81 protein-coding genes are annotated in these 95,619 nt (G+C 70.5%); 36 read left to right on the forward strand and 45 right to left on the reverse strand.

What is annotated here, in order from left to right; translation table 11 throughout:
- Window positions 1-557: 557 nt before the first annotated feature.
- The 3 genes from GCN81_RS25330 to thyX all read right to left on the reverse strand — a co-directional run bounded on the left by GCN81_RS25330 (window position 558) and on the right by thyX (window position 4,269).
- On the reverse strand, window positions 558-2,243 hold the full coding sequence (locus GCN81_RS25330) for a ribonuclease J (RefSeq protein WP_156726810.1): 1,686 nt from the start codon (window positions 2,241-2,243) through the stop codon (window positions 558-560).
- 179 nt (window positions 2,244-2,422) lie between these two features.
- On the reverse strand, window positions 2,423-3,322 hold the full coding sequence (gene dapA, locus GCN81_RS25335; protein WP_156726811.1) for a 4-hydroxy-tetrahydrodipicolinate synthase: 900 nt from the start codon (window positions 3,320-3,322) through the stop codon (window positions 2,423-2,425).
- Window positions 3,323-3,528: 206 nt separating this feature from the next.
- Window positions 3,529-4,269, reverse strand: coding sequence for an FAD-dependent thymidylate synthase (gene thyX / locus GCN81_RS25340; RefSeq protein ID WP_156726812.1), 741 nt, complete (start codon window positions 4,267-4,269; stop codon window positions 3,529-3,531).
- Between the two features lie 204 nt (window positions 4,270-4,473).
- Between thyX and GCN81_RS25345 the strand changes: the two genes are divergently transcribed.
- Window positions 4,474-4,713: a hypothetical protein gene (locus GCN81_RS25345; RefSeq protein WP_156726813.1), complete on the forward strand. Its 240-nt coding sequence runs from the start codon at window positions 4,474-4,476 to the stop codon at window positions 4,711-4,713.
- Between the two features lie 145 nt (window positions 4,714-4,858).
- Window positions 4,859-5,416, forward strand: a complete 558-nt coding sequence (locus tag GCN81_RS25350; RefSeq protein ID WP_156726814.1) for a hypothetical protein — start codon at window positions 4,859-4,861, stop codon at window positions 5,414-5,416.
- On the opposite strand, the gene GCN81_RS25355 is transcribed toward GCN81_RS25350, so the two are convergent.
- The 6 genes from GCN81_RS25355 to eccD all read right to left on the reverse strand — a co-directional run bounded on the left by GCN81_RS25355 (window position 5,413) and on the right by eccD (window position 12,653).
- Window positions 5,413-5,868: a hypothetical protein gene (locus GCN81_RS25355; protein WP_156726815.1), complete on the reverse strand. Its 456-nt coding sequence runs from the start codon at window positions 5,866-5,868 to the stop codon at window positions 5,413-5,415. The genes GCN81_RS25350 and GCN81_RS25355 overlap by 4 nt on opposite strands.
- Window positions 5,869-5,881: 13 nt before the next feature.
- Entirely contained in the window at window positions 5,882-6,637 is a 756-nt protein-coding gene (gene dapB, locus GCN81_RS25360) for a 4-hydroxy-tetrahydrodipicolinate reductase (protein ID WP_156726816.1), read from the reverse strand.
- Window positions 6,638-6,698: 61 nt separating this feature from the next.
- Entirely contained in the window at window positions 6,699-8,081 is a 1,383-nt protein-coding gene (locus GCN81_RS25365) for a M16 family metallopeptidase (RefSeq protein ID WP_156726817.1), read from the reverse strand.
- Entirely contained in the window at window positions 8,078-10,294 is a 2,217-nt protein-coding gene (locus tag GCN81_RS25370) for a polyribonucleotide nucleotidyltransferase (protein ID WP_156726818.1), read from the reverse strand. Before GCN81_RS25370 ends, GCN81_RS25365 begins: the two co-directional genes overlap by 4 nt.
- A gap of 341 nt (window positions 10,295-10,635) precedes the next feature.
- Window positions 10,636-10,923, reverse strand: a complete 288-nt coding sequence (gene rpsO, locus GCN81_RS25375) for a 30S ribosomal protein S15 (RefSeq protein WP_156726819.1) — start codon at window positions 10,921-10,923, stop codon at window positions 10,636-10,638.
- A gap of 221 nt (window positions 10,924-11,144) precedes the next feature.
- Window positions 11,145-12,653, reverse strand: coding sequence for a type VII secretion integral membrane protein EccD (eccD, locus tag GCN81_RS25380; RefSeq protein WP_156726820.1), 1,509 nt, complete (start codon window positions 12,651-12,653; stop codon window positions 11,145-11,147).
- A 30-nt stretch (window positions 12,654-12,683) separates the two neighbouring features.
- On the opposite strand from eccD, the gene GCN81_RS25385 reads away from it, so the two are divergent.
- The 6 genes from GCN81_RS25385 (at window position 12,684) to GCN81_RS25410 (ending at window position 20,930) form a co-directional block, all read left to right on the forward strand.
- Window positions 12,684-12,842, forward strand: a complete 159-nt coding sequence (locus GCN81_RS25385) for a hypothetical protein (RefSeq protein ID WP_156726821.1) — start codon at window positions 12,684-12,686, stop codon at window positions 12,840-12,842.
- Between the two features lie 98 nt (window positions 12,843-12,940).
- Window positions 12,941-16,909: a type VII secretion protein EccCa gene (gene eccCa / locus GCN81_RS25390; RefSeq protein ID WP_156726822.1), complete on the forward strand. Its 3,969-nt coding sequence runs from the start codon at window positions 12,941-12,943 to the stop codon at window positions 16,907-16,909.
- A gap of 165 nt (window positions 16,910-17,074) precedes the next feature.
- A complete protein-coding gene (locus GCN81_RS25395; protein ID WP_156726823.1) occupies window positions 17,075-17,518 on the forward strand; it encodes an amino acid ABC transporter permease in 444 nt (147 codons plus the stop codon).
- Entirely contained in the window at window positions 17,515-19,389 is a 1,875-nt protein-coding gene (locus tag GCN81_RS25400) for an alpha/beta hydrolase (RefSeq protein WP_156726824.1), read from the forward strand. Before GCN81_RS25395 ends, GCN81_RS25400 begins: the two co-directional genes overlap by 4 nt.
- Window positions 19,386-20,000, forward strand: a complete 615-nt coding sequence (locus GCN81_RS25405; RefSeq protein ID WP_231626964.1) for a hypothetical protein — start codon at window positions 19,386-19,388, stop codon at window positions 19,998-20,000. The genes GCN81_RS25400 and GCN81_RS25405 overlap by 4 nt, the downstream gene beginning before the upstream one ends.
- A 222-nt stretch (window positions 20,001-20,222) precedes the next feature.
- Window positions 20,223-20,930: a hypothetical protein gene (locus GCN81_RS25410; RefSeq protein ID WP_156726825.1), complete on the forward strand. Its 708-nt coding sequence runs from the start codon at window positions 20,223-20,225 to the stop codon at window positions 20,928-20,930.
- A gap of 342 nt (window positions 20,931-21,272) precedes the next feature.
- Here the strand turns inward: GCN81_RS25410 and GCN81_RS25415 are convergent, their stop codons facing one another.
- Together GCN81_RS25415 and GCN81_RS25420 are read right to left on the reverse strand one after the other, a co-directional pair.
- Window positions 21,273-21,470, reverse strand: coding sequence for a DUF397 domain-containing protein (locus tag GCN81_RS25415; RefSeq protein WP_156726826.1), 198 nt, complete (start codon window positions 21,468-21,470; stop codon window positions 21,273-21,275).
- A gap of 17 nt (window positions 21,471-21,487) precedes the next feature.
- Window positions 21,488-22,342 (reverse strand): helix-turn-helix domain-containing protein, encoded by an 855-nt coding sequence (locus GCN81_RS25420; protein WP_156726827.1) that lies wholly within the window; start codon window positions 22,340-22,342, stop codon window positions 21,488-21,490.
- A 273-nt stretch (window positions 22,343-22,615) separates the two neighbouring features.
- Between GCN81_RS25420 and GCN81_RS25425 the strand changes: the two genes are divergently transcribed.
- Entirely contained in the window at window positions 22,616-23,107 is a 492-nt protein-coding gene (locus GCN81_RS25425) for an ATP-binding protein (protein ID WP_156726828.1), read from the forward strand.
- On the forward strand, window positions 23,094-23,297 hold the full coding sequence (locus GCN81_RS25430) for a hypothetical protein (RefSeq protein WP_156726829.1): 204 nt from the start codon (window positions 23,094-23,096) through the stop codon (window positions 23,295-23,297). The genes GCN81_RS25425 and GCN81_RS25430 overlap by 14 nt, the downstream gene beginning before the upstream one ends.
- Before the next feature lie 77 nt (window positions 23,298-23,374).
- On the opposite strand, the gene GCN81_RS25435 is transcribed toward GCN81_RS25430, so the two are convergent.
- From GCN81_RS25435 to eccB, 4 genes are all read right to left on the reverse strand, one after another.
- On the reverse strand, window positions 23,375-23,677 hold the full coding sequence (locus tag GCN81_RS25435; RefSeq protein ID WP_156726830.1) for a WXG100 family type VII secretion target: 303 nt from the start codon (window positions 23,675-23,677) through the stop codon (window positions 23,375-23,377).
- Between the two features lie 31 nt (window positions 23,678-23,708).
- The gene (locus GCN81_RS25440) at window positions 23,709-24,062 is read right to left on the reverse strand and encodes a WXG100 family type VII secretion target (protein ID WP_156726831.1); all 354 of its coding nucleotides are present in this window, start codon (window positions 24,060-24,062) and stop codon (window positions 23,709-23,711) included.
- 106 nt (window positions 24,063-24,168) lie between these two features.
- On the reverse strand, window positions 24,169-25,410 hold the full coding sequence (gene mycP / locus GCN81_RS25445) for a type VII secretion-associated serine protease mycosin (protein WP_156726832.1): 1,242 nt from the start codon (window positions 25,408-25,410) through the stop codon (window positions 24,169-24,171).
- A gap of 13 nt (window positions 25,411-25,423) precedes the next feature.
- Window positions 25,424-26,935: a type VII secretion protein EccB gene (gene eccB / locus GCN81_RS25450; RefSeq protein WP_156726833.1), complete on the reverse strand. Its 1,512-nt coding sequence runs from the start codon at window positions 26,933-26,935 to the stop codon at window positions 25,424-25,426.
- Between the two features lie 191 nt (window positions 26,936-27,126).
- On the opposite strand from eccB, the gene eccE reads away from it, so the two are divergent.
- The 9 genes from eccE (at window position 27,127) to GCN81_RS25495 (ending at window position 39,027) form a co-directional block, all read left to right on the forward strand.
- The gene (gene eccE / locus GCN81_RS25455; protein ID WP_197287776.1) at window positions 27,127-28,488 is read left to right on the forward strand and encodes a type VII secretion protein EccE; all 1,362 of its coding nucleotides are present in this window, start codon (window positions 27,127-27,129) and stop codon (window positions 28,486-28,488) included.
- Window positions 28,485-29,204 (forward strand): hypothetical protein, encoded by a 720-nt coding sequence (locus GCN81_RS25460; RefSeq protein WP_156726834.1) that lies wholly within the window; start codon window positions 28,485-28,487, stop codon window positions 29,202-29,204. The genes eccE and GCN81_RS25460 overlap by 4 nt, the downstream gene beginning before the upstream one ends.
- 151 nt (window positions 29,205-29,355) lie before the next feature.
- The gene (locus GCN81_RS25465; protein WP_156726835.1) at window positions 29,356-29,589 is read left to right on the forward strand and encodes a DUF397 domain-containing protein; all 234 of its coding nucleotides are present in this window, start codon (window positions 29,356-29,358) and stop codon (window positions 29,587-29,589) included.
- Window positions 29,590-29,969: 380 nt separating this feature from the next.
- Complete coding sequence (locus GCN81_RS25470; protein WP_156726836.1) at window positions 29,970-32,744, forward strand: SCO5717 family growth-regulating ATPase; 2,775 nt, start codon at window positions 29,970-29,972, stop codon at window positions 32,742-32,744.
- Window positions 32,745-33,099: 355 nt separating this feature from the next.
- Entirely contained in the window at window positions 33,100-34,902 is a 1,803-nt protein-coding gene (locus tag GCN81_RS25475; RefSeq protein ID WP_231626989.1) for an ABC transporter substrate-binding protein, read from the forward strand.
- 3 nt (window positions 34,903-34,905) lie between these two features.
- Window positions 34,906-36,012, forward strand: a complete 1,107-nt coding sequence (locus tag GCN81_RS25480) for an ABC transporter permease (protein ID WP_156726838.1) — start codon at window positions 34,906-34,908, stop codon at window positions 36,010-36,012.
- Entirely contained in the window at window positions 36,009-36,941 is a 933-nt protein-coding gene (locus GCN81_RS25485; protein WP_156726839.1) for an ABC transporter permease, read from the forward strand. Before GCN81_RS25480 ends, GCN81_RS25485 begins: the two co-directional genes overlap by 4 nt.
- Window positions 36,830-37,954: an ABC transporter ATP-binding protein gene (locus tag GCN81_RS25490; RefSeq protein ID WP_197287777.1), complete on the forward strand. Its 1,125-nt coding sequence runs from the start codon at window positions 36,830-36,832 to the stop codon at window positions 37,952-37,954. The genes GCN81_RS25485 and GCN81_RS25490 overlap by 112 nt, the downstream gene beginning before the upstream one ends.
- Entirely contained in the window at window positions 37,951-39,027 is a 1,077-nt protein-coding gene (locus GCN81_RS25495) for an ABC transporter ATP-binding protein (protein ID WP_156726840.1), read from the forward strand. Before GCN81_RS25490 ends, GCN81_RS25495 begins: the two co-directional genes overlap by 4 nt.
- Here the strand turns inward: GCN81_RS25495 and GCN81_RS25500 are convergent.
- The 9 genes from GCN81_RS25500 to rimP form a co-directional block, all read right to left on the reverse strand.
- Entirely contained in the window at window positions 39,008-39,976 is a 969-nt protein-coding gene (locus GCN81_RS25500) for a bifunctional riboflavin kinase/FAD synthetase (RefSeq protein ID WP_156726841.1), read from the reverse strand. The two genes, GCN81_RS25495 and GCN81_RS25500, sit on opposite strands and share 20 nt — an antisense overlap.
- 49 nt (window positions 39,977-40,025) lie before the next feature.
- Window positions 40,026-43,673 carry a serine protease gene (locus GCN81_RS25505; protein WP_156726842.1) on the reverse strand — a complete coding sequence of 1,216 codons (3,648 nt, stop codon included), beginning with the start codon at window positions 43,671-43,673 and terminating at the stop codon, window positions 40,026-40,028.
- Between the two features lie 153 nt (window positions 43,674-43,826).
- Window positions 43,827-44,732: a tRNA pseudouridine(55) synthase TruB gene (gene truB / locus GCN81_RS25510; protein WP_156726843.1), complete on the reverse strand. Its 906-nt coding sequence runs from the start codon at window positions 44,730-44,732 to the stop codon at window positions 43,827-43,829.
- Window positions 44,732-45,181 (reverse strand): 30S ribosome-binding factor RbfA, encoded by a 450-nt coding sequence (gene rbfA / locus GCN81_RS25515; RefSeq protein ID WP_156726844.1) that lies wholly within the window; start codon window positions 45,179-45,181, stop codon window positions 44,732-44,734. Before rbfA ends, truB begins: the two co-directional genes overlap by 1 nt.
- Before the next feature lie 116 nt (window positions 45,182-45,297).
- Complete coding sequence (locus tag GCN81_RS25520) at window positions 45,298-45,594, reverse strand: DUF503 domain-containing protein (RefSeq protein WP_156726845.1); 297 nt, start codon at window positions 45,592-45,594, stop codon at window positions 45,298-45,300.
- 164 nt (window positions 45,595-45,758) lie between these two features.
- Complete coding sequence (gene infB, locus GCN81_RS25525; RefSeq protein ID WP_156726846.1) at window positions 45,759-48,836, reverse strand: translation initiation factor IF-2; 3,078 nt, start codon at window positions 48,834-48,836, stop codon at window positions 45,759-45,761.
- Between the two features lie 145 nt (window positions 48,837-48,981).
- Entirely contained in the window at window positions 48,982-49,260 is a 279-nt protein-coding gene (locus tag GCN81_RS25530) for a YlxR family protein (protein ID WP_156726847.1), read from the reverse strand.
- Between the two features lie 104 nt (window positions 49,261-49,364).
- A complete protein-coding gene (gene nusA, locus GCN81_RS25535; protein WP_156726848.1) occupies window positions 49,365-50,393 on the reverse strand; it encodes a transcription termination factor NusA in 1,029 nt (342 codons plus the stop codon).
- Between the two features lie 2 nt (window positions 50,394-50,395).
- The gene (rimP, locus tag GCN81_RS25540; RefSeq protein ID WP_156726849.1) at window positions 50,396-50,911 is read right to left on the reverse strand and encodes a ribosome maturation factor RimP; all 516 of its coding nucleotides are present in this window, start codon (window positions 50,909-50,911) and stop codon (window positions 50,396-50,398) included.
- Window positions 50,912-51,163: 252 nt separating this feature from the next.
- Between rimP and GCN81_RS25545 the strand changes: the two genes are divergently transcribed.
- The 3 genes from GCN81_RS25545 (at window position 51,164) to GCN81_RS25555 (ending at window position 53,204) form a co-directional block, all read left to right on the forward strand.
- Window positions 51,164-51,712, forward strand: a complete 549-nt coding sequence (locus tag GCN81_RS25545; RefSeq protein ID WP_156726850.1) for a hypothetical protein — start codon at window positions 51,164-51,166, stop codon at window positions 51,710-51,712.
- Between the two features lie 32 nt (window positions 51,713-51,744).
- Window positions 51,745-52,197 (forward strand): ferritin-like domain-containing protein, encoded by a 453-nt coding sequence (locus tag GCN81_RS25550; protein WP_156727145.1) that lies wholly within the window; start codon window positions 51,745-51,747, stop codon window positions 52,195-52,197.
- A gap of 104 nt (window positions 52,198-52,301) precedes the next feature.
- Entirely contained in the window at window positions 52,302-53,204 is a 903-nt protein-coding gene (locus GCN81_RS25555) for an aminoglycoside phosphotransferase family protein (RefSeq protein ID WP_156726851.1), read from the forward strand.
- Window positions 53,205-53,957: 753 nt separating this feature from the next.
- Here GCN81_RS25555 and GCN81_RS25560 read toward each other — a convergent pair.
- The 12 genes from GCN81_RS25560 to GCN81_RS25615 all read right to left on the reverse strand — a co-directional run bounded on the left by GCN81_RS25560 (window position 53,958) and on the right by GCN81_RS25615 (window position 70,452).
- Window positions 53,958-55,652: a proline--tRNA ligase gene (locus GCN81_RS25560; protein ID WP_156726852.1), complete on the reverse strand. Its 1,695-nt coding sequence runs from the start codon at window positions 55,650-55,652 to the stop codon at window positions 53,958-53,960.
- A gap of 67 nt (window positions 55,653-55,719) precedes the next feature.
- Window positions 55,720-56,337 (reverse strand): GNAT family N-acetyltransferase, encoded by a 618-nt coding sequence (locus GCN81_RS25565; protein ID WP_156726853.1) that lies wholly within the window; start codon window positions 56,335-56,337, stop codon window positions 55,720-55,722.
- 233 nt (window positions 56,338-56,570) lie between these two features.
- Complete coding sequence (locus tag GCN81_RS25570) at window positions 56,571-57,422, reverse strand: GNAT family N-acetyltransferase (protein WP_156726854.1); 852 nt, start codon at window positions 57,420-57,422, stop codon at window positions 56,571-56,573.
- A gap of 141 nt (window positions 57,423-57,563) precedes the next feature.
- Complete coding sequence (gene ispG, locus GCN81_RS25575) at window positions 57,564-58,718, reverse strand: flavodoxin-dependent (E)-4-hydroxy-3-methylbut-2-enyl-diphosphate synthase (protein ID WP_156726855.1); 1,155 nt, start codon at window positions 58,716-58,718, stop codon at window positions 57,564-57,566.
- A 176-nt stretch (window positions 58,719-58,894) separates the two neighbouring features.
- Window positions 58,895-60,196 (reverse strand): M50 family metallopeptidase, encoded by a 1,302-nt coding sequence (locus GCN81_RS25580; RefSeq protein ID WP_156726856.1) that lies wholly within the window; start codon window positions 60,194-60,196, stop codon window positions 58,895-58,897.
- Entirely contained in the window at window positions 60,193-61,485 is a 1,293-nt protein-coding gene (gene dxr / locus GCN81_RS25585; RefSeq protein WP_156726857.1) for a 1-deoxy-D-xylulose-5-phosphate reductoisomerase, read from the reverse strand. Before dxr ends, GCN81_RS25580 begins: the two co-directional genes overlap by 4 nt.
- A gap of 116 nt (window positions 61,486-61,601) precedes the next feature.
- On the reverse strand, window positions 61,602-63,581 hold the full coding sequence (locus GCN81_RS25590; protein ID WP_197287778.1) for an acyl-CoA dehydrogenase family protein: 1,980 nt from the start codon (window positions 63,579-63,581) through the stop codon (window positions 61,602-61,604).
- Between the two features lie 142 nt (window positions 63,582-63,723).
- Window positions 63,724-64,557 (reverse strand): class I SAM-dependent methyltransferase, encoded by an 834-nt coding sequence (locus GCN81_RS25595; protein WP_156726858.1) that lies wholly within the window; start codon window positions 64,555-64,557, stop codon window positions 63,724-63,726.
- Window positions 64,558-64,594: 37 nt separating this feature from the next.
- Window positions 64,595-64,765 (reverse strand): 50S ribosomal protein L32, encoded by a 171-nt coding sequence (gene rpmF, locus GCN81_RS25600; RefSeq protein ID WP_156726859.1) that lies wholly within the window; start codon window positions 64,763-64,765, stop codon window positions 64,595-64,597.
- 126 nt (window positions 64,766-64,891) lie between these two features.
- Entirely contained in the window at window positions 64,892-66,337 is a 1,446-nt protein-coding gene (locus GCN81_RS25605) for an aldehyde dehydrogenase family protein (protein WP_156726860.1), read from the reverse strand.
- 208 nt (window positions 66,338-66,545) lie between these two features.
- Window positions 66,546-68,189 carry a PucR family transcriptional regulator gene (locus tag GCN81_RS25610; RefSeq protein ID WP_156726861.1) on the reverse strand — a complete coding sequence of 548 codons (1,644 nt, stop codon included), beginning with the start codon at window positions 68,187-68,189 and terminating at the stop codon, window positions 66,546-66,548.
- Window positions 68,190-68,322: 133 nt separating this feature from the next.
- Window positions 68,323-70,452: a type IV secretory system conjugative DNA transfer family protein gene (locus tag GCN81_RS25615; RefSeq protein WP_156726862.1), complete on the reverse strand. Its 2,130-nt coding sequence runs from the start codon at window positions 70,450-70,452 to the stop codon at window positions 68,323-68,325.
- 236 nt (window positions 70,453-70,688) lie between these two features.
- Here GCN81_RS25615 and gabT point away from each other — a divergent pair, with 236 nt between their 5' ends.
- Window positions 70,689-72,020 carry a 4-aminobutyrate--2-oxoglutarate transaminase gene (gabT, locus tag GCN81_RS25620; protein ID WP_156726863.1) on the forward strand — a complete coding sequence of 444 codons (1,332 nt, stop codon included), beginning with the start codon at window positions 70,689-70,691 and terminating at the stop codon, window positions 72,018-72,020.
- A 292-nt stretch (window positions 72,021-72,312) separates the two neighbouring features.
- Window positions 72,313-72,921 carry a phosphatase PAP2 family protein gene (locus GCN81_RS25625; protein ID WP_231626966.1) on the forward strand — a complete coding sequence of 203 codons (609 nt, stop codon included), beginning with the start codon at window positions 72,313-72,315 and terminating at the stop codon, window positions 72,919-72,921.
- Here GCN81_RS25625 and GCN81_RS25630 read toward each other — a convergent pair.
- The 7 genes from GCN81_RS25630 to GCN81_RS25660 all read right to left on the reverse strand — a co-directional run bounded on the left by GCN81_RS25630 (window position 72,910) and on the right by GCN81_RS25660 (window position 80,832).
- Window positions 72,910-73,368, reverse strand: a complete 459-nt coding sequence (locus GCN81_RS25630) for a hypothetical protein (RefSeq protein WP_156726865.1) — start codon at window positions 73,366-73,368, stop codon at window positions 72,910-72,912. The two genes, GCN81_RS25625 and GCN81_RS25630, sit on opposite strands and share 12 nt — an antisense overlap.
- Before the next feature lie 187 nt (window positions 73,369-73,555).
- The gene (locus GCN81_RS25635; protein WP_156726866.1) at window positions 73,556-74,983 is read right to left on the reverse strand and encodes an NAD(P)/FAD-dependent oxidoreductase; all 1,428 of its coding nucleotides are present in this window, start codon (window positions 74,981-74,983) and stop codon (window positions 73,556-73,558) included.
- A gap of 45 nt (window positions 74,984-75,028) precedes the next feature.
- Window positions 75,029-75,865: an ABC transporter permease gene (locus tag GCN81_RS25640; protein WP_156726867.1), complete on the reverse strand. Its 837-nt coding sequence runs from the start codon at window positions 75,863-75,865 to the stop codon at window positions 75,029-75,031.
- On the reverse strand, window positions 75,865-76,806 hold the full coding sequence (locus GCN81_RS25645) for an ABC transporter permease (protein ID WP_156726868.1): 942 nt from the start codon (window positions 76,804-76,806) through the stop codon (window positions 75,865-75,867). Before GCN81_RS25645 ends, GCN81_RS25640 begins: the two co-directional genes overlap by 1 nt.
- Window positions 76,803-77,927, reverse strand: a complete 1,125-nt coding sequence (locus GCN81_RS25650) for an ABC transporter ATP-binding protein (RefSeq protein ID WP_156726869.1) — start codon at window positions 77,925-77,927, stop codon at window positions 76,803-76,805. The genes GCN81_RS25645 and GCN81_RS25650 overlap by 4 nt, the downstream gene beginning before the upstream one ends.
- A gap of 53 nt (window positions 77,928-77,980) precedes the next feature.
- On the reverse strand, window positions 77,981-79,204 hold the full coding sequence (locus GCN81_RS25655; protein WP_156727149.1) for a polyamine ABC transporter substrate-binding protein: 1,224 nt from the start codon (window positions 79,202-79,204) through the stop codon (window positions 77,981-77,983).
- Window positions 79,205-79,326: 122 nt separating this feature from the next.
- Window positions 79,327-80,832 carry a gamma-aminobutyraldehyde dehydrogenase gene (locus GCN81_RS25660; protein ID WP_156726870.1) on the reverse strand — a complete coding sequence of 502 codons (1,506 nt, stop codon included), beginning with the start codon at window positions 80,830-80,832 and terminating at the stop codon, window positions 79,327-79,329.
- 175 nt (window positions 80,833-81,007) lie between these two features.
- On the opposite strand from GCN81_RS25660, the gene GCN81_RS25665 reads away from it, so the two are divergent.
- The gene (locus GCN81_RS25665; RefSeq protein WP_156726871.1) at window positions 81,008-81,556 is read left to right on the forward strand and encodes an NADAR family protein; all 549 of its coding nucleotides are present in this window, start codon (window positions 81,008-81,010) and stop codon (window positions 81,554-81,556) included.
- Here the strand turns inward: GCN81_RS25665 and GCN81_RS25670 are convergent.
- Window positions 81,553-82,293, reverse strand: a complete 741-nt coding sequence (locus GCN81_RS25670) for a DUF4190 domain-containing protein (protein ID WP_156726872.1) — start codon at window positions 82,291-82,293, stop codon at window positions 81,553-81,555. The two genes, GCN81_RS25665 and GCN81_RS25670, sit on opposite strands and share 4 nt — an antisense overlap.
- 130 nt (window positions 82,294-82,423) lie before the next feature.
- Between GCN81_RS25670 and GCN81_RS25675 the strand changes: the two genes are divergently transcribed.
- Together GCN81_RS25675 and GCN81_RS25680 are read left to right on the forward strand one after the other, a co-directional pair.
- A complete protein-coding gene (locus GCN81_RS25675; RefSeq protein WP_231626967.1) occupies window positions 82,424-83,479 on the forward strand; it encodes an adenosine deaminase in 1,056 nt (351 codons plus the stop codon).
- A gap of 23 nt (window positions 83,480-83,502) precedes the next feature.
- Window positions 83,503-84,180 carry a glycerophosphodiester phosphodiesterase gene (locus GCN81_RS25680; RefSeq protein ID WP_156726874.1) on the forward strand — a complete coding sequence of 226 codons (678 nt, stop codon included), beginning with the start codon at window positions 83,503-83,505 and terminating at the stop codon, window positions 84,178-84,180.
- A gap of 121 nt (window positions 84,181-84,301) precedes the next feature.
- On the opposite strand, the gene GCN81_RS25685 is transcribed toward GCN81_RS25680, so the two are convergent.
- Complete coding sequence (locus tag GCN81_RS25685) at window positions 84,302-85,741, reverse strand: gamma-aminobutyraldehyde dehydrogenase (RefSeq protein WP_156726875.1); 1,440 nt, start codon at window positions 85,739-85,741, stop codon at window positions 84,302-84,304.
- Between the two features lie 176 nt (window positions 85,742-85,917).
- Here GCN81_RS25685 and GCN81_RS25690 point away from each other — a divergent pair, with 176 nt between their 5' ends.
- The 9 genes from GCN81_RS25690 to GCN81_RS25730 form a co-directional block, all read left to right on the forward strand.
- On the forward strand, window positions 85,918-86,409 hold the full coding sequence (locus GCN81_RS25690) for an Lrp/AsnC family transcriptional regulator (RefSeq protein WP_197287779.1): 492 nt from the start codon (window positions 85,918-85,920) through the stop codon (window positions 86,407-86,409).
- Window positions 86,394-87,773: an aspartate aminotransferase family protein gene (locus GCN81_RS25695; protein WP_156726877.1), complete on the forward strand. Its 1,380-nt coding sequence runs from the start codon at window positions 86,394-86,396 to the stop codon at window positions 87,771-87,773. Before GCN81_RS25690 ends, GCN81_RS25695 begins: the two co-directional genes overlap by 16 nt.
- Before the next feature lie 283 nt (window positions 87,774-88,056).
- Window positions 88,057-88,815: an ABC transporter ATP-binding protein gene (locus tag GCN81_RS25700; RefSeq protein ID WP_156726878.1), complete on the forward strand. Its 759-nt coding sequence runs from the start codon at window positions 88,057-88,059 to the stop codon at window positions 88,813-88,815.
- Window positions 88,797-89,981, forward strand: coding sequence for a hypothetical protein (locus GCN81_RS25705; protein ID WP_156726879.1), 1,185 nt, complete (start codon window positions 88,797-88,799; stop codon window positions 89,979-89,981). Before GCN81_RS25700 ends, GCN81_RS25705 begins: the two co-directional genes overlap by 19 nt.
- Before the next feature lie 132 nt (window positions 89,982-90,113).
- A complete protein-coding gene (locus GCN81_RS25710; protein WP_156726880.1) occupies window positions 90,114-90,533 on the forward strand; it encodes a VOC family protein in 420 nt (139 codons plus the stop codon).
- Window positions 90,534-90,789: 256 nt separating this feature from the next.
- A complete protein-coding gene (locus GCN81_RS25715; protein ID WP_156726881.1) occupies window positions 90,790-91,680 on the forward strand; it encodes an FAD binding domain-containing protein in 891 nt (296 codons plus the stop codon).
- Window positions 91,671-92,219 (forward strand): (2Fe-2S)-binding protein, encoded by a 549-nt coding sequence (locus GCN81_RS25720; protein WP_156726882.1) that lies wholly within the window; start codon window positions 91,671-91,673, stop codon window positions 92,217-92,219. The genes GCN81_RS25715 and GCN81_RS25720 overlap by 10 nt, the downstream gene beginning before the upstream one ends.
- A gap of 1 nt (window position 92,220) precedes the next feature.
- On the forward strand, window positions 92,221-94,602 hold the full coding sequence (gene pucD / locus GCN81_RS25725) for a xanthine dehydrogenase subunit D (protein WP_156726883.1): 2,382 nt from the start codon (window positions 92,221-92,223) through the stop codon (window positions 94,600-94,602).
- 43 nt (window positions 94,603-94,645) lie between these two features.
- Window positions 94,646-95,619: XdhC family protein (locus GCN81_RS25730; RefSeq protein ID WP_156727150.1), on the forward strand; the 974-nt coding region annotated here is incomplete at its 3' end.

Consider the following 95,619-nt stretch of genomic DNA (forward strand, 5'->3'; position numbering starts at 1 on the left):
CGTTCACAGCGTCCTCGCTGTGTTGCCTACCCGCCACTGGCCGGTAGGACTTTTTCAAAGGAACCTCGTCCCAGCCGTGACGGCTGGTAACGGGGTATCAACATATCTGGCGTTGACTTTTGGCACGCTGTTGAGTTCTCAAGGAACGGACGCTTCCTTTGTACTCACCCCGGTTTCCCTGGGCTTTCCTCCGGGCGCTTCCCTTCGGTGTTTCGTTCTTGCGTTTCCGACTCTATCAGACTCTTTCGTGTCCGATTTCCTCGGTACCTTTCCGGTTCCCGCTTTCGCGTTTCCCTTTCCGGCGGCTCCGACTCTATCAGATCCTTTTCCCGTTCCGTTTCCGGTCTGGAATTCGAATCTGCGGCGGTTGGAAAGCCGTTGCCTTTCAGCGCGGACCGACTTTATCAGAGGATCTGAGTCGGTCTTCCCCCCTCCTCTCGGGACCCGCTCCAGGCACACAAGTGCACCCGGACACGTTGGGGTGGAGAGGTAAAAGTACTGGAGCGGGGCGCCCGGATGCAAATCGGGGCGCCCCGCTCCTGGTTGCTGCCCCGAGGTCAGACCTCGACGACGACGGGAAGGATCATCGGTCGTCGGCGGTACGTGTCCGAGACCCACTTGCCCAGTGTGCGGCGCACGAGTTGCTGGAGCTGGTGGGGTTCGACTACCCCGTCCTGGGCTGACTTCTCCAGGACTTCCTGGATCTTCGGGAGCACCGCGCCGAAGGAGGAGTCCTCGATACCCGAGCCGCGGGCCTGGATATGCGGGCCGCCGGTGATCTTTCCGGTGCTGGAGTCGACCACGATGAACACCGAGATGATGCCCTCGTCCCCGAGGATGCGGCGGTCCTTGAGCGAGGCGTCCGTGACATCGCCGACCGAGAGGCCGTCGACGTATACGTATCCGGCCTGGACCTTGCCGACGATCTTGGCCTTGCCCGCGACCAGGTCGACGACCACGCCGTCCTCGGCGATGACGATCTGGCCCTGTGGGACGCCCGTCAGTGCGCCGAGTTCGGCGTTCGCGCGCAGGTGGCGCCATTCGCCGTGGACGGGCATCAGGTTCCTGGGCTGGCAGATGTTGTAGAAGTACAGCAGCTCGCCGGCCGAGGCGTGTCCGGAGACATGCACCTTGGCGTTGCCCTTGTGCACCACGTTGGCGCCCCAGCGGGTCAGGCCGTTGATCACGCGGTAGACCGCGTTCTCGTTGCCCGGGATCAGGGACGAGGCCAGGATCACCGTGTCGCCCTGGACGATGCGGATCTGGTGGTCGCGGTTGGCCATCCGGGAGAGGGCCGCCATCGGCTCGCCCTGGGAACCCGTGCAGACCAGGACGACCTCGTGGTCCGGGAGGTCGTCGAGGGTCTTGACGTCGACGACCAGACCGGCCGGGACCTTCAGATAGCCGAGGTCTCTGGCGATGCCCATGTTGCGGACCATCGAGCGTCCGACGAAGGCGACCCGACGGCCGTACTCATTGGCGGCGTCGAGGATCTGCTGGATGCGGTGCACATGGCTGGCGAAGCTGGCCACGATGACGCGCTTCTGGGCTCCCGCGAAGACCTGACGCAGGACGCCGGAGATATCGCGCTCGGGCGGGACGAAGCCCGGGACCTCGGCGTTCGTCGAGTCGGCCAGCAGCAGGTCGATGCCCTCCTCGCCGAGCCGGGAGAACGCCCTCAGGTCGGTGAGGCGGCCGTCGAGGGGCAGCTGGTCCATCTTGAAGTCGCCGGTGTGGACCACCAGGCCCGCGGGGGTGCGGATGGCGACCGCCAGGGCGTCCGGGATGGAGTGGTTGACCGAGACGAACTCGCAGTCGAAGGGGCCGATGCGCTCGCGGTGGCCCTCGGTGACCTCGAGGGTGTACGGGCGGATGCGGTGCTCCTGGAGCTTCGCCTCGATCAGGGCGAGGGTCAGCTTGGAGCCGATCAGAGGGATGTCCGGCTTCTCGCGAAGCAGGTACGGGACGCCGCCGATGTGGTCTTCGTGGCCGTGGGTGAGCACGATGCCGTCGATGTCGTCGAGACGGTCCCGGATGCTGCTGAAGTCCGGCAGGATCAGGTCGATACCGGGCTGCTCCTCCTCGGGGAAGAGCACTCCGCAGTCGACGATCAGGAGGCGACCGCCGTACTCGAAGACGGTCATGTTGCGGCCGATCTCGCCAAGGCCGCCGAGCGGGGTGACGCGCAGGCCGCCCTCGGGCAGCTTCGGCGGGGTGCCGAGCTCAGGATGCGGATGACTCAAAAGACTCTCCTACCCACGCGCGCCACGTACCCCAGAGGGACGTGGCGCGCATGACACTCATGCAGTTGCTGTCGCTGTTGCTCTTGCTGTTGCGGTTGTCGTCTGTGCTGCCTGTGCTGACTGTGTTGCCTTGGTCTGGCTATTCAGTTGGTCCGGCTATTCGGTTGTGAAGTCTGTGGCTACAGCTGTACGCCGCCCGCGGCGAGGTCGATCTTGAGCTGGTGGATCTCCTCGGGCGCGAGCTCGACCATCGGCAGGCGCAGCGGCCCGGCTGGCAGGCCCTGCAGGGTGAGCGCGGCCTTGGTGGTGATCACGCCCTGCGTGCGGAACATGCCCGTGAAGACGGGGAGCAGCTTCTGGTGGATCTCCGTTGCCTTGTGGACGTCGCCGTTGATGTGGGCGTCGAGCATGGCGCGTAGTTCCGGGGTCACCACATGGCCGACGACGGAGACGAAGCCGATCGCGCCGACGGAGAGCAGCGGGAGGTTGAGCATGTCGTCGCCGGAGTACCAGGCGAGGCTGGAGCGCGCGATGGCCCAGCTGGCGCGGCCGAGGTCGCCCTTGGCGTCCTTGTTGGCGACGATCCGCGGGTGCTCTGAGAGGCGGACCAGGGTCTCGGTGTTGATCGGTACGCCGCTGCGGCCGGGGATGTCGTAGAGCATGACCGGCAGCTCGGTCGAGTCCGCGATGGCGGTGAAGTGCCTCAGCAGGCCTTCCTGCGGGGGCTTGTTGTAGTACGGCGTCACCGCGAGCAGGCCGTGGGCGCCGACGCCCTCCGCGGCGCGCGCGAGTTCGAGGCTGTGGCGGGTGTCGTTGGTGCCGACTCCGGCGACGACGTGGGCGCGGTCGCCGACGGCTTCCAGAACGGCTCGTACGAGCTCGGTTTTCTCCGCGTCGCTGGTGGTGGGGGACTCGCCGGTGGTGCCGTTGATGATCAGGCCGTCGTTGCCTGCGTCCACCAGGTGGACGGCGAGTCGCTGCGCGCCGTCGAGGTCGAGTGCGCCGTCCGCCCTGAAGGGCGTGACCATGGCGGTGAGGACCCTCCCGAAGGGGGTCTGCGGAGTCGAGGTCGGAGCCATGGGTCACACGCTACTCGCTGCTCACCGCGTGGTCCCCCCTCGGGGCAGGTGAGCGTACGTGACAAGCGGAACCCAGCACTGCCTGCTCGGGGGTTCAAGCAGTGCCGGGTCCGTTTGATCAGGCTAGATGAACTTCACGAAAAGCCGCAATCCGGACACTTCACCTGGCCGACCGCACATCTGTACCCGCGCGGTGCGCGCACGCCTTACGGGGCCACGCGCCCGTTGGCGTTGAACGCGGCATACGTGAGCGGCATCAGCTGCGCCCATTGCTGCTCCATCTGCTCGCCGACCATCTCGATCTCCCGCTGCGGGAAGGACGGCACCTTGGCCAGCTCATGCTGGGTGCGCAGGCCGAGGAAGTGCATCAGGGAGCGGGCGTTACAGGTCGCGTACATCGACGAGTACAGGCCGACGGGAAGGACGGCACGGGCGACCTCACGGGCCACGCCCGCGGCCAGCATCTCCTGGTACGCCTCGTACGCCTGGCGGTAGGAGTCCTCCATGACGCGGCCGGTGAGTTCCTGCTGCGCCTGGGTGCCCTCCACGAAGACGTACTTGCCGGGGCGGCCTTCCTGGACCAGCTTGCGGGCCTCTCCGGGGATGTAGAAGACCGGGTGCAGCTCCCTGTAGCGACCCGATTCCTCGTTGTACGACCAGCCGGCGCGGTGCCGCATGAACTCGCGGAACACGAAGATCGGGGCGCTGATGAAGAACGTCATGGAGTTGTGCTCGAAGGGGCTGCCGTGGCGGTCCCGCATGAGGTAGTTGATCAGCCCCTTGGAGCGCTCGGGGTCCTTGCTGAGCTCCTCCAGGGACTGCTCGCCCGCCGTGGAGACACGGGCGGCCCAGAGGACGTCGGTGTCGGCGGCGCTGTGCTTCACCAGCTCGACGCTCACCTCGCTGCGGAAGCTGGGCTTGAGGTCTTCGGCGGGGGTCTCGCTCACCGGCGGGGGTCCTTCCATTCGCATCGCTCGGGCGGCGCCCACTCTACGGCTCGGCACTGACAGTCCGACCGTTCGGCGGCACTCTGCGTGGTTCTTCGGTGAATTTCCCGAATCAGGGCACCCCTGTCACGTTTTGAACGTCTGTCTAGGTAACAGCCGTTCGAAGCGACCGTTCGACATTCGAAAGAGGGAGAAGCGACCTCCATGTTCCGTCGGCGAGAGCCCGTCCCGTTCGCCTTCATCGCCGAGGCAGACACGTTCCGCAGTAATGTCACACCCCCGCCGCGCGAGCGCGCCACGCGCGGCCAGATACTCGGCCATACGCTGATCGGGCTCACCGTGGTCAGCGGCCTGGTGGGCGCCCTGCTGTTCGGGCTGCCCGCGCTCTCCCCCGAGCAGTCACCGGCAAAGACGCAGCAGTCCGAGGCCTCTGACGAGCGCTGACGGGCCCTGGCGGGCTCTGACGAGCGCTGACGGGCTGTGATGGGCGCTGACACGTCCGGACCCCCGGTGGTGGTCGCTCGCCGCGCGCCTCGATAGCCTCACCCGAGCACAGCCCTGTCGAGCGTGCATGGAGTGAGGATCAGTCGTGCCCCTGCCCTTTCTGACGGCCGACCGCGCGTTCGGTGACACCGAAGAGGACACCGATGTCGCGCTGCCGTACGCGGACCGCGACCAGTGGCGGCGGCCCTACCGCCCCGGCCCATGGCGGGTCGGCGCCGCGGCGGTACTGCTCCTGCTCGCCTCGTACCTGCTGTTCGCCGCGATGATCATCATGCTCGCTGGCGGGCTCCGAGGCGGCCTGACCTGCGTCGGCGGCGCACTCGCCGTGATCGCGGTCTCGGTGCGCATGCTGCGGGTCGGCACCTGGGTCAGCGCGCGGGGGCTGCGCCAAGTGGGGTTCTTCGTGACACGGACGCTCCCCTGGGAGCGCGTCCGGGAGGTGCGCACCGCTCAGCAGCCGGTGCGCTGGCTGGGACTGCCGCGCACCGTTCAGGGCCAGGCGCTCATCCTCGTACGGCAGGACGGCACGCAGCTCGCGCCGCCGCTGCTCACGGACCACAACGCCGACTTCATGGCCAGGACCGAGGCCTTCGACAGGGCCGCGGACACCGTCGAGGCCTGGGCGTACGAGTACTGCGCCTAAACCGGACGACCGCTCGCCCCTGCGTGCAGGGCGATCGCGCGCTGCATCGCCTTGCGGGCGCGTGGGGTGTCCCGGGCGTCGTGGTAGGCCACGGCGAGGCGGAACCAGCAGCGCCAGTCGTCCGGGGTGTCCTCGGTCTCCGCGCGGCGCTGGGCGAAGACGGCATCGGCGGAGTCACGGTCGATGCGGCCGCTCGGGGTGCGCTTGAGCTCGTCGACGGGGAGGCCGCCCTCGGCTTCGAGTTCGGCGGCCAGCTGGTCCGCCCTGCGGGCGAACTGGGTGGTCTTCCACAGGAACCAGACGCCGATCAACGGCAGCACCAGCACCGCGGCACCGAAGGTGACGGTGAGTACGGTGCCCTCGCGAATGAGCAGCACACCCCGGCTGCCGACCAGGACGAAGTAGACGACCAGGACGGCGGCCAGGGCGAAGTACGTGATCTTTGCGCGCATGTCAGACGGCCATTCAGTTGCCGAGGTCGAGGAAGTGTTCCAGGCCGAACGTGAGGCCGGGCGTGGACACCACACGGCGTACACCGAGCAGGATGCCCGGCATGAAGCTGCTGTGGTGCAGTGAGTCGTGGCGGATGGTGAGGGTCTCGCCCTCACCGCCCAGCAGGACTTCCTGGTGGGCGAGCATGCCGCGCAGGCGTACGGCGTGCACCGGCACCCCGTCCACCTGTGCGCCACGGGCGCCGTCCAGGGCCGTGGCGGTGGCGTCCGGCTGCGGGGCGCAGCCGGCTTCCTCGCGGGCGGCGGCGATGAGCTGCGCGGTGCGGGTCGCGGTACCGGACGGCGCGTCGACCTTGTTCGGGTGGTGCAGCTCGATGACCTCGGCGGACTCGAAGAAGCGGGCCGCCTGGCGGGCGAACTGCATGCTGAGCACCGCGCCGATGGAGAAGTTCGGCGCGATCAGGACACCGGTGGCCGGGGAGTCGGCCAGCCAGGTGTTCAGCTGTGCGAGGCGGTCATCGGTCCAGCCGGTGGTGCCGACGACGGCGTGGATGCCGTGGCGTACGCAGAAGTCGAGGTTGCCCATCACCGAGGCGGGGGTGGTCAGCTCGACGGCCACCTGGGCTTCGGAGTCCACCAGGGTCTCCAGCTTGTCGCCCCGGCTCAGGGTGGCGACCAGTTCCAGGTCCTCGGCGGCCTCGACGGCTCGTACGGCCTCGGCGCCGATCCGGCCCTGGGCTCCGATGACGGCCACGCGCAGCTTGCTCATTGCTTCGTCCTTCTACGGGGGCGGGTGCGGGTGCGGGTTCTGTGGGGCTCCGGCAGGCTGGCTAGGAGACCAGTTCGGCCAGGCGGGCTGCCTGCTTGTCCTTGATCGGGCCTATGGCCGACAGTGACGGACGCTGTCCCAGGATGTCGCGGGCCACCGCGCGTACCTCGTCGGGCGTGACCGCCGCTATCCGGGCGAGCATGTCGTCGACCGACATGTGCTCACCCCAGCACAGCTCGCTCTTGCCGATGCGGTTCATCAGGGCGCCGGTGTCCTCCAGGCCGAGGACGGTGGAGCCCGCGAGCTGGCCTATGGCGCGACTGACCTCGTCGTCGGACAGTCCGTGCTCGGCGACCTGGTCGAGCTCGTCGCGGCAGATCTTCAGGACGTCGCCGACCTGGCTGGAGCGACAGCCCGCGTAGACGCCGAAGAGGCCGCAGTCCGCGAAGGCCGAGGTGTACGAGTACACGCTGTAGGCGAGGCCGCGCTTCTCCCTGATCTCCTGGAACAGGCGTGAGGACATACCGCCGCCGAGCGCGGTGTTCAGGACGTTCAGGGCCCAGCGGCGCTCGTCGGTGCGGGCCAGGCCCGGCATGCCGAGGATGACATGGGCCTGCTCCGTCCTGCGGTCGACGACCTCGACCTTGCCCGCCGTACGCAGCTTGCGGCGGCCGTCGCGCGGAGCGATGGGGGTGGTGGCCTGGGACCCGGAGAGGGCGCCCGCCTTCTCGAACGCCGCGCGTACCTGGCGTACCACGCGCGCGTGGTCGACGTTTCCGGCGGCCGCGACGACCAGGTGGGTCGGGTCGTAGTGCCGCTTGTAGAAGCGGCGGATGCGGCCCGCGTCGAGTGCGTTGACCGTGTCGACGGTGCCGAGGACGGGGCGGCCGAGCGGGGTGTCGCCGAGCATGGTGTGCGCGAACAGGTCGTGGACGCAGTCGCCCGGGTCGTCCTCGGTCATCGCGATCTCTTCGAGGATGACCCCGCGCTCGGCGTCGACGTCCTCCTGCTCGATGAGCGATCCGGTGAGCATGTCGCACACCACGTCGATCGCCAGCGGCAGGTCGGTGTCCAGCACGCGCGCGTAGTAGCAGGTGTACTCCTTCGCCGTGAAGGCGTTCATCTCGCCGCCGACCGCGTCGATGGCGGAGGAGATGTCCAGGGCACTGCGTCGCTTGGTGCCCTTGAAGAGGAGGTGTTCGAGGTAGTGCGTGGCGCCGTTCAGGGACGGGGTCTCGTCCCGGGAGCCGACGTGGGCCCAGATGCCGAAGGTGGCGGAACGTACGGAGGGCAGGGTCTCGGTGACGACGCGCAGGCCGCCCGGCAGGGTCGTACGACGGACCGTGCCGATGCCGTGCTCGCCCTTGAGGAGGGTTTGGGTACGGGCGACGGCCCGTACCTCCGAGGAGGTACGGGCCGTCGCCTGTGAACTACGGGACGTCACTTGTCGGCGTCGTCCTTCTTCTCGTCGCCCTCTTCACCCTCGATGACGGGGATCAGCGAGAGCTTGCCGCGGGAGTCGATCTCGGCGATCTCGACCTGCACCTTGGCACCGACGGCGAGCACGTCCTCGACGTTCTCCACGCGCTTGCCACCGGCCAGCTTGCGGATCTGCGAGATGTGCAGCAGGCCGTCCTTGCCCGGCATGAGGGACACGAACGCACCGAAGGTGGTCGTCTTGACGACCGTGCCCAGGTAGCGCTCGCCGACCTCCGGCATGGTCGGGTTGGCGATGCCGTTGATCGTGGCGCGGGCGGCCTCGGCCTGCGAGCCCTGGGCGGCACCGATGTAGATGGTGCCGTCGTCCTCGATCGTGATGTCGGCGCCGGTGTCCTCCTGGATCTGGTTGATCATCTTGCCCTTGGGGCCGATGACCTCACCGATCTTGTCCACCGGGATCTTGACGGTGATGATCCGCGGGGCGTTCGGGGACATCTCGTCCGGGACGTCGATGGCCTCGTTCATCACGTCGAGGATGTGCAGACGCGCGTCACGGGCCTGCTTCAGCGCGGCGGCCAGGACCGAGGCGGGGATGCCGTCGAGCTTGGTGTCGAGCTGGAGCGCGGTCACGAACTGCTTCGTACCGGCGACCTTGAAGTCCATGTCACCGAAGGCGTCCTCCGCACCGAGGATGTCGGTGAGGGCGACGTAGTGCGTCTCGCCGTCGATCTCCTGGGAGATCAGGCCCATGGCGATACCGGCGACGGCGGCCTTCAGCGGCACACCGGCGTTCAGCAGCGACATCGTGGAGGCGCAGACCGAGCCCATGGACGTCGAGCCGTTGGAGCCCAGCGCCTCGGAGACCTGGCGGATGGCGTACGGGAACTCCTCGCGCGTCGGCAGCACCGGCACGATGGCGCGCTCGGCGAGCGCGCCGTGGCCGATCTCGCGGCGCTTGGGCGAGCCCACGCGGCCGGTCTCACCGACGGAGTACGGCGGGAAGTTGTAGTTGTGCATGTAGCGCTTGCGGGTCACCGGGGAGAGGGTGTCCAGCATCTGCTCCATGCGGAGCATGTTCAGGGTGGTGACGCCCAGGATCTGGGTCTCGCCACGCTCGAACAGCGCGGAGCCGTGCACCCGCGGGATGGCCTCGACCTCGGCGGCGAGCGTACGGATGTCCGTGACGCCACGGCCGTCGATGCGGACCTTGTCCTTGATGATGCGCTCGCGGACCAGCTTCTTGGTCAGCGCGCGGTAGGCACCGGAGATCTCCTTCTCGCGGCCCTCGAACTGCGGGAGCAGCTTGTCGGAGGCGATCTCCTTGACGCGGTCCAGCTCGGCCTCGCGCTCCTGCTTGCCGGCGATGGTGAGCGCCTGCGCGAGCTCGGAGGACACGGCCGTGGTGAGCGCCTCCAGGACGTCGTCCTGGTAGTCCAGGAAGACCGGGAACTCGCCGACCGGCTTGGCGGCCTTGGCGGCCAGTTCGGACTGGGCCTTGCAGAGCGCCTTGATGAAGGGCTTCGCGGCCTCGAGGCCGGCGGCCACGACCTCCTCGGTGGGGGCGGTGGCGCCGTCCGCGACGAGCTGGATGGTCTTCTCGGTGGCCTCGGCCTCGACCATCATGATCGCGACGTCGCCGTCCTCCAGGACGCGGCCCGCGACGACCATGTCGAAGACGGCGTCCTCGAGCTCGGTGTGCGTCGGGAAGGCGACCCACTGGCCCTTGATCAGGGCGACACGGGTGCCGCCGATCGGCCCGGAGAAGGGCAGGCCGGCCAGCTGCGTGGAGCAGGAGGCGGCGTTGATCGCGACCACGTCGTACAGGTGGTCGGGGTTGAGCGCCATGATCGTCTCGACGATCTGGATCTCGTTACGCAGGCCCTTCTTGAAGGAAGGGCGCAGCGGGCGGTCGATCAGGCGGCAGGTGAGGACCGCGTCCTCGGAGGGGCGGCCTTCCCGGCGGAAAAAGGAGCCGGGGATCTTGCCGGCCGCGTACATCCGCTCCTCGACGTCCACCGTGAGGGGGAAGAAGTCGAGCTGGTCCTTGGGCCTCTTGGAGGCGCTGGTGGCCGACAGCACCATGGTGTCGTCGTCCAGGTACGCCACGGCGGAGCCGGCGGCCTGCTTGGCCAGGCGGCCCGTCTCGAAGCGGATGGTGCGGGTGCCGAAAGTGCCGTTGTCAATGACGGCCTCGGCGTAGTGGGTCTCGTTCTCCACTAGCGAATTCTCCGTGTCTTCTCGTCTTTCGTCCCCGGGCCCGTATGGCGGGGGGACGGGCGGAGAGGCGCGCCTTGTGGTCGGGCCGGTCTTCGATCGAAGCACCCGGGGTGTTGTGTCCCGGGGGCCACTACCGAGGACCGGCGGCGGCGAGGGGCGCTTCTCCTCGTACGGTGTTGCGTTGTTTCGGTGTTGCGTTGTGCGGTGTTGCCGTGTCGAGTCGTACGTGGCGTACGTCTCACGCGGCGTGGTGCGACCAGCCTACAAAGCACTGCCGCGACCGCGCACGTACAGCAAAGGGAGCGGCCCCCTTACGTGGGAACCGCTCCCTCCACCATGTCCTACTTGGCGCCCGCCGCACCGCGGCGGATGCCAAGGCGCTCGACCAGCGCGCGGAAGCGCTGGATGTCCTTCTTGGCCAGGTACTGCAGAAGGCGGCGACGCTGGCCGACCAGAATCAGCAGACCACGGCGGGAGTGGTGGTCGTGCTTGTGGGTCTTGAGGTGCTCGGTCAGGTCGGAGATACGACGCGAGAGCATCGCGACCTGGACCTCGGGGGAGCCGGTGTCACCCTCCTTGGTGGCGAACTCGGCCATGATCTGCTTCTTCGTGGCGGTGTCGAGCGACACGCGTACTCCTCATATGTCTCGTGATGCCGCCGAGTGCTCCTGGTCTACTTCTCAGAGAGCTTCCGTGACTCGGAGGCGAAGGACCGTCGGGCGCTGCTCCAGATGGGTGACGACCAGGGTCGTCGCTCACGATTGGGGCGCGTACACAGACGGGTGTTACACAGAGTACCAGCCTGCCTCAGGACGACTGACCTCAGGACCACTGCGTCAGGACGACTACCTCAGGACGTCAGCGCGCGGATCGAGTGGTAGACGTCGAACACCGCCAGGCACAGGGGGAGCAGCGTCAGCAGGACGCAGGTCTCGCCTACCTCGAGGAGACGGCCCCAGAACGGGGTGACGCCCTTGCGCGGCACGATGAGGCCGATCGCGGTGAGGGCCGCGGCCAGGGCGGCGATCGCGGCGGTCAGCCAGATCATGCGGATGTCCAGGCCCGCGCCATCCCCCCTGGCGGCCTCGGCCCACAGCTCCACGGGCGGGTTCAGGGCCAGGCCGAGGCCGAGGAGCAGCAGGGCACCGAGGCCCGCCGCGAGGGCGACGCCGACCTGCGCGGTGTAGCGGAAGAGGTGGGCGCGCGTCAGCATGGCGACACCGGTGGCGAGGGCGAGGAGCTGTCCCCATACGTTGTCGGAGAACCCCAGGACGGCGGCCGCGGCGACGGTCACCAGGGCGCAGCCGCCGACGAGGCCGACGAGCAGCTCATGGCCGCGGCGTGCCTGGGCGGCGATGCGCTCGGCGTCGACCGGGCGGGCCGGGGTCGCGTCGTCGTCCGCGTCGCCGTAGGCGCCGACCGCCGTACGGGGCGGTTCGAATCCGATGGGCAGCCGGGCGAAGCGTGCCGAGAGGCCGGGCAGGAAGGCCAGGACGCCCACGGCGAGCGGCACGCACGCGGCGGCGCTCTGGACGGGACCGATTCCGGTGAGGATCGCGACGAACGTGACGAGCAGGCCGATGGTCGACGCGAGGACGAAGGCGACGAAGGGACCGTCGCCACTGGGCGTCACGATCACAAGGACTACGGAGGCCACCAGGACGGCGGCACAGGCGAGCAGGAACTGTAGTCGCCCGTTTCCCTGCCCGGCGGCGGGCGCGAGCAGCCCGGAACCGGCCACCGCGACGTTCGCGAGGGCGCCGAGGCCGAAGGCGACGGCCGATCCCCGGTCGTCGTACACGCGTGAACGCACCCCGGCGAGTGCCAGCAGGAGTACGCCGGTGACCGCGGCCAGGATGCCGGGCAGGCCGTGCGTGTCGTGTCCGGGGGCGGCGGTCCACAGGACGAAGGCGAGCAGGATCAGGAGCGCCGAGCCGCCGGACAGGCCCGCGCCGCGCATCAGATCGTCACTCCACCGCGTGCGGTCGCGGGCGACGGCGGAGGCCACCGCGTCGGAGACGTCGTCGAAGACCGCGGGAGGCAGCGACTCGGCGAAGGGCCGCAGCGAGAGCAGTTCACCGTCGAGGATGCGCTGGGCGGCGAGCGACCGGCCGCCGTCGAGCACGGTGCCGTCACGCCGTACGAGGTGGTATCCGACAGGGGCACCCGGCGTCGGCGTCTGACCCGACAGGCGGAGGATCTCCGGATACAGGTCGGCGACGGCGATGTCCTCGGGCAGGGCGACGTCGACGCGGCCGTCCGGTGCCACGACCGTGACCCGGCAGAAGCCGGTACTGCCGTTGGACACAGTCGCGGGAGCCGGTTGACCGGGTCCGGTGGCCGTGGCTGGGGCCGACATACTCACCTGCTGCTTCCCCTCGCGGTGATCGTGATCGTGATCGTGGTGGCGATCGTGATCGTGGTGGCGATCGTGATCGTGGTGGTGATCCTGGCTGGCCAGTCCGGCGCCGCGCTCCGAAGGACACGTCCTATTGCGCTAGTTCACGGCTGCGCGAACACGTTGCGTCACCCTACCGCCCGCTCTTGACACCTCACGCACGTAGGATCACCTCCCGCGGATGGAGCCCGTCGCCACGGGGGCGCGCGGAGCGGAACATTGCCGTCCGGCGAGGGAATTGGTGAGCTGTGAGTCAGATCGTCGTCAAGCGCCCACCACGGGCTCTGCCCTCCGCGGTGCCCGACGAGCAGGTGCAGTTGCAACCGCCGCCGGAACTGCCCCGCGGGCAGCAGGAGGGCGCGCTGATGCAGCTCCTGCCGATGCTCGGCATGGGCGGTTCGGTCGTCTTCTTCTTCATGACGCCGAACCCGATCATGCGGATCATGGGCATGGTGATGATCGCGTCGACGATCGCCATGGGCGTCGCCATGCTCGTCCGCTACCGGCGCGGCACCCAGGGCCAGCTCGCCGACCTGAGGCGGGACTACCTCAAGTATCTGGCGCAGACGCGGCGTACGGTGCTGAAGACAGCGCATCGCCAGCGTGACGCACAGCTCTATCTGCACCCGTCCCCCGAGCAGTTGTGGGCGCTCGTAGCCGAGGGGAGCCGGGTCTGGGAACGCCGCGTCGGGGACGCCGACTTCGGTCAGGTACGCATCGGTCTGGGCAGCCAGCAGCTGGCGACGCCGCTCGTCGCTCCCGACACCGCCCCGGTCGACGACCTCGAACCGCTCACCGCGGGCGCGATGCAGCAGTTCCTCCACGCGCACAGCACCCTCGACGGCCTGCCAATGGCCGTGTCCCTGCGCGCCTTCTACCACATGACGGTCAGCGGGGACCCGGACTCCGTGCACTCGACCGCACGAGCCCTGGTGGGTTCGCTCGCGGCGCTCCACTCCCCCGAGGACCTGGTCATCGTGGTGGCGGCCGACTCCGCCGCCGCGGTGCGATGGGAATGGGCGAAGTGGCTGCCGCACACACAGGCCACGGGCCTGAGTGACGGCGCGGGCACCCGGCGTCTGATCACCACGGACGCACACGACCTGCAGGACATGCTCGCCACCCGTCTGGAGGGGCGGCCGCGCTTCCAGGGCGGCAACCATCCCCTCCTGGACCAGCCGCACATCGTCGTCGTACTCGACGGCCAGTCCGTGCCCGAGCCGTCGGCGCTGGCCACGCCCGAGGGCCTTCAGGGCGTGACGGTCATCGAGGTCGTGCCCGGAGAGCTGACGGGGGCCCGCGGCGGCCTGTCCGTCACCGTACGGCCGGACTCCCTGCAGGTGGAGTCCAGCCACGGCCTGGTGTACGAGGGGACCCCCGACCGGCTGAGCCCCGAGGCGGCGGAGGCACTGGCCCGCCAACTCGCCCCGCTGCGGGTGGGGTCGGGCGGGGACGATGACGAACCCCTGCTCGCCAACCTGGAGTTCACCGATCTGCTGAACCTCGGCGACGCCGCGTCGGTCGACGTCAGCCGCACCTGGCGGCCGCGTTCGCAGTCCGAGCGGCTGCGTGTGCCGATCGGTGTCGGCGAAGACGGCAGCCCCGTGATGCTGGACCTGAAGGAAGCGGCGCAGGAGGGCATGGGCCCGCACGGTCTGTGTGTCGGCGCCACGGGTTCCGGCAAGTCCGAGCTGCTGCGCACGCTGGTACTCGGTCTGGCCGTCACCCACTCCTCCGAGACGCTGAACTTCGTCCTCGCGGACTTCAAGGGTGGTGCCACCTTCGCGGGCATGTCCCAGATGCCGCACGTCGCAGCCGTGATCACCAACCTCGCCGACGACCTCACCCTCGTCGACCGCATGGGCGACTCCATCCGGGGCGAGCTCAACCGCCGCCAGGAGATGCTGCGCGACGCCGGCAACTACGCGAACATCCACGACTATGAGAGGGCCCGTGCGGCGGGCGCGCCGCTGCAGCCGATCCCGTCACTCGTGCTCGTGATCGACGAGTTCAGTGAACTCCTCACCGCCATGCCGGATTTCATCGAGATGTTCGTGCAGATCGGCCGCATCGGACGTTCTCTGGGGGTGCATCTCCTGCTGGCCTCGCAGCGCCTGGAGGAGGGCCGGCTGCGCGGTCTGGAGACGTATCTGTCCTATCGGGTCGGTCTGCGGACGTTCTCCGCGGCCGAGTCCCGTGCGGCCCTCGGTGTTCCCGACGCCTACCAGCTTCCGAACGTGCCCGGCTCGGGCTATCTCAAGTACGGCACGGACGAAATGGTGCGCTTCAAGGCCGCCTACGTCTCCGGGGTCTACCGCTCCAGCCAGCATGCCGCGGGCGTGGGCGGGCCGCTGCCGGTGGACCGCAGGCCGGTCCCGTTCACCGCGGCACCCGTCCCGGTCCGGTACGTACGCCCGGACGCGCGGGCCGCCGTCCCGGAGCCCCGCACGACAGAGGACGACGCCCTGGCGGACACGGTCCTCGATGTGATCGTACGACGGCTGGAGGGGCGCGGCGCCGAGGCGCACCAGGTGTGGCTGCCGCCGCTCGACAACCCGCCGTCGCTGGACGAACTGCTGCCCGGTCTCGCCGGAGTCGAGGGTCGCGGTCTGACCCAGCCCGGTTTCGAGGGCGCCGGCCGGCTGGTCGTCCCGGTCGGCGTCGTGGACAAGCCGTACGAGCAGCGTCGCGACACGCTCTACCGGGACTTCTCCGGGGCCGCGGGGCATATGCAGATCGTCGGCGGCCCGCAGTCCGGCAAGTCGACCCTGCTCAGGACGATCGTCTCAGCGTTCGCGCTGACCCACACACCACAGGAAGTGCAGTTCTACGGGCTCGACTTCGGTGGCGGCGGTCTGTCATCTGTCTCCGGCCTGCCGCATGTCGGTGGTGTCGCGTCCCGCCTCGACCCCGAGCGGGTGCGACGGACCGTGGCCGAGGTCTACGGCATCCTGTCCCGCCGTGAGGAGTACTTCCGCACCGCCGGTATCGACTCCATCGCCACCTACCGCAGGATGCGGCAGCGCGGCGACATCTCGGTCACGGACCAGCCGTGGGGCGACGTCTTCCTGGTGATCGACGGCTGGGGAAGCTTCCAGGGCGACTACGAGGCTCTCGGGCCCGCCGTGCTGGACATGGCGGCACGCGGACTCGGCTACGGAATCCATCTGATCCTCACGGCGTCGCGCTCCATGGAGGTCCGGTCCAACATCAAGGACCACCTGATGAACAGGCTGGAACTGAGGCTGGGCGACACGATGGACTCGGAGGTGGACCGCAAGGTCGCCGTCAACGTCCCGAGCGGTGTGCCCGGTCGCGGCCTGGTGCCGGAGAAGCTGCACTTCATGGGTGCCGTGCCCCGTATCGACGGCGTCAACTCCGACGACGACCTGTCGGAGGCCACGGCCGCGATGGCGAAGGAGATCTCCCGCCACTGGACCGCGCCCCCCGCTCCGGCCGTACGGCTCCTCCCGCGCGAGCTGCCGGTCCACAGCCTGCCCGCCGGCCACGCGGCCCCTCAGCGCGGCGTGGCGATCGCCATCGACGAGAACGCCCTGGAACCGGTCTTCGTCAACTTCGACCGCGATCCGTTCTTCCTGGTCTTCGGTGAGAGCGAGTCGGGCAAGTCGAACCTGCTACGGCTGCTGATCAAGCAGCTGACGGAGCGGTACGACGGGAACGCCGCCAAGTTCTTCGTGATCGACAACCGGCGTGCACTCCTTGACGTGACACCGGCGAGCCACCTGACCGAGTACGTCCCGATGTCCAACAACATGGACCACCATGTGGACGCACTCGCGGACCTGATGCAGCGCCGCACACCGAACGCGGAGGTGACGGCCCAGCAGCTACGTGACCGGAGCTGGTGGCAGGGCCCGCAGGTGTACGTGGTGATCGACGACTACGACCTGGTGTCGACGTCGGGCGGCAACCCGCTGGCCCCGCTGACCGAACACCTGCCGTTCGCCCGTGACGTTGGCGTCCGCTTCATCATCGCCCGCCACGGCGCGGGAGCGAGCCGCGCCGCGTACGAGCCCTTCATGCAGCGAATGATGGAGCTCGGCGCGCAGGGCGTCCTGCTCTCCGGCGACCCTCAGGAGGGCGACGTACTCGGCGGCGTCCGGATGCGCCCGATGCCGGCGGGCCGGGGCGTCTTCGTGTCGCGGCAGCGGGGCAATCCGCTGGTGCAGACGGGCTGGCTGGGGGACGCGGAGTGAGCCGGGGAGGCGGTGCGCTTCGCCTCGCGCATGTATGAGTACGCGTACTCATCCGACGTGAGAAGTCGAGGCGGCATGCTTGGCTGCGAAACGATCACTGGCCTGGGTCAGTTGTGTTCGTGGCGCGTGGACGTGGCCGGGGGCCTGACGAGGAGGAAACCGCGCATGGCGTGGGACGAGTGGGAGCAGCTCAAGGCGCAAGCAGCTGAGCGTCAAGCGACCCAGATGCAACTGAACCAGAGACCAGCCGACCCTGGAGGCGGGGGTACGCCAGCCACTACCGACGGCGAGGGGCTGAAGCACTCGGCCAAGCCATGGAATCGCGCCGCCACGACGGCTCACGGCCTGACGATCAGCACCAACACCTCCAGGCGCGGCCTGACGAACGGACACGCGGGCGTGTCGGGCGGTCTTGAGGGGCTCGCCAGCCTCGGTGAGCTCAAGAGCGTTCTGACCTCGTGGGAGAACCGGCTGAAGGAAGTAGGCGACGAGTGCGACGCGCTGGAGCCGAAACTGCGGCAGGTTCCGAAGGATTTGAAGGGTGTGGACACCGCGACCGGTGCGAAGGCAGACGCCGTGCAGACCCCGAAGGCCGGTGAGGGCAAGTGATCTCCGGGCTGACGTGGCAGCAGCTTCGCGATCTCAGGCTGACAGAACTCGACGCCGCCGTCGACAGCTGGGGCGCCGCGTCCCGGCACGCCGACGCGGCACAGACCCAGGTCGACGGCGACATGGATGGCGCGCTGTCGAAGACGCAGGAGAGCAGGTCCGCCAAGACCGCCGTGGGCAGGTTCAAGCGGCTCAGCCGCAACTACGACTACATCAAGACCGAATGCGGTCTCGTCCGTACGGCCGTCAGCGGGCTCTCCGCAGAACTCGCCTCGCCGCAGCGACGACTGAAGGCGGCACTCGCCGACGCCGCTGCCAACTCGTACACGGTCAACGCCGACGGCAGTATCGACTTCCCGGCCGGCGGCAAGAACCAGGTGACTGGTGAGCCGCACCCGGCCGGCAAGGTCGTAGGCAACAACGGGCTGCTCGTACCACGCGGGCTCCACGACCTCGGCAGCAACAATGGGTTGTACGGTCCGGACGGCAGCGGATTCGTTAACCTCAACCCACACCGCTCCAAGGCGCAGGACATTGCTGACCGCATCGCGGTGGCGCTACGCGACGCCCGCGAGACAGACGAGCGCTATCGACGGGCGCTGAGCAAGCTCAAGGCAGCAGACGGTCTTACCGTCGACGCCAAGACCTGGGCGGACGCGGCGGCGGACATGGATGCCGTGCGCGACGCTTCGTACGACCACATGAAGCGGGAGATCCCGCTCGACAAGTCGCCCGCAGAACGTAACGAATGGTGGAACAACCTGAGCGACAAGCAGCGCGAGGAGTACCTGGCGAGCTACCCCGACGTACTCGGCAACCTGGACGGCATCCCAGCGTTGGTGCGGGACGAAACGAACAGGGAGAACCTCGACCTGCTGATCGCCAAGTTCGAAGGCGAGAAGGGGGAGGCGGCCGAGGCCCGGCTCGGTGGGCTGAAGGGTATCCGAGACCAGTTGGAGCTGAACGCGACGGCGCGTCTCAAGAATTCGGAGGAGCCGCCGATGTACCTGCTCGCCATCGGAGACGAAGGCAGCGGCCGGGCCGCCGTGGCCTTTGGAAACCCCGATACTTCCAAGAACGTCGCAGCGTACGTGCCCGGTCTCGGTACAGCGCTCGACAAGGATTTCGCCCGCAATGACGTCAAGCGAGCGCGCGACACCGCCGTCGGCGCCCGTGAGTACGACTCCTCGAGCGCCGCCATTGTGTGGCTCGGTTACGATCCACCCCAGCTGGGCGGCCCGGAGATCACCGGCCTGTCCGCCAGAGCTGACGTCAAGTCCGCCGAGCGGGCCGAGGAGGGCGCTCCCGCCTACAACTCGTTCATGAGCGGCCTGACTGCCACCAACGACCATGAGGACCCTCACCTCACAGCCATCGGTCACTCTTACGGCTCGCGGCTGGTGGGCGCCGCTACCCAGGAAGACGGCGGCATTCCCGGTGCGGACGACATTGTGCTGCTCGGCAGCCCCGGTGTCGGCGTCGACAAGGCTGAGGACCTGGGTGTCGGCAAGGGCCACGTCTTCGTTGGCGCAGCCGACAACGACCCGGTCACCATGGTGCCCTCCCTGAAGGAGACCGTCGCCGGAGGGGCTGCTTTCCTGGTGAGCAGTCCGCTGGTGTCATACCTGGTCGGTGACATCGCCGACCAGGGCGACGACGACATCTGGTTCGGCAAAGATCCGGCCAGCGAGGCCTTCGGCGCAAGACGTTTCCTGGTGGACGATGGCGCGAGGCCCTTCATCGACGGCGAGGGCGCCACACCCGCGCACTCCAACTACTTCAACCCGCAGAAGGACGCCGTGTCGGCTGAGAACATCGCCGCGGTTGTCGCGGGCCAACCCGAACTCGTCGTCCCGGAGAAGCATCGATGAATCACCGCACTCTTGCTGTGACACTCGCCGCACTCGCCCTGTCTGGCTGCGGCCTGATCGACGGCGACGCAGGGACCGGGCGCAAGGGAAAGGCGCGGAACGTGAACATGCAGCAGGCCGGTGACCAGGCGGAGAAGATCCTGGGTGACACCCTGGCCGCGATTAAGCCCGGAGTCGAGACGCAGCCGGGGCCGTCTAGTGACCCCATCTGCACCGACTTCAAGAACGACGCCACCGGGACCGGCCAGGTCACCCGACGGCGTTACGTCATGACGGTGATCTCTGCGGAGCGGCGCGGCAACTTCATGGGCGTCGTCGAGCGCTACTGGAAGAAGGAGGGCTACGAGATCACCGCCGTGCGTCCGAACAAGGAGAGGCCGGCGGTCTTCGCCCGCACACCGGAAGGTTTTCAGGCCACAGCAAAGATCGGCCGCGAGGGGCAGGCGTTCTTCAGCGTCATGTCGCCCTGCGTGACAGAGTCCGAGGTCACCGAGCCCGAGAGGGAGCCGCTTGCCCCGGATTCACCAGCCGCCAAGGGGTTGCCGTATATCAGGTCCCCATTCTGGTCCGCGAACACCCCTGGGCCGTCGCCCACCAACAAGGGCGGCTGACCGCCGGATACCGAGATCGACCAGGGGCCAGGCTGGTCTCATTTACGCTTCCGTAAACCGCACGGAAGCGCTCCGGGTAAGCAGTCCAGCGGCATCACGGCCTGCGTGTGCCGAGCTCTCGTATTGGGGTGTCGTGAGTGTCATCAGCCTCCTGACTTCGTTTCCCTCTCACTCACTTGGAAAGCCATGCTCATATCGCGCTCAACCCCCGTCATCCGTTCCGTGGCCATCGCTGTGCTACTCGCCACCGCGGCGGTGGGGTGCGGGAGTGACTCGGACAGTGATACGCGGACGGGCGCCAGCGCGTCGCCTTCTGGCAGCGGTAGCGGGGGGCAGGGCTCAGCCTCGTCGCGCATCGAGGCGGTCAACAAGACCATGCGGGAGACCGCGTTCACTGGTGCGGGCACGACGACCGCGTTCGAGGGGGCGCGGCAGGAGGTCTGGTGGGACCCGGAGCAAGGGCTTCGTATGAAGATCTCTGGTCCGTCCGAGGCTGAGGGTGGTGACTTGTACTGCAAGGGCGGCACCAGCTACACGGGCGCGCGGCTGTTCGCTTCGATGCTGGCTCAGCGCGGACAGGAGATCACCGTTCCGGAGCGGCTCTCCGATGTGTATGTGAGTAGTGAGACCGGACAGGACTGTGATGCCTACTTCACGATCTCGACGTCGGGTCAGTTCGCGCCGGACAAGGACACAACGATTGATGGCAAGGCGGCCCTGGCCATAGAGGTCTCGGCCGGGGCGGCGGCGGATACGTACTTCGTGAGCGCCGAAGGGCCGGGTTGCCTGCTGCGGCAGGAGTCGGAGCGGGATGGTCGGACCAGTCGGTCCACGTATGGCGGGTTCGGCGAGGCGGAGACCATTTCGATGCCGACGCCGGAGCAGACCATGACGATGGCCCAGTTCCGGAGTGAGGTTGGTGCCGGGTGAGCGAATCGTGGGAGGACGCCACTCGTGCGGAGGTCGTTCGGCTCCGGACGGAGGCGAAGTCGTCCTCCAAGTTTCGTGGCCACCACTGGTGGGCTGCTCTCGCCGGGTTGTTTGCGTTGAGCGCCGTGCTCTTTCTTCTGGTGCCGTCGAGCGTAGGGAAGGACGGTACGGGTTCTCATCGGAGTTGCGGGAGTGTCGTCTTCCCCGACTCGGTCTCTGGCGCATGCCCGGGAGCCCGTACGCAGCGCCTGGGTGTCGCGGGGCTCGGGCTGGCCGGGGGCGTGGTGTGCGCCGCTGTTGGCGGTGTCTGCCGCCCGCGCTCTGGTTCGGCGCTCTGACGAATCAGGGTATGTGGGGGAGGTCGCCGCGCCTTGCGGCGGCTACCAGGTGACGTAGCCCGTCCCGGGTTGTTGTGATGACCTCCTCGGGGTTAGCCGTCTCGCGGAGGTGCGGTGTTCCGTCGGCGGTGAAGCCCAGTTGGAGGCAGGCGTTGCCGCCGTCGCCGCCGCAGAACGGTTCCTGCCAGTCGATCTCGGGCATGGTCCGGGCCTCTCGGGTCAGAGTTGCTTGGTGATGGCGTGGATGAGGTCGCGCGTCGCCTCGGCTGAGAGTGCTGAGTCCAGCGTGCGGCCCAGGAGGCTGCGGTAGTTCCGCAGGTGAAGCTCGGAGTCGAGGAACACCGAGCCATGGAAGCTGTCGAGTTGCACCGTGTCCAGCTGGGGTACGGCGCCATGCGCGTAGCAGATGGGCTGGCCTGGGCCTGCGAAGCCTTCGGCTCCGAAGGGGATGGCCCTTACCGTGACATGCGCCAGCTCACTGGCCCTGATGATGTGGTTGAGCTGAGCCCGGGCGACTTCCGGGCCGCCGAACTGCATGCGCAGGGCGGCCTCGTGGATGATCGCGGTGTACTGGGGCGCGTTCTGCTTTTCCAGGAGTGCCTCTTGGCGCTGCATGCGGTGTGATGCGCGGAGTTCGACCTCTTTGGCGGGGAGGGTGACCAGGGAGCGTGCGAAGACTGCTCGGGAGTAGTCGGCGGTCTGGAGCAGGCCAGGGATGTGCACCATGAGGAATACGGTCATCCGCCCTGCGTGGTACTCGAGTTCCGCGACATCGAGGAAGGCTGTCGGCAGTCGGCCGCGATAGGTCTCCCACCATCCGCCGGTCCGCTCCTGGGCCATCCTGGCCAGGGCGTCGATCAGCTCTGTATCGGGGCAGTTGTAGTTGCAGGCGAGGGTTCGTACGCGTTCTGGGCTGATGCCGAAGCGGCCGGATTCGATGTTGGGGATGCGAGTGCGGTTGACGCCCAGAAGCGCGGCTGCCTCCTGGGTTGTCACACCGGCGGCCTCGCGCAGCTTGCGCAGCTCGGTGCCGAGGCGTTGCTGACGTACCGTCGGGGCGATTCTGGGTGGCATGCCTTCCCCTCCTGGGCGTGGAGCACAGTCTGCCGGTGAGCGGCGCTGCAATCCAGTGGAGCACCGTTCTACCGAATAGGTAGAACCGTGCTCCACTGTCACGCTACATTCTGTAACGCACCGCTCACACGCGACAGCGCCGGAAGTGCACCGCGTGAGCATGCCTGCCCATCCCTGGGGACAGGTGTGCCCGCGCCCAGGGAGGCAAGGCCACCGGTGGCCGCCAGCGTGCGAGTGACTCCAACCCCTCAGATCAGAAGTGGAGTTACACGCATGAGCATCACATCACTGTGTACGGCTGCGGGTACGGGAGCGACGACGACGCCCGTACCGCCGTCCGTCGACAACCTCTCCTACTCGCTGGGGCTTCCGGGCGGGGCCTACTGTGCCGGACTGGTGCGGGGCACCGTCAGGAGTGTGCTCCGCGAGCACGGGCTCCGCGACGCCGTGGCGCTCGCCGAGCTGGTCGTGTCCGAACTGCTGGCCTGCGCCTATCGGTTCACGCCTGAACGCGATGTGAGTCTGTCGCTGCGATGTCGGTACGAGACTCTCAGGGTGACCGTCTTCGACCAGCACCCCGTTCACCCGCACGGCCGCGCCGATGAGTGCCGGGAGCGGCGCCTGCGGTCGCTCGAGGTGCTCGCGGCCCTCGCCAAGTCCTGTCGCGGGGAGCATGGCATCGCGGACATCGAGCCACCGCTCCCCGGTTCCAAGCTGTGGGCGGCTTTCCCTCTGAAGGAGGTGTACCGGTATGCACTCCTCTGACGCCGAGCGCGCTCGGGATGCGCTGCGGCACGAGTTGGCGCGGCACGAGATCTCGCTGCCGTCACTGCGGGTCGAGCAGGCCTGCACCGGGGACAACCTCGTGCACCTCGGAGGCGTACGACCTGATGTCGTGGCGCGGCTGACTGCCGTGCTCCGCGGCTGTCCGCCCAGTTCTGCGCGGCGGTCCTGAGATCCAGGGCGCAGGAAGGGTGGGCGCCCCTCGCGCGTGCCCACCCCCTGTGCCTGGCTGCGTAGGGCCGTCAGCGATCAGATGAAATAGCTGGCGGCCTTCTTGTCGCCGCCCATGTAGTCGCCGCCTGCCCTTCCGACGACCTGGCCGATCTGCTGGAGGGCCTGGTGGATGTCGTTAGCTTCCTTGTCCCACTTCTGCTGTTCCGTGACGTAGGTGGAGTGGGCCTCGCCCTCCCAGCCTGCGGCGACGGCGGCCATGGCCGTCCTGATGTCGCGCAGGTCCTGTTCGAGCTTCTTGGCCTGGTTGCCGAGCGTGGTCGCCGCGGCGTCGAGGCTGCCGTACTTGACGACGAGCTCGTCTCCGGAGTTCATGCTCATGTCTTCCTCATCTCACCTGTGATTGTCAGTCCTAGAGGCCGCTGATGCCGGACTTCGGGGCGGCGTTGGTGCCGACACCGAGGTCGACGTTGATGCTCTGCACGGCCGCTCGGACGTCGTCCTCCGTGCCGTCCTTGATCTTCCGCGAGGCGTTCATGCCCTCGAAGAACTTCGCGAGGATGTTGCCGATACGCACCATCGAGGTGTTGATCTCGGACTGCTTGGCGTTGAACGCCCCGGCACCAATGCCCTTCCACTGACCCTCAAGGCTGTCGATCGTGCCGTGAATCTGCTTGAGCTGGCCCATGATTGACTCGAACTTAAGGGAGATTTCCTTCTCTAGCTTGATTACCTGCGCATCTGTAAGCCGCTGTCCTTGTGCCATTGTTGCGCTTCCCTTCTGAACTACTGTTATGGCGGGCTAGGTTGTGCTTCGCCGCACAGAACATCACTCTAGTCACTCGGTGTGACAGTCCTAAGTGGCTTGTCGATCAAGAGACTTCACGTCGTCTTCTGCGACGGGAGTCCCGGAGCGCCACCGCCGAGCCGGACACCGCCGCGACCACCGCTCCGCCGCCGACCGTCACATACGTCGCCAGGCGGGCGTCGCGTTCCTCTGGTGTCTCGCCGAGGGGGAGTTCGGCCGGGGTGGGGGCTTTCGCGCGGGTCACGCCCTCGTGGGCGACCGGCTGCTCGATGGGGTGGTCGTCCTCGGTGAGGGCCCGGACCGGGTCGACCACTCCCCAGCCGACGAGGCGGTCACGGCCGGAGGTGGAGCGTTCGGCGGTCTGTTGGATCTGGGCGACGATCTGCTGCTGTGTCCAGCCGTCGTGTTTGGCCTTGATGAGGGCGGCCAGGCCCGCGACGTACGGGGCCGAGAAGCTGGTGCCGTTGTCGGCGCAGTGGCCGCCGCCGGGGACCGTGGAGATCATGTCCACGCCGGGGGCCGCGATGCCGACGAAGTCGCCGGACTGGGAGAACGCGGCGCGTTCGTTGTTGCGGTCCGAGGATGCTACGGCGAGTACGCCCTTGAAGGACGCGGGGTAGGTTTCCTTGACGTTGCCGCCTAGGCCGTCGTTGCCCGCTGAGGCGACGACGACGATGTCCTGGGCAAGCGCGTCGTTCACGGCCTGCTCCAGTTCGGGGGCTGGTTTTACCGCGTTCGCCGTGTCCTGCGAGATGTTGACGACGTCGGCCCCGTTGGCGATGGCGTGTCTGATGGCCTTCGCGAGTGTTTCGGCCGTGCCGTGGCCGTCGGCGTCGTTCTGCTGGATGGGGATGATCGTGGCGTCGGGCGCGAGGCCGACGAAGCCGGTGCCCTTAGCGGGGCGGGCCGCGATGATTCCCGCGACCTTGGTGCCGTGGCCCACCGTGTCCGTGGTGCCGTTCTCCTTGCCGCGCTCGATCTTGTCGCCGTTGTCGTCCTTGATGTCCTTCGGGATGAGGTTGATGCCGCTCTTGGTGTCCACGGCCTTCTTCAGCTGCGGGTTCTTCACGTCGACGCCGGTGTCGATGACGGCGACGCGTACGCCCTCGCCGGTGGACTGCTGCCACAACTCGTCGAGCAGGACACGCTGGAGGGACCAGGGGCGGCCCTCGTACTTCTTGTTGGGGTAGGTGCACTGGGTGATGTCGTCTGCTGATGCGGGGGACATCGGGAGAACGATCAGGGTGAGTGTCGCGGCGGCCGAGACGGTCAGCAGGCGGCGGCTGGTTGCAGTCGTGGGCGTCATCGTTGTGCTGGCCTCACGAGCCCTGGGGCTGGCTCGCGGCGCCTGTGGAGAGACGGGGGCCCGTCGGGAGGAAAGTTGACCACTGGGCCGGGATGGGTAGCGGGTCGACGTTCTTGTAGCCGAGCCGGTTCTGGGCCTGCTGCGCCTCCGCCTGACGCGCCTGCTTCTCCTGCGCGGAGCCGGAGGAGCCGATGCCGGAGTCGTCGGTGGCGCTGTCGCCGTTCGACTGCATCGCGTAGCGCAGGCCGGTGTCGGTGACGAGGAACAGGAAGCCCGTGTCGGTCGTGGAGCCCTTGAACTGCCGGAAGAGCTGGCCTGATCCGGGGGTGACATAGGCGCTGCTGGAGCCGGTCGGCAGCGGGAGGGGGAAGCCGGTTCCCGCCCAGGTGCTCAGCGTGGTGCTGCCGTCCCGGTCGTCGACGTCGCGCAGGACGTTGCAGACGGTGTTGCGGGCGCCCTGCTTGGCGGTCGCGGAGTTGACCGCGTCCGGCAGGTCGCGGGGCCAGATGCGGTCCTGGCCGTACGGCTTGCCGGGCTGGATGGTGGCGGGGCTGACCCGCCGCGCCTTGCCGTCCTGGCCAAGGGGGACCAGATCGCGGCGGCTGAGGAGGAGCTTCGCCGTGAAGTCCGACACGGGGGCCACGCGGCCGGGCAGGACCAGGTACTTCTGGTTCCTGGTGCCGTCGGTGGCCTCAAGGACCATGCCGACCTTGTAGTCGCCGGGAACGCCCGCGTCGTCGCCTGGGGTGCCGTCGCTCTTCGGGAAGGTGATGCGATCGCCCTGGTGGAGGGTGTCCAGCCAGTCGTTGGTCACTCGTTGGGGTTCGCGGTCCCGGCCGACCACCTGGCGCAGCAGGAGTTCGTCGTTCGCGATCTCGTACGCGCGGCCCTTGGCGTCGACCACGTACCGGGTCTTGTCCGGGGCCTGTACGTAGAGGAGTTCGCCGCCGCGCAGGCGGCCCGCGCCCTCGGTCTCCTGCTGGTCGCGTTCGGCGAGGACGAACGCCGCCTTCTGGATCGACCGGCCGCCCCCGCCCGGCCGTTCGCACACCGCCCAGCGCTTGGCCTGGGCGGCTTCCTTCGGGTCGGGCAGGCGGTCGGGAGCGTACGGGATGCCGAGGGTGGCGCCGTGCGGGATCTTGCCGTTGTCGAGGACCGACTCGTCTACGTTGATGACCTTGCCCTTGTCGGGGTTGAGCAGGAGCTTGGCCGACGACATGTTCAGCACCGGATGCAGCTGCGTCTTCTTTCCGGTGGTGAGCACCACGTAGCGCGTCGTGGACTTGCTGGCGATGATCACGTTCTCGCCCGGCTTGTTCCAGTCCTTGGGGGCGACCGGCTTGAACATGCCCCATGCGCCGAAGGCCGCGAGGATCACCACTCCGACGATGACCCCGGGAAGCACCGCGCGCAGCGGGCGCGGCGCGCCCTCCTCCGAACCGGTCGCATTGGGCTGTACGAACTGCGCTATCAGCCTCCGCTTCGCGAAGGTGTAGGCGTTCAGCTCGTCCCGTCGTGATGCCATCTGTCCGCTGTCCCTCTCCCCCGCCGGGCGACCAGGTTCCCATACAGATCGGGACGGCCTGCCGTCGGGCCGCCCCTACTATGCCTGTTGGCGCTCGTGTCTTACTGCTCAGGTAAGGTGACCGACCGGTCAACCCCCATGGGAATCTGGTTGATTGCGGACACGGCGGATACGAGGGGGGCAACACGGCGGTGGGTACGGCGACGCGTACGCGAAACGGGCGGACCACCGGTCGAGCGCCAGAGACTTCCCGGCGGCAACGCAGCAACGCCCCGGAGGCGCGCACACGCACCGACCAGAGGGCACGCACCGGCCAGGGCGTCCCCGCGACGACGACGTTGCGCCCCCTCGCACGTACCAGCCGCATCGGGCCGGTGCAGCTGCGGCAGTTGGTGCTGGTGGAGTGCGCGCTGGCGCTGGTCGTCGTCGGACTGGCTCTCGGCGGCCTCTGGCTCGTCCCGGCCTGTGTCGTGGCGGGCGTGCTGTTGCTCCTCGCGGTGATCCGCCGCCGTGGTCACGCTCTCCAGGACTGGCTCTCGACCGCCCAGAGGCTGCGTACGCGCAGGCGCGTCACCGCTCCCGCGGCGCCGGACACCGACCCGGCCCTCGCGCCGGTCGCCGAGTGTGTGCCGGGTCTGAAGCCGTACACCTTTGTCGACCGTAAGCGGCGTCGCAGCGTCGGCATGCTCGGCGACGGCACCTTCCTCACGGCGGTGGTGCGGGTCGAGGCGGGCGGTGAGGCGCTGCGCCCCGCGTTCGGCGCGCGTGCGCTGCCGCTGAGTCTCCTGGCGGACGCTCTCGACGTGGACGATATCGCCCTTGAGTCCGCGCAGTTGGTGCAGCAGGTGCGGTCCGCGCCCGCCCCGCACCTGCCTCAGCAGTCCGTGGCCCGGCTTTCCTACACCCCCCTCCAGGAACGGACCGGAACGCCCGCCCTGCGCATGACCTGGGTGGCCCTGAAGCTGGACCCGGAGCTGTGCTCGGAGGCGGTCCAGGCACGCGGCGGCGGTGTCGAGGGGGCTCAGCGCTGCCTGGTGCGCGCGGCCGACCACATAGCGAGCCGCATCACCGGTGCCGGGTTCCGGGCCGTCGTACTCGACCAGGAGGATCTCAACTCCGCGGTGGCGACGTCGGCCTGCGCCAGCCCGATGCGCGCCGCGCGCGCGGCCAGGCCCGACGCCCCGCCGCAGCGCCGGACCCAGGAGACCGCGCGCGTGTGGCGCTGCGACGACCGGTGGCATACCACCTATGTGGTGGGCCGCTGGCCCGAGTTGGGGCGGGCGGCGACGCCCCTGCCACAGCTGGTGTCCCTGCTGACCTCGATCCCCGCGTACGCCACCACCGTCAGCCTCACCCTGCGGCGCGGCTCGCACCACGCGTCGGTGCAAGTCGGCGGCCATGTTCGCGTCACCGGCGGCTCCGACAACGACCTCGTCGAGGTGCGACGGGCTCTGGAGAGCGCCGCACGCTCCGCGAAGGTGGGTCTCGTACGACTTGACCGTGAGCAACAGCCGGGAGCGCTGGCGACGCTGCCGCTGGGAGGTACGCGATGAGCGCCGCACGCGCACCCATCGGCCGCCTGCGGGGGCTGCTCGGCCCTCGGCACGCCGGGCACGCGGTGCCCACGGACGCTCTCGGCGCGCTGTCGCTGCCCGTCGGGGACGACGGCGTGGTGATCGGTGACGACGCCGAGGGCCGCCCGCAGATCGTGGGCTTCCACCGGCCGGTGCCGTACGAGGTTCTGCTGATCGGTGGTCTGTGGACGGCCCAGGTGCTGGCCCTGCGCACGGCGGGCACGGGGGCGCGGGTCGCCGTCGAGACCGGCCGCGGGCAGGCGTGGACGACGCTGGCACAGGCCGCGGGCGCGGGGCTGGAGTGCATCACGCTGCACGACGTGGGCCGCGTGCCGCCGACGGGAGCGACGGTCGGCGATCCGGTGCTGGTGGTGCGGGACTGCGGGATGCGGCCGCCGCGCGGGCGGGTGGTGGCGTCGCCGTGGCAGTCGGTGCTGACGCTGTTGCCCTATATGAGCCCGGTGGCGCCCCGGCTGATGCGTGCCGCTTCGCTGGTGGGCGTTCAGCGGGTGTCGCCGGGTGAGGCGGAGCAGGTCGGCAGAATCCTGGGACTGTCGCGGGCGGAGAGCGAGGCGTTGCCCACGTTGGCGGACGGGGTCACGCTGTGGTGTTCCGGGCGCGAGCGGCAGTGGGTGATGACGGTGGGGACAGACGCGGAGTCGGGGTTGTTGGGCGTCGCTCGGCGGATGGACTGAGAGCGGATGGACTGAGACGGGCTCTCAGGGGCGTATCGGCGTCATATCGGCTTCGTGGTGGACTCGTACAGGGCAACATGGCTTCCGGCGGCGATGGTTGGTTGCCACAAGCGCGAACGCACGGTGAAACGCACGGTGAAAGGACAGCGGCATGGGGACCCAGCAGGAGAAGGACGAGCTGTACGCCCTGGACATCTCGGATGTGGAGTGGCTGAGCCCGCCCGGTACCGAGGAGGCCGAGGAGCGGGTCGAGATCGCGTATCTGCCCGGTGGCGCGGTGGCGATGCGGTCGTCGATGGACCCCGAGACCGTCCTGCGGTATACCGAGGCGGAGTGGCGGGCGTTCGTACTGGGGGCGCGGGACGGCGAGTTCGATCTGCGGTAGCGGGTGACAGACGGCGGCCCGGGGTGTGGTGGGTGAAGGTCCTGGTGACTCGTCCACCACACGGGGCGTCTTCGGAGTTCGTACGAGTGCGCGCTGACGGCGGGACTTTGGCGCGGATTGCCCTCGTTTGGGCAGGGTGCTGTTCGCTGCGGATGTCGCATTCGGGAAGAACGTGATGTACGGGGCAATCGGCTTCGGGTGGACGGGCCTGCCGTAGTGGTGGTGCTGGTGATTAGGCTGGGTCCGGGAACGGCGCCAGACCCCGCGTGCGGGCTGCGCGCGCCCCGGGGGGAGAGCCGGGATCGGACCGATGGGCGGGCAGAAGCAAGTGGCCGCCCTCACTGCGGCACTGAGGGTGCTGGACCACACCAGGAGGCATTGTGAACAGCGATCGGGACGAGATTCGCGGGGGCTGGAATACGCCCGTCGACGATCAGTCCGACGCGGAACCCGAGATGACGGGTGAGTTCACCATCGACTACACCCCGCCTGCCTGGTACACGCAGAACGCGGCGGGGGCGGAGGGAGCGGCGGGCGCTTCGGCTTCGGCTTCGGCTTCAGCGGCTGGTGCGACGCCTCCTCTTCCTCCGCCGCCTGTCGGGGCTCCGATAGAGGTCCCCGGGCTACCTGCGGGGAGTGGGTTCGAGCCGAACGTGCCGCAGGCCGCACCGCCTGCACCGGCCGCACCAGCCGCACCCGCTTCGTCCGCTTCGTCCGCGGGGCATGAGAGCCCTGAGAACGGTGACGTGGAGAGCGGTGCGACCATACGGTTCTCCGCGGGTGCGCTGAAGCGTGAGATCGCGGAGCGGGCCGAGTCCGCGGGTTCGGCGGCGGACGCCGGTGAGGCGGTCGGCGGTGAGGCGGTCGGCGGCGGGCCGTCGGACTCTGTCCCCTCGGCTCCTCTTACGGGGGACGGCTCCGCGGATTCAGAGGTACGGACCGGTGAGGGGGCGGCGGACGCCGGGGACGCGGAGTCGACAGACTCCGGGTCCGGGGCGGATTCCGGGGCTGACGCGGCTTCGGAAGGCGGCGCAGCGGCGGCGGCGGCCGGGGACGGTGGCGGCAGCGACTTCACGCCCCAGGATTCGGTGCCGGAGGATTCCGTGCCGGAGGACTCGGTGCCGGAGCCCGCCGTGTCAGCCGACGTTGCGCACGAGGTACGGGACGAGGTTCCGGTCAACGCCGTGCAGGATGCCGTGCCGGGTGAGCAGCCGTGGGCGCCGGGCGCCGGTGGTGTGCCGCAGGGTGCGCTTCCACCGCTGCCGCCCGCCTTCCAGCCCGCGGCCGCGGCCCCGGCCCAGCCGCAGGCACCGGCCTCGGCTCCGCAGTGGCCCACTCCCGCGCAGCAGGCGGCGGAGCCTGTCCAGAGCCAGGTCATGCCCCCGGCACAGCCTCAGAACCCGCAGCCCACGCCCACGCCCCCGGCCTGGCCGACGGACCCCGCCCAGGCGGCCGCCGCCGCCCAGCCTCAGATCCCGGCACAGCCCCAGGGCGGTTACGGCCCCCCGCAGGCGCCTACCGCCGCTCCCGGAACGCCCAACGGCCCGGCGCCGCAGGGCGGCTACGGCTTCCCCCAGGCGGGCGGCGCTCCCTCCGCTCCAGCACCGGACGCGCCCCATCCGCCTGCCCAGCAGGCTGGCTACGGCTTCCCGCAGCCGGGTGTGGCCCCCGGCGCTCCGGCGCCACAGAGCGGGTACGGGTTCCCTCAGGCCGCTCCCGCGCCTGGTGCGCCCAACACCCAGTCGCCCCAGGCCGGATACGGCTTCCCGGCTCCCCAGGGCGCCCCCCAGCCCCAGCCACAGCCCCAACCACAGGCGCAACAACCGCAGCCACTACCCACGCAGCAGCCGCAACCCGCCCAGCAGCCCCAGCCCCCCGCCGCCCCCACCGACCCCCGCGCCAACGCCGCCACCTGGCCGCAGCCCGTCGCGCATGACCAGCGGGAGCGGCAGGTGCCGGGCGCGCCCCTCGGGTACACGGCCGCCGTCGAGCTGTCGTCCGACCGGCTGCTGAACAAGAAGCAGAAGGCCAAGAGCAGCCGCACCTCCGGCAGCGGCGGGTCCCGCTTCAAGCTCGGCGGCAAGAAGGAAGAGGCCGAGCGACAGCGCAAGCTGGACCTCATCCGTACGCCAGTGTTGTCCTGCTACCGGATCGCGGTGATCTCCCTCAAGGGCGGCGTCGGCAAGACGACGACCACCACCGCGCTCGGCGCGACCCTGGCCACCGAGCGGCAGGACAAGATCCTGGCGATCGACGCCAACCCGGACGCCGGTACGCTCGGCCGCCGCGTGCGCCGGGAGACCGGGGCCACCATCCGGGACCTGGTCCAGGCGATCCCGTACATCAACTCGTACATGGACATCCGGCGGTTCACCTCACAGGCGCCGTCCGGTCTTGAGATCATCGCCAACGACGTGGACCCCGCGGTCTCCACGACCTTCAACGACGAGGACTACCGGCGCGCGATCGACGTGCTCGGCAAGCAGTACCCGATCATCCTCACCGACTCCGGTACGGGCCTGCTCTACAGCGCGATGCGCGGAGTGCTCGACCTGGCCGACCAGTTGATCATTATTTCGACGCCGTCGGTCGACGGAGCGAGCAGCGCCAGTACGACGCTGGACTGGCTCTCCGCGCATGGGTACGCGGAACTGGTCTCGCGGTCGCTCACCGTGATCTCCGGGGTGCGCGAGACCGGCAAGATGATCAAGGTCGACGACATCGTGCAGCACTTCGAGACCCGCTGCCGGGGCGTGGTCGTCATCCCCTTCGACGAACACCTCTCGGCTGGGGCCGAGGTCGACCTCGACATGATGCGACCGAAGACCCGCGACGCGTACTTCACCCTTTCGGCGCTGGTCGCCGAGGACTTCGCGCGCGCCCAGCAGGAGCAGGGTCTGTGGATGCCGCAGGGCGGCAACCAGCCGCCCCAGTTGGCCCCGCCGCTGCCCGGCCAGCCACACCCGGGGCAGCAGCAGCCCGCGCCCAGCCAGCCAGTCCAGCCCGGACCGCCCCACGGCCAGGGCCAGCCCCAGCCCCAAGGCCAGCCCCCGCACGCGTATCCCCCGCAACAGCCCCACCCCGGCCACCCCGGCCAGCCCTACCCGCCCCAACAGCCGTACCCAGGCGGTCCCCCGCCCAACGCTCCCCAGTAGCCCGCCCAAGGGGCTGGAAACCAATGAGGGCTCGCACCGTCCACACGGTGCGAGCCCTCAGGCATGACCGAAGGGAGCTACCGAAGGGAATTACCGGAGGAGGGAATTACCGAAAGCTACACTCCGGTCACATACCGTTGACATGTTTAGACCACCGCTGGTAAACACTCACACCAACCCGCTCCGTCGCCGCGATGACGCGAGGTCACGAGCCATGGCCACACGAGACCAGCACCCGCCAGCACCACCCACCGCGCTCACCACGCCCGCCACGCCCGCCAAGCCCGCCACTCCCGCCACGCCCACCCCAAGACTCACCCGGCTCCGCCTCCTCCTGGCCTCCGGCGCCGCCGCCCTGGGCCTGACCGCCGCGCTCACCACCCCGCTCAACCCCGCGCCCCCACCGGCCCAAGCCGACGACAGCGCCACCACCCTCACCGTCGCCGTGGCCCAAAGCGTGGACTCGCTGAGCCCGTTCCTCGCCGTACGCCTGGTCAGTACGAGCATCCACCGGCTGATGTACGACTACCTGACCAACTACGACGCGAAGGACAACACGGCGATCCCGGGCTTCGCCACCGCCTGGGAACCCTCGCCCGACAAGCTGACCTGGACGTACACCATCCGGGACGACTCCCAGTGGTCCGACGGCAAGCAGGCCACCGCCGCCGACGCCGCCTGGACCTTCCAGACGATGATGGACGACGAGGGCGCCGCGACCGCCAACGGCAGCTTCGTCTCCAACTTCAAGAAGGTGAGCGCCCCCAGCCCCGACAAGCTGGTGGTCGAACTCAAGAAGCCACAGGCCACCATGGCCGCCCTCGACGTGCCGATCCTGCCCCAGCACATCTGGGAAGGCATCGACGACTTCACCAAGTTCAACAACGACAAGAAGTTCCCGATCGTCGGCAACGGCCCCTTCATCCTCACCGACTACAAGGTCGACAGCTTCGTCAAACTCAAGGCCAACAAGGACTTCTGGCGCGGCGCCCCCGCGTTCGACGAGCTGGTCTTCCGCTACTACAAGGACCAGGACGCCGCGGTCGCCGCCCTCCGCAAGGGCGAGGTCTCCTTCGTCTCGGGACAGCCCGCGCTCACCCCCGCCCAGGCCAAGTCCCTGAAGCAGGCCGACAACATCGCGGTCAACGAGGGCCCGGGGCGCCGCTTCTTCGCCCTGGCGGTCAACCCGGGCGCCCGTACGAAGGACGGCGAGGAGTTCGGCGACGGCCACCCGGCACTGCTCGACCAGAACGTCCGCCACGCCCTGTTCCACGCCGTCGACCGCGAGACGATCGTCGACAAGGTCTTCCAGGGCCATGCGGTGGAGGGCGCGGGCTACATCCCGCCCCGCTTCTCCGACTACTTCTGGGAGCCGTCCCCCCAGCAGAAGATCGCCTACGACCCGAAGCGGGCCGCGACCCTGCTCGACAAGGCCGGATACCGCGTGGACGGCCAGGGCAAACGCGTTGGCGAGGACGGCAAACCACTCGACCTGCGCATCCTGTGCCACGCCACCGACCCCAACGACAAGGCGATCGGCAAGTACCTCCAGGAGTGGTGGGGCGAGCTGGGCATCGGCCTGAAGGTGGACTGCCGGGACGACGTCTCCAAGCCCTGGTACGACGGCGAGTACGACCTCGCCTTCGACGGCTGGTCCGTGAACCCGGACCCGGACTTCGTCCTGTCCATCCACACCTGTGACGCGCTGCCCACCAAGGCCAAATCCAGCGCCGCGACCGACAACTTCATCTGCGACACGCGCTACGACGAGCTGTACCGCCAGCAGCTCGCCGAGTACGACCCCGCCAAACGGGCGGACCTGGTCAAGCGCATGGAGTCGCGGCTGTACGACCTGGGGTACATGAACGTCATGGCGTACCCCAACGCGGTCGAGGCCTATCGCACCGATCACATCAAGTCGATCACCACGATGCCCGAGGACGCGGGCAACATCTACGGCCAGGACGGCTACTGGAGCTGGTGGTCGGCGGTCCCGGCCACCACCGACGGCGGCGGGCAGGACGGCAAGAGCGGTTCGAGCGGCGACTCCGGCAACACGGGCCTCGTCGTCGGCCTCACCGCCGTCGCCGCGCTCGTCGCCGTCGGCGGAGCGCTGTTCGCCCTGCGGCGCCGTACCACCAGGGAAGACCGCGAGTAGCCGATGACGGTGGAGCTCACCAAGAGCGGCGGGGGCCCGGGTTCGCTCGGGCCGCCCCCGCCCCCGCCTCCGTCCTCGTCCGGCGGCTCGGGGCACCAGGCCTCCCAGGCACCCCGTATCCCCCACGGCTACCACGGCTACCTCCGCTACGTCGCGGGCAAGCTGGCTGGCGCGGCGATCTCGCTGCTCGCCGTGCTGGTCACCAGCTTCTTCCTGTTCCGGATGATCCCCGGCGATCCGGTGAAGCAGATGACCGGCGGCCGCCAGATGTCCACCGAGCAGATCGAGTCCCTACGGCGGCAGTTCGGCCTCGACCAGCCGCTGTGGCAGCAGTTCACGGACTACTGCGCAAGCGCCCTGACCGGGGACTTCGGCACTTCGTTCCAGTTCCGCGCCCCCGTCATCGACAAGATCACCGAAGCGCTGCCCGCCACGCTGCTGCTCACCGGCACGGCCTTCGTGCTCTACACGCTCATCGGCATCTGGATCGGCTCACGCGCCGCCTGGCGCCGTGGCCGGTTCGGCGACCGCTTCCACACCGCGTTCGCGCTGACCCTGTACTCGGTGCCGTCCTTCTGGCTCGGACTGCTGCTGATCGTCACCCTCTCGGTGGGGGTCGGGCCGCTCCCGGGCCTCTTCCCGACCGGCGGTATGGAGTCGGGCGGTGGTGAGAGCGGATTCGCGTACGTCCTCGATGTCGCCCATCATCTGACGCTCCCGGTGATCACCCTGGTCGCGGTCGAGTACGCGCGGACGCTGCTGGTCATGCGGTCCTCGCTGCTGGACGAGATGGGCGGCGACTATCTCACGACGGCCCGCGCCAAGGGGCTGCGCGACGATCTCGTACGCCGCCGCCACGCGGTGCCGAACGCACTGCTGCCGACCGTGACCCTGCTGTTCGTGAACCTAGGCAACACCGTGGCCGGGGCCATCCTGGTCGAGACCGTCTTCTCCTGGCCGGGCCTGGGCGGGCTCTTCTACCAGGCGCTGAGCGTGCCTGATCTGCCGCTGGTGCAGGCCCTGTTCGTCCTGTTCGCCGCCTCGGTGATCCTGATGAACACCCTCGCCGACCTGGTCTATCCGCTGCTCGACCCCAGGGTGAGCCGATGACGACCCCCGACGCGATGACGCCCCCCGACGCCACGCCCACCAGTCCCCGGGCGTTCGTCTGGGCCCGCAGGCGGCGGGCCGTGGCCCGGTTCTGGCGGCAGTACCGCACCCATCGGGCGGGCCTGGCGGGTCTCGCCGTACTGGTCGTCATCGCGCTGCTCGCGCTGGCGGCGCCATGGATCACCGGGCCCGACGCGCGGAGCGTGACCCGGGCTCCGGGCGCGCCGATGGAGGACCCTAGCGCGGAGTTCCCGCTGGGCACCGACCAGTTCGGGCGCAGTCTGCTGTACCTGCTGCTGTGGGGGGCCAGGGTCTCGCTCGCCGTCGGGCTGCTCGCGGCCTTTCTGTCAGTGGCGATCGGTACGCTCGTCGGAGTGACCGCGGGTCACTTCCGTGGCTGGTACGCGACCGTGGTCATGCGGATCACCGACTGGTTCCTGGTGATGCCGACGCTGGTGCTCGCGATCGCGCTGGCCACCGTACTGGAGCGGTCGATCGGGACGACGATCCTGGCGATCGGGGTCACCACCTGGCCGACGACCGCCCGTCTGGTGCGCGCCCAGACCCTGGCCGTGGAGTCGCGTCCGTACATCGAGCGGGCGACGGCGCTGGGCGGCGGGCACGGCCACATCATGACCCGGCATGTGCTGCCGAACGTGATGCCGCTGGTGCTGGCGCAGACCACGCTCGTCATCTCCGGCGCCATCCTCACCGAGGCGACGTTGGCCTTCCTCGGGCTCGGCGACCCCACGGTCGTCTCCTGGGGCGGGCTGCTACAGGACGCCCGTGAGGCGGGCGCGGTCAGCTCCGGGAACTGGTGGTATCTGGCGCCGCCCGGGCTCGCCATCGCCGTCGTCGCGCTCGCCTTCACGCTGTGCGGGCGCGCCGTGGAATCCGTACTCAACCCCAGGCTGGGGGCGTCCCGTTGAGTCTGCTTCAGGAGAGTCGGCCGCAGCGGAGTCTGCTTCGGATCAGGGACCTGACGGTGACGTACGCGTCGGGGGCCGCCGCCGTCCGCGGTGTCGGCCTCTCCCTCCAGGCGGGCCAGAAGCTGGGCATCGCGGGTGAGTCCGGCTGCGGCAAGTCCACGCTGGCGCTCGCCCTGCTGCGGCTGCTGCCACCCGGCACGTCGCTGTCCGGCGAGATCCTGCTCGACGGCGAGGACATCCGCACCATGAAGTGGGGGCGGCTGCGGGCGGTGCGCTGGGCGGGCGCCTCGATCGTCTTCCAGGGCGCGATGCACTCGCTGAACGCGGTGCACCGGATCGGGGACCAGATCGCCGAACCGATGCTGATCCACCGGACAGCCACCGGGGACGCCGCGCGACGCCGGGTCGCCGAGCTGCTCGAGCAGGTCGGGCTGCCCGCCGCCCGGGCCCGCGCCTATCCGCACGAACTCTCCGGCGGGCAGCGGCAGCGTGTGATGATCGCGATGGCGCTCGCCTGCGATCCCCGGCTGATCGTCGCGGACGAGCCGACGACCGCGCTGGATGTGATGATCCAGGCGCAGATCCTGCGGCTGATCGAGCGGCTCGTAGCGGAGCAGGGCGTCGGCCTGATCATGATCAGCCATGATCTGGCGGTACTGGCCGACACCTGCGACCGGCTCGCGGTGATGTACGCGGGCCGGATCGTCGAGGAGGGCCCGGCCCGCCAGGTGTACGACGATGCCCGCCACCCGTACGGCCAGGCGCTGTCGGCCGCCTTCCCGCGGATCGGCGACCCCGCGTCCCGGCACGCCCCGCACGGTCTGGCGGGAGATCCGCCCGACCCCTCGGCGCTGCCCGGCGGCTGTACGTTCCACCCGCGCTGCCCGGTCGCCCTGGAGTCCTGCGCCAGCGACGACCAGGCGCTGCGCGACGCGGGCCCGGAACGGAGCGCGGCCTGCGTCCACGTCGGGGCGCCTGTCCACGCAGAGGCGACGGTAAGGAGCCCGCGGTGACCACCACTCCCCCGCTACTGCGCGCCTCTGGGCTGCACATCACCTTCCCCGGACTCCGGGGCGCGCCCCCGGCCCGTGCCGTGGACGGGGTCGACCTCGAGATCGGGCGCGGCGAGATCGTCGCCCTGGTCGGGGAGTCCGGCTGCGGTAAGACGACGCTGGCGCGTTCGCTGCTCGGCCTGGTCCGGCCGAGTGCCGGACAGGTCAGCTTCGAGGGCCAGCCGCTGGTGTACAAGGGCCGCGCTCTCAAGGCGTACCGCCGACGGGCGCAGCTCGTGCTGCAAGACCCCAGCGGCTCGCTGAACCCCCGCCACACGGTGTACGACGCCGTCGCCGAGGGGCTGCGCATCCACGGCCGCGCGGGTGGCGACGAGCCCGCCAGGGTCGCCGAGGCGCTGGCGCGGGCCGGGCTGCGCCCGCCGGAGCGCTTCTTCCTCAGCTATCCGCACGAGCTGTCCGGTGGGCAGCGGCAGCGGGTCGTGATCGCGGGCGCGCTGGTACTCGACCCCGAACTGATCGTCGCTGATGAGCCGGTGGCCTCGCTCGACGCGTCCGTACGCGGCGAGATCCTGGCGCTGCTGCTCGGGCTGCGGGCGGAGTTGGGGCTTTCGGCGCTGGTGGTCACGCATGATCTGGGGCTCGCGTGGAACATCGCCGATCGGGTGGCGGTGATGTATCTGGGGCGGATCGTGGAGACGGGGGCGGTGGAGGACGTACTGACGTCACCTCAGCATCCGTACACACAAGCCCTGTTGTCCGTACTGCCGGAGGCGCCGGGCACGCCGGTAGTGCTCGGCGGTGAACCGCCCGACCCGGCCCGGATTCCGGGCGGGTGCCGGTTCCACGAGCGGTGTCAGGTGGTGGCGTCCGGGGAGGCCGAGCGGGCCGGGGTGGCGGCGGCGTGCCGCGCGGTGGAGCTTCCGGTGCTGGGGGGCGGGGGCGCGTCACAAGTGGCGTGCCACTGGGCGGTGGCGCGTGACAGCGACGGGGCGGGGTCCGAGTCCGGGGCCGGGTCCGGGGACAGCGGCCGGGGCGGTTCCCCCGCCGACGTCCTCAGTCGCCGGACGAGCTGACGGGCGTCGCCGCCGCGACGAGCTCGCGGCAGCGCTTCACGTCGTCGCCGATGGCCTCCAGGAGGCCCTCGATCGACTCGAACTTCAACTGGCCCCGAACATACGCCAGGAAGTCGACCGCGACATGCAGCCCGTACAGGTCCAGCCCGACGCGGTCGATCGCGTACGCCTCGACCGTGCGCTCGGTGCCGTCGAACTGCGGGTTCGTGCCGACGGAGATCGCGGCGGGCATCGCTTCGCCCGCGACGTGCAGCCACCCGGCGTACACCCCGTCGGCGGGGATCGCGGTGTGCGGCAGGGTCTCGACGTTGGCGGTCGGGAAGCCCAGCTCACGGCCGCGCTGGGCGCCACGTACGACGACGCCCTCGACGCGGTGCGGGCGCCCCAGGATCTCGGCGGCGCCTTCGACGTCGCCCTCGGCGACCAGGCGGCGGGTCAGCGTGGAGGAGAACGGCTCGCCACCGCCCGCGGTGCCGCTCACGAAGAGGTCGATGACCTCGACCTCGTAGTCGTACGTCGATCCCAGCTCGGTCAGGAACGCGACATTGCCCGCGGCCTTGTGGCCGAAGCGGAAGTTGGGGCCCTCCACGACCAGTCGGGCGTGCAGCTTGTCCACCAGCACCTTGACGACGAAATCGGCGGGCGACAGCTTCGAGAACTCCGCGGTGAACGGCAGGATGAGCACCGCGTCCACGCCCAGCTCGGCCATCAGCTCGGCCCTGCGGTGGTGCGCGGCCAGCAGCGGCGGGTGGCTGCCGGGGCGGACGACCTCGCTGGGGTGCGGGTCGAAGGTGACGACGACGGACGGGATGCCGAGTTCGCGGGCGCGGGCCACGGCGCGGCCGATGATGAGCTGGTGGCCGCGGTGCACGCCGTCGTACGAGCCGATGGTGACGACGCTGCGCCCCCAGTCCTGGGGGATGTCCTCCAAGCCACGCCAGCGCTGCACGGTGTTTGCTCCTCGCCGAACCTGTGTACGTCCTGATAGTTACGCAGGTCTAAGAGTGCCATGCCAGACGCTCACGGTTCGCATCGGCCGGGGCCGCGTGCGGCCCCACGGCCAGGTTCTCGATCATGCGGCGGGCGCTCGGGCCGACCACCGCCGCCCAGTCCTGGGGCGTGTCGGCCAGCCAGCGGTCGAGCAGTGTGGCGAAGCCGGGGTCGGCGCGGGCCAGCTCGACCAGGTGCCGGTCGAAGCGGGCCGCTCCGTCGGGGGTGCGGACCAGGAGTCGGCCGGTGCGGTGTACCAGGGCGCGGGTGGCCGCCGGGCCGCGTCGCGCGGCGCCGGTGGCGGCGGTGGTCAGGACCTCGTCCAGGACGGCGGGGTCGTCCTCGCCCGCCAGCAGGACGTCGAGCAGTTCGCGGCGCAGCGCGCGGGACGCGCGCGTGCCCGGCGCCGCGAGTACGGGGGCGAGTTCGCGGCGCACCTGGGCGGGGCAGCTCCGCAGTACCCCCGCGACGAGAGGAAAGAGGACGGCGCGGGCGGCCGGGCCGTGTTCGAGTCGCCGGTCGACGTATCCGGCCGCGTACGCCGCGGCCTCCGGGCGCAGCTCCAGGAAGTCCCGTACGAGGACGGCGACCTGGCGGGCCAGCGCGGGCGTGGTCACGTCCGCGAGGGTCCGCAGTATGTCGCCGGAGGCCGGGCCGGGCTCGCGTAGGCGGGTGCGGAAGGCGGCGATGACGGGTTCCGGGTGCGTGGTCAGGGCGGCGGCCAGCGCGCTGGCCGCGAGCCGTGGGTCGCCCGCCGCGAAACGCTTCAGGGCGAGCGGCAGGTGGTGGTTTCGGGTGTGCGGGTCGCGTACGAGGAGGGCCAGGGCGGCGCCGTGCAGGGTGCAGTCGGCGGGGCGGGCGAGCAGGGCGAGTGCCGCGTAGCGCAGCAGGCGGCGGTCGGCGTCGGTGCTGACCCGCGGCGCCGCCCGTAGCGCGTAGGCGGCCGCGGCGACCCGGCGCGCGGGGCGTTCGTCGTGGGCCCAGCGGTCCACGGCGCGGCAGATCGCGGAGGGCTCCTCGTCGGCGAGCACGGCCAGCAGTTCGTCGCCGCGCGGGTGCGCGCAGGCGACGAGGGCCTCGGTCAGGGCGTCGATCGCGCGGTGGCGGTGGGTGTGCAGCAGGGCCTGGGCGGCGGTCGCCACCGTGGCGTCCGGTGCGGCGGGCAGTGGCCGCTCGTCGGTGAACCACCGGGTGAGCAGCGGCTGTACGCCTTCGGGGTCGTCCCGCAGCCAGGCGCCGACCGCGTCCAGGAACCGTTCGCCGCCCGCCGCTGGGTCGGCGACTGGATCGGCGACGACCAGGTGGCGCAGCAGGTCGAGGCGATCCGGCTCCGGCAGCGGGAGCCCTCGCCAGAACCACCCCCCGAAGGCGCCGGTGAGGTTCCCGGCCACGGTTCGCTCCACCAGCAGGCGGAGCACCGCGCGGTACGGCCGGGCGTCGGGCACCCGCGCCAGTACCTCGGAGAGGAGCCGTCGCGCCCACCACTCGGCGTCGGCGGGACGCGCGGGGTCATCAGCGGGACGCGCGGGGTCGTCCGTACGGCCCGCGAAGTGGTCCGCGGCGTGCGTCAGCTCCTCCAGCCGCCGGGCCAGTGCCGCGCGGTCGCCCCGCCGGTCGAGCAGCAACAGGGCCTGGACCACGGGGCCGATGCGATGGCGGGGCACGGGGAGGGACGGGAGCCGTACCGGGGTCTGGGGCGGGGCGGTGTCCGCGCGCTGGCGGTGGACGAGCGCGTACAGGGCGGCGTCCAGGTCCAGGTGCGTGCCCTGGAACCAGTCCGCGAGCTCCTCGTGCGCGAAGCGGTAGCCGGTGCCCGCGGGGACCAGGACGCCCTCGGTGAGGACCGCGGAGGCCCAGCCCGTGGGCCATGGGAAGAGCGCCTCGAACGACTCCCGGTCCAGCTCGCCCTGCCCGGGCCCGAGGCAGCACCGCGCCGCCTCGTGCAGCTGCCCTGACACCTTCGCGGCCAGCCTGCGCACCGCCGTCCCGCGCAGCCGCAGCGGGGCCGCCAGGCGCACCGCGACCCGCAGGCACACCAGATCCAGGTACGCGGTGAAGATCTCCTCCCGTCCCGGGCACCCGTCGGGCCGCTCGGGCAGGGCGGCCCGGACGTCCGACAGCAGCCGCAGCGCGAGGGGGTGTCCGGCGACCTCGGGGGCTACCGCGTCGTCCGGGATGCCGTAGCGCTGGCGGGCCCGCGCCGCCTGCGGCTCGGGCAGGTCCGTGAGGCGTACGCAGGCGGGGAGCCGCTCGGGGCCGCCCTCGCCCGAGTACAGCGCGTCGGCCGGGAAGAGCGCTCCCGCCTGCTCCCAGTAGGCGGGCCGGCAGGCCACGACGAGCCGCGCGCCCGTGTCCCGCAGCCAGGTGGCCGTCCCCTCGGTCCACTCGGTCAGCCGGTGTGCCAGTACGGGGGGCATCTCCTCGGGGCAGTCAAGCAGCAGAAGCAGCGGCCGTCCGGCGTCCCGGACCAGCCTGGCCACCCGGTCGGGCCCGATGTCGCCGAGCCCGTCGCCGTACTCATCCGAAGCCGCGTACTCCTCAGCCGCGCACTTCTCGGCCGCGTACTTCTCGGCCGCGTACTCCTCCGAGGCCGCGACGATCCGCCCCGCGTCCTGAAGCGTCCTGGCCACGGCGTCGGCGATCGAGGCGTCGTCCGAGCGAAGTCCCGCACCGCGCAGCCATACGGTCGGGGCGGGCTCGGGGCCGCGGGCGCGGCGGGCGGCCAGGGCGGCGAGTTCGGTGCTGCGGCCGGTGCCGGGGTCGCCGACCAGAGCGAGCACGGAGGCGGGCGCGGCGGATGAGGCAGATGGGGCGGGCGAGGCTGGCGAGGTGAGGAACCGGGTGAACTCCTCGGCGACTTCGGGGCGTTCCACCGCCGTCTGCCCCTGGCCCCAGGACGCCGCGCCGGGCTCGTCCCCCGCGTCCCGTGGCCCGTCCGACCCCACCGACGTGGCGGTCAGCGTCAGCGCGGCGGCCAGGTTCAGGTCCTGCCCGTACGCGGGGACCGTCGCGGCGTTGCGGCGGAGCAGTTGGTCCAGCGGGCCGCCGGGGTCCGCCGCCGCGGCCTCCCGCAGCGGCACCGCGAAGCCCGCGGCGGCCCGGTGCCCGGCCTGGAGCGCGGTGCCCAGCACCGCGAGCACCGCGCCGGTCGCGGCGTCCAGGACGGGTCCCCCGGCCGCCCCGCCGCCGAGGCCCAGCGCGTCGCTGCCGTCGGTACCGATCGCCAGTTCCACGGCTGCCGGGACGACGTGGAAGCGGTCGGTCGCGGTGTACGTCACGGACGTGTCGGTGCCCAGGACCCGCGCCTGGCGCCAGCCGAGCGCGGCGATCCGTACGTAGCTGCCCGTCTCCAGGCCCGCCCGCGCGGCGACGGGCAGCGGCCGCGCGCCGAGCCCTTCGGCCCGTACGAGAGCGAGATCGACCTCGGGCAGCGGGATGACCGCGTCGGCGCCCACCACACCGGTGCGGCCGTCTGGTCCGTGCAGCACCAGGCGGGCGAGTCCGTCGACGGCCTCATGGCTGGTGATCAGGGTGCCGTGGTCGTCGGCGGCGAAGGCGGCCCCGCGTGGCCGTCCGGCCAGATCGCAGATCCGCACCAGCGTCTCCCGGTCACCGCCACGGCCACGGCCACCACTCCGGGAGTCCCCTGCCGCCATCGTCGAACCTCCCCGCCACACCCCGCTTCTACCGACGGTAGGTCGATCATGATCAGCGGGACAGGGGGCCAGCCGGATGCGCCCCCCGCACACGCCGGGAACGCCCCGAGCGCCCGCCCAGAGGAGTGAACCGGCGGGCCGTGAGACAGGCTCTCAGGCGAACACGGCGAGGCTCTTCGCCTTGCCCCGCTGCCCTTCGACCAGTGCGAGGAACCGCCCGTCGGGCCCGAACACGGCGACCGCGCGCCCAGAGCCGTACTCCTCGGGCAGCTCGATCCGTACGCCGTTCAGCAGCAGGCGGCCGCGCTTCTCGTCGACGTCCCAGCGCGGGAACGCCGCCTCGGCCGCCTCGGCGACCGGCATCACGGTCAGCTCTTCCTGGTGCTGGTCCAGCGTGCGGGCCGCGTCCAGCTTGTACGGGCCGACCCGGGTGCGCCGCAGGGCCGTCAGATGGCCGCCGACGCCCAGGTCGGCGCCCAGGTCGCGGGCGAGCGCCCGGATGTACGTACCGGACGAGCAGACCACCGAGACGACCAGGTCGAGTACCGGGGTGCCGTCCTCGGCGACGGCGTCACGGACGTCGTACACCGTGAAGGACGAGACGGTGACCGGGCGGGCCGGGATTTCGAAGTCCTCGCCCTCCCGCGCGCGCTTGTAGGAGCGCTTGCCGTCGATCTTGATGGCGCTGACCTTGGACGGCACCTGCATGATGTCGCCGGTCAGCTTGGAGATCACGGCGTCGACGGATTCCCGGGTCACCGCTGAGGCGTCGGCCGATGAGGTGATGTCGCCCTCGGCGTCGTCGGTCAGGGTGTTCTGGCCGAGTCTGATGGTGCCGAGATACTCCTTCTCGGTCAGCGCCAGGTGGCCGAGGAGCTTGGTGGCCCGCTGGACGCCGAGTACCAGGACTCCGGTCGCCATCGGGTCGAGCGTCCCCGCGTGCCCGACGCGCCGGGTCCTGGCGATCCCGCGCATCTTGGCGACGACGTCGTGCGAAGTGAAGCCGGACGGCTTGTCGACGATGACAAGGCCGTCCGGGGTGGTGTGCTGCTGGGTCATTACGCGGTGTCGCCAGCCTCTTCATCGTCCTCCGGCTTGCGGTACGGGTCCGCCTCACCGGCGTACGCGGCGCCCGAAGACGCCTCGCGCACCTTGGCGTCCGAGGCCCGTGCCCGGTCCAGGAGGTTCTCGATCGTCTTCGCGTTCTCCGGGAGGGCGTCGGCCACGAAGGTCAGCGTCGGGGTGAACTTCACTCCGGCCGCCGCGCCCACCGCGGAGCGCAGGACGCCCTTGGCGCTCTCCAGGCCCGCGGCGGCGCTCGCCCGGTCCTCGTCGTCGCCGTAGACCGTGTAGAAGACGGTCGCCTCCCGCAGGTCACCGGTGACTCGGGTGTCGGTGATGGTGACATGCGTGCCCAGGCGCGGGTCCTTGATACCGCGCTGCAGCTTCTGTGCGACCACCTCCCGGATGAGGTCCGCCAGCTTCTTCGCCCGCGCGTTGTCGGCCACTGGTCCGTCTCCCTCTTTCTTGCTGCTGAGCTGTTCAGTTCTGCGTAGCGCAGTTATCTACAGTCGTGCTGTCGTGCCAGGCCGGTCTGCCGTGCCGTGCTGTGCCGTGCCGTGCGTCAGTCGTCTTCTTCGCCGTGAAACCGCCGTCGTACGGACAGAAGCTCCACCTCGGGACGGGCGGCGACCAGCCGCTCGCACCGGTCCAGTACGTCGCTGAGGTGCCCGGCGTCTCCCGAGACCATCGCCACACCGACCTGGGCCCTTCGATGGAGGTCCTGGTCACCCACCTCCGCCACGCTCACCGCGTACTTGCGCTGGAGTTCGGCGACGATCGGGCGGACGACAGAGCGCTTCTCCTTGAGCGACCGTACGTCGCCGAGGAGCAGATCGAAGGACAGTGTCCCCACATACATGCTGATCCGGATGACCCGCCGGTACGGGATCGGCGCCCCGCCAACCGCTTGGCAGGGACATCCAAACCGTACACGCAACGGCCGGGGCCGATCGACGGGAATTTCTTCCCGCCGACCGGCCCCGATCCGTCCGGCGTGGCTACGCCGGTTGAGTTGCCGAGCGGTCAGCCGCGCGGCTTCTCGCGCATCTCGTACGTCGCGATGACGTCGTCGATCTTGATGTCGTTGAAGTTTCCGAGGTTGATACCGCCCTCGAAGCCTTCGCGGAGCTCAGTGACGTCGTCCTTGAAGCGACGCAGACCGGAGATGTTGAGGTTCTCCGCGATGACCTTGCCATCGCGCAGCAGGCGCGCCTTGGTGTTGCGCTTGACCTCGCCGGAGCGGACCAGCACACCGGCGATGTTGCCCAGCTTGGACGAGCGGAAGACCTCGCGGATCTCCGCCGTACCGAGCTCGACCTCTTCGAACTCCGGCTTGAGCATGCCCTTGAGGGCCGCTTCGATCTCCTCGATCGCCTGGTAGATGACCGAGTAGTAGCGAACGTCCACACCCTCGCGGTCGGCCATCTGCGTGGCACGCCCAGCGGCGCGCACGTTGAAGCCGATCACGATGGCGTCGGAGCCCATCGCCAGGTCGATGTCCGACTCGGTGACCGCACCGACACCGCGGTGCAGGACCCGGATGTCGACCTCTTCGCCGACGTCGAGCTGGAGCAGCGAGGACTCGAGAGCCTCGACCGAACCGGACGCGTCGCCCTTGATGATGAGGTTGAGCTGCTCGACCTCGCCCGCCTTGAGCACCTTGTCGAGGTCCTCGAGGGACACCCGGCGGGTGCGCTTGGCGAATGCGGCGTTGCGCTCACGGGCGGCACGCTTCTCGGCGATCTGACGGGCCGTACGGTCCTCGTCGACCACCAGGAAGTTGTCGCCAGCGCCCGGGACGTTGGTGAGACCGAGCACGAGGACCGGGGTCGAGGGACCCGCCTCGGCGACGTTCTCGCCCTTGTCGTCGAGCATCGCGCGAACACGGCCGTACGCGTCACCGGCGACCATCGTGTCACCGACGCGCAGCGTGCCTCGCTGGACCAGGACGGTCGCGACGGCGCCGCGGCCCTTGTCCAGGTGGGCCTCGATCGCGATGCCCTGCGCGTCCTGCTCCGGGTTGGCCCGCAGGTCGAGCGAGGCGTCCGCGGTGAGGACCACGGCCTCCAGGAGGGAGTCGATGTGCAGACCCTCCTTGGCGGAGATGTCGACGAACATGGTGTCGCCGCCGTACTCCTCGGCCACCAGGCCGAACTCGGTCAGCTGACCGCGCACCTTGGTCGGGTCCGCGCCCTCGACGTCGATCTTGTTGACCGCGACCACGATCGGCACCTCGGCCGCCTTGGCGTGGTTCAGCGCCTCGATCGTCTGGGGCATCACACCGTCATTGGCCGCCACCACGAGGATCGCGATGTCGGTCGACTTGGCACCACGGGCACGCATGGCGGTGAACGCCTCGTGACCCGGGGTGTCGATGAAGGTGATGCGACGCTCTTCCTCGTTGACCTCGGTGGCGACCTGGTACGCACCGATGTGCTGCGTGATGCCGCCGGCCTCGCCCGCGATGACGTTCGTCTTGCGGATGGCGTCGAGCAGTCGGGTCTTACCGTGGTCGACGTGACCCATGACGGTCACCACCGGCGGACGCGCGGCCAGGTACTCCTCGCCGCCCTCGTCCTCGCCGAACTCGATGTCGAAGGACTCGAGGAGCTCGCGGTCCTCCTCCTCGGGGCTGACGATCTGAACCGTGTAGTTCATCTCGTCGCCGAGCAGGTGCAGCGTCTCGTCGGAGACGGACTGCGTGGCCGTGACCATCTCGCCGAGGTTCATCATCACGGCGACGAGCGACGCCGGGTTGGCGTTGATCTTCTCCGCGAAGTCGGTGAGCGAGGCACCACGCGACAGGCGAACGGCTTCGCCGTTGCCGCGAGGCAGCATCACGCCGCCGACCGACGGGGCCTGCATGGCCTCGTACTCCTGGCGCCTCTGCCGCTTCGACTTACGGCCACGACGCGCGGGACCACCGGGACGGCCGAAGGCGCCCTGTGTGCCACCACGGGCACCGGGACCGCCGGGACGGCCACCGAAGCCGGGACGACCGCCGAAGCCGCCGCCACCACCGGGACGGCCACCGCCGCCACCGAAGCCGCCGCCGCCACCGGGACGACCGCCGCCACCGGGACCGGCCGGACGACCGGCGAAGCCGGGACGCGCGCCACCGGCACCGCCGGGACGACCGCCGCCACCCGGGCCACGGCCACCGCCGCCACCAGGGCCACCACCGGGACGCGGGCCAGCAGCGGGACGCTGCGGCATCATGCCCGGGTTCGGACGGTTACCGCCGGGGCCACCACCGGGACGCGGGGCGCCGCCCTGCGGACGGGGCATGCCACCGGGGGTGGGACGGCCGGCCTGGCCGCCCTGACCCTGCGGACGCGGGGCACCCTGGCCGCCACCCTGCGGGCGCGGGCCGGGAGCGCCACCGGGGCCGCCAGGGCCACCGGGACGAGGCGCGCCGCCGGGACGGGGCGCCTGCGGGCGCGCCATGCCGGTGGAGCCACCAGAGGTGAAGGGATTGTTGCCCGGACGCGGGCCGGTCGGACGACCGCCACCGGGACGCGGGGCGCGCTCGCCACCGGGGCGCGGAGCACGCTCCCCGCCGGGACGGGACTGACCCTGACCGCCCTGACCACCCTGGCCGGGGGCCGGACGGCCACCGGGCTTGGGCGCGCCGGGGCGCGCACCAGCGGGCTTCGGCGCCGAGGGAGTCGACGGGGCCGCGGGGGGCGCCGTGAACTCGGGCTGGGCCGGAGCAGCGGGGGCGGGCTTGGGCGCGGGCTTCGGGCCCGGCCGCGGGGCGGGTGCCGCGGGGGCGGCGGGTGCCGCCGGTGCGGGCTTCTCAGCCGCGGCGGGCTTGGGCGCCGGCGCGGGCTTGGGCGCGGCAGGCTTGGCTACCTGCGCGGGGGACGGTGCCGACGGCGACGCCGGCTTGGGCGCCGACTTGCGCGGCGCGGGCTTCGCGGGGGACTTGCCGGCGGAGCCGGGCCCCTGCAACGCGTCGGTCAGCTTGCGTACAACGGGCGCCTCGATGGTCGAGGACGCCGAACGGACGAATTCACCGAGTTCTTGGAGCTTGGCCATGACGACCTTGCTCTCCACCCCGAACTCCTTGGCGAGCTCGTATACCCGGACCTTAGCCACTTCGCTCCTTTTAGGTCCGGGTTACGCCGGACCGTCGCTACTTCATGGGCGTACTCATCGCGTGCTCATCGAGTGCTCATCGCAATCTCGACCTACTTCCAACTCGCGGGGTACCAGGGCCGCACGGGGTTCCGCACGGCACGTTTTACGGTTTCGCCTGCTCGACGTAACGGCTGAGATCCGCGGTGTCGAGCGGGCCCCGGACGCGGAACGACCGGAGAAACGCCCGACGGCGGACCGCCAGATCGAGACAGACCTGGGCGGGGTGTACGTAAGCACCCCGGCCGGGCAGCGTACCGCGATGATCGGGGACACATACACCCTCGATCACCACGACCCGCAGCAGATCGCTCTTAGCCGCTCGCTCCCGACATCCCACGCACGTTCGCTCAGGGCATGCACGGGCATGCGTCCGGCCAGACACGCTTAAGTCTACCTCCCCGTACCGACCTCACCCCATTGGGTGAAGAATCGAACGGATGTCGTCTTGATCTCAGTGGTCGATCTCAGAGATCGACCAGTGGTCGATCAGTGGTCCCGACGCTCCCGGCGGTACTCGCCCTCGCCCTCGCCGACCTCAGTGTCCGGGCGGATGTCGATACGCCAGCCGGTCAGCCGGGCGGCGAGCCGGGCGTTCTGCCCTTCCTTGCCGATCGCCAGTGACAGCTGGTAGTCGGGGACGGTCACCCGGGCCGACCGGGCGGCCAGGTCCACGACCTCGACCTTGCTGACCCTGGCCGGGGACAGCGCGTGGGCCACCATGTCCGCCGGGTCGTCCGACCAGTCGACGATGTCGATCTTCTCGCCGTTGAGCTCGGCCATCACATTGCGCACCCGGCCGCCCATCGGGCCGATGCAGGCGCCCTTGGCGTTCAGTCCCGAGCGGGTGGAGCGGACCGCGATCTTGGTGCGGTGACCGGCCTCGCGCGCGATCGCCGCGATCTCCACCGAACCGTCGGCGATCTCCGGGACCTCCAGCTCGAAGAGCTTCTTCACCAGGTTCGGATGAGTACGCGAAAGAGTGACCGACGGGCCGCGTACGCCCTTGGCCACGCGCACGACATACGAGCGCAGCCGCATCCCGTGCTGGTACTCCTCACCCGGGACCTGCTCCTGCACCGGCAGGATCGCTTCCAGCTTGCCGATGTCGACCAGGATGTTCTTCGGGTCGCGGCCCTGCTGGACCACGCCCGTCACGATGTCGCCCTCACGGCCCGCGTACTCGCCGAGCGTCGCGTCGTCCTCCGCGTCCCGCAGTCGCTGCAGGATGACCTGCTTGGCGGTGGACGCGGCGATCCGGCCGAACCCGGACGGGGTGTCGTCGAACTCGCGGGGCGCCGTGCCCTCGTCCAGACCGGCGAGGTCCTCGGGGTCCTCCTTCGCCCAGACCGTCACATGGCCGGTTTCCCGGTCGAGCTCGACGCGCGCGTGACGGCGGCTTCCCTCGGTGCGGTGGTAGGCGATGAGGAGGGCCGACTCGATCGCCTCGACCAGCAGGTTGAAGGAGATCTCCTTCTCACGGACCAGACCCCGCAGGGCACTCATGTCGATGTCCACGGCTACGCCTCCTCTTCGTTCTCTTCGTTTTTGTTTTTACGGCTGAACTCGATCTCCACACGGGCCTTCGCGATGTCCGCGAACGCGAGCCGCCGGGCGGTGGCCTTACGGCCCTTCACGCCGGGCACCTCTAGGTCGAGGCCTTCGTCGTCCACCTTCAGGATGCGCGCGACCAGCTCGCCGGGACCTGCCTCGGGCGTCAGCTGGAACTTGACCAGGCGGTCGATGGCGCGCACGTAGTGGCGGTGCTGGGTGAGCGGGCGGTCCGCGCCGGGGGAGGTCACTTCGAGTACGTACTCGCCGGAGCCCATGGCGTCCGTCTCGTCCAGCTTCTCGGAGATCTCCCGGCTGAGCTCGGCGCAGGTGTCGAGATGCACACCGCCGTCGGCGTCGACCACGATGCTGAGCACACGTCGCTTGCCGGCCGGGGTCACGGTGACTTCTTCGAGGTCCAGATCCTTGGAGCTGACGAGCGGTTCCAGTAGTCCGCGCAGCCTCTCGCTCTGGGTGGTGCTCATCCGGGTGACTCCTCGGCCGCGTGTGCTGTTGTGGGTTCGTCGCGTGTCAGGTCAAAGGGTATCCGGTCGCACAGGGTGTTGCCGTCCACCGTCCCGCTGTCCGCCGCCGCCTGCCGCTGGCCACGCGGTGGGCGACGGGCGGGGGCGGCGCAGGTACGGTGATCACGGGCCCCGCGGTGACGCGCGCCCGCCCCACCCTTCCGACTGACGAGTCTCACGAGCTTTACGAGCCTTACGACGAGGACGCCTGCCGTGCCGTTCACTCTTCCGTCGCGTAGCCGACGTACCAATCCGGGGCCACGCCGAAGGAGTCTGCTCGCCGGTGCGGCCGGTGCCGCGCTCCTCGCGGGCTGCACCGATGACGCGCCCGGCTCATCAGCGGGCAAGCGCCCTGGCGCGGCCGAGCGGGCACGCGCGCGCCTGGTGCGCGACAGCGCCGAGCTGGCCGACCGGTACACCGCGGTGATCGCCGCGCACCCGGCGCTCGCGGAGCGGCTGCGGCCGCTGCGCGCGGCGGCCAGGCAGCACGCGGAGGCGTTCGGCGGCGGGCCGGAGGGCACGTCGGCGCCATCGGACTCAGCCTCGGCCTCGGCCTCAGCTTCCGCCTCTGCCAGCGCCCGGGCGGCGGTTCCCACCAGTGAGAAGGAAGCCCTGGCCCAGCTGGCGGCGGCCGAGCGGAAGCTGGCTGACGCCCGCCGCGGCACGCTCCGGGACCTGCCCGGGGAGCAGGCCAGGCTGCTGGCCTCGGTCGCGGCGGCGGGCGACGCCCACGCTTACCTGCTGAGCGGGGCGGTCCGATGAGGGAGGTGCGGCAGGCGGGCGAGGTGCGGCAGATGCGACAGGTGCGCGAGGCGGGCGAGGCACTGGCCGCCGCCTACCAGGCGGCCCTGCGGGCGGAGCACGCCGCGGTGTACGGCTACGGGGTGGTCGGGGGCCGGATCGGCAAGGACCGCAAGGCCGAGGCGCGCGCCGCGTACGACGCCCACCGCGCCCGCCGTGACACCCTCCAGCGCACCGTGCGCGGCCTGGGCGAGGAGCCCGAGCCCGCCGCCGCGGGCTACGCCCTGCCCTTCCCGGTGCCGGACGCCGCCGCCGCGGTGCGGCTCGCCACCGAGCTGGAGGACCGGGTCGCCGGGGTCTACGCGGACCTGGTCGCCGCGGCGGGCGGCGCCAAGCGCCAGGAGGCCGCCGACGCGCTGCGCGAGGCGGCGGTGCGGGCGGCGCGGTGGCGCGGCAGCGCCGTAGCCTTCCCCGGGCTCGCCGAACGGGCCACCGACACGGCGTAGCCTTCCCTGGGCTCCGCCCGATTCCACCGACCTGGCCGACGACCGACCCCGACCGCCCCGACCAACCCGAGCGACCTGAGCAGGGCGAAAGGAACTACGCACGCATGGCTTTCGAACCGCCGCAGCGCCTCGTCCAGGCGCTCGGCGAGTCGCCGGACGACGCCGAGCGCGACGGCACGGCCGGGTGGCTGGAGAAGCTGCCCCAGACGGCCCAGGAGGCCGTCTCCCGGCGCGAGCTGACCGTCGAGCGGGTGCAGGCCCCCGGTGGCCGCTCCAGCCTGGTCGTCCTCGTACGGCGGCCGGACGGCACGCCCGCCGTCCTGAAGCTGGCACCGCCCGCCGCCCAGCCAGGCCTGGAGGCGGCGGCGCTGGCCCACTGGGACGGCTGGGGGGCGTGCCAGCTCCTGGAGCACGGCGAGGACGGGGCGCTGCTCCTGGAACGGCTGCACGCCGATGTCTCACTGCGGTCGCTGCCCGAGGCGAAGGCGCTGCTGGAGGCGACGGGTACGGTGCGGCGGCTGTGGGTCGCGCCGCCCGCGTCGCACGCCTTCGAGACGGTCGAGGTACGGACGGCCCGGCGCGCCACGGCTCTGGAATCGGCGGACGACTCCGTACGGCCGCTGGCGGACGCGGCCCTGGCCGCGCGGTCCGCGCTCGTCGCGGACGCCAGTGAGGCGTTCCTGCTGCACGGCGCCTTCCGTCAGGGCAAGGTCCTCGCCGGAGACCGGGCGCCCTGGCTCACGGTCGGCCCCGACCCGGTCGTCGGGGAGCGCGCTTACGATCTGGCCCCGCTCGTCCTGGACCGGCTCGACGACCTGGTCGCCGCCAGCAGCGGCGCGGCCACGGCGCGACGCCGGGTCGCCAAGCTGGCGGACTCGCTGGAGGTGGACCGGGAGCGGCTGCGGGGCTGGACCCTGTTCCGGGCGACGGAGACCGCGGTACGAGCCCTCCGCACAAACCACCCACGCCAGGCCGAGCCCCTGCTGGAACTGGCGTCCTGGCTGTAGAGCCCGCCGTGGGCCACGGCCCGGCCCGAGCCAGCGGCTGACATCAGCCGTGCCGGCGGGCGCCCGGCCGTGGCGTGACACAGGTTCTCGGCGACTCCGGCGCGCACAGGCGCTCAGCGCCGAGCGGCGGCCCTGAAGGCAGGACGTTCCCTGGTTTGAGCCGGTGGTCAAGCCCTGGGGAGCAGCTCTCCGATCTTCGCGGACCAGTCCACGCCCGCCGTGAAGCGGCCAGGGCCTGTCCGGCGGATCAGGCCGGGCTGGGCGCTCGGTGCGCTGTCTGTTCTGGTGAGCGGGGCCTGGTGCGTGCGGCCGCACGGCGGAGGACTGAGACATCGCGGAGCGATGGTGACGGACGACAACGCCGAGGGGGTCCCTCCCGCCCGAGCGGAGCGAAGCGAGTCCGAGGGCGGGGGCCTGCGTGCCACACCCCGCGACCCCGGCATGATCCGCCGGACAGGCCCTAGGTGTATTGCCCTGTGAGGTTGGGGACGTGGTGCGTCGGCGTGCGGCCGGACCGCCCGCGTACTGGACGTCCGTGGGGGATGCGGCCGTACTCGGCCGTGCTCAGCCGTGCGCCGAAGGGAGTTCCTCCCTGCTCGAGCGCAGTCGAGAGCTTGGGGGCGCGTGCCAGGCGTCGCCCGCCCGCGACGATCGGGGGAGACGCCCGCTGATCGGGGCGTCTCCCTTGGGGAACGGAGCGGCGCGTGCGGGCCACTGGCGGCCCGCACGCGCGGTCGGTGCGGAGCGGGTGGGTCAGGCCGTGAGGCGGGCGATCGCCTCGGCGACCGGGAGTTCCTCGCGCTCGCCCGTGCGGCGGTCCTTCAGTTCGACGACGCCCTCCGCCGTGCGGCGGCCCGCGACCAGGATGGTCGGGACACCGATCAGTTCCGCGTCGGTGAACTTGACGCCCGGGGAGACCCCGGCACGGTCGTCGACCAGGACGCGGACGCCCGCCGCGGCCAGCTGGTCGGCCACGGACAGCGCCAGCTCGGTCTGCGCGGCCTTGCCCGCCGCGACGATGTGGACGTCGGCCGGGGCGACCTCGCGGGCCCAGCACAGGCCCTTGTCGTCGGCGGACTGCTCGGCCAGCGCCGCCACCGCACGGGACACGCCGATGCCGTACGAGCCCATCGTGACGCGGACCGGCTTGCCCTGCTGGCCCAGCACGTCGAGCTGGAAGGTGTCGGCGTACTTGCGGCCGAGCTGGAAGATGTGGCCGATCTCGATCGCACGGTCCAGCTTCAGGCCGGTGCCGCAGGCCGGGCACGGGTCGCCTTCGGCGACGACGACCACGTCGAGGTAGTCGTCGACCTCGAAGTCGCGGCCGCAGACGACGTTGCGGGCGTGCGTGTCGGGCTTGTTGGCGCCGGTGATCCAGGCGGTGCCGGGGGCGACCCGGGGGTCGGCGATGTAGCGGACCTTCTCCAGGCCCTGCGGACCGACGTAGCCGCGTACGAGGTCGGGGCGGCCGGTGAAGTCGTCGGCCGTGACCAGCTCGACCTGGGCCGGGGCGAGGTGCTCGGCCAGCTTGCCGAGGTCCACCTCGCGGTCGCCGGGAACACCGACCGCGACGATCTCGCCGTCGACCTTGACCAGGAGGTTCTTGAGCGTCGCCGACGCCGGGACGCCGAGGTGCTCGGCAAGCGTCTCGATGGTCGGCGTGTCGGGAGTGTCCAGGTCCTCGGCCGGGCCGTGCACCGTGCCGTCGACCGGCTGCAACGCGAAGGTGACCGCCTCGGTGTTCGCCGCGTAGTCACAGGCGGGGCAGTCCGCGAAGGTGTCCTCGCCCGCCGGTGCCGGGGCCAGGAACTCCTCCGAGGCCGAGCCGCCCATCGCACCGGAGACGGCCGAGCAGATGCGGTAGTCCAGGCCGAGGCGCTTGAAGATCTTCTGGTAGGCCTCGCGGTGCAGAGCGTAGGACGCGGCCAGGCCCTCGTCGCTCACGTCAAAGGAGTACGAGTCCTTCATCTGGAACTCGCGGCCGCGCAGCACGCCGGAGCGCGGCCGGGCCTCGTCGCGGTACTTCGTCTGGATCTGGTACAGGATCACCGGCAGGTCCTTGTAGGACGAGCACTGGTCCTTGACGGTCTGGGTGAAGACTTCCTCGTGGGTGGGGCCCAGGAGGTGGTCGGCACCCTTGCGGTCCTTGACGCGGAAGAGCAGGTCGCCGTACTCGTCCCAGCGGCCGGACGCCTCGTACGGCTCCTTGGGGAGCAGCGCGGGCAGCAGGACCTCCTGGCCGCCGATGGCGTCCATCTCCTCGCGGACCACGCGCGAGACGTTGTCCAGCACCTTCTTGCCGAGCGGCAGCCAGGACCAGATGCCCGCCGCGTTACGGCGTACGTAACCGGCCCGGACCAGCAGCTTGTGACTGAGCGTCTCGGCGTCAGCCGGGTCATCGCGCAGTGTCTTGATCATCAATCGGGACATGCGCTGGACCTGGGCCATGGTGAACTCCTGCGTGGAAAGCGTCGACTGTTCAGGAGGTTAACCGGGTCACGGGCCCGGGCGGAAATCAGTTGCCGGGACGACGGCGTCCGACGCCCCCGCCAAAGCGTCCCGGGCGGCGGCGCAGCGGCAGCGGGGCACCCATCACGGCGTACGGGCTGGGGGCGCTCGGGAAGTGCACCCGGCGGGCCAGGTCGATGTACCCGAGCGAGTGGTAGAGGCCGCGGGCGGGGCTGTCGGTGTCGATCGCGGAGAGGATCGAGCGGGGCTCGGGGACGGGATCGGTGAGGGTGGTGATCAGGGCGCGGCCCACACCGCGGTTCTGGAAGCCGGGGTGGACGTGCAGCTCGGTGATGACGAACGAGTCGTCGAGCCAGTCGTCGTGGCCGCTGCTGCGCAGATAGGGCTCGACGACGGTGGACCACCACTGACTGCGGTCGTTCGGCATGCCGTAGACGAACCCGGCCAGGCGGCCGTCGCGGGTGGTGGCACCGAGCGCGCGGGCGCCTGGCTGGCGCATGTGGCGCAGCACGATCTGGCGGCGTACGCCGACCTCTTCGTGGCTGAGCCCGAAGGCGATGGCCTGCACGGCGAGGGCCTCGTCCACGCGCGCGGCGAGGTCGAGCGGCCCGACCTCGACGTCGTCCGGGGACGGGGAGCGGCGGCCTCCGGGAAAGCTCAGCATGCCGGGGAGACTACCTCTGGCGCGCCGGTCAGGAGCGGGTTCCGGGCCTAGGGGGCGTCTCTCCGATCTTCGCGGATCAGACCGCGGCGTCTGGTGCGGTGCATCGGCGCGCGGCCGGATCGCCCTCGTACTGGACGTACTTGGGTGATTCGGCCGTGCGTCGAGGCGCCGTGCCAGGCGTCGCGGGCCCGCGAAGATCGGGGAGACGCCCCCTAGCGCCCACCGCGCGACGATCAGAACAGGACGCTCATGAACGCGCCGACCTCTTCGAAGCCGACGCGGCGGTACGCGGCCCTGGCCGCGGTGTTGTAGTCGTTCACATACAGGCTGGCCACCGGCGCCACATCGGTGAGCGCGAACCGCAGCACCGCGGCCATGCCCGGCACGGAGAGCCCGCGGCCGCGGAACTCGGGCGCCACCCAGACGCCCTGGATCTGGCAGGCCGTGGGGGTCGCCGCGCCGATCTCGGCCTTGAAGACGACTTGTCCGGTGTCCGGGTCGAACCGGGCGAACGAGCGTCCGGCGCCGACCAGTTCGGCGATCCGTGCCTGGTAGAGGAGCCCGCCGTCACCAGCGAGCGGCGAGATGCCGACCTCCTCGGTGAACATGGCCACGCAGGCGGGCATGATCGCGTCCATCTCGTCCTTGCGGACACGGCGGACGAGCGGGTCGGGTGCGATGTCGGTGGGCATCCGGTCGGTGACCATGAGCGGCTGGTGGGCGCGGACCTCGCGGGCCGGGCCCCAGCCTGGTTCGAGCAACTGCCACAGCAGGGTGGTCGACTCGGCCGGGCCGACGATCGACGAGCAGCGTCGGCCCGCTCGACGGGCCCGGTCGACGAAGGCGCGTACGGCGTCGGGGGGCGCGCAGATCGGGACGAGGTTCGCGCCCGCGTAGCACAGTGAGCGCAGTCGGCCGCCCGCGTACCAGCCCCACATCTCACCGCCGAGACGCCAGGGGTCGAGCCCGGCGGCCAGGACACGCGACGTGACGAACGCGTTCGCGACGGGGTCGCTCTCGAGGATCCCGAGGGCCGCGTCGAGGTCTCCGGGTGCGAGAACCCTGGTCGTCGTCTGCGTCAACACTTCAGGCCGCTCCACCACTCCTTACGGGCAACGCCGAGCGTCGCTGATCTCCAGGCACTGTACCTGGAAGGCCCCGGGGAACGCCTCGTGTGGTGGGGTGAGCGGCGGTGCGGAGGCAGGCTCTCAGCTGGGGGCAGGCTCTCAGCTGACGGAGACCTCGGGCTCGCCCGAGGCGACGCCGTCGCGCTCCATCTGCTCGGCGATCTTCATCGCCTCGTCGATCAGGGTCTCGACGATCTTCGACTCGGGGACGGTCTTGATGACCTCGCCCTTGACGAAGATCTGGCCCTTGCCGTTGCCGGAGGCGACACCGAGGTCGGCCTCGCGGGCCTCGCCGGGGCCGTTGACGACGCAGCCCATGACCGCGACGCGCAGCGGCACCTCCATGCCGTCCAGGCCCGCGGTGACTTCCTCGGCCAGCTTGTAGACGTCCACCTGGGCACGCCCACAGGACGGGCAGGAGACGATTTCCAGCCGACGCTGCTTCAAGTTCAGCGACTCCAGGATCTGCGTGCCGACCTTGACCTCTTCGGCGGGCGGCGCGGAGAGGGAGACCCGGATCGTGTCACCGATGCCCTCGCTGAGCAGGGCGCCGAAGGCGACGGCCGACTTGATGGTGCCCTGGAACGCGGGACCTGCCTCGGTGACGCCGAGGTGCAGCGGGTAGTCGCACTGGGCTGCCAGCTGGCGGTAGGCGTTGACCATGATCACCGGGTCGTTGTGCTTCACGGAGATCTTGATGTCCCGGAAGCCGTGCTCCTCGAACAGCGAGCACTCCCAGAGCGCCGACTCGACCAGCGCCTCGGGCGTGGCCTTGCCGTACTTCTTCAGGAGCCGCGCGTCCAGCGATCCGGCGTTGACGCCGATACGGATCGGAGTGCCGCTCGCCGCGGCGGCGCCCGCGATCTCCTTGACCTTGTCGTCGAACTGCTTGATGTTGCCCGGGTTGACGCGCACCGCCGCGCACCCGGCGTCGATCGCCGCGAACACGTACTTCGGCTGGAAGTGGATATCGGCGATGACCGGGATCTGGGACTTGCGCGCGATCGTGGCCAGCGCGTCCGCGTCGTCCTGAGTCGGGCACGCGACGCGGACGATCTGGCAGCCGGACGCCGTGAGTTCGGCGATCTGCTGGAGCGTCGCCCCGATGTCAGCGGTACGCGTCGTGGTCATCGACTGCACCGAAACCGGCGCGTCCCCGCCCACCGCCACCGTCCCGACCTGGATCTGCCGCGAACGGCGACGCTCGGCGAGCTTGGTCGGTACGGACGGCATTCCCAGAGAAATCGCAGTCATCTGCTGTGCAACCCCAACGGTGTGGATCAAGGTCCCGGTATCGGCGGGCTCCAGACTTCGAGATTACGCCACGGCCAACGCGCCGAGCACACCGCACCGCCAAACACACCCGATGGTGGGGCAGCCGGACCCCGCCTGGGTCCGGCTGCCGCGACCCTGCCGTGCACCACGTACGGTCAGGAGATTTTCACCGGGTTAACGACGTCCGCGATCAGGACCAGAATCGTGAAGCAGATGAAGATTCCGGCCACCACATAGGCGACGGGCATCAGCTTCGCGACGTCGAACGGGCCGGGGTCGGGCCGCTTGAAGAGCCGGGCCAGCTTCCGGCGCAGCGACTCCCACAGGGCGCCCGCGATATGGCCGCCGTCCAGGGGCAGCAGCGGCAGCATGTTGAACAGGAAGAGCGACAGGTTGAAGCCCGCGACGAGGAACAGCATCATCGCGATCTGGTTCTCCGGCGGGATGTCCAGGGTGAAGACCTCGCCACCGACGCGGGCCGCGCCGACCACGCCCATCGGGGAGTCCTGCTTGCGCTCGCCGTCGCTGAAGGCGGCGTTCCACAGGTCGGGGACCTTGGACGGGAGGGCGATCAGCGCCTGGAAGCCGTTCTCCATGATGGTGCCCATACGGTCCACGGATTCCGGGAACGACTGCTTCACGATGCCGGAGGCCGGGGTGAAGCCGAGGAAGCCCGCGTAGACGTACTCGCCCTCCACATAGCCACCACTGCCGTCCGTCTTGCTGACCTGGTTCTTGATCAGATCAGCCTTGAGGTCCTGGCGGACGCCGTCGCGATCGACGGTGATGGTGGCCGGGCCGAGGGTTTCGCGGATACGGGACTGGAGTGCCGACCAGTCGTCGACCTTCTGTCCATTGAACGCGACGATCTTGTCGCCCGCCTCCAGGCCCGCGGCCTTGGCGGGTGCGGGCGTGTCGCCCTTCTCGCAGACCGTGCGGTTCTCGCTCTGCTGGATCACACAGTCCGAGACCCGGCCGACGGTGGTCGTCTGTTCGTTCCAGCCGAAGGTCATCAGCACGCCGAGGAAGATCGCGATGGCGAGGATGAGGTTCATAAACGGACCGGCGAACATCACGATCACGCGTTTCCACGGCGCGCGTGTGTAGAACAGCCGCTTCTCGTCGCCTGGCTGGAGCTCCTCGAACGCCGCCGAGCGGGCGTCCTCGATCATGCCGCGCCAGGGCGAGGTCGAGCGGGCCTCCAGGCGTCCGTCCTTGCCCGGCGGGAACATCCCGATCATGCGGATATAGCCGCCGAGCGGGATCGCCTTGACGCCGTACTCGGTCTCGCCCTTCCGGCGCGAGAAGATCGTCGGACCGAAGCCGACCATGTACTGCGGCACCCGGATGCCGAACAGCTTCGCGGTACTCAGATGCCCCAGCTCGTGCCAGGCGATCGAGAACAGCAGCCCGACTACGAAGACGACTATGCCGAGGATCATCATCAGGGTCGTCATGCACGAGCCTCCGCGGTCTCTTGCGTCGTCTTCGGTCCCGCCAAGGCCGCGAGACCGGCGAGCTCACGGGCCCGGGCTCGTGCCCAGGCCTCCGCATCGAGGACGTCCGCGACCGTCAGGGAAGTTCCCGTACCCGGGGTGCCGTGTTCGGTGACGACCTCGGTGACCGTCTCCATGATGCCGTTGAACGGCAGCCTGCCCGCGAGGAAGGCGTCCACGCACTCCTCGTTCGCGGCGTTGAACACCGCCGGGGCGGTCCCGCCGAGCGCGCCGACGTGCCGGGCGAGTCCGACCGAGGGGAAAGCCTCGGTGTCCAGCGGGAAGAACTCCCAGCTGGACGCCTTCGACCAGTCGAAGGCCGGGGCGGCGTCCGGAATCCGCTCGGGCCAGCCGATGCCGATGGCGATCGGACCGCTCATGTCCGGCGGGGTGGCCTGGGCCAGGGTGGAACCGTCGGTGAACTCGACCATGGAGTGGACGTAGGACTGCGGGTGGACGACGACCTCGATGCGGTCGAAGGGGATGTCGTAGAGCAGGTGCGCCTCGATGACCTCCAGGCCCTTGTTGACCAGGGTCGCGGAGTTGACGGTGATGACCGGGCCCATCGCCCAGGTGGGGTGGGCGAGCGCGTCCTGGGGGGTGACGTGCGCCAGCTCCGCCTTCGTACGCCCCCGGAAGGGCCCACCGGACGCCGTGACGACCAGCTTGCGCACCTGGGCGCGGGTGCCGGCGGCTAGCGCCTGGAAGAGCGCGGCGTGCTCGGAGTCGACCGGGATGATCTGGCCGGGCCTGGCCAGCGCCTTGACCAGCGGGCCGCCGACGATCAGCGACTCCTTGTTGGCCAGGGCCAGGGTCCGTCCGGCCTCCAGGGCCGCGAGGGTCGGCGCGAGGCCGATGGAGCCGGTGATGCCGTTGAGCACGGTGTGGCAGTCGCTGGCGGCGAGCTGGGCCGCGGCGTCGGGGCCCGCCAGGATCTCGGGGAGCGGCTCGGTGCCGTCCTGCGTGCCGTACCGCGCGGCGAGTGCCTCGCGCAGTGCGGGTACGGCATCCTCGCGGGCGACCGCGACGGTGGACACCCGCAGCCGCCTGGCCTGCTCGGCCAGCAGATCGACCCGGCCACCAGCCGCCGAGAGGGCGGTGACGCGGAACCGGTCGGGGTTGCGCAGGACCAGGTCGATGGCCTGGGTGCCGATGGAACCCGTGGAGCCGAGGACGACGATGTCCCGGCGGCCTTCGACGGGGTCGAAGACGAGATGCGGGTCGGCGAGAGGGGCAGGCAAGTCGCTCATCCCCCCATTGTTGCCGCAACCGCCGGGCGATCCGACCCCGCTCCCCCACTGATGGCCGCGTGGCGAGCGGGCGAGAGGCCCGGCAGTGGGCTGCCGGGCCTCTCACGTGTGCTCGTTCAGCGGATGGGGCGGTGGAGGTTCTCCTTCTTCGCCGGGCCCGGCGTGGCGTCGGCGATCCAGGGGCCGTCACCGCTGGCGTCGATGACGCCCTGTTCGAGCCAGGTGTACGTCCCCGAGAGGACGCCCGAGACGACCTTGCGATCCAGATCGTCGGTGTTGTTCCACAGGCGGCCGAAGAGCTCCTCGACCCGCAGGCGGGCCTGGCGGCAGAAGACGTCCGCGAGTTGGTAGGCCGCCTGGCCGTGGTCGTCCGTGGTGCGCAGGAGTTCCGCCCGTACGCAGGCGGCGCTCATCGCGAACAGTTCGGCGCCGATGTCGACGATCCGGCCCAGAAAGCCCTGTTTCGTCTCCATCCGCCCCTGCCAGCGGGACATCGCGTAGAACGTGGAGCGGGCCAGCTTGCGCGAGGTGCGTTCGACGTAGCGCAGGTGGCCCGAGAGGTCCCGGTGTCCCGGCGGGTGGAACTCGCCGTAGGTGCGCGGGAGCTGGCCTGGTCCGGTGACCAGTTTGGGCAGCCAGCGGGCGTAGAAGCCTCCGGCCCGCGCGCCCGCCTTCGCCTTGTCGCCCAGCGACTTGTCCGGGTCGATGAGGTCCCCCGCGACCTTGAGGTGGGCGTCGACGGCCTCGCGGGCGATGAGGAGGTGCATGATCTCCGTGGAGCCCTCGAAGATGCGGTTGATCCTCAGGTCGCGCAGCAGCTGTTCGGCGGGCACGGCGCGTTCACCGCGGGCGGCCAGTGAGTCGGCGGTCTCGAAGCCTCGGCCGCCGCGGATCTGGACCAGTTCGTCGGCGATCAGGCAGGCCATCTCGGAGCCGTACAGCTTGGCGAGCGCGGCCTCGATGCGGATGTCGTTGCGGTCCTCGTCGGCCATCTGCGAGGACAGGTCGAGTACGGCTTCGAGGGCGAAGGTGGTCGCGGCGATGAACGAGATCTTCGCGCCGACGGCCTCGTGCTTGGCGACCGGCTTGCCCCACTGCTCGCGGACGGTCGACCACTCACGGGCGATCTTCAGGCTCCACTTTCCGGCGCCGACGCACATGGCGGGCAGCGAGAGGCGGCCGGTGTTGAGGGTGGTGAGGGCGATCTTCAGGCCCGCTCCCTCGGGGCCGATGCGGCTGGCGGCGGGGACCCTGACCTGGTGGAAGCGGGTGACGCCGTTCTCCAGGCCGCGCAGGCCCATGAAGGCGTTGCGGTGCTCCACGGTGACGCCGTCGGCCGCGGCCTCGACGACGAAGGCGGTGATGCCGCCCTTGTGGCCATCGGACTTGGGGACGCGGGCCATGACGACCAGGAGGTCGGCGACGACCCCGTTGGTGGTCCAGAGTTTCACCCCGTCCAGCAAGTAGTCGTCACCGTCCGGGATGGCGGTGGTCGCCAGGCGGGCCGGGTCGGAGCCCACGTCCGGCTCGGTGAGCAGGAAGGCCGAGATGTCGGTACGGGCCAGCCGGGGCAGGTAGGTGTCCTTCTGCTCCTGGGTGCCGAAGAGCTTCAGTGGCTGCGGTACGCCAATGGACTGGTGCGCCGAGAGCAGTGCGCCGATCGAGGGGTTGGCGGAGCCGACCAGGGCGAGGGCCTTGTTGTAGTACACCTGGGTGAGGCCGAGGCCGCCGTACTTGGTGTCGATCTTCATTCCGAGCGCGCCGAGTTCCTTGAGGCCGTTGATCACCTCGTCGGGGATCTTCGCCTCGCGCTCGATACGGGCCCCGTCGATCTTCGTCTCGCAGAAGTCGCGGAGTTTGGCCAGGAACTCCTCGCCGCGCTGGGCGTCTTCGTCGGCGGGGAGCGGATGCGGGTGGATCAGGTCGATCCGGAAGCGGCCGAGGAACAGTTCCTTGGCGAAACTCGGCTTCTGCCAGTCCTGTTCGCGCGCGGCCTCGGCCACTTGGCGGGCCTCGCGCTCGGAGACCTTGGCCGCGTGCGCGGGCTGGGAGGACTGAGCGGGCTGCGCGGGCTGGGAGGAGGGTGTGGCGGACATGAGGAGCTCACCTCGCCGCTAGGGGGTCGACGGAACCGGCCGGGCCGTTGGTTACCGACCGGTGCTACTCGCTCGTTGGTACCCGATTCCGCCCTTTCGCACCAGCCTGCGCGCAACGGACACCCCCTGGGTGGCGAAAGGATCAGCCAGCCAGCCGGAAGAGGTTGAACCGGTAGCTCTCCGCCTTGTCCCGGAAGTCGGTCCGCATCACCTGGACGAACGCCTTCCGGGCGGCGCTGAGCGGGTCGGTCAGCTCACTCGGGAAGTCGAGGAAGGTACGGCTCTCCAGCAGCCGCGGACCCGGCTCCGGCTCCCAGGTCTCGACCGCGCGGGGGTCGTCGCAGGCCCAGACCATCCGGGCGGCCATCATGCTCAGTACGTCGTGCTGGTCCTGGGTATCGACCATGTCCTGGGCCGAGGTGTCGGTGGCCAGCAGCGCGCCGGGGAAGCGTCCGCTCAGGTCCCGTACGAACGACCGCACCCGGTCCTCGTCGAGGAACGGCAGCACGGCCTCCGCGACGAAGAGGTACGGCCCGGGGAGTGCCGCGACGCGGTCGTGCCAGGAGGTGTCGAGCACGGACGCGCCGATGATCGTACGGCGGTCGCTCTCGGCGAAGAAGTGGCGGCGCAGGTCGACGGCGTCGGGGAGGTCGAGCTCGACCCAGTGCGCGGTGCCGTTGTCGGTGCGTTCGAGCCTGGTGTTGAGGCCGCAGCCGAGTTCGACGACGGTGCCGGTCGGGTGCTCGGCGAGGAAGCGGCGTACCCAGGAGTCGTACAGCAGGGTGCGGAAGTTGACGCCGAGGAGGCTGGGCTTGCCGTCGAACTTCGCGAAGTCGTAGTCGATGGCCTCCGTCACCTCGACGGACTTCGGGTCGCGCAGCATCCCGCCCGGGTCGGCGGTCTCCACGGCCCTGCCGTAGAGCGTGATGAGCAAGGTCTCCTGGACGGTGCCGAGTTGGGGTGCGATCTTGCTCATCACTGCCTCCTGCAGGGTCAGTGGGTCAGACGGGTTCTCAGCCTTCGGGTGTGATCAGGCCGCGCTCGTAGGCGCGGACGAGGCGTTGGGGTACGGCGTACTCGCGGCCCTCGATGTAGACGGACACCAGAGCGGGGGTGCTCGCCTTCCACTGGGCACGACGGTGACGGGTGTTGGAACGGGACATCTTGCGCTTCGGAACTGCCATGCCCGCCACTCTACATGAAAACGATTGTCGCTTTCGATGAGGGTGGCGGTGGCATCGGGGCCGGGCACGCGAAAGCGGCCGGAGCCCCTGGCAGGGTCCCCGGCCGCTTCGGTGTGACGCGTGTTCCTACAGGTCGAGGCCGGTGAGGACCATGACCCGCTCGTACGTGTAGTCCTCCATCGCGTAGCGCACGCCCTCGCGGCCCACGCCGGACTGCTTGGCGCCGCCGTACGGCATCTGGTCTGCGCGGTAGGAGGGAACGTCGCCGACGATCACGCCGCCGACCTCAAGGGCGCGGTGGGCGCGGAACGCGGTCTTCGTGTCGTGCGTGAACACACCCGCCTGGAGGCCGTACTTGGAGGCGTTGACGGCGTCGAACGCCTCCTGCTCGCCGTTCACCTTGGTGACCGTCAGGACCGGCCCGAAGACCTCCTCGGAGGCGAGGGTGACATCGGCCGGTACGTCGGTGACCACGGTCGGCGCGTAGGCGGCGCCGTCGCGCTTGCCGCCGGTGAGCAGCTGGGCGCCCGCCTTGACGGCCTCGTCGACCCAGGACTCGACACGCTTGGCGGCGTCCTCGCTGACCAGCGGGCCCACCTCGGTCTCGCTGTCCGACGGGTCACCGGTGACCTGGGCCTCGACGGCCTTGACGATGCGCGGCAGCAGCCGGTCGTGCAGGGACTCGTCGACGATCACGCGCTGCACGGAGATGCAGGACTGCCCGCCCTGGTAGTTCGAGAAGGTCGCGATGCGGCTCGCGGCCCAGTCGAGGTCGGCGTCCGAGGAGAAGTCGGCCAGGACGACCGCGGCGCCGTTACCGCCGAGCTCCAGGGTGAGGTGCTTACGCGGCACCGAGTCCATGATCGCGTAGCCGACCTTGTCGGAACCGGTGAAGGAGATGACCGGCAGGCGCTCGTCCTGGACCAGGGCGGGCATCTTGTCGTTGGCGACCGGCAGGATGCTCCAGGCGCCCTCCGGCAGCTCCGTCTCGGCGAGCAGGTCGCCGATGATCAGGCCGGAGAGCGGGGTCGCGGGCGCGGGCTTCAGGATGATCGGGGCACCGACCGCGAGCGCCGGGGCGATCTTGTGCGCGCAGAGGTTCAGCGGGAAGTTGAACGGCGCGATACCGAGCACGACACCGCGCGGGAAGCGGCGGGTGAGGGCGAGGCGGCCGACGCCACCGGCGTCCGTGTCCAGGCGCTGGGCCTCACCGCCGTTGAAGCGGCGGGCCTCCTCGGCGGCGAAGCGGAACACCGAGACCGCGCGGCCGACCTCACCGCGGGCCCACTTCATGGGCTTGCCGTTCTCGGCGGAGATCAGCTTGGCGATCTCCTCGGTGCGCTCGACCAGCCTGCGGGAGACGTGGTCCAGGGCGGCGGCGCGTACGTGGGCGGGGGTGGCCGCGAACTCGTCGCGCACCGCGTAGGCGGCGGCCACAGCCTCCTCGACCTGGGCGTCGGTCGGCACGCTGACGGTGCCGACGGTGCGGCCGTCCCAGGGGGACGTGACGTCGAGGGTGGTCTCGCCGGTGGCCTGGCGGCCGGCGAGCCAGAAGGCGTGGGTGGAAGTCATTGTGATTCCCGGCCCTTCCGCGTTGATTGCTGGGGGTTTTCTCCCCACCGTAGGGGCGCGCGGCTCGCAGGTCGTTTATCCGGCACGTAGCAGTCGAGAGGTGGCGCGCACCGGATTGTCAGATGGGCTTGCGGGGTGGGGACCGATAGGGCGCCTTGTCGCCTGGCTGGCGCCTTGTCCCCTAGCTGGCCGCCTGGTCGCCCGTCGCCTAGTCCGAGGCCGCGGCAGTGGTCTTGAGCGCCAGCCAGAGTTCCATCCTGACGTCCGGGTCGTCCAGAGAGCGGCCGAGGATCTCCTCGACGCGACGCATCCGGTAGCGCAGGGTGTGCCGGTGGACGCCCAGCTCGGCGGCGGCCGCGTCCCACTGACCGTGCCGGGAGAGCCAGGCCCGCAGGGACTCGACGAGGTCGCCGCGGCCGGTGGCGTCGTGTTCGCGCAGCGCGCGCAGCAGGCCGTCGGCGAAGGCGCGTACCGCGTCGTCGGCGAGCAGCGGCAACACCGAGCCCGCGGCGAGCTCTTGGTGCTCGACGAGGGATCGGCCGCGGCGGCGGGCCACGGAGAGGGCCTGCTCGGCCTGTTTGTACGCGGTCGCGGCGGCGATCGGCCCCGTCGGCGCGGAGAGGCCGACGACCAGGGCGTCGTCCTCGGGGGCGCGCGCCGCGGCCTTGTCGGCGTCGAGTGTCTCGGCGTACCGGAGGCAGGCGTCGGCGGCGGCGCCGCCGTCGGCGATGAGCAGCACGAGCCGACCGCCGCCGTCCGGGACGACGAGCACCGGCTCGCCCGCACGGGCGGCCGCGGACTCGCAGACGTCGGCGAGGGCGTCCCGCGGGTCCCCGGTCTGTGCCGCGTCCGGGGCGCTGGCGGGCGACTTGGCCGGGGCCCCGGACGCCGTGTCGGGCCGCGTGCCGGACGCCGCGGCCCGTTCCGCGATGAGCAGGCGGAACGGCGCGTCGAGCAGGCCGCCGTACAGGTCGCCCGCGACGGTACGGGCGTGGTCGGGCTGTCCGGCGAGCAGCATCCGCAGCACGGCCGCGCCGAGGCGCTGCTCGGCGGCGTGCAGCGAGCGGGAGCGTTCGGTGGTGAGGGTGAGCAGGGCGATGGCCGAGTGCACGGCGTACCGTTCGGCAGTGCCCAGTGGCGCCCCGGTGCCGACCGCGAGCGCGGTGCGGGCGCGGCGCCCCGTACCGATCGAGTGCAGTTCGACGCGGTCTTCGGCGCCGCTGACCACGCTCGTGGCCGGGACCGGCCGGTCGCGCAGTCGCTCCACGTCGGGGATGAGCCGGGAGGCCCGCCTGGCCGCCCATTCGGGTGCGGCGGCGACGACGCCGCCCGCCGCGTCGTACAGCGCGGCCCAGCCGTCGACCTGTCCGGCGAGCGCGCTGAGCAGCCCCTCGGGCCCGCCGGACAGCGCCTGCCGGGTGAGCTCCCGCTGCGCCGCGAAGCCCGCGGTGACCGAGCGGTACTGGTCCGCGGCGATCGCCGCGGACACCGCCTTGCTGATGGCCAGGAAGGGTGTGCGGCGGGGCACCTCGAGCAGCGGCAGCCCCTCAGCCGCCGCCGCGTCCACCAGGGCCTCGGGAACGTCCTCGTAGTTCACGCCGACCGCGAAGCCGAGCCCCGCCACGCCCGCCCCGACCAGCCGCCGCACATAGCTGCGCATCGCCTCCCGGTCCTCCGCGTCCAGCTTCAGCGCGGTGATCAGGAGCAGCTCACCGCCGTCCATGTACGGCACGGGGTCGGTGAGCTCGCTGGGATGCGCCCAGCGCACCGGGGTGTCCAGGCGGTCCGCTCCCGCGCGCACGATCAGCTTGAGCGCGGAGTGGTGGACGAGGGAGGCGAGCGTGGGGGGCATGGGACCTTCAGGTTGTGGCCGGGGTTGTTGCTGGCCGGGGTGGTACTTGGCCGGGTTTGTTCTTGGCCGGGCCGTATGAATGGTCTGCTTCGATTCTGCCTCACCGTAGAGGTACGCCGCGCGGTCCGGGGAGCTACTCCCGCAGGTCCACCAGCAGCGGCGGCGCGTGTTCCCCCCGTACCGTCGTCAGCGAGAGCACCGCGTGTCCCGGCGGCACCGCGTGTGCCAGTTCCGACGCCGACCAGCGCTCGCGCTCGACCTGCCGCACGGTGACCGCGCGGGCGGTGGGCGCCTTGCCGGTGATCAGCTTGCGCAGGGCGTGCGAGACCTTGGTGAGCGGCTCGTCCGCGACGATCTGCCGGTCGGTGACATCGGTGGCCTCGATCCACTCCTTGCCCCAGACCTCCGCGAACTGCTGCCCGTCCCACGGCGTCACCCCGGCCAGCGCCATCCGGCAGCCTGTCGCGCCGAGCAGCGCGCTGCGCAGCGGCCCCGCCACGTCATCGAGGGTGCGCAGGGTCAGGACGGCTCCCGCGTTCGCCGAGCGCAGCCGCTGGATGCCGCGTACGGCCTCGGGCGTGACCGTACGCGAGGCGTCGTCAAGGACCAGACAGGCGAACAGCGAACGGTCCTCGCGGTGCGCGGCGCTCGCCGTGAACTGGGCGAGCAGCAGCCGGGCCAGAATCCGCGAGGCGTCGGCGTGACCGCGCTCGGGCAGGTCGATCCGGACCCGTACGGGATGGTCCAGGGCCCGCAGCGAGAACGGCCGCCCCTCGCCCGATGTGTCGAAGAACCCCGCGAACGCGGGCCGGTCCAGCAGCGCCATCCGGTCGGCGAGCAGCACGCTCGGATCGCCCGCCCCACCCGACTGCCGCTCGCGCGCGTCGAGTTCGCGGAGCATCGCGTCCTGGCCGCGCTCGGCCAGGGTCTCGCGCAGGGCGGCCAGCGGCGCGGGCGCGCCGTCGAGGAGTTCCCGCAGCTCGGGTACGGACGGGAAGCGGCCGTTGGCCACGTAGTACGGGCCGAGCAGCTGGGCGAGTACGGTCGCCGAGCGGCGGCTGTCGGCTCCAGGGTGCGGGTCGGCCAGGTCCCCGACCAGCGCTTCGGCGAGTACGGTCGCGGCCTCGTCGGGGTCGGTGGTGCCGCCGTACAGGTCGAGGTCGTACACGGAGTCGGGGTGGCCGACACGGACCACGACGTCGTAGTTCTCGGCGGGGCCGAGCCCGGCGCCCGCCGCGCCGACGACCACCACGGCGGCTCGTCCGGCCAGTGCCTGGAGGCACAGCGCCTCGGTGAGCGGGCGGATCACGCTTCCGGTCTTGCCCGAGCCCGAGGGGCCGACGGCGAGGAATGAGGTGCCGAGCAGGTCGGGTCCGACGGCCAGTCCTGCCCCCCGGTACTGGTACGGGTTGCGCTCGTCGTCGGCCGTGGTGCCCAGGCGTACCTGCCCGGCGATCAGGTCGTGCCGGGCCGATCTGGCGTGCAGGTCGCGCTCACCGGAGGGGTGCACACAGGCGCCGGCGCCGTCCTTGAGTACCGCGCGGGTGAATTCGGGCAGGGCGTGGCGGCCGGAGCGTACGGACTGCCAGGCGCGGTCGATCCTGGCGTGGTCGACGTCGCGCATCAGGCCAGCGGTGGCGTCCGCGGCGAGCCGGTCGGCGGCGTCGGGGGCGCCGACGGCGCGGAGCTGGGGCCAGCTGGCCGGGTCGGCTTCGGGGGCCTCGACGGTCGCGGACCGGGCGGATGGCCGCGCCGCGCTCCAGGCGGGTGGGCCGATCCGGCGCCAGATCTCGGGCCAGCGCCCGAGGCGGCCGACCATGATCAGGAGGCCTCCGACCACGACGAGGTAGTAGAGGTAGGTGGCCACCACGAAGGCCAAGCGGTTGCCGTCCCCCGCGCGCCAGGACTCGGGCGTCAGAGCGAGCAGCGGCCACAGCCAGTAGCTGCCGAGATAGCCGTTGTACAGCAGGGACCAGATCAGCCAGCCGACCAGGAAGGAGATCACGGCCCCGCTGAACAACTGTCGGCCGGGTACCCGCTCCGGCTCCTGCTCCGGTCGCGGCGTGTACCCGAACCGCCAGATCCCGGGCGGCGCCTCCGGGCGCGGCACCCGCAGCCACCCCAGGAAGGCGGCCCCGTCGGGCAACGGCGGCACCGGGGTCGCCTCGATCCCCGGGGCATGCCGGGGTGGCGGCGGCACCATGGGCCTCGGCCCTTGACCCGCATAGGTGCCGGGTGCGTCGTGTGTGCCGTCGGTGTCCATCTGACCGTTGCCCCCTGACCTGCCGGTCTGTTCCTTCGTGCGGGTCCGTCGTACGGGTCCTTCGTGCGGGCTCAATCTAGTGGGTGGGCACGAAGAGTTGAGCGACCCGCGCCCGCGCTATGGACGGTCCGGATAACGCCACGCGCGTACTTCTCCCCCGCGGAACATGCCCGCGCGTGCCTCGCACCCCTAGCCTGCGAACAGAACCGCGTCCGATCCACCCCCAGGAGCCCCTTATGAGCGCAATTCCGCAGGAGCGCCGCGTCGTCACCGCGATCCCCGGCCCGAAGTCGCAGGAGCTGCAGGCCCGCCGTACCGCCGTGGTCGCGGGCGGCGTGGGCTCCGTACTGCCGGTGTTCACGGCACGCGCGGGTGGCGGCATCATCGAGGACATCGACGGCAATCGTCTGATCGACTTCGGTTCCGGCATCGCCGTGACCAGCGTCGGCGCCTCGGCTGAGGCCGTCGTACGCCGGGCGTCCGCGCAGCTCGCGGACTTCACCCACACCTGCTTCATGGTCACGCCGTACGAGGGGTACGTCGAGGTCTGCGAGCGGCTCGCCGAGCTGACCCCGGGCGACCACGCCAAGAAGTCCGCGCTGTTCAACTCCGGCGCCGAGGCCGTCGAGAACGCGGTCAAGATCGCGCGGTCGCACACCAAGCGTCAGGCCGTCGTGGTGTTCGACCACGGGTACCACGGGCGTACCAACCTGACGATGGCGCTCACCTCGAAGAACATGCCGTACAAGCACGGCTTCGGCCCGTTCGCGCCCGAGGTCTACCGCGTCCCGGTGGCGTACGGCTACCGCTGGCCGACCGGTCCGGAGAACTGCGGGGCCGAGGCCTCCGCCCAGGCCATCGACCAGATCAGCAAGCAGATCGGCGCGGAGAACGTCGCCGCGATCATCATCGAGCCGGTACTCGGTGAGGGCGGCTTCATCGAGCCCGCCAAGGGCTTCCTGCCCGCCATCGCGCAGTTCGCCAAGGACAACGGCATCGTCTTCGTCGCCGACGAGATCCAGTCCGGGTTCTGCCGTACCGGCCAGTGGTTCGCCTGTGAGGACGAGGGCATCGTCCCGGACCTGATCACCACGGCCAAGGGCATCGCGGGCGGTCTGCCGCTCGCCGCGGTCACCGGGCGCGCCGAGATCATGGACGCCGCGCACGCGGGTGGCCTGGGTGGCACCTACGGCGGTAACCCGGTGGCCTGCGCGGGTGCGCTCGGCTCGATCGAGACGATGAAGGAGCTGGACCTCAACGCCAAGGCCAAGCGGATCGAGTCCGTGATGAAGGCCCGGCTGACGGAGATGCAGGAGAAGCACGACATCATCGGGGACATCCGCGGACGTGGCGCGATGATCGCGATCGAGCTGGTGAAGTCCGGTACGAAGGACCCGAACCCGGAGGCCACCGCGGCGATCGCCAAGGCCTGCCACGCGGCGGGTGTGATCGTGCTGACCTGTGGCACGTACGGCAACGTGCTGCGCTTCCTGCCGCCGCTGGTGATCGGCGAGGACCTGCTGAACGAGGGTCTGGACATCGTCGCCGAGGCCATCGCGGCGGTCTGAGCCGCCGCCGGACAGGCGCTGGCCGACGCGCTGTGAAGATCCTGTGCTGGGGCGATGACGGGTCGCCTGTGCGACTGTTGGCGTCGTGTCTCGTGTCATAGGTTCTTCGTACGGTGTGCTCGCGCACGCTGCCGGAGCCGACGGCTCCGGCGCCCCTCACCGATCGGACGGCCCACCGCCCCACACCCCCCGGGGCGGTGAGCGGCCAACCGGTCCTCACCGCGGCCCCGGAACACTCCCCCCTGTTCCGGGGCCGCCGGTTTTCCGGGCTCGGTGGGCGGCTGGCGCGGGGGTGTTGTGCGGTGTCCTGCTGGGGTGGCTGGTCGCGTTTGACGGGCCGGTGCGGCGGCTGGACGAGCGGGTCGGTCTCGCCGTGGGGCGCGATCAGGTCCGGGAGCGGCCGGAGGGCGTCGCGCGGCTGCTGGCCGATCTGGGCGAGGTGATGGTCGCCGTTCCCGTACTGGTCGCGGTGCTCGCGTTCGTGGGGTGGCGTGCATGGCGGCGGGGTGCGGCCCGGTGGTGGGTGGCGCCGGGTGTGGGCGCGCTGGTGATGGCCGCGGTGCCGCTCGTGGTGGTGCCAGCCAAGATGCTGGTGGGGCGGGCCGGGCCGCCCGGTATGACGTCCGCGGAAGGCTTCTATCCGTCGGGGCACGCGACGACCGCGGCGGTCGCCTATGGGGCCGCCGCCCTGCTGGTACTTCCGTACCTCCGTGCTGTCTGGTCACGGCGGGTGGTGACGGTCAGCTCCCTGCTGGTGGTCGTGGCGGTGGGGGTCGGTCTGGTGCGGTGCGGGTACCACTGGCCGCTGGACGTGGTGGGCGGCTGGTGCCTGGGTACCGCGCTGGTGGCCCCCCTGTGGGTGCTACGTCAGCGCCCTGGTGGGTCCGCGTCAGGACCGTGAGTCGCGGGCCAGTTGCGCCGCCGCCTCGTGCATCGCGAGTTCCAGCAGACCCGGATCGGTGAGAGTGCCGGAGCCGTCCGGTGCGATCAGCCAGCGGACGCCGCCCGTCGCCCGGCCGGGGTACGGAACGACGATCCAGGTGCCCTGGCCCGCGCCCCGTACGCCCGTGCCCACCCATCGGCTGGCGGTCCCGGCCGGGACGAAGAACCCCATCCGGGCGTCGCCGAAGTCGGCGAGCACCGGACCCGGACGGTCGACACAGCGGTTCAGTACATCGAGTGTCGGATAGCCGAGCTCGCCCGGCAGGATCAGCACATCCCAGCGCTTGCCCGCCGGGAGCAGGGCGACCCCGAGCGGGTTGCGCTCCCACTCCCAGCGGCAGGCCTCCGGGTCCGGTGCCACCGCGACCAACCACTCCACTGCCGACCTAGCCGCCGAGCCACTCATGGCTTGGCCTCCCTCGTCTTCGTCTGCGCACGATGCGTTCACGAGGGAGAGCGGGCTCGGCGGTGGTCCTTACGCGGGTTTTCGCGACAAGTTGGTTTTTCGCTACGAGTTGGTAGTGACCTCGCCATAGGAGGGACAGGGGGCGTACGCCGGTGCTACCGGACAGGCGTGCTCAGCGCGCGGGCTCTCAGCTGTCGAAGCCGAGACCGAGGCGGTCCAGGGTCTTCAGCCAGGGGTTGCGGCGGCCGCCGTTGGCGTCGGCGCGGGCCAGGGACCATTTGGTGAGGGAGATTCCGGTCCAGGCGAAGGGCTCCGGCGGGAACGGGAGCGGTTTACTGCGGACCATGTCGAGTGCGGTGCGTTCGGTCCGCTCGCCCGCGAGCAAGTCGAGCATGACGTCCGCGCCGAAGCGGGTCGCCCCGACGCCGAGCCCGGTGTAGCCCGCCGCGTAGGCGACCTTGCCGGAATGCGCCGTACCGAAGAACGCCGAGAAGCGCGAGCAGGTGTCGATCGCGCCGCCCCAGCTGTGGGTGAAGCGCAGCCCCTCCAACTGGGGGAAGCAGCGGAAGAAATGGTCCGCCAGCTTGGCGTAGGTCTCGGGGCGGTGATCGTACTCGGCCCGTACCTTGCCGCCGTAGGGGTAGATGGCGTCGTAGCCGCCCCACAGAATGCGGTGGTCGGCGGTGATCCGGAAGTAGTGGAACTGGTTGGCGCTGTCGCCGATGCCCTGGCGGTTCTTCCAGCCGATGGAGTCGAGCTGGGCCTCGGTGAGCGGCTCGGTCATCAGGGCGTAGTCGTAGACCGGGACGGTGTACGGGCGGATCCGCTTCACGAGGGAGGGGAAGACGTTGGTGCCCAGCGCGATCTGGCGGGCCAGGACTCGGCCGTACGGGGTGCGGACGGCCATGCCCGCGCCGTGCTGGGTGAGGGTGGTGGCGGGGGTGTGCTCGTAGATCCGTACGCCGAGGGAGAGGCAGGCGGCCTTGAGGCCCCAGGCCAGCTTGGCGGGGTGCAGCATGGCGACACCGCGGCGGTCCCAGATTCCGGCGAGGAAGGTGGGGGACGCGACTTCGGCTCTGACCTGGTCGGCGTCCAGGAACTCGGTGCCGCCGTCGAGGCCGAGGCGCTGGGCCTCGGTGTGCGCCTCGCGGAGTTCTTCGACCTGGTGTGGCTCGGTGGCCACGTCGATCTCGCCGGTGCGTTCGAAGTCGCAGTCGATGGCGTAGCGGGCGACCGCCTCCTCGATGGCGTCGAGGTTGCGGGCGCCCAGCTGCTCCAGCTGTTCGATCTCGCCGGGCCAGCGGGCCAGGCCGTTGGCGAGGCCATGGGTGAGGGACGCGGCGCAGAAGCCGCCGTTGCGGCCGGAGGCGGCCCAGCCCACCTCGCGGCCTTCGAGCAGCACCACGTCGCGCCGCGGGTCGCGCTCCTTGGCGATGAGCGCGGTCCACAGTCCGCTGTAGCCACCGCCGACGACGAGCAGGTCGCAGCTTTCGGCGCCGGTGAGGGCGGGTTCGGCGCGTGGCTTGCCCGGGTCGTCCAGCCAGTAGGCCACCGGCTGGGCGTCGGCGAGTGCGGTGGTCCAGCGGTTCTTCGGGGTCATGGCGCTTGGGGCCATGATCTCAACTCCCTACAGTGCTTGCTTCATGGCTTGCTACAGGGGCTACAGGGCTTGCTTCTTGCGGCGGTTGCTGGTCAGTTGGCCGACGAGCACGATGGCGACCGCGATCACGAACATCGCCGTACCGATCACGTTGACCTGGACGGGAACGCCGCGCTGTGCCGCGCCCCAGACGAACATCGGGAAGGTCACGGTGGACGGGCCCGCGTTGAACTGCGTGATGATGAAGTCGTCGAACGACAGGGCGAAGCTCAGCATGGCGCCGGCGGCGATGCCGGGCGCGGCCAGCGGCAGGGTGACGCGCCAGAACGTCTGCGCGGGTCCCGCGTACAGGTCACGGGCGGCCTCTTCGAGCCGCGGGTCCATGGACATGACGCGGGCCTTGACCGCGACGATCACGAAGCTCAGGCAGAACATGACGTGCGCGATGAGGATCGTGGTGAAGCCGAAGTTGACCCGCATGTTGAGGAACAGCGTGCCGAGCGAGGCGGCCATCACGACCTCGGGCATGGCCATCGGCAGGAAGATCAGGCCCTGGGCGGTGGACTTGCCGCGGAAGCGGTAGCGGCCGAGCGCGAAGGCGGCCAGGGTGCCGAAGACGGTGGCGATCAGGGTGGCCGTGAGGGCGATCCTCAGGCTCAGCCCGAGTGAGCCGCACATGTCGGCGACACCGCAGGGGTTGGTCCAGGCGTCGGTGGAGAACTCCCGCCACTCGTAGTTGAAGCGTCCCGCCGGTTTGTTGAACGAGAACAGCATCACGACGACGTTGGGGAGCAGCAGGTAGACCAGGGCGAGCGATCCCATGATGACAACGAGATTGCGGCGCACCCAGCGGATGGGGGCGGTCAGGAGCGTCAGGGGTGTCAGGGGTGCGGACATCAGACCAGGTCCTCCGTTCCCGCGCGGCGCATGTAGAGGGTGACCATGACCAGGATCAGCGCCATCAGGATGAACGACATGGCGGCCGCGGTCGGGTAGTCGAGGACGTTGAGGAACTGCTTCTGGATGGCGTTGCCGACCATCTGCTCGCGCGGTGAGCCGAGCAGTTGGGCGTTGATGTAGTCACCGGACGCCGGGATGAAGGTGAGCAGGGTGCCCGCGACGACGCCGGGCAGCGACAGCGGGAAGGTCACCCTGCGGAAGGTGGTGGAGGGCTTGGCGTACAGGTCGCGGGAGGCCTCGTGCAGTGCGGGGTCGATCCGCTCCAGGGAGCTGTACAGCGGCAGCACCATGAACGGCAGGAAGTTGTAGGTGAGCCCGCAGATGACCGCGAGCGGAGTGGCCAGGACCCGGTCGTCGGCGGTCAGGCCCAGCCAGCTCGTGACATCGAGGAGATGCAGGCTGTTCAGGGCGGAGACCACGGGTCCCGAGTCGGACAGGATCGACTTCCAGGCGAGGGTACGGATCAGGAAGCTGGTGAAGAAGGGCGCGATGACCATCACCAGGAGCAGCCCGCGCCAGCGTCCGGCCCGGAACGCGATCATGTACGCCAGCGGGTAGCCGATGAGCAGACACAGCGCGGTGGCGACGGCCGCGTACAGGAAGGAACGGAGGAAGTGCGGGCCGTAGTCCTGGAGCGCCTCCCAGTACGTGGCGAAGTGCCAGGTGACCTGGTAGCCCTCCTCCAGGGAGCCGGTCTGGACCGAGGTCGAGGCCTGGTAGAAGAGCGGGGCGACGAAGAAGACGGCGAGCCAGATCCCGGCGGGCAGCAGCAGCCAGTACGGGGTGAGGCGGGGCCGCCGCTCTGGGGCGGCGGGCGGTGCCTCGGCCGGGGCCGCCGCACCCGGTGGTGGTGGGGCGGTCGTGAGCGCGGGGCTCATGCGGCGTCCTCCCCCGTACCGGCGTCGATGGCCTGGGCGGAGTCGAGGCCGAAGGTGTGCGCCGGGTTCCAGTGCAGCACCACGTCGGCGCCCGGTATCAGGCGGGAGTCGCGTTCCACGTTCTGCTCGTAGACGGCCAGTTCGGGTCCGGCCGGGCTGTTGACCACGTACTGCGTGGAGACGCCGAGGAAGCTGGCGTCCGTGATCGTGCCGGGGACGCGGTTGCGGCCTTCGGGGATGGTCCCCTCGTCCGCCGCGAGGGTGAGGGAGATCTTCTCGGGGCGTACGCCCGCGAGGATCCGGTCGCCCGCGCGCAGGGTGGTGTGGGCGCGCTCGGTGGGCAGCCTGAGCTTGCTGTCGGCGGCCTTGAGCAGGGCGTGGTCGCTGCCCGCGTCGACGACCTCGGCCTCGATGAGGTTGGAGGTGCCGAGGAAGTTGGCGACGAAGGTGGTGCGCGGGTTCTCGTACAGCTCGGCGGGTGCGCCGAGTTGCTCGACCCGGCCGCCGTACATGACCGCGACCTGGTCGGCCATGGTCATGGCCTCTTCCTGGTCGTGGGTGACATGCACGAAGGTGATGCCGACGTCGGTCTGGATGCGCTTGAGTTCGAGCTGCATCTGGCGGCGCAGCTTGAGGTCGAGCGCTCCGAGCGGCTCGTCGAGCAGCAGCACCTGGGGGCGGTTGATCAGGGCGCGGGCGACGGCGACGCGCTGCTGCTGGCCGCCGGAGAGCTGGCGGGGCTTGCGGCGGGCCATCGGGCCCAGTTCGACCAGGTCCAGCATCTCGTCGACCTTGCCGGCCACGGACTTGACGCCCTGGCGGCGCAGGCCGAACGCGATGTTCTCGTACACATCCAGGTGGGGGAAGAGGGCGTAGCTCTGGAAGACGGTGTTCACCGGGCGCTTGTGCGGGGGCAGCGCGGTGATGTCCTGGTCCCCGAGGAGTACGGAGCCGCTGCTGGGGTCCTCCAGGCCCGCGATCATGCGCAGGGTGGTGGTCTTGCCGCAGCCGGAGGCGCCGAGGAGGGCGAAGAAGGAGCCCTCGGGGATGGTGAGGTCCAGCGGGTGTACGGCGGTGAAGTCACCGAAGACCTTGCTGACCTGGGACAGGGTGATGGTCATGAACGTTCCTCAGATGGGCTTGCCTCAGATGGGCTTGGCTTCCGCCAGGGTTCTCACGCGCCGATCAGCTTGGCGAACTGGTCCTCGTAGCGGGTCTCTTCCTTCTCGCTGAGCTGCCGGAAGTTGTGGCCCTTGGCGATCATCTTGGCGTCCGGGACGATCAGCGGGTCCTGGGCGAGCTCCTTGTCGATCTTGGCGAGCTCTTCCTTGGCGCCGACGACGGGGCAGATGTAGTTGACCCAGGCGGCCAGTTCGGCCGCGACCTTGGGCTGGTAGTAGTAGTTGATCAGCGTCTCGGCGTTCTTCTGGTGCTTGGCCTTGGCGGGGACCAGCAGGTCGTCGGTGCCGAAGAGGTAGCCGTTGTCCGGCAGGTAGAACTGCACGTCCGGGTTGTCGAACTGGAGCTGTACGACGTCACCGGCCCAGGCGACGCAGGCGGCGATGTCACCGGAGTTCAGCTCGTCCATGTAGTCGTTGCCGGTGAAGCGGCGGATCTGCCGGGAGTCCACCGCCTTCTGGATCTTGGCGATGGCGGCGGAGTAGTCGTCGTCGCTGAAGTCCGCGGAGTCCTTGCCCATGTCGAGCAGGGTCAGGCCCATGGTGTCGTGCATCTCGGTGAGCATCGAGACCTTGCCCTTGAGGGAGTCGTCCTCCAGGAGCTGGGTGACGCTCTTGACCACCTTTCCCTTGGTGGCCTTCTTGTTGTACGCGATGACGGCGGCGGTGCCCGCCCAGGGGTAGCTGAACTGGCGGCCGGGGTCGTGCGCGGCGTTGCGGAAGCGGTTTTCGAGGTTGGCCACGGCGTTGGGCAGGTTGGCCGGGTTCAGGCGGCGGGCCCAGCCGTGCTTGATGAGCCGTCCGGCCATCCAGTCGGAGAGGCAGATCAGGTCGCGGCCGGTGTCCTGGCCCGCGGCGAGCTGCGGCTTGATCTTGCCGTAGAACTCGTTGTTGTCGTTGATGTCCTCGATGTACTTGACCTTGATCCCGGACTCCCGCTGGAAGGCGTCCAGGGTGGGGCGCTTGTTCTCGTCATCGTCGTCGACGTCGACGTACAGCGGCCAGTTGGCGAAGTTGAGCACCTTCTCCTTGTCGGAGAGGTCCCGGGGCTTCTCCTTGTCCTGGCCGTCGTCGCCGCCCTCGGCCGGGGGGATGCCACAGGCGGCGAGCAGGGCTCCGCCGGCCGCGAGCGAGGTGCCCTGGAGCATGCGGCGGCGGGACATGGCGGCGCGGCCGCTGGTCAGACTGCGTTCCCAGGCCTTGCGGACCGGCTCGGACATGCCGTCGAAGAGATCAGTGGGTATCACAGGGAACTGCCTTCCTGGGGAGGGGGGAGGGAAGGAGTGGGCGCTGGCGGTGAGCGGTCGCGTCGTGGCGTATGGGGGTACCCGACGGTGGTGGTTCAGCGGGTGCCGAAGACCGTGCGGTGCCAGTCCTTCCTGGCGACCGCGGTGTTGTCGTACATGACGTGCTTGACCTGCGTGTACTCCTCGAAGGAGTACGCCGACATGTCCTTACCGAAGCCGGAGGCCTTGTAGCCGCCGTGCGGCATCTCACTGAGGATCGGGATGTGGTCGTTGATCCAGACGCAGCCCGCCTGGATCTCGCGGGTGGCCCGGCCGGTGCGGTAGACGTCACGGCTCCAGGCGGACGCGGCCAGGCCGTACGGGGTGTCGTTGGCGAGGCGGATGCCCTCGTCGTCGGAGTCGAAGGGCAGGACCACCAGGACCGGGCCGAAGATCTCGGCCTGGACGATCTCGCTGTCCTGGGCGGCGTCGGCGATCAGGGTCGGCCGGTAGTAGGCACCGTCGTTGTCCGGGGCCGTGCCGCCGGTGACCACGCGCGCGTAGCCGCGTGCCCGGTCGACGAAACCGGCGACGCGGTCGCGCTGGGCGTGCGAGATCAGCGGGCCGAGGTCGGTGGACGCGTCGAAGGGGTCACCGAGCCGTACGGTCTCCATCAGGTCGGCGACGCCCTGGACGAAGGCGTCGTAGAGCGGGCGTTGGACGTACGCGCGCGTGGCGGCCGTGCAGTCCTGGCCGGTGTTGATCAGCGCACCGGCGACGGCGCCGTGCACCGCGGCCTCAAGGTCGGCGTCGTCGAAGACCACGAACGGGGCCTTGCCGCCGAGTTCGAGGTGCAGCCGCTTCACGGTGGAGGTGGCGATCTCGGCGACCCGCTTGCCGACCGCGGTGGAGCCGGTGAAGGAGGTCATCGCCACGTCCGCGTGGCCGACGAGGTGTTCGCCCGCGTCCCGGCCCGCGCCGGTGATGATGTTGACCACGCCGTCCGGGATGCCTGCGTCGGTGGCCGCCTGGGCGAACAGCAGGGAGGTGAGCGGGGTCAGCTCGGCGGGCTTGAGGACGATGGTGTTGCCCGCGGCGATGGCCGGCAGCACCTTCCAGGCGGCCATCTGGAGCGGGTAGTTCCAGGGCGCGATGGAGCCGACGACACCGATCGGCTCCCGGCGTACGTACGAGGTGTGGTCGGCGCTGTACTCGCCCGCGCTCTGGCCCTGGAGGTGGCGGGCGGCGCCCGCGAAGTAGGCGGTGTTGTCGATGCTGCCGGGGACGTCGAACTCCCGGCTCAGTTTGATCGGTTTGCCGCACTGCAGGGACTCGGCCTGCGCGAATTCCTCGGCGCGCTCGGTGAGTACGGCGGCGAAACGGTGCATCGCGTCGGAGCGCTCACCTGGGGTCGCGCCCGCCCAGCCGGGGAAGGCGGCGCTCGCGGCGGCCACCGCGGCGTCGACGTCAGCGCTGGACGCGAGGTCGTAGGTAAGCACCTGCTCGCCGGTGGCCGGATCGATGACGGTGTGCTGCTGACCGGATGTTCCGGGTCGCAGCTCGCCGCCGATGTACTGCGCGCCTACCGCGAAGCGGTCTTGCGCCGAGAAACGGTCACCCATCACGCTCTCCGTAGCTCCAGCTCGAATTGAGTGCCGATCCTGACAGAGCAGATGACCTTCAACAAGGGATTCCGTTGTTGCCTTTTGGTTACGCGACGGAATCTGTCGACCAGGTGTCGAGTCCCCCGGGAAAAGGGGGGACGGAGTGTCAGTGGCGGATGCCAGACTCGCGTGCATGGAACAGATCAAGGAACTCGCCACGCGGGTCAGCGCGGGTGAACGGATCAGGTTTCTGCACTTCTGGGGCCACCGGCCGGGCCGGGACGGGCGGATAGGCGCCGCCTGCCTGAGTCAGTGGTGGGTCGCGCCGTTCACGGTGGACGGCATCGAGTATCCGACGGCCGAGCACTGGATGATGGCGGCCAAGGCCCGCCTCTTCGGCGACGCGCGGGCCGAGCGTCAGGCGCTGGAGGCCAGCGGCCCGGCCGTGGCGAAGAAGGCGGGGCGGCTGGTCGCGGGCTTCGACGAGGCGGTCTGGGAGCGCGAGCGGTTCGCCATCGTGGTCGAGGGGAACGTGCACAAGTTCGCGGCCCATCAGGAGCTGCGGGAGTTTCTGCTCGGCACGGGCGAGCGGGTGCTGGTCGAGGCCAGTCCGCTGGACCGGGTGTGGGGGATCGGGCTGGCGAGGGACGACGAGCGGGCGGACGACCCGGCACGCTGGCGCGGCCTCAACCTGCTGGGGTTCGCGCTGATGGAGGCGCGGGAGCGGCTGCGGGCGGGCTAGCTGGCGGGCTCGTGGGCGGGCTGGTGGGGTATGAGGGGGGCGCTGGCGGAGTAGGCGGGGTCGTCGCGTTCCTCGAAGGGGTCGTCGCCTTCGTCTTCCCACGTGAAGAACGCGACCATGCCGATCACCATCACGATGCCGATCACCAGGCCGATGGCTCCGGTGATGATTCCGGCCAGTGCCATACCGTCGTTGTCCGCCTCGCCCTGGCGGACCTTCTTGCGGCCGATGATGCCGAAGATCAGCGCGAGGGTGCCCAGGATGATCGAGAGGACGCCGTACAGGCAGAACAAACAGACGGACAGGATGCCCAGCACCATCGCGGCGGTTCCCATGCCGTTGTTGGGCTGCGCGGGCGGGTAGGGCCAGCCGGGCGTGGGCCCGCCCGGGTACGTGGGATAGGCGGGGTACGCGGGGTGGCCTGCCGCCGGTCCGGGCGGGTAGCCCTGTCCGGGGACTGGCCCAGGGCCGTCGGGCGCGAGGGGCGGTGGCGGTACCGCCGCGGTGGGCGGCAGGCCGTCGAAGGGGGGTGGGGCGTACGGCGCGGGGTGTCCTGGCTGCGGTCCGGGCGTCCCGTACGGGGGAAGCCACGCGCCCGCCGTACCGGTAGACGGCTGCGTCGGTGGCACCCGATCCGCCTGGTCCGCCCGGTCAGCCCGGTCCTCGGGCGGCGCCCACGGGTCACGCTCTTGGGGTGTCCCTGGCTCCGCTGGTCCGTGCTGGTGGTCCCCGGTCATGATCCGCCCCCCACTTCGTCGCTTACGTACCGTCATGCTACGGCCCAAGCCCGGCGCCGTACGGGCCGCCCCATACGATGAGCGGGACCGCGCATCGCACCGGCCGAGCGCATCGCTCCGGGAGGACACGTTGACTGACCTGCACGCCTTCGTCGCCGGACTGCCCAAGGCCGAGCTGCATGTGCACCACATCGGCTCCGCGTCACCTCGGATCGTCGCGGAACTGGCGGCCCGGCACCCGGACTCCAAGGTCCCCACAGACCCGGAGGCCCTCGCCGACTACTTCACGTTCACGGACTTCGGGCACTTCATCGAGGTGTACCTGTCCGTGGTGGACCTGGTCCGCACCGCGGACGACGTCCGCCTGCTGACGTTCGAAGTCGCCCGTGACATGGCCCGCCAGAACATCCGCTACGCCGAGCTGACCGTCACGCCGTACAGCTCGGTGCGCCGGGGGATCGACGAGTCCGCCTTCATGTCGGCGATCGAGGACGCCCGCAAGGCGGCCGAGGCCGAGCTGGGCGTCGTACTGCGCTGGTGCTTCGACATCCCCGGCGAGGCCGGACTCGAAGCGGCCGAGGTCACCGCCCGGCTCGCGGTCACCGAGGGGCTGCGCCCCGAGGGTCTGGTCTCCTTCGGGCTCGGCGGCCCGGAAATCGGCGTCGAGCGCCCGCAGTTCAAGCCGTACTTCGACCGGGCGATCGCCGCCGGGCTGCACTCCGTACCGCACGCGGGCGAGACGACCGGGCCGCAGACGATCTGGGACGCGCTGACCTCGCTGCGCGCGGAGCGCGTCGGGCACGGCACCAGCGCCACCCAGGACCCCGAGCTCCTCGCGTACCTCGCCGAGCACCGCATCGCGCTGGAGGTCTGCCCGACGTCGAACCTCGCGACCCGCGCGGTCGCCGACCTCGAGCGGCACCCGATCCGGGAGATGGTCGCCGCGGGCGTGCTGGTGACGGTCAACTCCGACGACCCGCCGATGTTCGGTACCGACCTGAACAACGAGTACCTGGTCGCCGCGCGCCTGCTCGGCCTCGACGAGCGGGGCGTCGCGGAGCTCGCCAAGAACGCCGTCGGCGCCTCCTTCCTCGACGACGCGGGCAAGGCGCGGATCGCCGCCGAGATCGACGCGTACACCGACTCCTCCCTCGGCGCCGCCGCCGCGGCACGGTTGGCGCCGTGATCCCGCCTGACCACAATGGACCCATGCGCTCCGTGACCGCCGTGGGCCACCGCGGCGCCCCGTACCGGGTCCGCGAGAACACCCTGGCCTCGCTGCGCTCCGCGCTGGCCGCGGGCGCGGACGCCGTCGAGATCGACGTACGGCTGACCCGCGACGGCGTCCCCGTCCTGCTGCACGACACCACGCTGAAGCGCCTGTGGGGCCACGATCGGCCGCTCGACCAGCTCTCCGCCGCCGAGGTACGGGGCCTGACCGGCGGCGGCGTGCCCACCCTCGAGGAGGCGCTCCGGGCGACGGACGGCGACCGGATCATGGTCGACCTGCCGGACGCGACGCCCGAGGCGGTCCGCACCATCGTCGGTACCGTCCAGGACTGCGGGGCCGCCGAGCGCGCCTACTACTGCGCGGGCCCCACGACCATGCGCCTGGTCCGCGACGCGGACCCATACGCCGAGATCGCGCTCACCTGGAAGACTCTGGCCCCGGCCCGCCCCGAACTGCTCGAGGCGATCCGCCCGCGCTGGCTCAACTACCGCTTCGGCCTGCTCAGTCAGGACCTGGTCACCCGTGTCCACCGGGACGGCCTCCTGGTCTCCTGCTGGACCCCGGACACCACCCGCTCCATGCGCCGCCTGCTCGCCCTCGGCGTCGACTCCATCACCACAAACCGCGTAGACACCCTCTGCGCCCTCCGCGCCTGACGCGCCTGACGCGCCGGACGCGGCCCGGGCGACCACCCGGCGGCAGACAACGGGGCGGGCAGCGGGACCAGTTGGTCCGCTGCCCGCCCCGTGCGGCTCTGCGGGTCTGACGGTCAGCCCGTCAGCCCTCGAGTGAGGTCATGACGTGCTTGACGCGGGTGTAGTCGTCGAAGCCGTACGCCGACAGGTCCTTGCCGTAGCCGGACTTCTTGAAGCCGCCGTGCGGCATCTCGGCGACCAGCGGGATGTGGGTGTTGATCCACACACAGCCGAAGTCAAGGGCCTTGGACAGGCGCATCGCGCGGCCGTGGTCCTTGGTCCACACCGAGGACGCCAGGGCGAACTCGACGTCGTTCGCGTACTGGATGGCCTGGGCCTCGTCCGTGAAGGACTGGACCGTGATGACCGGGCCGAAGACCTCCTGCTGGATGATCTCGTCGTCCTGCTTGAGGCCCGAGACGACGGTCGGCGCGTAGAAGTACCCCTTGTCGCCGACCCGCTGGCCGCCCGCCTCGACCTTCGCGTGCGCCGGAAGGCGGTCGATGAAGCCCTCGACCTGGGCGAGCTGGTTCGGGTTGTTCAGCGGGCCGAAGAGCACGTCCTCGTCGTCCGGCATACCGGTCTTGGTGTCGGACGCGGTCTTGGCGAGCGCCGTCACGAACTCGTCGTGGATGGACTCGTGGACCAGCACACGGGTGGCGGCCGTGCAGTCCTGTCCGGCGTTGAAGTACCCGGCCTCGGCAATGGCGCCAACAGCCTTGGCGATGTCGGTGTCCTCGAAGACCACCACCGGGGCCTTGCCGCCCAGCTCCAGGTGGACCCGCTTGACGTCCTTGGCCGCGGACGCGGCGACCTGCATACCGGCACGTACCGAGCCGGTGATGGAGGCCATCGCCGGGCTGGGGTGCTCGACCATCGCGCGGCCCGTGTCGCGGTCACCGGTGACGACGTTGAAGACGCCCTTGGGCACGATCGAGCCGATGATCTCGGCCATCAGGATCGTGGACGCGGGGGTGGTGTCCGACGGCTTGAGGACCACGGTGTTGCCCGCGGCGAGCGCCGGGGCGAACTTCCACACGGCCATCATCATCGGGTAGTTCCACGGCGCGACCTGCGCGCAGACGCCGATCGGCTCGCGGCGGACGATGGAGGTCAGACCCTCCATGTACTCGCCCGCCGAGCGGCCTTCGAGCATCCGCGCCGCGCCCGCGAAGAACCGGATCTGGTCCAGCATCATCGGGATCTCTTCGCTGCGGGTGAGCCCGATCGGCTTGCCGCAGTTCTCGGACTCGGCCGCGATCAGGTCCTCGGCCCGCTCCTCGAGGGCGTCGGCGATCTTCAGCAGCGCCTTCTGGCGCTCGGCCGGGACGAGGTCCCGCCAGGCCGGGAACGCGGCGGCGGCGGCCGCCATGGCGGCGTCCACGTCCGCCTGGCCGGAGAGCGGGGCGGTCGCGTACGCCTCACCGGTAGCCGGGTTGACCACCTCGGTGGTCCGCCCGTCCGCGGCGTCCCGGAACTCCCCGTCGATGTAGTTGCGCAGCCGACGCAGTTGGGTGGTCACTGCTGCCTCCTGATCAGATGTCCAATGGGTGAGATGCCCACCCTAGTCCGTACACCGACGCTTTCGACATACCCAGCCGGTCACATCTGCGAAATCCGCGTGTTTCGATCTCACAGACAACGAATTTCATCGATTCGGGGTTGCGGAACAGACGAGACCTCGTGCACAGTGAGGTCGTGGCCAGCCGAAGCGCAGACTCCAGGACCGGGAACGGATCGACACCTACCGTCGACGCCGTCTCCCTCGCCATCATCGAGCAGCTCCAGGAGGACGGACGCCGTCCGTATGCCGCCATCGGCAAGGCGGTCGGCCTGTCCGAGGCCGCCGTACGCCAGCGCGTACAGAAGCTGCTCGACCAGGGCGTGATGCAGATCGTCGCCGTCACCGACCCACTCACCGTGGGATTCAAGCGCCAGGCGATGGTCGGCATCAATGTCGAGGGCGACCTCGACCCCGTGGCGGACGCACTCGCCGCCATGTCGGAAGTGGAGTACGTGGTGCTCACCGCGGGCTCCTTCGACCTGATGGTGGAGGTCGTCTGCGAGGACGACGACCACCTGCTCGACGTGATCAACAAGCGCATCCGGGCCCTCCCCCAGGTGCGCTCCACCGAGAGCTTCGTCTACCTCAAGCTCAAGAAGCAGACCTACATGTGGGGAACCCGATAGCCGTGAGCAAGTCCCTCTCGCAGACCGCGTACGACCACCTGTGGATGCACTTCACCCGCATGTCCTCGTACGAGAATGCCCCTGTGCCGACCATCGTGCGCGGCGAGGGCACCTACATCTACGACGACCAGGGCAAGCGCTACCTCGACGGCCTCTCCGGCCTGTTCGTGGTCAACGCGGGCCACGGCCGCCACGAGCTCGCCGAGACCGCGTACAAGCAGGCTCAGGAGCTCGCCTTCTTCCCGGTGTGGTCCTACGCCCACCCGAAGGCCGTCGAACTGGCCGAGCGGCTGGCGCACCACGCGCCCGGCGACCTGAACAAGGTCTTCTTCACCACCGGTGGCGGTGAGGCCGTGGAGACCGCCTGGAAGCTGGCCAAGCAGTACTTCAAGCTCAAGGGCCAGCACACCAAGTACAAGGTCATCTCGCGCGCGGTCGCCTACCACGGCACCCCCCAGGGCGCCCTGTCCATCACCGGCCTCCCGGCCCTCAAGGCCCCCTTCGAGCCGCTGGTGCCCGGCGCGCACAAGGTGCCGAACACCAACATCTACCGCGCCCCGATCCACGGCGACGACCCCGAGGCCTTCGGCCGCTGGGCCGCCGACCAGATCGAGCAGCAGATCCTCTTCGAGGGCCCGGAGACGGTCGCCGCCGTCTTCCTGGAGCCGGTGCAGAACGCCGGTGGCTGCTTCCCGCCGCCGCCCGGCTACTTCCAGCGGGTCCGCGAGATCTGCGACCAGTACGACGTCCTGCTCGTCTCGGACGAGGTCATCTGCGCCTTCGGCCGCCTCGGCACGATGTTCGCCTGCGACAAGTTCGGCTACGTACCGGACATGATCACCTGTGCCAAGGGCATGACGTCGGGCTACTCCCCGATCGGCGCGTGCATCATCTCCGACAAGCTCGCCGAGCCGTTCTACCGGGGTGACAACACCTTCCTGCACGGCTATACCTTCGGCGGCCACCCGGTCTCCGCCGCGGTCGGCATCGCCAACCTCGACCTCTTCGAGCGCGAGGGCCTCAACCAGCATGTGCTGGACAACGAGGGCGCGTTCCTCGCCACGCTGGAGAAGCTCAAGGACCTGCCGATCGTCGGCGACGTCCGGGGCAACGGCTTCTTCTACGGCATCGAGCTGGTGAAGGACAAGGCCACCAAGGAGTCCTTCAACGACGAGGAGACCGAGCGCGTCCTGTACGGCTTCCTCTCCAAGGCGCTGTACGACAACGGCCTCTACTGCCGCGCCGATGACCGTGGCGACCCGGTCGTCCAGCTGGCGCCGCCGCTGATCTCCGACCAGTCGACCTTCGACGAGATCGAGGGAATCCTGCGGAACGTCCTGTCGGAGGCCTGGACGAAGCTGTGACGCGCTGACGCGCTGACGCCTCCAGCGCGTGCGCGTACCGGTGCTCCCAGCACTTCCGGCGCTTCTGACACCCGCCGGGACGCCATACGGCCCGGGTTGACCCGTTCGAGTGAGAACGGACCAACCCGGGCCGTGTGCTGTGCGCCCCGTCCCACGGCGGTCCCTACCGTCAGTCGCTTAGAGCCGGTGACTGATCGGCCGCTCTCTCGTTCCGTCGTACGGGGGACGGCCCACAGGGGGAAGGCCCTGTGTAGCCGGAGCGACTGAACCGAGGTGTTTCCCCATGGTGGCCCCGCCGGACAACGACGTGCTCTGGGCACGCTCCCTGCATGTATCCCACAACGGCTCCCCCGCGCTCACCGGCGTGTCGATCGGGGTGCGCGAGGGCGAGATCCTCGCCGTGGCGGGCCCCCGGGGGTGCGGCAAGACGACGCTGCTGCGGTGTCTGTCCGGGCAGTTGACGCCCGAGCGCGGCGAGGTGTGGTTCAACTCGACACCGGTGCACACCATGGGGCCCCTGGTACGCGAGCGGCTGCGCCGCGACCGGTTCGGCTGGATCGACCCCGAGCCGCAGCTGGTGCCCGAACTCACCGCCTGGGAGAACGCCGCCCTGCCGCTGCTGCTGCGCGGTGACTCACACCGCGCCGCCCGCAAGACCGCCCTGGAGTGGCTGGAGCGCCTGGACGTCGGGCCCTGCGCCCGCAGGCGGCCCTACGCGCTGCTGCAGGCCGAGCGGCAGCGCGTCACCATCGCCCGCGCCCTGGTCACCGAGCCCACCGTGCTCTTCGCCGACGAGCCCACCGCCCCGCTGCACCGCGCCGACCGCGTCCATGTGCTGCGTACGCTGACCACGGCGGCCCGCTCACACGGCATCACCGTCGTGCTGGCCACCCACGACCCGGCCGTGACCGGGAGCACATCGGCGGCCGACGCCCCCCTCGCCGACCGCACCGTCTCACTGCTCGACGGCCGCCGCGCGGGCGCCGTACGCGTCGCTCAGGCCCCGGAACCGAAGGGCGCGGCGTGCTCGCTCTCCGCCTAGCGCGCGGCGCCCACCCCCTGGTCCAGATCCGACGCCTCGCGGTCGCCGCGGCCGCCGCCGGGACCGGATTTCTGCTGCTGTGCGCCCTGGGGTACGCGATGGGGCACCCGGGAGCCACCCAGAGCGCCGTGCTGCGGCTCGCCTGGTGCGCCGTGCCGCTCGCCGCCACCGTGCACCTCGCGGTGGCCGTGGCGCGTACGGACCCCGGGACCCGGCCGCGGCCCGGTCTCTCCGCGCTCGGGCTCGGGCCCGGCCGCCTCGCGTTGCTGGCCGCGGCGACCACGGCGATGGCGTGCACGCTCGGCTCGCTGCTGGCGCTGCTGTTCTTCCTGCATCTGCGCGGTGACCTGACCGGGCTGCCCTTCGACGGGGCCGCGGCCGACCTGCTCGGCGGCGGGCAGTCGCTGCCGCTGGCCGCCGCTCTGACGCTGCTGGCGCTGACCCCGGTGATCGCCTCCTGCTGCGCCGCGCTGGTCCTGCGTCCGCGTACGTCCCGCCAGTCCAGCCAGCCCGGCCACCGTGACGAGGAGAACCCGCGGCAGCCCACGCCCCCCGCGCCCGCGCCGACGGGACTGCCGTGGGGCGTGGCGCTGATCGCCGTGGGCCTGGCCGTGGAGACGTACGCGGCCACGGCCGACGCCACGGCGGACAGTCTGCCGATGCCGGGGCGGATGGCGGGCATTCCGGTCGGCGTGCTCGCCGGGTGGGCGGTGACCGCGCTCGGGCTCGCGCTGGCCGGGCCGGGGCTCACCGCGCTGTGCGGGCGCCTGCTGGCGACGCTGCGGCCCGGCGCGGCCCGGCTGCTCGCGGGCCGGGTGCTGCGCGAGGAGTCGCGGCGGATCGGGCGGCCGCTGGGCGTGGTGTGCGCGGTGGCGGCGGGCGTGATCGCGGCGGCCGTGCTGTACGGCGCCCGGCAGCCGCAGGTCGGCCCGCTGACCGTACTCGGGGCCGTCCTGGTGGTGGGCTGCCCGCTGCTGACCTTGGCGACCGCGGCGGAGGAGTCCCGGCAGGCACGTGCCCACACCACGGCGGCGCTGGTCAGGCTCGGCGCGCCGCGCTCGCTGCTGCGCGGGGCGCTGGCCCTGCGCGCGGGTGCGCTGTTCGCGGTGTTCGCCCCACTGACCTTGGCTGTCGCGGCGCTGGCGGCGCTTCCGCTGGCCCGCTGAGGGACATACGGAAATTCCCTTGGCCGGGACCGATGATTCCTGCCGGGCACCGCCGTCTACCCCTACGAACAACGCGGCACCCGTACGGAACACCGACGGGAAAGACACAAGACACACGAGGAGCGAGTCACCATGGCGAACACCGGCTACCAGCAGATGATCTTCGTCAATCTTCCGGTCAGGAACCTCGACGTATCCAAGAAGTTCTTCAGCGAACTGGGCTACTCCTTCAACGAGCAGTTCTCCGATGAGACCACCGCCTGCCTGGTCATCAGCGACACCATCTTCGCGATGCTGCTCAGCGAGCCGCGCTTCGCGGAGTTCGCGACCAAGCCCGTCGTCGACGCCACCAAGAGCACCGAGGTGCTGGTGGCCCTGAGCGCCGAGAGCCGCGAGAAGGTCGACGAGCTCGCGGACCGGGCGCTGGCCGCTGGCGGCTCCCCGGCCAAGGAGCCGATGGACTTCGGCCACATGTACGGCCGCTCCTTCCAGGACCCGGACGGGCACCACTGGGAGGTCATGTGGATGGACCCGGCCGCGGTCCAGGGCTGAGAGCCTGTCTTTGAACCCCCGTCGTTCGCGCGGAGCGCGGGCGCAGCGGCGTTCGGTGCGTGCGCTCGGCGTGCGGAGTCGCAGGTCATGGATGGGGTCTCCCCTGCTCGAGCGAAGCCGAGAGCTTGGGGAAGGAGCCACCTGTCCCGCGGCGCCGTGCGGCGAGGGTGCGTGCCGGGCGTCGGGGCGCAGGCGGGGGTTCAAAGACCGGCTCTCAAGATCGGCCCGAGGGGAGGGTTGGGTCAATACTGGCCCTATGGACTTCCTTCGTCCCGCCAGCTGGGAGGAGGCGCTCGCCGCCAAGGCAGCGCACCCTGCCGCTGTGCCGATCGCGGGCGGCACCGATGTGATGGTCGAGATCAACTTCGACCTCCGCCGCCCGGACCACCTCCTGGACCTGGGCCGGGTCGCCGAGCTGCGCGAGTGGGAGGTCGGCGAACGGACGGTCCGGCTCGGCGCCTCCGTCCCGTACACCCAGATCATGGCGGAGCTCCGCCATGATCTGCCGGGCCTGGCGCTCGCCTCGCACACGGTGGCCTCGCCGCAGATCCGCAACCGTGGGAGTGTCGGCGGCAACCTCGGCACCGCGTCGCCCGCGGGAGACGCGCATCCCGCGCTGCTGGCGGCGGGCTGCGAGGTCGAGGTGGAGTCACGGGCGCGCGGCTCCCGCCGGGTCCCGATCGACGCGTTCTTCACCGGCGTCAAGCGCAACGCGCTCGCGCCCGACGAGCTGATCAGGGCCGTCCACATCGACCGGGCGGACGGGCCGCAGCAGTTCTCCAAGGTGGGTACCCGCAACGCGATGGTGATCGCGGTCTGCGCGTTCTCGCTCGCCCTCCACCCCGAGAGCCGTACGGTACGCACCGGCATCGGCTCGGCCGCCCCGACGCCGATCCGGGCGCGGGCGGCCGAGGAGTTCCTGAACGCGGCGCTCGAAGAGGGCGGCTTCTGGGACACCGGCGAGGCCGTCCCGCCGTCGATCGGCGCGCGGTTCGCCGGGCTCGCCTCGGGCGCCTGCAACCCGATCGACGACGTACGGGGCAGCGCGGCCTACCGCCGCCACGCGATCGGCGTGCTGGCCCGCCGTACCCTCACCTGGTGCTGGGAGTCGTACCGCGAGAGCGAGCGGAGGGCGCCATGCGCGTGAACCTCCGGGTCAACGGCCGCCCCCGGCAGGTGGACGACGTCTGGGAAGGCGAGTCCCTGTTGTACGTGCTGCGCGAGCGGATGGGGCTGCCGGGCTCCAAGAACGCCTGCGAGCAAGGCGAATGCGGCTCGTGCTCGGTCCGCCTTGACGATGTCCTCGTCTGCTCCTGCCTGGTCGCGGCGGGGCAGGCCGAGGGCCGCGAGGTGCTGACCGTCGAGGGACTCCCGGGGGCGAGCGCCCCTTCAAGCGCTCTTTCGAGCGACCCGTCGGGCGACTCTTCGGAGGACGACAGGAGCGGCGAACTCGCCCCGATCCAGCAGGCGTTCATCGACGCGGGCGCCGTCCAGTGCGGCTTCTGCACCCCCGGGCTGCTGGTCGCGGCCGACGACCTCCTCAGGCGCGACAGCGATCCCTCAGACGCCGACATCCGTGAGGCACTCTCGGGGAACCTCTGCCGTTGTACGGGGTACGAGAAGATCCTCGACGCGGTCCGCCTGGCGGCCGCGCGGGGCGAGACGCGACGGCGAGAGGGCGGCTGACATGACCGGCACCGTGGGAGTCCCCACCCGGATCACCCAGGGTTCGGGGACCAAGGGCGGCGTCGGCGAGTCCACGCTGCGCCCCGACGGCACCCTCAAGACCACCGGCGAGTTCGCGTACGCCTCCGACCTGTGGCACGAGGACATGCTCTGGGGCCACACCCTGCGCGCCCCGCACGCCCACGCGCTGATCACCCGGATCGACCTCACCGACGCGCTGCTCCAGCCGGGGGTGTACGCGGTGCTGGCGTATGCCGACCTGCCCGCCGCCAAGCGGTACGGTCTGGAGCTCCGCGACCAGCCGGTGCTCTGCGACGGCCGGGTCCGCTTCCACGGCGAGCCCGTCGCCCTGGTCGCCGCCGACCACCCCGAGACAGCGCGCCGCGCCGCCGCCAAGATCGTCGTGGAGTACGACGTGCTGCCCCCGGTCACCGACGAGGCCGCGGCCACCGCCCCCGGCGCCCCGCTGCTGCACCCGGACCGGGACGACGACCACGCCCCGCACGTCCCCCATCCCAACATCGTGCGCCGCCAGCCCGTCCGGCGCGGCGACATCGAGGCGGGACGCGCGCGTGCCGCGGTGATCGTGCGCCAGGACTACGAGGTCGGCATGCAGGACCAGGCCTTCCTCGGCCCGGAGTCGGGGCTCGCGGTCCCGGCCGACGACGGCGGCGTCGATCTGTACGTCTCGACGCAGTGGCTGCATGTGGACCGCGAGCAGATCGCCCCGGTGCTCGGCCTCCCCGAGGACAAGGTGCGGCTCGCCCTCTCCGGCGTCGGCGGCGCCTTCGGCGGCCGCGAGGACCTGTCCATGCAGGCCCACGCCGCGCTGCTGGCCCTGCACACCGGCAAGCCGGTGAAGATGGTCTACAACCGCTACGAGTCGTTCTTCGGCCATGTGCACCGCCACCCGGCGCGCATCACCTACGAGCACGGCGCGACCCGCGAGGGCAAGCTCACCCATGTCGCCGCCCGCATCGTGCTGGACGGCGGCGCCTACGCGTCATCGACCCCGGCCGTCGTCGGGAACGCCGCGTCGCTGGGCCTCGGCCCGTACACCTGCGAGAACGTCGACATCGAGGCCATCGGGCTCTACACCAACAACCCGCCCTGTGGCGCGATGCGCGGCTTCGGCGCCGTCCAGGCCTGCTTCGCCTACGAGTCCCAGATGGACCGGGTCGCGGCCGAACTGCACCTGGACCCGGTGGAGTTCCGGCAGCTCAACGCCATGGAGCAGGGCTCCCTGATGCCCACAGGGCAGCCGGTCGACTCACCCGCGCCGGTGGCCGAACTGCTGCGCCGGGTCAGGTCGATGCCGATGCCGCCCGAGCGGCAGTGGGAGTCGGCGGGCGAGGGCGCGGATCTGCGCGCCCTGCCCGGCGGCCTGTCCAACACCACCCACGGCGAAGGCGTCGTACGGGGTGTGGGCTACGCGGTCGGCATCAAGAACGTCGGCTTCTCCGAGGGCTTCGACGACTACTCGACGGCCCGGGTCAGGCTCGAAGTCGTCGGCGGCGAGCCGGTGGCGACGGTGCACACGGCGATGGCGGAGGTCGGCCAGGGCGGGGTCACCGTGCACGCGCAGATCGCCCGTACCGAACTCGGTGTCGCCCAGGTGACGATCCAGCCCGCCGACACCGCGGTGGGCAGCGCCGGTTCGACCTCCGCCTCGCGGCAGACCTACGTCACCGGGGGCGCCGTACGCCATGCCTGTCAGGCCGTCCGGGCGGAGGTCCTGGAGATCGGGCGGCGGAAGTTCGGCTCGTACCACCCCGCCTGGGCGACGGCCGAACTCCTGCTGGAGGGCGGCAAGATCGTCACCGATGGCGGCGAGGCGCTGGCCGACCTGGCGGACGTACTCGAAGGGGACCCGGTCGAACGGGAGCTGGAATGGCGGCACCGCCCCACCCAGGCCCTGGACCACGAGCGAGGCCAGGGCAACGGCCACGTTCAGTACTCCTTCGCCGCGCATCGCGCGGTCGTCGAGGTGGACACCGACCTCGGTCTGGTCAAGGTCGTCGAGCTGGCCTGCGCCCAGGACGTCGGCAAGGCGCTCAATCCGCTGTCGGTCGTGGGCCAGATCCAGGGCGGTACGACGCAGGGCCTCGGCCTGGCGGTGATGGAGGAGATCGTGCTGGACCCGGAGGCGAAGGTCCGCAACCCCTCCTTCACCGACTATCTGATCCCCACCATCCTCGACACCCCGCCGCTCCCGGTGGACGTGCTCGAACTGGCCGACAGCCACGCGCCATACGGCCTGCGCGGGGTCGGCGAGGCCTCGACGCTGTCGTCCACCCCGGCCGTGGTCGCGGCGGTACGGCAGGCCACGGGCCTGGCCCTGACCCGAGTGCCGGTGCGGCCCGAGCACCTGACCGGCACCTGACCCGTCCGCTCCCCCACTCCCCCGCGACTGACCGGAGGCCACCATGCTGGACATCGCCGAAGAGCTCCACCGGTGGGCCGGGCAGCGCCGTGACTTCGCGGTGGCCACGGTGGTGGCCGTCAGCGGGAGCGGGCCCCGGCAGCCTGGTGCCGCGCTCGCCGTGGACAGCGAGGGTACGGCGATCGGGTCGGTCTCCGGCGGGTGTGTGGAGGGCGCGGTGTACGAGCTGTGCCAGCAGGCTCTGGCCGACGGCCGGTCTGTGGTGGAGCGGTTCGGCTACAGCGACGAGGACGCCTTCGCGGTCGGTCTGACGTGCGGCGGAGTGATCGACATCCTGGTCACCCCGGTCCGTACGGACACCCCGGGCCGCCCGGTCTTCGAGGCGGCCCTGGCCGCCGCCGCGTCCGGGGAAGCCACGGCGTTCGCCCGGATCATCGAGGGTCCCGCCGAACTGAAGGGCCGGGCCTTGTACGTACGCTCCGACGGCTCGTACGACGGCGGCCTGGGCGGCCACCCCGGCCTGGACCACACCGTCGCGGGCGAGGCGGCCGCGATGCTGGACGGCGGTCGTACGGGCACGCTCACCCTCGGCGCGGACGGCTCCTGCGCGCTCGGCGAGGACGGCACACAGGCGGGCGAACTTGTGACGCTGCTAGTGGAGTCGAGCGTGCCCGCGCCCCGGATGATCGTGTTCGGCGCGATCGACTTCGCGTCGGCGCTGGTACGGGTCGGCAAGTTCCTCGGCTACCACGTCACCGTCTGCGACGCCCGCCCGGTATTCGCCACCCGCACCCGCTTCCCCGAGGCGGACGACATCGTCGTGGAGTGGCCCCACAAGTTTCTGGAGCGTACGAGGGCGGAGGTCGACGGCCGCACGGTGCTGTGCGTCCTCACCCACGACGCCAAGTTCGACGTCCCGCTCATCAAACTCGCCCTCACCCTCCCGGTCGCCTACATCGGCGCCATGGGATCCCGCCGCACCCACGAAGACCGCAACCGCCGCCTGCGCGAAGTCGG

Origin of the sequence: Streptomyces apocyni, assembly GCF_009739465.1 — a bacterium.
In the GTDB taxonomy this organism is placed as follows: domain Bacteria; phylum Actinomycetota; class Actinomycetes; order Streptomycetales; family Streptomycetaceae; genus Streptomyces; species Streptomyces apocyni.

Bases quoted from the DNA above. Each gene is read 5' to 3' on its own strand.
- dapA (WP_156726811.1), bottom strand. From the start codon at position 3,322: ATGGCTCCGACCTCGACTCCGCAGACCCCCTTCGGGAGGGTCCTCACC.
- GCN81_RS25345 (WP_156726813.1), top strand. From the start codon at position 4,474: ATGTTCCGTCGGCGAGAGCCCGTCCCGTTCGCCTTCATCGCCGAGGCA.
- GCN81_RS25355 (WP_156726815.1), bottom strand. From the start codon at position 5,868: ATGCGCGCAAAGATCACGTACTTCGCCCTGGCCGCCGTCCTGGTCGTC.
- dapB (WP_156726816.1), bottom strand. From the start codon at position 6,637: ATGAGCAAGCTGCGCGTGGCCGTCATCGGAGCCCAGGGCCGGATCGGC.
- eccD (WP_156726820.1), bottom strand. From the start codon at position 12,653: ATGTCGGCCCCAGCCACGGCCACCGGACCCGGTCAACCGGCTCCCGCG.
- GCN81_RS25395 (WP_156726823.1), top strand. From the start codon at position 17,075: ATGGCGTGGGACGAGTGGGAGCAGCTCAAGGCGCAAGCAGCTGAGCGT.
- GCN81_RS25405 (WP_231626964.1), top strand. From the start codon at position 19,386: ATGAATCACCGCACTCTTGCTGTGACACTCGCCGCACTCGCCCTGTCT.
- GCN81_RS25415 (WP_156726826.1), bottom strand. From the start codon at position 21,470: ATGCCCGAGATCGACTGGCAGGAACCGTTCTGCGGCGGCGACGGCGGC.
- GCN81_RS25420 (WP_156726827.1), bottom strand. From the start codon at position 22,342: ATGCCACCCAGAATCGCCCCGACGGTACGTCAGCAACGCCTCGGCACC.
- GCN81_RS25425 (WP_156726828.1), top strand. From the start codon at position 22,616: ATGAGCATCACATCACTGTGTACGGCTGCGGGTACGGGAGCGACGACG.
- GCN81_RS25430 (WP_156726829.1), top strand. From the start codon at position 23,094: ATGCACTCCTCTGACGCCGAGCGCGCTCGGGATGCGCTGCGGCACGAG.
- GCN81_RS25435 (WP_156726830.1), bottom strand. From the start codon at position 23,677: ATGAGCATGAACTCCGGAGACGAGCTCGTCGTCAAGTACGGCAGCCTC.
- GCN81_RS25440 (WP_156726831.1), bottom strand. From the start codon at position 24,062: ATGGCACAAGGACAGCGGCTTACAGATGCGCAGGTAATCAAGCTAGAG.
- mycP (WP_156726832.1), bottom strand. From the start codon at position 25,410: ATGACGCCCACGACTGCAACCAGCCGCCGCCTGCTGACCGTCTCGGCC.
- eccB (WP_156726833.1), bottom strand. From the start codon at position 26,935: ATGGCATCACGACGGGACGAGCTGAACGCCTACACCTTCGCGAAGCGG.
- GCN81_RS25460 (WP_156726834.1), top strand. From the start codon at position 28,485: ATGAGCGCCGCACGCGCACCCATCGGCCGCCTGCGGGGGCTGCTCGGC.
- GCN81_RS25465 (WP_156726835.1), top strand. From the start codon at position 29,356: ATGGGGACCCAGCAGGAGAAGGACGAGCTGTACGCCCTGGACATCTCG.
- GCN81_RS25480 (WP_156726838.1), top strand. From the start codon at position 34,906: ATGACGGTGGAGCTCACCAAGAGCGGCGGGGGCCCGGGTTCGCTCGGG.
- GCN81_RS25485 (WP_156726839.1), top strand. From the start codon at position 36,009: ATGACGACCCCCGACGCGATGACGCCCCCCGACGCCACGCCCACCAGT.
- GCN81_RS25505 (WP_156726842.1), bottom strand. From the start codon at position 43,673: ATGGCGGCAGGGGACTCCCGGAGTGGTGGCCGTGGCCGTGGCGGTGAC.
- truB (WP_156726843.1), bottom strand. From the start codon at position 44,732: ATGACCCAGCAGCACACCACCCCGGACGGCCTTGTCATCGTCGACAAG.
- GCN81_RS25520 (WP_156726845.1), bottom strand. From the start codon at position 45,594: ATGTATGTGGGGACACTGTCCTTCGATCTGCTCCTCGGCGACGTACGG.
- rimP (WP_156726849.1), bottom strand. From the start codon at position 50,911: ATGAGCACCACCCAGAGCGAGAGGCTGCGCGGACTACTGGAACCGCTC.
- GCN81_RS25550 (WP_156727145.1), top strand. From the start codon at position 51,745: ATGCGACAGGTGCGCGAGGCGGGCGAGGCACTGGCCGCCGCCTACCAG.
- GCN81_RS25555 (WP_156726851.1), top strand. From the start codon at position 52,302: ATGGCTTTCGAACCGCCGCAGCGCCTCGTCCAGGCGCTCGGCGAGTCG.
- GCN81_RS25560 (WP_156726852.1), bottom strand. From the start codon at position 55,652: ATGGCCCAGGTCCAGCGCATGTCCCGATTGATGATCAAGACACTGCGC.
- GCN81_RS25565 (WP_156726853.1), bottom strand. From the start codon at position 56,337: ATGCTGAGCTTTCCCGGAGGCCGCCGCTCCCCGTCCCCGGACGACGTC.
- ispG (WP_156726855.1), bottom strand. From the start codon at position 58,718: ATGACTGCGATTTCTCTGGGAATGCCGTCCGTACCGACCAAGCTCGCC.
- GCN81_RS25580 (WP_156726856.1), bottom strand. From the start codon at position 60,196: ATGACGACCCTGATGATGATCCTCGGCATAGTCGTCTTCGTAGTCGGG.
- dxr (WP_156726857.1), bottom strand. From the start codon at position 61,485: ATGAGCGACTTGCCTGCCCCTCTCGCCGACCCGCATCTCGTCTTCGAC.
- GCN81_RS25590 (WP_197287778.1), bottom strand. From the start codon at position 63,581: ATGTCCGCCACACCCTCCTCCCAGCCCGCGCAGCCCGCTCAGTCCTCC.
- GCN81_RS25595 (WP_156726858.1), bottom strand. From the start codon at position 64,557: ATGAGCAAGATCGCACCCCAACTCGGCACCGTCCAGGAGACCTTGCTC.
- rpmF (WP_156726859.1), bottom strand. From the start codon at position 64,765: ATGGCAGTTCCGAAGCGCAAGATGTCCCGTTCCAACACCCGTCACCGT.
- GCN81_RS25605 (WP_156726860.1), bottom strand. From the start codon at position 66,337: ATGACTTCCACCCACGCCTTCTGGCTCGCCGGCCGCCAGGCCACCGGC.
- GCN81_RS25610 (WP_156726861.1), bottom strand. From the start codon at position 68,189: ATGCCCCCCACGCTCGCCTCCCTCGTCCACCACTCCGCGCTCAAGCTG.
- GCN81_RS25615 (WP_156726862.1), bottom strand. From the start codon at position 70,452: ATGGACACCGACGGCACACACGACGCACCCGGCACCTATGCGGGTCAA.
- gabT (WP_156726863.1), top strand. From the start codon at position 70,689: ATGAGCGCAATTCCGCAGGAGCGCCGCGTCGTCACCGCGATCCCCGGC.
- GCN81_RS25630 (WP_156726865.1), bottom strand. From the start codon at position 73,368: ATGAGTGGCTCGGCGGCTAGGTCGGCAGTGGAGTGGTTGGTCGCGGTG.
- GCN81_RS25635 (WP_156726866.1), bottom strand. From the start codon at position 74,983: ATGGCCCCAAGCGCCATGACCCCGAAGAACCGCTGGACCACCGCACTC.
- GCN81_RS25640 (WP_156726867.1), bottom strand. From the start codon at position 75,865: ATGTCCGCACCCCTGACACCCCTGACGCTCCTGACCGCCCCCATCCGC.
- GCN81_RS25645 (WP_156726868.1), bottom strand. From the start codon at position 76,806: ATGAGCCCCGCGCTCACGACCGCCCCACCACCACCGGGTGCGGCGGCC.
- GCN81_RS25650 (WP_156726869.1), bottom strand. From the start codon at position 77,927: ATGACCATCACCCTGTCCCAGGTCAGCAAGGTCTTCGGTGACTTCACC.
- GCN81_RS25655 (WP_156727149.1), bottom strand. From the start codon at position 79,204: ATGTCCGAGCCGGTCCGCAAGGCCTGGGAACGCAGTCTGACCAGCGGC.
- GCN81_RS25660 (WP_156726870.1), bottom strand. From the start codon at position 80,832: ATGGGTGACCGTTTCTCGGCGCAAGACCGCTTCGCGGTAGGCGCGCAG.
- GCN81_RS25665 (WP_156726871.1), top strand. From the start codon at position 81,008: ATGGAACAGATCAAGGAACTCGCCACGCGGGTCAGCGCGGGTGAACGG.
- GCN81_RS25670 (WP_156726872.1), bottom strand. From the start codon at position 82,293: ATGACCGGGGACCACCAGCACGGACCAGCGGAGCCAGGGACACCCCAA.
- GCN81_RS25680 (WP_156726874.1), top strand. From the start codon at position 83,503: ATGCGCTCCGTGACCGCCGTGGGCCACCGCGGCGCCCCGTACCGGGTC.
- GCN81_RS25700 (WP_156726878.1), top strand. From the start codon at position 88,057: ATGGTGGCCCCGCCGGACAACGACGTGCTCTGGGCACGCTCCCTGCAT.
- GCN81_RS25710 (WP_156726880.1), top strand. From the start codon at position 90,114: ATGGCGAACACCGGCTACCAGCAGATGATCTTCGTCAATCTTCCGGTC.
- GCN81_RS25715 (WP_156726881.1), top strand. From the start codon at position 90,790: ATGGACTTCCTTCGTCCCGCCAGCTGGGAGGAGGCGCTCGCCGCCAAG.
- GCN81_RS25720 (WP_156726882.1), top strand. From the start codon at position 91,671: ATGCGCGTGAACCTCCGGGTCAACGGCCGCCCCCGGCAGGTGGACGAC.
- pucD (WP_156726883.1), top strand. From the start codon at position 92,221: ATGACCGGCACCGTGGGAGTCCCCACCCGGATCACCCAGGGTTCGGGG.